At 73.2% G+C, this 109,194-nt stretch carries 109 protein-coding genes and 4 pseudogenes (1 of these 113 cut by a window edge); 58 read left to right on the top strand and 55 right to left on the bottom strand.

All coding sequences use genetic code 11. From position 1 onward, the window contains the following. The 3 genes from ACZ5CW_RS09400 to ccrA all read left to right on the top strand — a co-directional run. Positions 1-2,113, top strand: a 2,113-nt coding sequence (locus tag ACZ5CW_RS09400; protein WP_468599693.1) for an SDR family NAD(P)-dependent oxidoreductase, incomplete at its 5' end; no start/stop codon positions are given. Then, complete coding sequence (locus ACZ5CW_RS09405; RefSeq protein ID WP_468599694.1) at positions 2,106-5,978, top strand: type I polyketide synthase; 3,873 nt, start codon at positions 2,106-2,108, stop codon at positions 5,976-5,978. The genes ACZ5CW_RS09400 and ACZ5CW_RS09405, both read left to right, overlap by 8 nt. A gap of 2 nt (positions 5,979-5,980) precedes the next feature. Continuing rightward, on the top strand, positions 5,981-7,210 hold the full coding sequence (ccrA, locus tag ACZ5CW_RS09410; protein WP_468599845.1) for a crotonyl-CoA carboxylase/reductase: 1,230 nt from the start codon (positions 5,981-5,983) through the stop codon (positions 7,208-7,210). Positions 7,211-7,269: 59 nt separating this feature from the next. On the opposite strand, the gene ACZ5CW_RS09415 is transcribed toward ccrA, so the two are convergent. The 3 genes from ACZ5CW_RS09415 to ACZ5CW_RS09425 are packed head-to-tail and all read right to left on the bottom strand — an operon-like array spanning position 7,270 to position 9,765. Next, complete coding sequence (locus ACZ5CW_RS09415; RefSeq protein WP_468599695.1) at positions 7,270-8,028, bottom strand: 4'-phosphopantetheinyl transferase superfamily protein; 759 nt, start codon at positions 8,026-8,028, stop codon at positions 7,270-7,272. Positions 8,029-8,032: 4 nt separating this feature from the next. Continuing rightward, positions 8,033-9,511, bottom strand: a complete 1,479-nt coding sequence (locus tag ACZ5CW_RS09420) for a class I adenylate-forming enzyme family protein (RefSeq protein WP_468599696.1) — start codon at positions 9,509-9,511, stop codon at positions 8,033-8,035. Then, positions 9,511-9,765 carry an acyl carrier protein gene (locus ACZ5CW_RS09425; RefSeq protein ID WP_468599697.1) on the bottom strand — a complete coding sequence of 85 codons (255 nt, stop codon included), beginning with the start codon at positions 9,763-9,765 and terminating at the stop codon, positions 9,511-9,513. The genes ACZ5CW_RS09420 and ACZ5CW_RS09425 overlap by 1 nt, the downstream gene beginning before the upstream one ends. A 327-nt stretch (positions 9,766-10,092) precedes the next feature. Here ACZ5CW_RS09425 and paaA point away from each other — a divergent pair, with 327 nt between their 5' ends. From paaA to ACZ5CW_RS09470, 9 genes are all read left to right on the top strand, one after another. Beyond that, the gene (gene paaA / locus ACZ5CW_RS09430; RefSeq protein ID WP_468599698.1) at positions 10,093-11,205 is read left to right on the top strand and encodes a 1,2-phenylacetyl-CoA epoxidase subunit PaaA; all 1,113 of its coding nucleotides are present in this window, start codon (positions 10,093-10,095) and stop codon (positions 11,203-11,205) included. Then, positions 11,202-11,513, top strand: coding sequence for a 1,2-phenylacetyl-CoA epoxidase subunit PaaB (paaB, locus tag ACZ5CW_RS09435; RefSeq protein WP_468599699.1), 312 nt, complete (start codon positions 11,202-11,204; stop codon positions 11,511-11,513). Before paaA ends, paaB begins: the two co-directional genes overlap by 4 nt. Further along, positions 11,497-12,297, top strand: coding sequence for a 1,2-phenylacetyl-CoA epoxidase subunit PaaC (gene paaC, locus ACZ5CW_RS09440; RefSeq protein ID WP_468599700.1), 801 nt, complete (start codon positions 11,497-11,499; stop codon positions 12,295-12,297). The genes paaB and paaC overlap by 17 nt, the downstream gene beginning before the upstream one ends. After that, the gene (gene paaD, locus ACZ5CW_RS09445; RefSeq protein ID WP_468599701.1) at positions 12,294-12,812 is read left to right on the top strand and encodes a 1,2-phenylacetyl-CoA epoxidase subunit PaaD; all 519 of its coding nucleotides are present in this window, start codon (positions 12,294-12,296) and stop codon (positions 12,810-12,812) included. The genes paaC and paaD overlap by 4 nt, the downstream gene beginning before the upstream one ends. An 8-nt stretch (positions 12,813-12,820) precedes the next feature. Continuing rightward, positions 12,821-13,957 (top strand): 2Fe-2S iron-sulfur cluster-binding protein, encoded by a 1,137-nt coding sequence (locus ACZ5CW_RS09450; RefSeq protein WP_468599702.1) that lies wholly within the window; start codon positions 12,821-12,823, stop codon positions 13,955-13,957. 55 nt (positions 13,958-14,012) lie between these two features. Then, the gene (locus tag ACZ5CW_RS09455) at positions 14,013-14,789 is read left to right on the top strand and encodes an SDR family oxidoreductase (RefSeq protein WP_468599703.1); all 777 of its coding nucleotides are present in this window, start codon (positions 14,013-14,015) and stop codon (positions 14,787-14,789) included. Positions 14,790-14,864: 75 nt separating this feature from the next. Beyond that, entirely contained in the window at positions 14,865-15,716 is an 852-nt protein-coding gene (locus ACZ5CW_RS09460; protein ID WP_468599704.1) for a tryptophan 2,3-dioxygenase, read from the top strand. After that, positions 15,706-16,566, top strand: coding sequence for an alpha/beta hydrolase (locus tag ACZ5CW_RS09465; RefSeq protein WP_468599705.1), 861 nt, complete (start codon positions 15,706-15,708; stop codon positions 16,564-16,566). Before ACZ5CW_RS09460 ends, ACZ5CW_RS09465 begins: the two co-directional genes overlap by 11 nt. Next, the gene (locus ACZ5CW_RS09470; protein WP_468599706.1) at positions 16,563-17,816 is read left to right on the top strand and encodes a kynureninase; all 1,254 of its coding nucleotides are present in this window, start codon (positions 16,563-16,565) and stop codon (positions 17,814-17,816) included. Before ACZ5CW_RS09465 ends, ACZ5CW_RS09470 begins: the two co-directional genes overlap by 4 nt. A gap of 102 nt (positions 17,817-17,918) precedes the next feature. Here the strand turns inward: ACZ5CW_RS09470 and ACZ5CW_RS09475 are convergent, their stop codons facing one another. The 5 genes from ACZ5CW_RS09475 to ACZ5CW_RS09495 form a co-directional block, all read right to left on the bottom strand. Further along, positions 17,919-18,884 (bottom strand): pirin family protein, encoded by a 966-nt coding sequence (locus ACZ5CW_RS09475; RefSeq protein ID WP_468599707.1) that lies wholly within the window; start codon positions 18,882-18,884, stop codon positions 17,919-17,921. A gap of 88 nt (positions 18,885-18,972) precedes the next feature. Next, positions 18,973-19,317: a hypothetical protein gene (locus tag ACZ5CW_RS09480; protein WP_468599708.1), complete on the bottom strand. Its 345-nt coding sequence runs from the start codon at positions 19,315-19,317 to the stop codon at positions 18,973-18,975. Then, entirely contained in the window at positions 19,314-19,985 is a 672-nt protein-coding gene (locus tag ACZ5CW_RS09485) for an RNA polymerase sigma factor (protein WP_468599709.1), read from the bottom strand. Before ACZ5CW_RS09485 ends, ACZ5CW_RS09480 begins: the two co-directional genes overlap by 4 nt. Before the next feature lie 63 nt (positions 19,986-20,048). After that, complete coding sequence (locus ACZ5CW_RS09490; protein ID WP_468599710.1) at positions 20,049-20,564, bottom strand: hypothetical protein; 516 nt, start codon at positions 20,562-20,564, stop codon at positions 20,049-20,051. A 338-nt stretch (positions 20,565-20,902) separates the two neighbouring features. Next, positions 20,903-21,598: a type 1 glutamine amidotransferase domain-containing protein gene (locus ACZ5CW_RS09495; RefSeq protein WP_468599711.1), complete on the bottom strand. Its 696-nt coding sequence runs from the start codon at positions 21,596-21,598 to the stop codon at positions 20,903-20,905. A 101-nt stretch (positions 21,599-21,699) separates the two neighbouring features. Here ACZ5CW_RS09495 and ACZ5CW_RS09500 point away from each other — a divergent pair, with 101 nt between their 5' ends. Beyond that, positions 21,700-22,644, top strand: coding sequence for a LysR family transcriptional regulator (locus ACZ5CW_RS09500; RefSeq protein ID WP_468599712.1), 945 nt, complete (start codon positions 21,700-21,702; stop codon positions 22,642-22,644). A 21-nt stretch (positions 22,645-22,665) separates the two neighbouring features. Here ACZ5CW_RS09500 and ACZ5CW_RS09505 read toward each other — a convergent pair whose 3' ends face one another. Further along, positions 22,666-23,211 carry a GNAT family N-acetyltransferase gene (locus ACZ5CW_RS09505; RefSeq protein ID WP_468599713.1) on the bottom strand — a complete coding sequence of 182 codons (546 nt, stop codon included), beginning with the start codon at positions 23,209-23,211 and terminating at the stop codon, positions 22,666-22,668. Positions 23,212-23,213: 2 nt separating this feature from the next. Then, positions 23,214-23,813: an HD domain-containing protein gene (locus tag ACZ5CW_RS09510; RefSeq protein ID WP_468599714.1), complete on the bottom strand. Its 600-nt coding sequence runs from the start codon at positions 23,811-23,813 to the stop codon at positions 23,214-23,216. A 239-nt stretch (positions 23,814-24,052) separates the two neighbouring features. Here ACZ5CW_RS09510 and ACZ5CW_RS09515 point away from each other — a divergent pair, with 239 nt between their 5' ends. Beyond that, positions 24,053-24,409: a cupin domain-containing protein gene (locus ACZ5CW_RS09515; RefSeq protein WP_468599715.1), complete on the top strand. Its 357-nt coding sequence runs from the start codon at positions 24,053-24,055 to the stop codon at positions 24,407-24,409. 244 nt (positions 24,410-24,653) lie between these two features. Here the strand turns inward: ACZ5CW_RS09515 and ACZ5CW_RS09520 are convergent, their stop codons facing one another. The 6 genes from ACZ5CW_RS09520 to ACZ5CW_RS09545 form a co-directional block, all read right to left on the bottom strand. Further along, positions 24,654-25,469, bottom strand: coding sequence for a class I SAM-dependent methyltransferase (locus ACZ5CW_RS09520; protein ID WP_468599716.1), 816 nt, complete (start codon positions 25,467-25,469; stop codon positions 24,654-24,656). An 88-nt stretch (positions 25,470-25,557) separates the two neighbouring features. Continuing rightward, complete coding sequence (locus ACZ5CW_RS09525; protein ID WP_468599717.1) at positions 25,558-26,532, bottom strand: D-cysteine desulfhydrase family protein; 975 nt, start codon at positions 26,530-26,532, stop codon at positions 25,558-25,560. A 125-nt stretch (positions 26,533-26,657) separates the two neighbouring features. After that, complete coding sequence (locus ACZ5CW_RS09530) at positions 26,658-27,491, bottom strand: class II glutamine amidotransferase (RefSeq protein ID WP_468599718.1); 834 nt, start codon at positions 27,489-27,491, stop codon at positions 26,658-26,660. 89 nt (positions 27,492-27,580) lie between these two features. Continuing rightward, the gene (locus ACZ5CW_RS09535) at positions 27,581-27,937 is read right to left on the bottom strand and encodes a carboxymuconolactone decarboxylase family protein (protein ID WP_468599719.1); all 357 of its coding nucleotides are present in this window, start codon (positions 27,935-27,937) and stop codon (positions 27,581-27,583) included. A gap of 234 nt (positions 27,938-28,171) precedes the next feature. Beyond that, a complete protein-coding gene (locus ACZ5CW_RS09540; RefSeq protein WP_468599720.1) occupies positions 28,172-29,527 on the bottom strand; it encodes a VWA domain-containing protein in 1,356 nt (451 codons plus the stop codon). Next, positions 29,524-30,381 carry an AAA family ATPase gene (locus tag ACZ5CW_RS09545; RefSeq protein ID WP_468599721.1) on the bottom strand — a complete coding sequence of 286 codons (858 nt, stop codon included), beginning with the start codon at positions 30,379-30,381 and terminating at the stop codon, positions 29,524-29,526. The genes ACZ5CW_RS09540 and ACZ5CW_RS09545 overlap by 4 nt, the downstream gene beginning before the upstream one ends. 160 nt (positions 30,382-30,541) lie before the next feature. Between ACZ5CW_RS09545 and ACZ5CW_RS09550 the strand changes: the two genes are divergently transcribed. The 4 genes from ACZ5CW_RS09550 (at position 30,542) to ACZ5CW_RS09565 (ending at position 33,480) form a co-directional block, all read left to right on the top strand. Beyond that, positions 30,542-31,114, top strand: coding sequence for a TetR/AcrR family transcriptional regulator (locus ACZ5CW_RS09550; protein ID WP_468599722.1), 573 nt, complete (start codon positions 30,542-30,544; stop codon positions 31,112-31,114). Positions 31,115-31,193: 79 nt separating this feature from the next. Continuing rightward, positions 31,194-31,874 carry an ABC transporter permease gene (locus ACZ5CW_RS09555; RefSeq protein WP_468599723.1) on the top strand — a complete coding sequence of 227 codons (681 nt, stop codon included), beginning with the start codon at positions 31,194-31,196 and terminating at the stop codon, positions 31,872-31,874. Further along, positions 31,871-32,542 (top strand): ABC transporter permease, encoded by a 672-nt coding sequence (locus ACZ5CW_RS09560; protein ID WP_468599724.1) that lies wholly within the window; start codon positions 31,871-31,873, stop codon positions 32,540-32,542. The genes ACZ5CW_RS09555 and ACZ5CW_RS09560 overlap by 4 nt, the downstream gene beginning before the upstream one ends. After that, complete coding sequence (locus tag ACZ5CW_RS09565) at positions 32,539-33,480, top strand: ABC transporter substrate-binding protein (protein WP_468599725.1); 942 nt, start codon at positions 32,539-32,541, stop codon at positions 33,478-33,480. Before ACZ5CW_RS09560 ends, ACZ5CW_RS09565 begins: the two co-directional genes overlap by 4 nt. A 6-nt stretch (positions 33,481-33,486) precedes the next feature. On the opposite strand, the gene ACZ5CW_RS09570 is transcribed toward ACZ5CW_RS09565, so the two are convergent. Further along, positions 33,487-34,641 carry an ABC transporter ATP-binding protein gene (locus ACZ5CW_RS09570; protein WP_468599726.1) on the bottom strand — a complete coding sequence of 385 codons (1,155 nt, stop codon included), beginning with the start codon at positions 34,639-34,641 and terminating at the stop codon, positions 33,487-33,489. A gap of 80 nt (positions 34,642-34,721) precedes the next feature. After that, on the bottom strand, positions 34,722-35,723 hold the full coding sequence (locus ACZ5CW_RS09575) for a zinc-dependent alcohol dehydrogenase family protein (protein ID WP_468599727.1): 1,002 nt from the start codon (positions 35,721-35,723) through the stop codon (positions 34,722-34,724). A 92-nt stretch (positions 35,724-35,815) separates the two neighbouring features. On the opposite strand from ACZ5CW_RS09575, the gene ACZ5CW_RS09580 reads away from it, so the two are divergent. After that, positions 35,816-36,139 (top strand): ArsR/SmtB family transcription factor, encoded by a 324-nt coding sequence (locus ACZ5CW_RS09580; protein WP_468599728.1) that lies wholly within the window; start codon positions 35,816-35,818, stop codon positions 36,137-36,139. On the opposite strand, the gene ACZ5CW_RS09585 is transcribed toward ACZ5CW_RS09580, so the two are convergent. The 6 genes from ACZ5CW_RS09585 to rhaI all read right to left on the bottom strand — a co-directional run bounded on the left by ACZ5CW_RS09585 (position 36,132) and on the right by rhaI (position 43,829). After that, entirely contained in the window at positions 36,132-36,773 is a 642-nt protein-coding gene (locus tag ACZ5CW_RS09585) for a LutC/YkgG family protein (protein ID WP_468599729.1), read from the bottom strand. The two genes, ACZ5CW_RS09580 and ACZ5CW_RS09585, sit on opposite strands and share 8 nt — an antisense overlap. After that, the gene (locus tag ACZ5CW_RS09590) at positions 36,770-38,248 is read right to left on the bottom strand and encodes a LutB/LldF family L-lactate oxidation iron-sulfur protein (RefSeq protein WP_468599730.1); all 1,479 of its coding nucleotides are present in this window, start codon (positions 38,246-38,248) and stop codon (positions 36,770-36,772) included. The genes ACZ5CW_RS09585 and ACZ5CW_RS09590 overlap by 4 nt, the downstream gene beginning before the upstream one ends. Continuing rightward, a complete protein-coding gene (locus ACZ5CW_RS09595) occupies positions 38,245-39,000 on the bottom strand; it encodes a (Fe-S)-binding protein (protein WP_468599731.1) in 756 nt (251 codons plus the stop codon). Before ACZ5CW_RS09595 ends, ACZ5CW_RS09590 begins: the two co-directional genes overlap by 4 nt. A 72-nt stretch (positions 39,001-39,072) precedes the next feature. Next, positions 39,073-40,536 (bottom strand): rhamnulokinase, encoded by a 1,464-nt coding sequence (locus ACZ5CW_RS09600; RefSeq protein ID WP_468599732.1) that lies wholly within the window; start codon positions 40,534-40,536, stop codon positions 39,073-39,075. Continuing rightward, the gene (locus ACZ5CW_RS09605) at positions 40,533-42,572 is read right to left on the bottom strand and encodes a bifunctional aldolase/short-chain dehydrogenase (protein WP_468599733.1); all 2,040 of its coding nucleotides are present in this window, start codon (positions 42,570-42,572) and stop codon (positions 40,533-40,535) included. The genes ACZ5CW_RS09600 and ACZ5CW_RS09605 overlap by 4 nt, the downstream gene beginning before the upstream one ends. A 96-nt stretch (positions 42,573-42,668) precedes the next feature. Next, complete coding sequence (rhaI, locus tag ACZ5CW_RS09610) at positions 42,669-43,829, bottom strand: L-rhamnose isomerase (protein ID WP_468599734.1); 1,161 nt, start codon at positions 43,827-43,829, stop codon at positions 42,669-42,671. Between the two features lie 271 nt (positions 43,830-44,100). On the opposite strand from rhaI, the gene ACZ5CW_RS09615 reads away from it, so the two are divergent. From ACZ5CW_RS09615 to ACZ5CW_RS09655, 9 genes and pseudogenes are all read left to right on the top strand, one after another. After that, positions 44,101-45,618 (top strand): sugar ABC transporter ATP-binding protein, encoded by a 1,518-nt coding sequence (locus ACZ5CW_RS09615; RefSeq protein WP_468599735.1) that lies wholly within the window; start codon positions 44,101-44,103, stop codon positions 45,616-45,618. A 136-nt stretch (positions 45,619-45,754) separates the two neighbouring features. Next, on the top strand, positions 45,755-46,825 hold the full coding sequence (locus tag ACZ5CW_RS09620) for an ABC transporter permease (protein WP_468599736.1): 1,071 nt from the start codon (positions 45,755-45,757) through the stop codon (positions 46,823-46,825). Beyond that, positions 46,818-47,792: an ABC transporter permease gene (locus ACZ5CW_RS09625; RefSeq protein ID WP_468599737.1), complete on the top strand. Its 975-nt coding sequence runs from the start codon at positions 46,818-46,820 to the stop codon at positions 47,790-47,792. Before ACZ5CW_RS09620 ends, ACZ5CW_RS09625 begins: the two co-directional genes overlap by 8 nt. 125 nt (positions 47,793-47,917) lie before the next feature. Further along, positions 47,918-48,997, top strand: a complete 1,080-nt coding sequence (gene rhaS, locus ACZ5CW_RS09630; protein ID WP_468599738.1) for a rhamnose ABC transporter substrate-binding protein — start codon at positions 47,918-47,920, stop codon at positions 48,995-48,997. 16 nt (positions 48,998-49,013) lie between these two features. After that, positions 49,014-49,334: an L-rhamnose mutarotase gene (locus tag ACZ5CW_RS09635; RefSeq protein WP_468599846.1), complete on the top strand. Its 321-nt coding sequence runs from the start codon at positions 49,014-49,016 to the stop codon at positions 49,332-49,334. Between the two features lie 86 nt (positions 49,335-49,420). Continuing rightward, a pseudogene (locus ACZ5CW_RS09640) lies at positions 49,421-49,834 on the top strand (Tat pathway signal sequence domain protein); the annotation flags it as partial. 79 nt (positions 49,835-49,913) lie between these two features. Beyond that, a complete protein-coding gene (locus ACZ5CW_RS09645) occupies positions 49,914-50,939 on the top strand; it encodes a LacI family DNA-binding transcriptional regulator (RefSeq protein ID WP_468599739.1) in 1,026 nt (341 codons plus the stop codon). Between the two features lie 110 nt (positions 50,940-51,049). After that, a complete protein-coding gene (locus ACZ5CW_RS09650; RefSeq protein ID WP_468599740.1) occupies positions 51,050-52,351 on the top strand; it encodes an alpha/beta fold hydrolase in 1,302 nt (433 codons plus the stop codon). Between the two features lie 101 nt (positions 52,352-52,452). Continuing rightward, positions 52,453-53,196, top strand: a complete 744-nt coding sequence (locus ACZ5CW_RS09655; RefSeq protein WP_468599741.1) for a PIG-L deacetylase family protein — start codon at positions 52,453-52,455, stop codon at positions 53,194-53,196. Between the two features lie 253 nt (positions 53,197-53,449). On the opposite strand, the gene ACZ5CW_RS09660 is transcribed toward ACZ5CW_RS09655, so the two are convergent. Then, positions 53,450-53,917 (bottom strand): hypothetical protein, encoded by a 468-nt coding sequence (locus ACZ5CW_RS09660; RefSeq protein ID WP_468599742.1) that lies wholly within the window; start codon positions 53,915-53,917, stop codon positions 53,450-53,452. A 284-nt stretch (positions 53,918-54,201) separates the two neighbouring features. On the opposite strand from ACZ5CW_RS09660, the pseudogene ACZ5CW_RS09665 reads away from it, so the two are divergent. Continuing rightward, positions 54,202-54,285: pseudogene (locus ACZ5CW_RS09665) on the top strand (IS5/IS1182 family transposase); the annotation flags it as partial. 98 nt (positions 54,286-54,383) lie between these two features. Here the strand turns inward: ACZ5CW_RS09665 and ACZ5CW_RS09670 are convergent. Continuing rightward, positions 54,384-57,407 carry an NACHT domain-containing protein gene (locus tag ACZ5CW_RS09670; protein WP_468599743.1) on the bottom strand — a complete coding sequence of 1,008 codons (3,024 nt, stop codon included), beginning with the start codon at positions 57,405-57,407 and terminating at the stop codon, positions 54,384-54,386. A 664-nt stretch (positions 57,408-58,071) separates the two neighbouring features. On the opposite strand from ACZ5CW_RS09670, the gene ACZ5CW_RS09675 reads away from it, so the two are divergent. Genes ACZ5CW_RS09675 through ACZ5CW_RS09685 form a run of 3 tightly spaced genes read left to right on the top strand, consistent with a single transcriptional unit; the run spans position 58,072 to position 60,978 of the window. Beyond that, positions 58,072-58,872 carry a MerR family transcriptional regulator gene (locus tag ACZ5CW_RS09675; RefSeq protein WP_468599847.1) on the top strand — a complete coding sequence of 267 codons (801 nt, stop codon included), beginning with the start codon at positions 58,072-58,074 and terminating at the stop codon, positions 58,870-58,872. Beyond that, positions 58,869-60,113 (top strand): glycosyltransferase, encoded by a 1,245-nt coding sequence (locus ACZ5CW_RS09680; RefSeq protein ID WP_468599744.1) that lies wholly within the window; start codon positions 58,869-58,871, stop codon positions 60,111-60,113. Before ACZ5CW_RS09675 ends, ACZ5CW_RS09680 begins: the two co-directional genes overlap by 4 nt. A 10-nt stretch (positions 60,114-60,123) precedes the next feature. Next, entirely contained in the window at positions 60,124-60,978 is an 855-nt protein-coding gene (locus ACZ5CW_RS09685) for a pentapeptide repeat-containing protein (protein ID WP_468599745.1), read from the top strand. Here ACZ5CW_RS09685 and ACZ5CW_RS09690 read toward each other — a convergent pair. Further along, the gene (locus ACZ5CW_RS09690) at positions 60,940-62,610 is read right to left on the bottom strand and encodes a cytochrome P450 (RefSeq protein WP_468599746.1); all 1,671 of its coding nucleotides are present in this window, start codon (positions 62,608-62,610) and stop codon (positions 60,940-60,942) included. The two genes, ACZ5CW_RS09685 and ACZ5CW_RS09690, sit on opposite strands and share 39 nt — an antisense overlap. A 121-nt stretch (positions 62,611-62,731) precedes the next feature. On the opposite strand from ACZ5CW_RS09690, the gene ACZ5CW_RS09695 reads away from it, so the two are divergent. Both ACZ5CW_RS09695 and ACZ5CW_RS09700 read left to right on the top strand, forming a co-directional pair. Next, positions 62,732-63,337, top strand: coding sequence for a TetR/AcrR family transcriptional regulator (locus tag ACZ5CW_RS09695; protein WP_468599747.1), 606 nt, complete (start codon positions 62,732-62,734; stop codon positions 63,335-63,337). Between the two features lie 101 nt (positions 63,338-63,438). Continuing rightward, positions 63,439-64,164, top strand: a complete 726-nt coding sequence (locus ACZ5CW_RS09700) for a DUF2470 domain-containing protein (protein ID WP_468599748.1) — start codon at positions 63,439-63,441, stop codon at positions 64,162-64,164. On the opposite strand, the gene ACZ5CW_RS09705 is transcribed toward ACZ5CW_RS09700, so the two are convergent. The 4 genes from ACZ5CW_RS09705 to ACZ5CW_RS09720 all read right to left on the bottom strand — a co-directional run bounded on the left by ACZ5CW_RS09705 (position 64,132) and on the right by ACZ5CW_RS09720 (position 68,511). After that, positions 64,132-65,370 (bottom strand): lactonase family protein, encoded by a 1,239-nt coding sequence (locus ACZ5CW_RS09705; protein ID WP_468599749.1) that lies wholly within the window; start codon positions 65,368-65,370, stop codon positions 64,132-64,134. The genes ACZ5CW_RS09700 and ACZ5CW_RS09705 overlap by 33 nt on opposite strands. A 123-nt stretch (positions 65,371-65,493) precedes the next feature. Further along, entirely contained in the window at positions 65,494-66,621 is a 1,128-nt protein-coding gene (locus ACZ5CW_RS09710) for a hypothetical protein (protein WP_468599750.1), read from the bottom strand. A 46-nt stretch (positions 66,622-66,667) separates the two neighbouring features. Continuing rightward, positions 66,668-67,921 (bottom strand): FUSC family protein, encoded by a 1,254-nt coding sequence (locus ACZ5CW_RS09715; RefSeq protein ID WP_468599751.1) that lies wholly within the window; start codon positions 67,919-67,921, stop codon positions 66,668-66,670. A gap of 95 nt (positions 67,922-68,016) precedes the next feature. Beyond that, on the bottom strand, positions 68,017-68,511 hold the full coding sequence (locus ACZ5CW_RS09720; protein WP_468599752.1) for an FBP domain-containing protein: 495 nt from the start codon (positions 68,509-68,511) through the stop codon (positions 68,017-68,019). A 291-nt stretch (positions 68,512-68,802) separates the two neighbouring features. On the opposite strand from ACZ5CW_RS09720, the gene ACZ5CW_RS09725 reads away from it, so the two are divergent. Both ACZ5CW_RS09725 and ACZ5CW_RS09730 read left to right on the top strand, forming a co-directional pair. Further along, entirely contained in the window at positions 68,803-69,780 is a 978-nt protein-coding gene (locus tag ACZ5CW_RS09725; protein ID WP_468599753.1) for a phosphotransferase family protein, read from the top strand. Positions 69,781-69,866: 86 nt separating this feature from the next. Next, positions 69,867-71,156 carry an ROK family protein gene (locus ACZ5CW_RS09730; RefSeq protein ID WP_468599754.1) on the top strand — a complete coding sequence of 430 codons (1,290 nt, stop codon included), beginning with the start codon at positions 69,867-69,869 and terminating at the stop codon, positions 71,154-71,156. A gap of 60 nt (positions 71,157-71,216) precedes the next feature. On the opposite strand, the gene ACZ5CW_RS09735 is transcribed toward ACZ5CW_RS09730, so the two are convergent. Continuing rightward, complete coding sequence (locus ACZ5CW_RS09735; RefSeq protein ID WP_468599755.1) at positions 71,217-71,471, bottom strand: hypothetical protein; 255 nt, start codon at positions 71,469-71,471, stop codon at positions 71,217-71,219. 37 nt (positions 71,472-71,508) lie between these two features. Next, positions 71,509-72,540 carry an SDR family oxidoreductase gene (locus tag ACZ5CW_RS09740; protein WP_468599756.1) on the bottom strand — a complete coding sequence of 344 codons (1,032 nt, stop codon included), beginning with the start codon at positions 72,538-72,540 and terminating at the stop codon, positions 71,509-71,511. A 192-nt stretch (positions 72,541-72,732) separates the two neighbouring features. Between ACZ5CW_RS09740 and ACZ5CW_RS09745 the strand changes: the two genes are divergently transcribed. After that, positions 72,733-73,617 carry an alpha/beta fold hydrolase gene (locus ACZ5CW_RS09745; protein WP_468599757.1) on the top strand — a complete coding sequence of 295 codons (885 nt, stop codon included), beginning with the start codon at positions 72,733-72,735 and terminating at the stop codon, positions 73,615-73,617. Positions 73,618-73,868: 251 nt separating this feature from the next. On the opposite strand, the gene ACZ5CW_RS09750 is transcribed toward ACZ5CW_RS09745, so the two are convergent. Together ACZ5CW_RS09750 and ACZ5CW_RS09755 are read right to left on the bottom strand one after the other, a co-directional pair. After that, the gene (locus tag ACZ5CW_RS09750) at positions 73,869-74,525 is read right to left on the bottom strand and encodes an HAD family hydrolase (protein WP_468599758.1); all 657 of its coding nucleotides are present in this window, start codon (positions 74,523-74,525) and stop codon (positions 73,869-73,871) included. Positions 74,526-74,541: 16 nt separating this feature from the next. Then, positions 74,542-75,606 carry a PHP domain-containing protein gene (locus ACZ5CW_RS09755; RefSeq protein WP_468599759.1) on the bottom strand — a complete coding sequence of 355 codons (1,065 nt, stop codon included), beginning with the start codon at positions 75,604-75,606 and terminating at the stop codon, positions 74,542-74,544. 225 nt (positions 75,607-75,831) lie between these two features. Here ACZ5CW_RS09755 and ACZ5CW_RS09760 point away from each other — a divergent pair, with 225 nt between their 5' ends. The 3 genes from ACZ5CW_RS09760 (at position 75,832) to ACZ5CW_RS09770 (ending at position 77,140) form a co-directional block, all read left to right on the top strand. Continuing rightward, complete coding sequence (locus ACZ5CW_RS09760) at positions 75,832-76,635, top strand: SDR family oxidoreductase (RefSeq protein ID WP_468599760.1); 804 nt, start codon at positions 75,832-75,834, stop codon at positions 76,633-76,635. Positions 76,636-76,727: 92 nt separating this feature from the next. Next, on the top strand, positions 76,728-76,859 hold the full coding sequence (locus ACZ5CW_RS09765; RefSeq protein WP_468599761.1) for a hypothetical protein: 132 nt from the start codon (positions 76,728-76,730) through the stop codon (positions 76,857-76,859). A 35-nt stretch (positions 76,860-76,894) separates the two neighbouring features. Beyond that, entirely contained in the window at positions 76,895-77,140 is a 246-nt protein-coding gene (locus ACZ5CW_RS09770) for a hypothetical protein (RefSeq protein WP_468599762.1), read from the top strand. A gap of 9 nt (positions 77,141-77,149) precedes the next feature. On the opposite strand, the gene ACZ5CW_RS09775 is transcribed toward ACZ5CW_RS09770, so the two are convergent. Further along, the gene (locus ACZ5CW_RS09775; RefSeq protein WP_468599763.1) at positions 77,150-78,382 is read right to left on the bottom strand and encodes an RICIN domain-containing protein; all 1,233 of its coding nucleotides are present in this window, start codon (positions 78,380-78,382) and stop codon (positions 77,150-77,152) included. A gap of 94 nt (positions 78,383-78,476) precedes the next feature. Then, positions 78,477-79,049: a VanZ family protein gene (locus tag ACZ5CW_RS09780; protein ID WP_468599764.1), complete on the bottom strand. Its 573-nt coding sequence runs from the start codon at positions 79,047-79,049 to the stop codon at positions 78,477-78,479. A 242-nt stretch (positions 79,050-79,291) separates the two neighbouring features. On the opposite strand from ACZ5CW_RS09780, the gene ACZ5CW_RS09785 reads away from it, so the two are divergent. The 6 genes from ACZ5CW_RS09785 (at position 79,292) to ACZ5CW_RS09810 (ending at position 83,101) form a co-directional block, all read left to right on the top strand. Beyond that, positions 79,292-79,486 (top strand): hypothetical protein, encoded by a 195-nt coding sequence (locus ACZ5CW_RS09785; RefSeq protein WP_468599765.1) that lies wholly within the window; start codon positions 79,292-79,294, stop codon positions 79,484-79,486. Continuing rightward, positions 79,483-79,935, top strand: coding sequence for an MrpF/PhaF family protein (locus ACZ5CW_RS09790; protein WP_468599766.1), 453 nt, complete (start codon positions 79,483-79,485; stop codon positions 79,933-79,935). Before ACZ5CW_RS09785 ends, ACZ5CW_RS09790 begins: the two co-directional genes overlap by 4 nt. A gap of 33 nt (positions 79,936-79,968) precedes the next feature. After that, the gene (locus tag ACZ5CW_RS09795) at positions 79,969-80,229 is read left to right on the top strand and encodes a Na(+)/H(+) antiporter subunit B (protein ID WP_468599767.1); all 261 of its coding nucleotides are present in this window, start codon (positions 79,969-79,971) and stop codon (positions 80,227-80,229) included. A gap of 64 nt (positions 80,230-80,293) precedes the next feature. Further along, on the top strand, positions 80,294-80,986 hold the full coding sequence (locus tag ACZ5CW_RS09800) for an MnhB domain-containing protein (protein WP_468599848.1): 693 nt from the start codon (positions 80,294-80,296) through the stop codon (positions 80,984-80,986). 10 nt (positions 80,987-80,996) lie between these two features. After that, positions 80,997-81,344, top strand: a complete 348-nt coding sequence (locus ACZ5CW_RS09805; protein WP_468599849.1) for a sodium:proton antiporter — start codon at positions 80,997-80,999, stop codon at positions 81,342-81,344. Then, complete coding sequence (locus ACZ5CW_RS09810) at positions 81,344-83,101, top strand: complex I subunit 5 family protein (protein WP_468599768.1); 1,758 nt, start codon at positions 81,344-81,346, stop codon at positions 83,099-83,101. The genes ACZ5CW_RS09805 and ACZ5CW_RS09810 overlap by 1 nt, the downstream gene beginning before the upstream one ends. A 15-nt stretch (positions 83,102-83,116) precedes the next feature. On the opposite strand, the gene ACZ5CW_RS09815 is transcribed toward ACZ5CW_RS09810, so the two are convergent. From ACZ5CW_RS09815 to ACZ5CW_RS09825, 3 genes are all read right to left on the bottom strand, one after another. Continuing rightward, the gene (locus ACZ5CW_RS09815; RefSeq protein ID WP_468599769.1) at positions 83,117-83,767 is read right to left on the bottom strand and encodes a DUF4230 domain-containing protein; all 651 of its coding nucleotides are present in this window, start codon (positions 83,765-83,767) and stop codon (positions 83,117-83,119) included. Positions 83,768-83,896: 129 nt separating this feature from the next. Beyond that, positions 83,897-84,277 (bottom strand): anti-sigma factor antagonist, encoded by a 381-nt coding sequence (locus ACZ5CW_RS09820; protein ID WP_468599770.1) that lies wholly within the window; start codon positions 84,275-84,277, stop codon positions 83,897-83,899. A 175-nt stretch (positions 84,278-84,452) separates the two neighbouring features. After that, the gene (locus tag ACZ5CW_RS09825; protein ID WP_468599771.1) at positions 84,453-85,403 is read right to left on the bottom strand and encodes an NADP-dependent oxidoreductase; all 951 of its coding nucleotides are present in this window, start codon (positions 85,401-85,403) and stop codon (positions 84,453-84,455) included. A 71-nt stretch (positions 85,404-85,474) separates the two neighbouring features. Between ACZ5CW_RS09825 and ACZ5CW_RS09830 the strand changes: the two genes are divergently transcribed. Both ACZ5CW_RS09830 and ACZ5CW_RS09835 read left to right on the top strand, forming a co-directional pair. Further along, a complete protein-coding gene (locus ACZ5CW_RS09830; RefSeq protein ID WP_468599772.1) occupies positions 85,475-86,443 on the top strand; it encodes a GlxA family transcriptional regulator in 969 nt (322 codons plus the stop codon). Between the two features lie 61 nt (positions 86,444-86,504). Next, a complete protein-coding gene (locus ACZ5CW_RS09835; RefSeq protein ID WP_468599773.1) occupies positions 86,505-87,350 on the top strand; it encodes a hypothetical protein in 846 nt (281 codons plus the stop codon). 4 nt (positions 87,351-87,354) lie between these two features. Here ACZ5CW_RS09835 and ACZ5CW_RS09840 read toward each other — a convergent pair whose 3' ends face one another. The 4 genes from ACZ5CW_RS09840 to ACZ5CW_RS09855 all read right to left on the bottom strand — a co-directional run bounded on the left by ACZ5CW_RS09840 (position 87,355) and on the right by ACZ5CW_RS09855 (position 91,502). After that, positions 87,355-87,918 carry a TetR/AcrR family transcriptional regulator gene (locus ACZ5CW_RS09840; RefSeq protein ID WP_468599774.1) on the bottom strand — a complete coding sequence of 188 codons (564 nt, stop codon included), beginning with the start codon at positions 87,916-87,918 and terminating at the stop codon, positions 87,355-87,357. Next, entirely contained in the window at positions 87,915-88,277 is a 363-nt protein-coding gene (locus ACZ5CW_RS09845) for a DUF1304 domain-containing protein (RefSeq protein ID WP_468599775.1), read from the bottom strand. The genes ACZ5CW_RS09840 and ACZ5CW_RS09845 overlap by 4 nt, the downstream gene beginning before the upstream one ends. 78 nt (positions 88,278-88,355) lie before the next feature. Next, entirely contained in the window at positions 88,356-89,981 is a 1,626-nt protein-coding gene (locus tag ACZ5CW_RS09850; RefSeq protein WP_468599776.1) for an amidohydrolase, read from the bottom strand. Between the two features lie 18 nt (positions 89,982-89,999). Next, positions 90,000-91,502 carry an APC family permease gene (locus tag ACZ5CW_RS09855; RefSeq protein ID WP_468599777.1) on the bottom strand — a complete coding sequence of 501 codons (1,503 nt, stop codon included), beginning with the start codon at positions 91,500-91,502 and terminating at the stop codon, positions 90,000-90,002. A gap of 146 nt (positions 91,503-91,648) precedes the next feature. Between ACZ5CW_RS09855 and ACZ5CW_RS09860 the strand changes: the two genes are divergently transcribed. Genes ACZ5CW_RS09860 through ACZ5CW_RS09870 form a run of 3 tightly spaced genes read left to right on the top strand, consistent with a single transcriptional unit; the run spans position 91,649 to position 93,321 of the window. After that, positions 91,649-92,368, top strand: a complete 720-nt coding sequence (locus ACZ5CW_RS09860; protein ID WP_468599778.1) for a TetR/AcrR family transcriptional regulator — start codon at positions 91,649-91,651, stop codon at positions 92,366-92,368. 43 nt (positions 92,369-92,411) lie between these two features. Continuing rightward, positions 92,412-92,876, top strand: a complete 465-nt coding sequence (locus ACZ5CW_RS09865) for a pyridoxamine 5'-phosphate oxidase family protein (RefSeq protein WP_468599779.1) — start codon at positions 92,412-92,414, stop codon at positions 92,874-92,876. A 52-nt stretch (positions 92,877-92,928) separates the two neighbouring features. After that, positions 92,929-93,321, top strand: coding sequence for a VOC family protein (locus ACZ5CW_RS09870; protein WP_468599780.1), 393 nt, complete (start codon positions 92,929-92,931; stop codon positions 93,319-93,321). An 83-nt stretch (positions 93,322-93,404) separates the two neighbouring features. Here ACZ5CW_RS09870 and ACZ5CW_RS09875 read toward each other — a convergent pair whose 3' ends face one another. Together ACZ5CW_RS09875 and ACZ5CW_RS09880 are read right to left on the bottom strand one after the other, a co-directional pair. Beyond that, positions 93,405-93,707, bottom strand: a complete 303-nt coding sequence (locus ACZ5CW_RS09875; protein ID WP_468599781.1) for a DUF4235 domain-containing protein — start codon at positions 93,705-93,707, stop codon at positions 93,405-93,407. A gap of 28 nt (positions 93,708-93,735) precedes the next feature. Next, on the bottom strand, positions 93,736-94,752 hold the full coding sequence (locus tag ACZ5CW_RS09880) for a glutathione S-transferase family protein (protein ID WP_468599782.1): 1,017 nt from the start codon (positions 94,750-94,752) through the stop codon (positions 93,736-93,738). A gap of 177 nt (positions 94,753-94,929) precedes the next feature. On the opposite strand from ACZ5CW_RS09880, the gene ACZ5CW_RS09885 reads away from it, so the two are divergent. Further along, complete coding sequence (locus tag ACZ5CW_RS09885) at positions 94,930-95,961, top strand: cation diffusion facilitator family transporter (RefSeq protein WP_468599850.1); 1,032 nt, start codon at positions 94,930-94,932, stop codon at positions 95,959-95,961. Between the two features lie 80 nt (positions 95,962-96,041). On the opposite strand, the gene ACZ5CW_RS09890 is transcribed toward ACZ5CW_RS09885, so the two are convergent. Then, positions 96,042-96,491 carry a nitroreductase family deazaflavin-dependent oxidoreductase gene (locus ACZ5CW_RS09890; RefSeq protein WP_468599783.1) on the bottom strand — a complete coding sequence of 150 codons (450 nt, stop codon included), beginning with the start codon at positions 96,489-96,491 and terminating at the stop codon, positions 96,042-96,044. 309 nt (positions 96,492-96,800) lie between these two features. Between ACZ5CW_RS09890 and ACZ5CW_RS09895 the strand changes: the two genes are divergently transcribed. Genes ACZ5CW_RS09895 through ACZ5CW_RS09905 form a run of 3 tightly spaced genes read left to right on the top strand, consistent with a single transcriptional unit; the run spans position 96,801 to position 98,827 of the window. Continuing rightward, positions 96,801-98,030 carry a cytochrome P450 gene (locus ACZ5CW_RS09895; RefSeq protein ID WP_468599784.1) on the top strand — a complete coding sequence of 410 codons (1,230 nt, stop codon included), beginning with the start codon at positions 96,801-96,803 and terminating at the stop codon, positions 98,028-98,030. A gap of 12 nt (positions 98,031-98,042) precedes the next feature. Further along, positions 98,043-98,243, top strand: a complete 201-nt coding sequence (locus tag ACZ5CW_RS09900) for a ferredoxin (protein WP_468599785.1) — start codon at positions 98,043-98,045, stop codon at positions 98,241-98,243. 50 nt (positions 98,244-98,293) lie between these two features. Continuing rightward, entirely contained in the window at positions 98,294-98,827 is a 534-nt protein-coding gene (locus tag ACZ5CW_RS09905) for a flavoprotein (protein ID WP_468599786.1), read from the top strand. Between the two features lie 88 nt (positions 98,828-98,915). Here the strand turns inward: ACZ5CW_RS09905 and ACZ5CW_RS09910 are convergent, their stop codons facing one another. Both ACZ5CW_RS09910 and ACZ5CW_RS09915 read right to left on the bottom strand, forming a co-directional pair. Continuing rightward, the gene (locus ACZ5CW_RS09910; protein ID WP_468599787.1) at positions 98,916-99,761 is read right to left on the bottom strand and encodes a hypothetical protein; all 846 of its coding nucleotides are present in this window, start codon (positions 99,759-99,761) and stop codon (positions 98,916-98,918) included. A 98-nt stretch (positions 99,762-99,859) separates the two neighbouring features. Beyond that, the gene (locus ACZ5CW_RS09915) at positions 99,860-100,729 is read right to left on the bottom strand and encodes an endo alpha-1,4 polygalactosaminidase (protein ID WP_468599788.1); all 870 of its coding nucleotides are present in this window, start codon (positions 100,727-100,729) and stop codon (positions 99,860-99,862) included. 148 nt (positions 100,730-100,877) lie between these two features. Between ACZ5CW_RS09915 and ACZ5CW_RS09920 the strand changes: the two genes are divergently transcribed. Beyond that, positions 100,878-101,846 (top strand): aldo/keto reductase, encoded by a 969-nt coding sequence (locus ACZ5CW_RS09920; protein WP_468599789.1) that lies wholly within the window; start codon positions 100,878-100,880, stop codon positions 101,844-101,846. Here the strand turns inward: ACZ5CW_RS09920 and ACZ5CW_RS09925 are convergent. Continuing rightward, positions 101,833-102,493 (bottom strand): annotated as a pseudogene (locus tag ACZ5CW_RS09925) (phytanoyl-CoA dioxygenase family protein); the annotation flags it as partial. The gene ACZ5CW_RS09920 and the pseudogene ACZ5CW_RS09925 sit on opposite strands and share 14 nt — an antisense overlap. 2 nt (positions 102,494-102,495) lie before the next feature. On the opposite strand from ACZ5CW_RS09925, the pseudogene ACZ5CW_RS09930 reads away from it, so the two are divergent. Further along, positions 102,496-102,826, top strand: a pseudogene (locus ACZ5CW_RS09930) (helix-turn-helix domain-containing protein); the annotation flags it as partial. Between the two features lie 282 nt (positions 102,827-103,108). Continuing rightward, positions 103,109-105,010 (top strand): RICIN domain-containing protein, encoded by a 1,902-nt coding sequence (locus ACZ5CW_RS09935; RefSeq protein WP_468599790.1) that lies wholly within the window; start codon positions 103,109-103,111, stop codon positions 105,008-105,010. A gap of 1 nt (position 105,011) precedes the next feature. On the opposite strand, the gene ACZ5CW_RS09940 is transcribed toward ACZ5CW_RS09935, so the two are convergent. From ACZ5CW_RS09940 to ACZ5CW_RS09960, 5 genes are all read right to left on the bottom strand, one after another. Beyond that, a complete protein-coding gene (locus ACZ5CW_RS09940) occupies positions 105,012-105,530 on the bottom strand; it encodes a universal stress protein (RefSeq protein WP_468599791.1) in 519 nt (172 codons plus the stop codon). A gap of 46 nt (positions 105,531-105,576) precedes the next feature. Next, positions 105,577-106,869, bottom strand: a complete 1,293-nt coding sequence (locus ACZ5CW_RS09945; protein WP_468599792.1) for an arsenic transporter — start codon at positions 106,867-106,869, stop codon at positions 105,577-105,579. Between the two features lie 23 nt (positions 106,870-106,892). Beyond that, positions 106,893-108,134: a polysaccharide deacetylase family protein gene (locus tag ACZ5CW_RS09950; RefSeq protein ID WP_468599793.1), complete on the bottom strand. Its 1,242-nt coding sequence runs from the start codon at positions 108,132-108,134 to the stop codon at positions 106,893-106,895. Between the two features lie 200 nt (positions 108,135-108,334). After that, on the bottom strand, positions 108,335-109,033 hold the full coding sequence (locus ACZ5CW_RS09955; RefSeq protein ID WP_468599794.1) for a DUF4232 domain-containing protein: 699 nt from the start codon (positions 109,031-109,033) through the stop codon (positions 108,335-108,337). A gap of 152 nt (positions 109,034-109,185) precedes the next feature. Continuing rightward, positions 109,186-109,194: the 3' portion of a serine/threonine-protein kinase gene (locus tag ACZ5CW_RS09960; protein WP_468599795.1), read on the bottom strand. It continues 1,386 nt past the right edge of the window; the window shows 9 of its 1,395 coding nt (coding positions 1,387-1,395); its start codon lies off the right edge, out of view; its stop codon occupies positions 109,186-109,188.

Genomic DNA, 109,194 nt, shown 5'->3' on the forward strand with positions numbered 1-109,194 from the left:
GCTCGACGTCAAGGACGCCGCCCGCGAGACACGCCTACTCCTAGCCACCGCCGCCACACTCCCCTACCTGTCCCTCCGGCCCGGGCGGCAACCGACCGACCCCCCCCCCCCCCCCCCCCCCCCCCCCGGCCGGCACACCCTCGTCCTGGCCGGCGCCGACCCGCGTACCCACGCCCTCGCCGAGCGCCTGGCCCGTTCCCTGCGCACCGACGGCGGACTGTGCACGGTGGTGACGGACGGGGCGTCGTACGAACGGCTGGACGCCGCCCGCTACCGGATCCGGCCCGCCGAGGACGCCGACCACACCGCGCTGCTGCGCGCCCTGGACGCCGACCAGCGGCCCGTCGACGCCCTGCTGCTCCTCGCCGCCCTGCACACCGACCCGGCCGGCGAGACGGCACCCGGACCGGCGAGCACCGCCTGCCTGCCGGCGCTCGCCCGGGCGCTGGCCACCCGGCCCGGCGCACCCCGCCCGATCGATCTGCTGTACGTGACGGCGGGCGCCCAGGCGGTCACCGGCGCCGACCGGCCCGCCCCGGCCCAGGCCGTCGCCGGCGCGATCCTGAAGTCGCTGCAGGAGGAGTCGGGCGGGCTGCGCTGCGTCCACCTGGACCTGGAACGGCACGCCGGCGGCGACGTCGTACCCCACGCCGACGACGACCTCGTACGCCTGCTGAAGGCCGAAGCGGCACACACCCCCGTCGACACGGAGGTCGCCCACCGCGGCGGACACCGCCATGTCCGCCGGCTGGCCCCGCTGCCCGAACCGGCGGCCCGCACGGAACCGCCCGCCACCGAGGGCTACCACCTGATCAGCGGGGGACTGGGCGGCGTCGGCACCGCACTCGCCGCGCACCTGCTGCAGACGCCCGGCACCCGGGTGCTGCTCCTCGGCCGCACCCCGCTGCCCGCCGAGGACACCTGGGAGCGCCACCTCGCCGACGCCGGCTCCGAGGCCCCCCGCATCGAGGCGTACCGGCGGCTGCGCGACCTCGGCGACGTACGGTACGCCTGCGCCGACGTCACCGACGAGGACCAGGTGAGGGCGGCGGTCGACGCCGCCGGCACGGCATGGGGCGTCCCGCTGGTGTCGGTGCTGCACCTGGCCGGGGCCCTGGTCGAGCGGCCCGTCGGCGAACTGGACGCCACCGCCTGGCGTACGGCCCTGGACGCCAAGGCCCGCGGCGCCTGGACCCTGCACCGCGTCACCGAGGACCACCCGGTCGCCTCCTTCGTCCTGTTCTCCTCGGTCAACGGCTACTTCGGCGGCGCCATGAACACGGCCTACGCCGCGGCCAACGCCTACCTCGACGCGCTCGCCCTGCACCGCCGCGCCCTCGGCCTGCCCGCGCAGAGCCTGGCCTGGAGCATGTGGCACGAGCGCGGCATGAGCAGCGGCTACCGGCTCGCCGCGCTCACCGAGGCCCGTGGCTACCGGGTGCTGGACACCGCCGCGGCGCTGCGTTCCTTCGACCTCGCCCGCACCCTGGACGAACCCCATCTGCTCATCGGCGCCGACCGCACCGCTGCCTGGGTCCGCAGCCACGTCAGCGAACCCGTCCGGCAGGTACGGCAGTTGGCCGGACGCGTCACGCTGGAGGAGGGCGCCGATCTCGGCGCCCTGTACCGGGCGGCGACCGACGCCGCCGGGAGCGCCCCCTGGGTGCTGCGCGCGGCCGGCAGCGCCGCACAGCCGGCGGCCGCCCCCGATGCCGAGGAGCGGCTCGCCGATCTGGAGAACCGGCTCGCCGGACTGTGGCGCGACGTCCTGGGCCGCGACCGGGTGGGCCGGGACGAGAACTTCTTCGACCTGGGCGGCAACTCCCTGCTCCTGGTCACCGCGCAGAGCGCCGTCAACCGGGCCTTCGACTGCGAACTGTCGGTGGTGGACCTGTTCGCGCACCCCACCGTGCGCGACCTCGCCCGCCACCTCGCGGCCCGGACCGGCCCGGGTACGTCACCGGCCCCGCGCACGGCGGATCCGGAGACGGCGACCGACCGTGCCGGAACACCCCTGAGCGGACTGGACCGCGCCAAGGAACAGGCACAGCGACAGCGAGCGGCCCGCGCGCGCCGCTCCGCACGGCACGGAAAGGGCCGAGGCGATGCGTGAGACCACCGGACCACAGGACGCCCCCGAGGAAGAGATCCCCGCCGTCGCCGTGATCGGCATGGCGGGCCGGTTCCCGGGCGCCGACGACCTGGACGCGTTCTGGGACAACCTGACCGCCGGACGTGAGTCGGTACGGCCCGTCACCGACGAGGAGTTCCTGGCCGCCGGCGGTGACCCGCGCGACCTGGACGACCCCTCTCTGATCCGCATGGCCTCGGTCATCGAGGGCATCGACCGCTTCGACTCCGGCTTCTTCGGCTACAACCCCGCCGAGGCGGCCGTGGTCGACCCGCAGCAACGGCTGCTGCTCGAGACGGCCTACCACGCTCTGGAGGACGCCGGCTGCCTCGGCCCCGACCGCGACGACGGCACCTTCGGCGTGTACGCGGGCAGCGGCGACAGCCGCTACTACCCCGCCCATGTGCATCCGCGCTACGCCGGACAGCCCGGGTCGGTGGAGCTGGTGCACGCGGCCACCGCCAACTCCCTCGGCACCCTCGCCACCCGCGTCTCCTACGAACTGGGACTCACCGGCCCGAGCGTGTCGCTGCAGACCGCCTGCTCCACCGCCCTCGTCGCGGTGCACACCGCCTGCCAGGACCTCCTCGACCACCGCTGCGACACCGCGCTCGCCGCCGCCGTCTCCGTCAACCCCTCCGCGCTCCTCGGCTATCGCCACGTACCCGACGGGCCGTTCTCACCCGACGGGCACTGCCGCGCCTTCGCCGCCGACGCCGCGGGCACCTCCTCGGGCGACGGCGTCGGTGCCGTCGTCCTCAAACGACTCGAGGACGCCCTGGCCGACGGCGACCGCGTCCGGGCCGTCGTCCGGGGCAGCGCGGTGAACAACGACGGCCGCCGCAAGGTCGGTTTCAGCGCGCCCAGCGCCGCCGGCCAGACCGAGGTGATCCTCGCCGCCCAGGCCCAGGCCATGGTCGACGCGGGCACCATCGGCCTGGTCGAGGCGCACGGCACCGCCACCCGGCTGGGCGACCCCATCGAAGTGGCCGCGCTCACCGAGGCGTTCAGGCAATCCACGCAGCGACGCGGCTACTGCGCCCTGGGCTCGGTGAAGACCAACATCGGCCACCTGGGGGCCGCCGCCGGGATGGCCGGGCTCATCAAGGCCGTCCTCGCCCTGGAACACCGGCAGATCCCGCCCAGCCTCCACTTCGAGCAGCCCAACCCGCTGATCGACTTCGCCGGCGGCCCCTTCCGGGTGCCCACCGCCCTGGAGGACTGGCCCGCCGGCGACCACCCGAGGCGCGCCGCGATCAGCGCCTTCGGCATCGGCGGCACCAACGCCCACCTCGTCCTGGAGGAGGCACCGGCCCAGGCCCCCGCGCGGCGCGCACCCGGGGACGGCAGCCGCCTGGTGCTGCCGCTGTCCGCCCGCTCCACCGGCGCCCTGCGCGGCCAGGCCGAGGCGCTCGCCCGGCACATCGAGCGCCGCCCCGAGCTGCGCCTGGACGACGTCGCGCACTCCCTGCGCACCGCCCGGCCCGCGCTGCGCCACCGCCTGACGGTGACCGCCGCCTCCCGCGACGAGGCCCTGGCCTCGCTGCGCGCCGCCGCACCCGCCACCCCGCCCCTGGCGGACGAGCCCACCCAGGTGGCCTTCCTGCTGCCGGGCGGCGGCACCCAGTACGCGGGCATGGGCGCGGAGCTGTACCGCGAGCACGACGTGTACCGCGACACGGTGGACGAGTGCGCGCGCATCCTGCGCCCGGTACTCGACGCCGACCTGCGCACCACCCTGTACGAGCAGGGGCAGTCCGACAGCACCAGCGCCTTCCTCGGCCTGGTGGTCACCGAGTACGCCCTCGCCCGCACCCTCATGGCGTCCGGCGTGCGCCCGGACGCGCTGATCGGCCATTCGCTCGGCGAGTACACGGCGGCCTGCCTGGCCGGGGTCATCGACCTCGAGGACATGCTGCCGCTGGTCACCGAACGCATCCGGCTGATCAGCTCCGCGGGCGGCGCGACCGTCGGAGTGGCGGCGCCCGCCGAGGACGTACTGCCGCTCCTGGACGACGAGTTGTCGCTGGCCGCGGTGAACGGGCCCGCCGCCTGCACCGTCGCCGGCCACGACGAGGCCGTCACCCGACTCGAGGCCGAACTGGCCCGCCGGGACATGCCGTTCCGCCGACTGCGCATACCCGCCGCCGCCCACTCCCATGTGCTGGACCCGGTGCTGGAGACCTACGCGAAACACCTGCACGGCGTCACCCTGCGCCCGCCCCGGATCCCGTTCGTCACCAACGTCACCGGCACCTGGATCACCGACGCCCAGGCGACCTCGGTCCAGCACTGGATCGACCACACCCGGGACACCGTGCGGTTCGCCGCCGGCATCACGGCGCTGTGGCAGCGGGGACGCCCGGTCCTGGTGGAGATCGGCCCCGCGGACACCCTGACCAAACTCGCGGTGGCCCAGCTGGCGCCCGAGACGCCGGTGGCGGTGACCACCATGCGGCACGCCAAGGCCGACGCCGCCGACGGCTTCGTCCTCGCCGAGGCCCTGGGCCGGCTGTGGAGCGCCGGGGTGGACGGCGCGCTCCCGCCGGTCCCGGGCACGCCCCGGCCGGTGCCGCTGCCCCCGTACGCCTTCGAACGGCACCGCCACTGGATCGACGCCCCGGGTGCCCGCACCGACCCCGGGACGCCGGACGCCGAGGAAGCGGCGGACACCGGGCCGGCCCTCGGCCCGCGGCCTCGCCTCACGACCGAGCACGTGCCCCCGCGCACCGAGCGCGAACAGGCGGTCACCCGGCTGTGGGAGGAGACCCTCGGCATCGGCGGCATCGGCGTGCACGACAACTTCTTCGACCTGGGCGGCGACTCCATGCGCGCCGTCCTGCTGGCCGGCCGGCTCCGCCAGTCCGGCGTGCTCGACGTGCCCGCCGCGACACTGATCGCCGCGCCCACCGTCGCGGGCGTCCTCGCGGCCGGCGACGGCAGCGGCGACCGGTCGGCGAGCGGCGGCACGAGCGCGCTCGAACCGCTGCTGCCGCTGCGCCCCCAGGGCGGTGCCGCGCCCCTGTTCTGCATCCACCCCGGGGCCGGCGTCTCCTGGCGCTACACCGGGCTGCTGCCCCACCTCGGCGGCGACCAGCCGGTCTACGGCATCCAGGCCGCCGGGCTGGACGGCACCCGCCCGCCCGCCCCGGACGCCGCCGCCATGGTCGCCGGCTACCTCGAGCTGGTCCGCGAGGTGCAGCCGCACGGTCCCTACCGGCTCCTGGGCTGGTCGTACGGCGGTTTCGTGGCCCACGCGATGGCCTGCGCCCTCCAGGAGGCGGGTGAGCGGGTCGAACTCCTCGCGATGCTCGACGCCCCGCAGCCGCACGGCACGGGCTACGACGACGTTGCCGCCGAGCGACAGGTGGCGGCCCTGCTGATGCGGGTCGCGGGGCTGCCCGTCGAGCCGGGCGCCGAACCGCCGGACGTGGCCGCCGTCCTGGACCGCATCGACGCCGCCCTGGCCACCGACGCGACGAGTTCACCGGTCACCCTCGCCGAGGCGGCGGCCATCGCCGAGGTCATGCGCAACAACCTGCGCCTCGCACCGCAGTTCGAGCCCGGCACCTTCCACGGCGACGTGCTGTTCTTCAGCGCCGCCCAGGAGCAGGCCACGGACTTCCCCGGTGACCTCGCCGTCCTGCCCGGCAAGGCGGACACCTGGCGGCCGCACGTCGACGGGACCCTGCGCGACCACCACGTTCCGTGCGGGCACTACGAGATGACCGAACCCGAGCCCCTCGCGCTGATCGGTGCCGCCGTCGCCGGGGCGCTGCGCCGGGCAGCCGAAACCGTACCCGTCCCGCCCCCAGGGGGCCCCGACCGTGCAGGAGACCCCGTATGACCGTGACCGCGCCCCAGGACCTCTACGAACTCGGTGACGCACCCGAACTCGGCACCGTGCCGCAGAAGATGTACGCCTCGCTGATCCGCCAGGAACGCTACGGGCAGCCCGTGGACGCCTTCCGCACCGAGGTCGTCGACGTGCCCCCGGTCCGGCGCGGTCAGGTGCTGGTCAAGGTGATGGCGGCCGGTGTCAACTACAACAACGTCTGGGCGGCCCTGGGGCAGCCGCTCGACGTGATCGCCGCCCGGCAGAAGGCCGGCGCCGTGGAGGACTTCCACATCGGCGGCTCCGACCTGTCGGGCGTCGTGTGGGCCGTCGGCGAGGACGTGCGCGGCGTGCGGCTCGGCGACGAGGTCGTGGTGCTCGCCAGTCGCTGGGACGAGTCGGCCGAGGACATCCGCCTCGGCGGCGACCCCGCCGCCTCCAGCACCCAGCGCGTGTGGGGGTACGAGGAGAACTACGGCTCCTTCGCCCAGTTCGCGGTCGTGGACGACTACATGTGCCACCCCAAGCCCGCCCGGCTGTCCTGGGCGGCGGCGGCCTGCTACATGGCGACGGCGGCCACCGCCTACCGCCAGCTGTTCGGCTGGGAGCCGCACACGGTGCGGCCCGGAGATCCCGTACTGGTCTGGGGCGGCGCCGGCGGGCTCGGCAGCATCGCCATCCAGCTCGTCCGGCACGTCGGCGGTGTCCCGGTCGCGGTCGTCTCCAGTGAGGAGCGCGGCGAGTTCTGCATGCGGCTCGGCGCCCAGGGCTGGATCGACCGGCGCGAGTTCGACCACTGGGGCCGGATGCCGGACACCGCGGACGAGGCGGCGATGGGCCGCTGGCTGGCCGGAGCCCGCGCCTTCGGGCGGCGCTTCTGGGAGGTGCTCGGCGAGCGCCGCAGCCCGCGGATCGTGCTGGAGCACTCGGGAGCGGACACCATTCCCACGTCCATGTACCTGTGCGACAACGCGGGCATGGTCGTCATCTGCGGCGGCACCACCGGCTACAACGGCGACGTGGACCTGCGCTTCCTGTGGATGCGGCAGAAGCGGCTGCAGGGCTCGCACGTGGCCAGCGCCCGGGAGGCCCGTGAGGTGACCCGGCTGATCGACCAGGGCGTGATCGACCCCTGTCTGTCCCGCACCTTCGGTTTCGAGGAGATCGGCCTGGCGCACCAGCTCATCCATGACAACCGCCATCCGGCGGGAAACATGGCCGTACTCGTCAACGCTGCGGAGTAGGACGGTGATCGAGGGGCCGACGGCTCGTGCCGCCGGCCCCTCTGCGCTCCCCGGGTGGCTCAGTGGGCGTCCCGGCCGAGGACGGCACTGAAGACCCCCGGCCCCGCCTCGATCACGCGGACACGCACCGGGAGGGCCGCCTCCGCCCGCGGCTCGACCCGCAACGCCCCGTCCGCGTACGCCGATGCCCGCAGGTCACGCAGGCTCCTCAACTCGGCCGCAACCAGGGGATGTTCGCTGTGCAGGGCCTTCCACGCGGCCTCTTTCGCGGAGAACAGCGCCGTCACCGTCCACGGCGTCGCCTCCGGCCCGGCGGTGCGCAGCAGTTCCTCCTCGTCCTCGCGCAGCACCAGACGGGCCGCGGCGGCGGGGAGCGGGCGCAGTTCCAGATCGCAGCCGAGCGGGGCGTCCCGGCCCGGCGCACGGGCCACGGCGACCGCTACGCCCGCGCTGTGCGAGATCGACGCGGCCCGCCCGGGCGGGAACAGCGGCATCCGGCCCGCCCGCGGTATCTCCCCGCAGTCGAGCCCGACCGCCCGCAGCGCCCGGCGGGCGGCGAGGCGTCCGGCCAGGAACTCCGCGCGGCGGTACGACGGCATCGCCGCGATCGCGGCCGCCTCGCCCGGCCCGGCGGGCGCGAGGCACGGTGCGGTGCCGACGGCGACCGCCACACCCAGCCCGGCGGTCGTCAACTCGTCCGCCAGCAGCCGGAGTCGGGCCGAGACCAGCCGGCCGAGCCCGGCCGCCGCAGGAAAGCGGTGGCCGGGCCGACCGGTGGCGGTGGTGGTCGTATAGGCCGTCGCCGGCGGCACGGGCATGCTCTCAGGCCCGCAGCAGCTTCTTGATGATCTTCCCGGCGGGGTTGCGGGGCACCTGCTCGATGAACTCGACCTTCCGCGGGCGCTTGTACGGCGCGAGCAACTGCGCCACATGCCCCAGCAGTTCCGTCGCCTCGGTGTCCGGCTCGGCCACGACGTACGCCAGCGGCACCTCGCCGTAGTCCTCGTCGGGCATGCCGACGACCGCGGAGTCCCGCACCGCCGGATGGGACATCAGGGCCCGCTCGATCTCCGAGGGGTAGACGTTCTGCCCGGCCCGGATGATGACGTCCTTGGTGCGGTCCACGAGGTGGATGTGCCCCGCCTCGTCGACGAAGCCCAGGTCCCCGGTTCTGATCCACCCGTCGAGATCGATCTCACGGGTGGACTCGGGGTCGTTCCAGTAGCCCTGCATGACGCCCGGCCCGCGGACGACGATCTCACCGATCTCCCCGCGCGGCACCTCCGCACCCGCCGAGCCGACCGCACGGGCGGACATGCCCGGTACGACCCGGCCGCAGGGGATGCGCGCGGTGACGTCCCCGGGGGCCGGGTGCTCGTCGGGGCCGAGGGTGACGAAGGGCCCGCCGACCTCGGTCATGCCGTAGACCTGCCGGAAGCCGCAGCCGAGCCGCCGTACGGCCTCGGCGTACACGTCGAGCGGCATGGGGGCGGCGCCGTAGAGGATCTCCCGGAGCGTGGACAGGTCGGCCCGGTCCGCGCCCTTGGCCTGCAGCATGAAGCGCAGCATCTGCGGGACCATCCACATGTGCGTCGCGCGGTACCGCTCCGCCGAGGCCAGCGCCCGCTGCGGGGTGAAGCCCGGCATGAGCACGATGGTGGCGCCCGCGGCCATGTAGGTGAGCGAGACCACCATGCTGCCGTGGTACAGCGGACAGCAGTTGACCATGACGATGCCGTCGGTGGGCCGGGCCAGCACCAGCCAGCCCAGCGCGATGGCGCGGAACGAGGCGCTGTCGACCGTGACACCCTTCGCCTGCCCGGTGGTCGCCGAGGTGTGCAGGACGGCGACCGGATCGGTGTCGGCCACCGCGGGCAGCGCCGACTCGGGAGCCACGGTCCCCAGCGCCGCGAACGCCGGCTTGTCCAGCGCCATCCTGATCCGCACCGACGCCGGCAGCTCGGGATGCCGGTCCAGCAGCTCCGACTCGCCGAACACGGCCACCGCGCCCACGCGTTCGATGATGCCCGCGACCTCCGGCACGGTCAGGCTGTGGTTCAGCGGGACGAACAGCGCGCCCAGCCGGGCGAGCGCGAAGTACGTCTCCAGGACCTCGATGCGGTCCTTGGAGAGCACGGCGACCCGGTCACCGCGCTCGATGCCCAGCTCGGCCAGGCCACGGGCCAGTTGGAGCGTGCGGTCGTCGAACTCCGACCAGGTGACCGCGCGCTGCTCGTCGACCAGTGCCGTCCGCTCCGGATAGCACTGGCGGTTGCGTTCCAGCAGCTGGGTCAGCCACATCACGCACCGCCGCCCGCACCGGCCACGGACCGCTCCGCCACGAACCGCTCGTAGTCGGCGATCGAGTGCAGCTCCTCCATGTCCTCCGCGGTGATCTCCACACCGGTCCGCTGCTCGACCAGCAGGACGAGACGCACCAGGTCCCCGGAGTCGATGCCGCTCGCGGCGAGGTCGACGTCGTCACCGACCCGCTCGCCGTCGGCGAACTCCTGCGTGCCGGTGAGCTCGACCAGCAACTCCCTGATGGTGCTCATGGATTCCCCTTTCACCGCGGCACGCCGGCCGCCGGGCGAGTCGCGTCTGTCGCCTGTCACCCGAACAAGAGGCCCGTGCACCCCCCCGGAATCCCCGCCGCCCCGCGTGACGTTTGTCACCCGGCCATCGAGCCGCCTCGGGGGATAGCGGGCCCGCCGCACGGCCTCTTTCCGAGACGGAGGCTGCGCCCGACCCCGCCGCGCGACGGGCGCGTGAACACCCGAGGAGTGCCGAAGGAGTGACGTGATGCCAGTGCCCAGGCGAGGGATTCCGGTCGGGGCCGGGTGCGCCCCGGTCACGGCGGAGACCGGCCGGGGAGGCGGAGCATGAGCGCACAGCCGGCCGGGACCGCTGCTCCCGGTCCCGCCACCACCCCTGCGGCCGAGACAGCCGGCCCCGCTCCCGCCGAGACCGCCGGCCCGCACGCACACGAGCCGGCGCAGGAGCATCTCGAGCGGTTCGAGGCGCTCCTCGCCGCCGGGGAGGCGATCGAACCGCGGGACTGGATGCCCGACGGCTATCGCCGGATGATGATCCGGCAGATCGCCCAGCACGCGCACTCCGAGATCATCGGGATGCAGCCGGAGGGCGCCTGGCTCACCCGGGCGCCGTCCCTGCACCGCAAGTCGGTGCTCATCGCCAAGGTCCAGGACGAGGCCGGACACGGGCTGTACCTCTACTCGGCGGCGGAGACCCTCGGCGTGGACCGCGCCGAGCTGTTCGACGCCCTGCACCAGGGGCAGCAACGTGCCTCGGCCACCTTCAACCACCCGGCGCTGACCTGGGCGGACACCGGCACCATCGCCTGGCTGACGGACGGCGCGGCCGTGATCAACCAGGCCCCGTTGTGCCGCACGTCGTACGGGCCCTACGCGCGGGCGATGCGCCGGGTCTGCCAGGAGGAGGCCTTCCATGTCCGGCAGGGCTACGACCTGATGCGGGCCCTGTGCGAAGGGACCCCGGAGCAGAGGGCGATGGCCCAGGACGCGGTCGACCGCTGGTGGCTGCCGGCCGTCGCGCTGATGTTCGGGCCGCCCGACACCGAGGCGGGCGGCGCCGACGCCCGGACCGCGGCGCTCGGCGCGTCGGTCTCCCGGCGCGCCATGGCCTGGGGCATCAAGCGCCACACCAACGACGAACTGCGCCAGCGCTTCGTCGACACCTGCGTACCGCAGGCCGAACGCCTCGGCCTGACCCTGCCGGACCCGGCGATCCGGTGGAACGAGGAGCGCGGCCACTACGACTTCACGCCGATCGGCTGGGACGTCTACCGGGAGGCGCTCGGCGACGACACCCACTGGGCCAGGCAGCGCATCGCACACCGGCGGGCGGCGCACGAGGACGGCGCATGGGTGCGGGAGGCCTCCGCCGCGTACGCGGCGCGCATGGAGGTCGGCGACCTCCCCGACGAGCGCCCCCGGACGGAGGAGCACGCATGAACCAGCAGCGTGAGGGCGCCCCCGCGTCCTGGGAGGTCTTCCTGCGGCCCCGCCGCGGCCTCGCCCACCAGCACGTGGGTTCGGTGCGCGCCGGTGACGCGGACACGGCCCTGCTCAGAGCGCGCGACCTGTACACGCGCCGGGGCGACCCGCTGTCGCTGTGGGTGGTGCGCTCCGACGCCGTGCACACCGCCTCCCCGGACGAGCGCGACCCGTACTTCGCCAACGCCCGGCACAAGCCCTACCGGTACCCGCAGCAGTTCGCGCCGCTGACCGAGAAAGGCCCCGACGGTGACCACGACGACTGACCCGGCCACCCGCACCGCGGCGGACGTCCGGGGCGACGCCCGCCTCGCCGTCCACCTGCTGCGCCTCGGCGACGACGCCCTCGTCCTCGGACAGCGGCTGTGCCAGTGGATCACGCGGGCACCCACCGTCGAGGAGGACCTGGCGCTGTCCAACATCGCCCTCGACCTCATCGGCCAGGCCCGCGCACTGCTCACCCTGAGCGGACGCACCGACGGCACGGACCGCGGCGAGGACGACCTCGCCTTCGCCCGGTCCGACCGCGAGTTCACCAACGCGCTGCTGACGGAACTGCCGAACGGGGACTTCGCGGCCACCGTCGCCCGGCAGCTCGCCTACACCCACTACGCCGTCCTGTACTACGAGGCGCTGGGCGGCTGCGCGGACCCGGAACTGGCCGCGTTCGGGCAGCGGGCCGCCAAGGAGGTCGCCTTCCACCGGCTGCACGCCGACACCTGGACCGAACGCCTCGGCCTCGGCACCCCGGAGAGCGCCCGCCGTATGCAGCAGGGCCTGGACCGGGTGTGGCCCTACACGGCGGAGCTGTTCGACGAGGACGAGGTGGTGCGGCAGCTCGTCGCGGCCGGCACGGTACCCTCACCGGCCCCGCTGCGCCCCCTCTGGGAGCAGCGCACCGCCGAGGTCGTCGGCCGCGCCGGACTCACCGTGCCCGCCCCGCGCTGGCAGGCCCGGGGCGGACGCGCGGGTCTGCACACCGAGGAGTTCGCCTCCCTGGTCGCCGAACTGCAGTCGGTGCACCGGCAGTTCCCGGGGGGCACCTGGTGACCCGCCCCACGGACCCGGCGACGCGCACCGTGCGGACGGCACGGCAGATCCGCGAGCTGGTGGAGGCCCTGCCGGACCCCGAGCTGCCGGTGATCGGCCTCGGCGACCTCGGTGTCGTCGGCTCGGTCGCCCCGGGCGCCGACGGCGTACTCGAAGTCCAGATCACCCCGACGTACCTCGGCTGCCCGGCCCTGCCCGCCATCGTGGCCGCGATCGAGGAGGTGCTCGCGGCCGGCGGCCATCCAAAGGGGCGGGTACGGCAGGTGCTCGCACCGGCGTGGACGACGGACCGCATCACACCGGCCGGCCGGGCCAAGCTCGCCGCCCACGGCATCGCCCCGCCCCTGCCGGCACAGCCGGACGGCCCGGTCCTCGTCCGGCTCACCGGGGTGCCCTGCCCGCACTGCGGTTCCCGGGCCACCCGGCCGCACAGCGCGTTCGGGCCCTCCCGCTGCCAGTCGATGCTGCGCTGCACGGCCTGCCAGGAGCTGTTCCCCCACCTGACCGCACTATGAGGCCCCTCGTGACCGCCACACCCACGCCCACCGGCAACGCGTCCGCGTCCGCCGAGCGGCCCGCCGCCCGCCGACGCACCGCGCGACACCGGCTCACGGTCGCCGACGTGCGGCACCTGACCGAGGACGCCGTCGCCGTCACCCTGGACGTGCCCGACGCCCTGCGCGACACCTTCGCGCACCGGCCCGGCGAGCACGTCGTCGTCCGGCATCACCGCGCCGGCGCCGAACTGCGCCGCACCTACTCGGTGTGCCCACCGCCGGACGATCCGGGCGCACTGCGGCTGGTGATCAAGCGGGGCGCCCCGGACGGCTTCGGCGCCCACGCCGTCACCGCACTCGCCCCCGGCGACGCCCTCGAACTCTCCCCGCCCACGGGCCCGTTCGCCCTCCCGAAGTGCCCAGGGGCCCATCACGTCCTGATCGCGGGCGGCTCCGGCATCACCCCGCTCGCCACCATGGCCGTGACCGCGCTGCGCGAGGACTCGGAGTGCCGTGTCTCCCTGGTGCACTCCGTGCCCACCGCCGCCCACGCCCTCCTCGCCGACGAACTGGCCCTGGTGAAGGACTGGTTCGTCGACCGGTTCACCGTCCTGTACGTCCTCACCCGAGAGGATCAGGGCAACGGCCTGCTGCACGGCCGGATCGACGCCGCGAACCTGCCCCGGCTGCTCGCCGCGCTCCATGCCGAGCCCGGCCCCGGCACCACGTTCGCGCTGTGCGGTCCGGGCGGCCTCGTCGCCACCGTCCGACAGGCACTCACGGACCGCCGAACCGACCCGGCCCTCGTCCGGTCGGAGCTGTTCACATCCGCCGACACCCCGCAGCCCGTGTCACCACCCCCGGGCCCGGCCGCGCCCCCGCACGGCATCCGCGTCACCGCCCTGTACGACGGCCGCCGCCGCGTCGTCACCACCAGGCCGCACGACCCCGCGCTCCTCGACACCCTGCTGCGCGACCATCCCGACGTCCCCTACGCGTGCCGCGAGGGCATCTGCGGCAGCTGCCGGGCCAAGGTCCTGACCGGACAGGTCACCACCGGACCCCAGCACGCCCTCGACGCCGCGGACCTGGCCGCCGGCTACACGCTCACCTGCCGGGCCCGGCCGCTCAGCCCCGAGGTCACCCTCGACTTCGACGCATGAGGCAGCACACACCGCCCGGCCCCGGCCCCACCACCCCCAGCCGAAGGAGAAGACGATGACCACCCCCCAGCGGCACGAGGGCAGGACCGCCCTGGTCACCGGAGGCAGCCGCGGCATCGGCCGCGCCGTCAGCCGGCGGCTGGCCCGCGAGGGCGCCCTGGTGGCCGTCCACTACGGGCACGACCGGTCCGCGGCCGAGCGCACCGTCAAGGAGATCGAGACGGACGGCGGACGCGCCTTCCCCGTCCACGCCGAACTCGGCGTACCCGGAGACGCCGACGCCCTGTGGGCGGACTTCGACCGGGCCCTGGCCGACCAGGACGCCGAACCCGGCCTGGACATCCTCGTCAACAACGCCGGCATCACCGTCCCGCGTCACATCGCCGACGTGACCGAGGCCGACTACGACCGGGCCTTCGCCGTCAACACCAAGGCGCCCTTCTTCATCGTCCAACGCGGCCTGGACCGGCTGCGCGACGGCGGCCGGATCGTCAACATCTCCTCGGTCGCCACCCGCGTCGCCTTCCCGCCGATCATCGCCTACACCATGACCAAGGCCGCCCTGGACTACCTCACCCTGGCCCTCGCCCAGGAACTGGGCCCCCGCGGCATCACCGTCAACAGCGTCGCCCCCGGCTACACCGAGACCGAGATCAACCCCACGCTCAGCATCCCGGAGGTCCGCCAGAGGTACGAGCACGCTTCCGTGTTCGGCCGGCTCGGCGCCCCCGCCGACATCGCCGACGTCGTGTCCTTCGTGGCGAGCGACGACGCCCGCTGGGTGACCGGCCAGTGGCTCGACGCCTCCGGCGGCGTCCACCTCGGCGTGTGAGTCCCGAGCCTCTTCACGCCGCGCCGCCCGCCGACCGGCCGCCCCGGACGACGGCAGCACTAGGAGACACACACCATGAATGACAGCACGTCCGCCCTCGCCCGGCAGGGCGCGGGCGACGACGCCCTGACCCAGCCCTTCGCGGGCGCCAGCCCCTACGACGCCTATGTGCGCGCGTCCGTCCTCAACACCCTGCAGCACCCCCTCACCGAGGCCCCCGACGAGATGGGGTTCGTCGTCACCACACAGGTGATGGAGCTGTGGTTCACCCTCGTCGTCCATGAGTGGCGCACGGCCGGTACGGCCTTCGCCAAGGACGACCTCGACGCCGCCATGGACGCCCTGGTGCGCAGCCGGCGCGCCCTGACCGCCCTCAACGCGACCTGGGCTCCGCTCGCCGCCCTGACGCCCGCTCAGTTCAACGGGTTCCGGGCCGCGTTCGGCAAGGCGTCCGGTTTCCAGTCCGCGATGTACCGGCACCTGGAGTTCCTCCTCGGCGACAAGTCCGAGTCGATGCTGCGCATGCACCGGGGGGATCCCGCCGTGCACGAGGCACTCAGCGAGACGTACCGGGAACCCTCCCTCTACGAAGGGGTGCTGGGCTACCTGCACCGGCAGGGCCTGCCGGTCCCCGAGCACGTCCGGGAACGGGACGTGACCGCCCCCTACACCTCGGATCCCGGCGTGGTCGAGGTCTGGCGGCGGATCTACTCCGGCCCGCAGCACCACCCGCACCTCGCCCTCGGTGAACTGCTCACCGACATCGCCGAGATCGTCCAGCGCTGGCGCTTCGACCACGTGATGGTCGTACGCCGCGCCATGGGCGCCAAGTCCGGCAGCGCCGGCTCGACGGGACTCGCCTGGCTCGAACAGCGTGCGGTCCGCCCGGTCTTCCCCGAGCTGTGGGAGGTGCGCGGTGACGTCTAGGGTCATCTCCGCCTTCGCGGCCGAGGAGGAGAAGCGGGTCCTGAGCCTGAAACCGGTGCTCGCCCCCGTGCACGGCCGCTACGGCGACCACCCCCACCAGGTCTACGACGCCTGGCCCGCCGAGGACCCCGGCGCGCCGCTGGTGATCCTTTTGCACGGCGGCTACTGGCGCTACGACCGCATGCATCTGACCCCTTTCGCGGCCTACCTCTCCCAGCAGGGCCTCGACGTGCTGCTGCCCGGCTTCCGCCGGTCCGGCGGCGCCGGCGGCTACCCGGAGACCTTCGACGACGTCGCCCGGATCGTGGACACCCTGCCCGAGGGCCGACCGTACGTCCTGGCGGGCCACTGTTCCGGCGGCCACCTGGCCCTGTGGTGCGCGGCCCGTGGCCTGCTGCCCGCAGACTCCCGCTGGCACACCGGCGTCCTGCCGGCCGGCGTGCTCGCCCTCGCGCCGATCACGGACCTCACCGCCACCCGCCGCGACGACCTCAGCAACGGCGCCGCTCTGCAACTCCTGGGAGGCGAGGACGAGTTCGAAGCACGGCTGCCCTCGGTCGACCCCCTCACCCTGCTGCGCGACGCACGCAGCACCGGTGTGCCGACGGTACTGCTGCACGGCGCCGTGGACGAGGAGGTCCCGCTCACCCAGTTCGCCGACTACGCAGCCGTACACGACGACCTGAAGACCGTCGTCCTGCCCGGAACGGGCCACTACACGCTCATCGAGCCGGGCGCACCCGGCGCCCGCGCGGTCGCGGACACCCTGTGGGAGATGTCCGCCGCCTTCGGCGCCCGACGGCCCGACACCGACATCGACGCCGACACCGGGAAGGCTGCCCAGCAGTGACGACGGTCCTCACCGCACTCGACGCACAGGCCGCCCGAGCCGACGCGGACGACGTCCTGGCCCCGCTCGCCGGGCGGTTCCTGCTCCCGGACGGAGTCGTCTACCTCGACGGCAACTCCCTCGGCCCGCTGCCCGCCGCCGTGCCCGCGGCCCTGACCGACGTCGTGACCCGTCAGTGGGGCACCGACCTGATCGGTTCCTGGAACGACAACGGCTGGTGGGAGGCGCCGTTGCGGATCGGCGACACCATCGGCCGCCTCATCGGCGCCGCGCCGGGCCAGACCGTCGCGGGGGACTCCACCAGCGTCCAGTTGTTCACCGCTCTGACGGCGGCCACCGCACGGCGCCCCGACCGTCCGCTGCTGGTCACGGACCCCGGCCACTTTCCCACCGACCGCTACCTGGCGGAGGCGGTCGCCCGCGGCAGGGACCGGCTGGAAGTGCGCCCGATCCCCCCGGCGGACCTGGACGCCTTCCTCGCCGCGGAAGGCCACCGGGTCGCGGCGGTCAGCTACTCACCGGTCGACTTCCGCACCGGGGAGCTGTACGACATGGCCGCACTGACCGAGGCCACGCACCGCGCCGGCGCGCTCGCGGTGTGGGACCTGTGCCACGCCGCCGGCGCCATGCCGCTGCACCTCGACGCCATCGGGGTGGACCTCGCCGTCGGCTGCGGCTACAAGTTCCTCAACGGCGGCCCGGGCGCGCCCGCCTACCTCTACGTCGCCCACCGCCACCACGCCACCCTCGAGACCCCCCTGAGCGGCTGGAACGGACACGCGGACCCCTTCGGCATGGACCGGGACTACACCCCCGCGCCAGGCATCGCCCGCGCCCGCATCGGCACCCCGCCCATCCTCTCCCTGCTCGCCCTGGAGGCGGCACTCACCGCCTACGAGGACGTCGACCTGGCCCAGGTCCGCGCCAAGAGCCTGTCCCTGACCGGCTTCTTCCTCCACTGCGCCACCGAACTGCTCACCCCCCTCGGCGTCGAACCCGTCACGCCCGCCGACCCCACCCGCCGGGGCAGCCACGTCGCCCTCCGGCACCCCCACGCCCAGGGCCTGACCCGCGCGCTGGCGGACCGGGGCGTGATCATCGACATGCGCGCCCCGGACCTCCTCCGCTTCGGCGTGAACGCCCTCTACACCACCCACCGCCAACTCCTCGCCGCCACACACCACTTGCGGGACATCCTGCGAGAGGCGGCCTACGACACCACACCGCCCCGCACCGGCCCGGTCACCTGATCGACCAAGCCGGTGCACCGCCGCGGGAGGGCAGCGAGCGAACCGGGCGGGGCGCGTTCCGCCCCGCCCGGCCACCTACGCGCCGGACTGGAAAACCCCGGCTCAGCGCACTCGACCTCGTGCCTTCAGTGGCACCGACGGCAGCTCTGGCGCAGGCAGAGGATCCCCGTCGTACCCCTTCACAACACCGAATCTCGACCCACTCGTCCAATCCTCACGAGCCTGGACGATCTCTTCCTGCGAACGCCCGACGAAGTTCCACCACATGATCAGCTCTTCGGCGAACGGCTCGCCGCCCAGCAGTATCATCCCGGCGTCGGACTCGGCGCGCAGCGGCAGTTCGGTCCGCCCGCAGCCGAGGTAGAGCATCGAACCGGGCAGCACCGGCACCCCGTCCACGTGCACCTCGCCGGACATCGCCAGCACGCCGTACTCGAAGTCGGGTTCGAGGGGCAGGCGGACGTCGGTGCCCCCGGCGAGCGCGAGATCGGCGCCGACGATCGGGGTGTACGCCGTACCGGGGGAGCGGGAGCCGTCCAGATCGCCGAGGATCACCGTGGCGGTCAGGCCGGGCGCGGTGACGGTGGGCAGCTCCGGGTGGTACTCGAACTTCGGCTCCGTGTGCCGGTGTTCGTCCGGCAGCGCCACCCACAGCTGGGCACCGTGCAGGAGACGGGCGTGCGCCCGCGGGCTCTCCTCGGAGTGGCTGATCGCGCGCCCCGACGTCATCAGGCCCAGCTGCCGGGGCCGGATCGTCTGCAGGCTGCCCGTCGAGTCCCGGTGCAGCACCTCGCCCTCGTGCAGCCAGCTGACCGTCTGCAGCCCGATGTGCGGATGCGGCGGGACCTGCATCCCGGGCTCGTCGGCGATGTCGTCCGGGCCGTAGTGGTCGACGAAGGCCCACGCGCCGATCATGCGGCGGCCGAGGTTCGGCAGCAGCCGGCGCACCTCGGTCGACTCGCCCAGCTTGACGTGACGGGGACTCAGCAGCTCGCGGACGGGTTCGGCGACGACGAATCCGCGGCCGCCGCAGACGCTGGGCACGGGCGCGCGGTCAAGGTTGCTCATACCGCCCAACCTAGCGGTGCGAGGGGCGGCACGTGAGCGAGAAAACCAGGACATTTCCTTCGGTAAGTCAATCAATTGACTCATGCGCTCATGGTTGCTCCGCGCTCGGGGACGGCTCGGACGTGGACGGCGTGGGCGGGCTCGGCACCGGGGACGGCGTGCCGACGGCCGGGCGGGACGGGCGGGCCGGTTCGGTCGGGCGGTCCGTCTGTCCGCCGCGCGCGGTGAAGAACACCAGCGCCGCCACGGCGGCCAGGGCCAGCACGCCGACCAGTGCGCGGCGCAGCGGCACCCGGCGGGGCCGTACCGCCTCGGCCGGCGGGCGCAGGGGGCGCAGATCGGCCGGGCCGACGGCGTGCGCCCGCGCGGCCAGGGCGGCCCGCAGCCGCTCCTCGACCGGGGCCGCTGCGGCCCCGGTGCCGGTCTCGTTCATCGCAGCCCCTCCAGACGTCGGCCGAGCGCGTCCAGGGCCCGGCTGGCCGTGGACTTGACGGCGCCCCGCGACAGGCCGAGCGTCGCCGCGATCTCGGCCTCGGTCAGATGCGACCAGTAACGCAGCACCAGCACCTCCCGCTGGCGCCGGGTCAGCGTGCGCAGTGCCGCCAGTACCTCCCGGTGGTCCTCGTGCAGCAACACCTCCTCCTCCGGGGCCGGTGCGTGCCCCTCGGGTGCGGGAGTGTGCGCCCGTACGGTCCTGCGCCGGCGCAGCACCGAGCGGGCCGCGTTCACCACACTGGTCCGCAGGTACGCCTCCGGGTCGTCCAGGGCGCCCAGCCGGTGCCCGTGCCGACGGAACAGCGCGGTGAACGCGTCCTGCACGACGTCCTCGGCCGTCGGCAGGTCGTCCACCAGCAGCACCGCCAGGCGCACCAGGGGGAGCCGGCGGTGGTGGTACAACTCCTCGATGCCCGGCGGTTGTTCGTGCTCGGCGAGGGGGCGCGTGCCGGTACGGAACGCACCGCCCGGCGCCGCCGGCGGTGTCGTGCCCGTACCCGTGCGGGCGAGGACGCGGGCCCGCAGTGCCCGCGTGAACCGACGCCAGGGTACGAGGCGTTGCGGGGCCCAGGGCAGGGCCGTCGCCGGTGGTGTGGCTGTCGTCATGGGTCTCCCGGAGCCGGGAGCGGGGGAGCCGCCGCGCGACGGCTCCCCCGCACCGGCCGTACCTCAGTACTGCTGCGGAACCGGCGTCGGCGTGGCGTGGCCGTGATGCGGGGCGGGCGCAGGGCGGGTCACCGCCGGCACGGGGGCCGGGTGCCCGGGCGCCGGGGCGGCGGTGGACGGTACGGGTACGGGGCGCGGAGTGGCCGGTACCGGACTGGGAGTGCTCGTCGCGGGCGCCGGCGCCGGGGTCCCGGTGCGGACGGGTGACGGGACCGGGGAGGGCGTGGCCGTCCGGACGGGCGACGGGACGGGGGACGGGGTCGCGTGGCCGTCCGCGGGGGCGGGGGACGGCGTCGCCTCATCGTCGGCCGGGACAGGGGCCGGCGTCGGCTGGTCGTCCGCCGGGACCGGGCTCGGGGCGGCGGTGGTGCCGGAGTGGCCGGGGGAGTGGCTGCCGCTCTGGGCCGCCTGGGCGGTCATGGTGCCGGCGACGGCCAGCGCCGCGCCTGCTGCGGAGACCCCCAGGACGGCACGCAGCCTGCGGGTGCGGCTCGGGCGGGGGACACGGTGTGCGGACATGGGTTCCTTCGGTCGTTCGGGGTCGGGCATCTGGTCGAAGTGGAGGCCTCCACCCCGACAGACGTCCGACCCCGGCCGAGGTTGCAGCCGACGGCCGAGGAATTTCCCGCACCCTCCGCGACCGCCGCAGGGGCGGGGCCGGCGGTGGCAGCGCGCGTTCCGCCCGCACGCCCGGCCGACCCGGCGGAGCGACTCACGCTGCCGCAGCCAGGCCGGCAGTGCCCGCCTGTCGGTCACATCCGCCTGCTGGCCGAACCGGCGCCGGCGGCTTCAGAGGCGGGTCCTGGGGCGGGCCGGTCGGGTTCGCCGTCAGGGGTGGGGCGCTGCCGGCGTGGGAATCAGCCCAGCCGCTTCAGCAGTTCCTCGGCGACCGGGGCCGAGGAGGCCGGGTTCTGGCCGGTGATGACGTTGCGGTCGACCACCACGTGCGGCGCCCACGGCTCGGCCGCGTGGACGGCCACGCCCGCCTCGGTCAGCCGGTCCTGCAGCAGCCACTTGGCCCGGTCGGCCAGGCCGCCCTGGATCTCCTCCTCGTTGGTGAAGGCCGCCGCCCGGTAGCCGGCGAAGGCGTTGGAGCCGTCGGCCCGGACAGCGGCGAGCAGGGCGGCCGGCCCGTGGCAGACCACGGCCAGCGGCTTGCCCGAGTCGAGGGCCGTCACCAGCAGCCGGCCGGACTCGGTGTCCACGGCCAGGTCCTCCATGGGGCCGTGGCCGCCGGGGTAGAACACGGCGGCGAAGTCGTCGAGGTCCACCTCCGCCAGCTTCACCGGCGCCCGCAGTTCGGTCATCTCCTCGAGCGCACCCGCGATCTCGTCGGCCTTCTCCTGGCCGCCGTTGACCTCGGCGGCCAGACTCGCCCGGTCGACCGGCGGCACCACACCGCCCGGCGTGGCCACGACGACCTCGTGACCGGCGGCCTTGAGGGCGCGGTAGGGGACCACGGCCTCCTCGGCCCAGAAGCCGGTGGGGTGCAAGGTGCCGTCGGCGAGCGTCCACTGGTCGGCGCCGGTCATCACGAACAGGATCTTCGACATGAGGTTCTCTTTCCCGGAAACATGTGTCTGCGAGAAAGAACGTAGGCGAAGCGACCCATAGGCATCCAATGAAGCATCGAATGGCTGACATTGGTTCCCCTATGGGTCCTGGGGAATATCCGCCGGTGATACTCGGACGCGTGGACACCGCTTCCCTCGACCTCAACCTGCTGCGTACCTTCCTCGCGGTGTACCGCTCCGGCTCCTTCACCGGTGCCGCCCGCCTGCTGGGCCTGTCCCAGCCGACGGTGACGACGCAGATGCGCGCGCTGGAGCGGCAGACCGGCCGGGAGCTGTTCGAACGGCTGCCGCGCGGCGTCGCGCCGACCCCGGTGGCCGACGAACTCGCCGCCCGGATCGCCGCGCCCCTGGACGAACTGGCCCTCGTCGCCGGACCCACGCCACCGGCCGGCGCCCGCGCCGAGCCCGTCCATCTGGCCGGCCCGGCGGAACTGCTGTGCACCACCGTCCTGCCGGCCCTCGCCCCGCTGGTCGCCGAGGGCGTACGGCTGCGTGTGTCGACGGGACTGACCGATCCGCTGCTGGAGGAGCTGCGTGCGGGCCGGCACGATCTGGTGATCGCCACCCTCCGCCCCCGGGGCCGCGCGCTGCACGCCGTTCCGCTCACGGACGAGGAGTTCGTCCTGGTCGCCGCGCCGGTCTGGGCCGAGCGGCTGGGAGACCGGCCGGCCGCCGAGGGACCTGCGGCCCTGCACGGCGTCCCGCTGATCACCTACGCCGAGGATCTGCCGATCGCCCGCCGCTACTGGCGCCACGTCTTCGGCCGGCGTCTGTCCCGCACGGCCGCCATGACCGTGCCGGACCTGCGCGGAGTGCTCGCTGCCGTCGCCGCGGGCGCCGGTTTCAGCGTGCTGCCCCGCTATCTGTGCCAGGACCTGCTGGCGTCCGGCGCGCTGGTGGCGCTGCTGGAGCCGGAGGACCCGCCGATCAACACCGGCTTCCTCGTCCAGCGCCCCGGCGCCTTCGACAACCCGGACGTGGCCCGGGTCCGCGCGCTCCTGCTCCGGTCGGCCCGCACCTGGTAGCCGACCTGGCGCCGCCGCCGCTCAGCCCGTCCACTCCGGTGCCAGTACCGACCAGATCTCCTCGTCGTGCCGTTCGCCCCGGTACAGGTAACTCTCGCGCAGGACGGCCTCTTTGCGCATGCCGAGCCGTCGGGCGACGGCGATGCTGGGCGCGTTGCCCACCGACACCCACCACTCCACGCGGTGGATGCCCCGCTCCCGGATCGCCCAGTCGATCAGCACCCGCGCGGCGCGGGTCACCAGGCCCCGGCCCACCGCGGCCGGCTCCAGCCAGCAGCCTGCCTCCGCAGTGCCCTGCACCGGGTCGAACCGGCGCAGGATGACCGCCCCGACCAGCGTGCCGTCGAGCCGGATCGCCCGGATGAGGCCCGCGTCGGCCGCCTCCTTGTCGGCGTACGCCCGCAGGAACGCCCGGGCCGCCGCCGCGTCCGTGACCACGTCCGGCAGCCCGTTGAACCGCCCGATGAACTCCCGCCCGCGGTCCACGTGGGCGAGGAACTCCTCGGCCTGCCAGGGCTGGAGGGGACACAGCTCGGCGCCGTCGTCACCGAGGGAGGTCGCGTACATGGTCACCTTCGGGTCAGGGGATGGGACATCTGGTACGCCAGCCTACGGTCGGCGCCTTCCCCGATGGCCGTGAGGACCTCGTCCAGCTCCATGAACCACTCCCACGCCGGCCGCCCGTCGGCACCGGCCAGCCGGGCCACCACCAGGTCCTCCAGCTCCGGGACCCGCTTGTTCTTCCAGACCTTGTCGGCGAGGCTCACCAGCAGGTCCTCCACACCGGTCCCGGGGGCCGTCCAGGACGCGTGGCCGCCGGCGAACCGGGCGAGGTCGGCGCTCACCCCGCACGCCAGCAGCAACTCCCGGCCCGCCGCCTCGTGCCGGGCACCGGGACCGGACAGCTCGGCCGGGTGCACGGTCTTGCCGATGTCGTGCGTGGCGGCACCGAACAGCACCGCCTCCGCGTCGAACCCCAGGTCCGGACAGTGCCGGCGCACCCACTCCACGAGCTGCGCCGCGACCTCGTGCACCGCCCTGAGATGGGCCACCAGCCGTGGCGGGGCCCCGACTTGCTCCAGCAGCAGGGCGGCCCGCGGGGGCAGGGGCCGTAGCGGCGGATCGCCGGTGTCTCCCGCCGCGATCGACGCCGTGTCGGTGGTTGTCACCGTGTCAGGGTAGGCGCGGACCCGCGGAACGTTCAGGGGTTCCGCAGGCCCGACCGGCCTGCCGGTAGGGGCCGGTGGCCCTGACATCGTTGTCCCGACGGTCCGAATGGCGACCCCGGGGCGCGGGAACCACGATGGAGGCGTGGGGTACGGCCGCCGCGGCGCCGGTGCCGTCGGAGGCCCCGGCGGTGGAGGCCGGCCCCCGGCCGCGGTCAGCGGCTGGAAGGGAGGACACCGTCATGCTGGAAGTGAAGACGGTCGACAAGCCGGACGAACGGCGCGACTTCCCCCGCGGCCACCTCGAGGCTCTCCACCTGACCGGGCTCGACTTCGCGGTGGGTACCTTCGAACCGGGCTGGCGTTGGTCGGAGTCCGTGGCCCCGATCGCGGGCACCGAGAGCTGCATGGTGCACCACAACGGATATGTGATGCAGGGACGGATGCATCTACGGATGGACGACGGCGGGGAGGGCGAGGTCGGCCCCGGCGACGTCTTCGTGTGCCCGCCCGGCCACGATGCCTGGGTGGTCGGCGACGAGCAGGTCGTGGTCTTCGACTTCGCCGGCACCATGGCGAAGGAGTACGCGAAGGGTTAGCCGCCGAGCGGCGGACCGGACCGTCCGCGTCGCAGAGCCGGGCCGCACGGTGTGCGGCCCGGCGGCGTGGGGCGGGACGGCTCCGTGGGCGGCTCGGTGGCTCCCGTGCACTCGGCGGCGCAGGAGCGGAGCGGGTGTGGACTCAGCGGCGTAGAGCGGGTGTCGAGTCAGCGGCACGGGGCCCGTGAGGAGCCGGCGGCACGGGGGTGCGTGCGGAGCCGGCGGCTCGGTGGCGCATGGGGAGTCACCGGCGCGGAGAGAGTGGGCGGTGTCCGCGGACGGCCCAGGCGCGGGCCGTGAGGGTGATGCCGCCGTCCGGGGCGACGGGGAGGCTCGCGGCGAGAGCGTCCCGGAGCCGGGCGCGGGCGGCCGGCGCGAGCGCGGCGGCATAGCCGGGCGCCGGCCCCTGACCGGCCAGGAACGGCTCCCACAGGTCGGCGAACGAGGCGAAGGCGGTGGGCACTTCCAGGGCGGTCGTCGCCACGTCGGTGAGCCCCGCGCCGGCCCACACACCGCGCAGCGCCTCCGGATGGCACAGGGCGAACCGCCGCCCCTCGTCCCGGGCGGCCGAGGCCGGGTCGAGGGCGGTCGCCGCGTCCCAGAACCGTCGCAGGAACTGCATTCCCTCCGCGTAATCCCATACGTATGCGGCGACCAGGCCGCCCGGGCGGACGGCGCGGGCCATGCCCGCCACCGCGGCGACGGGCTCCGGGAGGAAGTTCAGGACCAGCCCGGCGACCGCCGCGTCGTAGGCGGCGTCCCGCACCGGCAGGGCCGTCGCGTCGGCCACCGCGAACCACGCCGTGCCCGCCGGCACCGAGGCACGGGCCGCCGCCACGTACGAGGGTGACCGGTCGACACCGAGCAGCAGGCCGGGGCCGCACCGCGTGGCCAGCTCCGCCGACAGCGCACCGGTCCCGCACCCCACGTCCAGCCAGCGCAGCCCGCGGCCGGTGCCCAGCCAGGGCACGAACCGCTCGGCCACCAGCCGGCTCCAGCGGCCCATGTACCGCTCGTAGGCGGCGCCCGCCGTCCAGTGGTCGTACCGGTGTCGCTCCATTCCTGAACGATGCACACGGCTCCTCTCCGCGCGCCACAACGGCGCGACGCCGGCGGCCGGCGTGCCGCGGCCGGGTGTGCGGGCCCCGTCAGAACGGGAAGGCCGTCGCCCCCTCCTCCGCGAACGCGACGGTGTCCGCGTGGCCGAACAGGCCGGGCAGGCCGCCGGTGTGCACGAAGACGGTCTTCTCGCCCGGCCGGACGGCACCGTCGTGGACGGCGGCGCGGAGCCCGGCCAGGGCCCGGCCCGTGTAGACCGGGTCGAGGACCAGGCCCTCGGTGCGGGCGGCGAGCCGGAGGGCTTCGCGCACCGGGCCGGTCAGCGCCGCGTACCCGTCGCCCACCTGGTCCCGGCGCACCCGCAGTCCCTCCGCCGTGACCTCCGCCTCCGTGAGCGGCGCCGCGAACTCCGCCACCGCCGCGACCGGGTCGGCCAGCGCGCCCACGTCGACGCCGAGGACCGCCCCGGCGCCCAGGGCCGCGACCAGCCCGGCCATCGTGCCGCCCGAGCCGAGCGCGACCACCGCCGTCCGCAGGTCCGGCACCTGCTCGCGCAGCTCCTCGCCGCAGCGCACATAGCCCCGGGCGCCCAGGGCGCTGGAACCGCCGAACGGGATCAGCGCGGGACGCGCACCGCCCGCCCGCAGCCCGGCGCACACCTCGGCCGCCGCCGCGTCCAGCCCCGCCCGGTCCACCTCGCCCGCCCAGGCGAGCCTGGCCCCGAGCAGTCCGTCCAGGGCGAGGTTCCCGGACCGCGAGACGCCCGGCGAGCCGCGCAGCACGAGGACGACGTCCACTCCGAGACGGGCGCCGGCGGCGGCGGTCAGCCGGGCGTGGTTGCTCTGCGGGGCGCCGGTCGTCACGAGTGTGTCCGCGCCCTCGGCGAGGGCCGCGCCCGCCGTCCACTCCAGCTTGCGGATCTTGTTCCCGCCGCCGCCCAGCCCGGTCAGGTCGTCCCGCTTGATCCACAGGTCCTGCGGTCCGAGGCCGAGGGCGGCGGCGAGCCGGGGCGCGGGTTCGACGGGAGTGGGGAAGGTGCCGAGTTGCACGGGCGGGTGACTCATGGGGTACGTCCTCGTCAGCGGGCGGTCGGGCGACCAGTCGACCACGGCGGGCGGAACCGCGTCACACCCGCGTCGGCGTCACATCCGTGTCGGCCGCGCGACCGCCGCTTCGCGAGGGGAGGACGTCATACCTCCACCGGCCGGAACTCGCGCAGACGATCGTCGCCGGCCCGGATGACGCCGTAACTGTTCTCCGGAACCTCGTTCCAGGCGCCGGGCAGGTCCCCGAGGGGTTCCGACACGACCAGGCGGGTCTCGTCACTGACGTCCCGCAGGAACCCGACGTCGGGGTGGAGCGCGCGCAGAGCGCTCACCCTGGTGCTGTAGTACAGCGATCGCGGCGTGTCCCGGCTGGCGTACCGGAACGCCCACAGTGCCTCGCCGTCGGCCACCGCGATCGTCATCTGGAGGGGTCCGGGCGAGCCGTGCTCACGCCCGACGCGCTCGACCAGGCCCGTCATACGGGCGACGGCGCCGGGAGGATCGTCGTCGAGGCCGAAGGTGAGGGCCAGATAGAACATCAGCTCCGAATCCGTGGATCCCTCGATCGACAGGAAGAGGGCCGGGTCGACGGCGAGGACGAGATCGCGGCGGAGTTCGTGGAACCGGTCGATCGAGCCGTTGTGCATCCACATCCAGCGGTCGTGGCGGAAGGGATGACAGTTCGTCTGCTGCACGGCCGTCCCGGTGGAGGCACGGACGTGGGCGAAGAACAGCGACGAGCGGACGTGACCGGCGATCTCCCGCAGGTTGCGGTTGCTCCAGGCCGGTCCGATGTCGTGGAACACGGCCGGTGTCGGGACGTGCTCCTCGTACCAGCCGATGCCGAAGCCGTCCCCGTTGGTCGTCTCCACGCCCATGCGCGCGTGCAGGCTCTGGTCGATCAGCGAGTGTCGCGGCCGGTACAGGACCTCCTCGAGCACGATGGAGGTCCCTGAGTAGGCGAGCCATCTGCACATGGTTCACGCACCTGTTCGGGATTGCCCGCGAGGGGGCGGCCCCCCTTCCACGTCCGCCCCCTCGGAGCCGGCTCGGCCCGTCTGTCGGCTCAGGCTCCCTCCCGGCCCCGGGACCCCGCCTCCGCCATGGCCTCCGCCTCCGTCTCGGCCAGGGCGATCGCCACGCCGAAGGCCTGGGCGATGTGACCGGCGGCCGACATCACGCGGGCCGTGCCGACGACGGGGGCGATCGCGACGAGGACGTCCTGCAACTGCTCCACCGTCAGTTCGGCCTTGATCGCGGGGGTGACGTGGGCGAGATAGGAGATCGCCGGTGCGTCCATGGCCACGAGGGCGGCGATGCGGGTGAGGATGAGCGTGTGCTCGTCCATGCCGCATCGGTCGATCGAGTCCATGGTCATGGCGGCGAGCGTGTCGAGAACGGGAGCGTCGGATGTGGTGGCCATGTCCGGACCGCCTTCCGGTGTGTGCCTGCTGCTGTGCGCTCACCGTAGGACGCCGGCGGGTGTGATGTGCTCACCCGCCGGGGGTGAGGCGGGCCGGCACCCGGCCCGGCGAAGACGGCGTCACCCGGGGACGACGCCCGGCGGCCGTGGCCCACCGGGTTCACCCGACCCACTGGCTCACCCGGCCCACGACCGGTGACCTCACCTGCGGCGGGTGAGAACCGGGAGCCGGAATCACTGGTACGGCAGGAGCCGCTCGGCCAGCGCGCTGAGCTGCCGGGCCGTGCGGCACTCGTGCATCTCGACCAGCTCGGCGTAGGCGGGCGCGGCCGAGTCGCCGGTGCCCCACCGGTCGCGCGACTCGGGGTTCAGCCAGTACACGCGGCGGGCCCGGCGGGCGACGTCCCGTACGGCGGGCAGGTTGGGGTCGCTCATGTTCGTCCGGGCGTCCCCGAGGACGAACACCGTCGTGCGCGGCCCGACCGCCTCGCCGTACCGCTCGGCGAACTCGCCCAGCGCCACGCCGTAGTCGCTGCTGCCGTGCCAGCCGGTGAGCGCGGCTTCGGCGCGGATGCGGGCGCCGAGCCCGTCGGGGTCGGCGCGGCCGTGGCCGAGCAGACCGGTCACCTCGTCGAGCCGGTTGACGAAGGCGAACACACGGACCTTGCTGAACTGGTCGTGCAGGGCCTGCACCAGCAGCATCGTGAAGTCGGAGAAGCCGGACACCGAGCCGGACACATCGCACAGCAGCACCAGTTCGGGGCGGACCGGGCGGCGCCGGCGCAGCACCGGCCGCATCGGCACGCCGCCCGTGGACAGCGAGGAGCGCAGGGTGCGGCGCAGGTCGATCGTGCCGCGCGCGGCTCGCCGGCGCCGCGCGGCGAGCCGGGTGGCCAGCTTGCGGGCGAGCGGCTGGACCGCCCTGCGCAGCTCGGCCAGCTGGTCGCGGTGGGCGAACAGGAAGTCCACCCGGTCGGCGGTCGGCCGGACGCCGCGCCGCGCGATCTCGTCCCGGCCCCGCCGCTCGGCGACCCGGCGCCGTGCCTCGGCCCCGACCATCCGCCGGAACTCCTCGATCCGGTGGCGGATCTCGTCGTCCAGCAACCGGTCCGCGAACCCCGCGCCGCTCCCGTTCCGGCCCCGGACGTCGGCCCGTACGCGGGCCAGCAGGGTCTGCGGGCGCAGCCGATCGAGCGTCTGGTACGCCGACCAGCCGTCCGACTCCGGCGAACTCCCGTACCCGCCCAGGCCGTCGACCGCCTCCGCCGCCAGCCGGGCCATCAGCGCCCGGTCGTCGGCGGCCAGCGCCTCGGCGAGCCGGTCGCGCAGGGTCTCGCGGTCCGCGGGGTCGCCGTCCGGGCCGCCGACCCCGCGCGGGAAGTACAGGTCGAAGAGCGGGTCGAACACGGTCCGGCCGGCCGGGCCGTGCAGCAGGGTCGCGGCCAGGCCCTCGCGCAGCAGGTCCCGGTCCGCGAGCCCCAGCGCCTCCACCGCGCGCGCCGCGTCGACGGTCTCCCCGGTGCCGATCCGTACCCCGTGGGTGCGCAGCGCCCCTACGAGGCCGGTGATCCGCTCGGCGACATCGGTCACAGCGCGTCCAGGTCGAGCTTCGCGGCCGCCTTCGCGATGTCGTCCTGATGCTTGAGGATCACCCCGAGACTGTCCCGTACGACCGTCTCGTCCAGGGTGTCGGCGCCCAGGGCCAGCAGGGTGCGCGCCCAGTCGACGGTCTCGGCGACGGACGGCGCCTTGCGCAGGTCCATCGCGCGCAGCGCCCCGACCACCCGGACCACCGACGCGGTCAGCGCCTCGCCGAGGCCCGGCACCTGCAGCCGTACGATCCGCCGCTCCAGTTCCTCCTCCGGGAAACCGATGTGCAGGAACAGGCAGCGGCGGCGCAGCGCCTCGGACAGTTCCCGGCCGGCGTTGGAGGTGAGGACGACGAACGGACGGCGGGTCGCGGTGACCGTGCCCAGCTCCGGGACCGTGATCTGGAAGTCGCTGAGCACCTCCAGCAGCAGCCCCTCCATCTCGACGTCGGCCTTGTCGGTCTCGTCGATCAGCAGGACCGTCGGTTCGTCCCCGCGGATGGCGGTGAGCAGCGGGCGGGGGAGGAGGAACTCCTCGCTGAAGATGTCGGTGCGGGTCTCGTCCCAGCTCTCGTCGCGGCCCGCGCTGATCCGCAGCAGCTGCTTGGCGTGGTTCCACTCGTACAGCGCCCGGGACTCGTCCACGCCCTCGTAGCACTGGAGCCGGACCAGCCGGGCCCCGGCGACCTGGGCGACCGCCTTGGCCAGCTCGGTCTTGCCGACCCCGGCGGGGCCCTCCACCAGCAGCGGCTTGCCCAGCCGGGCGGCGAGGAAGACGGTCGTGGCGACGGCGGGCGAGGCGAGATAGCCGGTCTCGGCGAGGCGGGCGGAGACGTCGTCGACGGACGTGAACAACGGGGCCTCCGGCGGGGTCGGGGAGCGGGTCCATGCTGCCACCGACTATCTAAGCGCTTGTTCAGCGCCGCTGTCACGTGGATTCGGTGGAGGCGGCGCGGGCGCCGAGGGATATACACCGATCGGTTTCCTTTCGTCCGTGGCGCGGTAACCTCGCCCCATGGCCTCCACAGACAAGGCGTCCCCGCGCGACCGGCTGCTCGACGCCGCGGCCCGGCTCTCCTACCGCGACGGCGTGTCCATCGGCGTCGAGGCGCTGTGCCGGGAGGCGGGTGTCTCCAAGCGGTCGATGTACCAGCTCTTCGACAGCAAGGACGAGATGCTGGCCGCGAGCCTGCAGCGGCGGATCCCGGGGTACCAGGCCCGGTTCACCCACCCCGACCGGGAGGCCGCGACCCCCCGCGAGCGCATCCTGTACGTCTTCGAACAGCTGGAGAAGGGCTCCGCGGACCCCGGCTACCACGGCTGCCCCTATCTGGCGGTGCTGGTCGAGCTGAAGGACCCCGGGCACCCGGCGAGCGCGGTCGCCCGCGGCGTCAAGGACGACCTGACGAAGTCCTTCCGGGCGGAGGCGGAGCGGGGCGGCGCCCGGGACCCCGAGCTGCTCGCCCGCCAGCTCGTACTCGTCTTCGACGGCGCCAGCGCCCGCGCCGGCGCCGCGGTGGAGCGCCTGGACGACGGGCTCGCCACGGCGACCGTGACCGCCCTGCTGGACGCGGCCGGGGTGAAGTGACACCCCCCGGATCCGCACCGACCCCCGTACGGGTCACCACAACGCGCCGACCGGCTCGCCCGCCCGGTGCAATGGAGCCGTGACCGCGCCCCCGGACGACTGCCTCGCGCGCAACGAGTGGATCTGCGGCGCCTATCTGAGCACCCGCCGCCAGATCCTGCTCGACTCGGTCCTCCAGCACCTCCAGCTGACCTCGCTGTCGGTCCTCATCGGCCTGGTCGTCGCCGTTCCGCTCGCGGTGCTCGCCCGGCGCCGGGGCTGGGCGGCCGGCCCGGTCCTCGCCGTCACGACGATCCTCTACACCGTCCCGTCCCTCGCGATGTTCTCCCTGCTCCTGCCCCTCTACGGCCTCTCGGCCGGCCTCGTCGTCGCCGGTCTCGTGCTGTACTCGCTGACCCTGCTCGTCCGGAACATCCTCGCGGGCCTGCGTGCCGTCCCGGAGGAGACCCGGCAGGCCGCACGCGGCCTCGGCTACGGCCCCGTCCGCCTCCTGCTCGCCGTCGAACTGCCCCTCGCCCTGCCCGCCGCGATGGCCGGACTGCGCATCGCGACCGTCTCGGCCGTATCCCTCGTCACGGTCGGCGCGATCGTCGGCTTCGGCGGCCTCGGGAACCTCATCTACGCGGGCATGAACACCTACTTCAAGGCCCAGGTGCTCACCGCGTCCGTGCTGTGCGTGCTGATCGCCGTCGCCGCCGACCTGCTCCTGCTGGGCCTGCAGTGGCTGATCACGCCGTGGGCGAGGGCGACCCGCGCATGAGCACCCTCACCGCGACCTGGGACTGGCTCACCGACCCCGCGCACTGGTCCGGCGAGGACGGCGTGCGGCACCGGCTGCTCCAGCACCTGGTGCTCACCGTCGTCTGTCTGCTCATCAGCTGCCTGATCGCCCTGCCCGTCGCCCTGGTCCTCGGCCATCTCGGCAAGGGCGGCGCGCTCGCCGTCAACATCTCCAACGTCGGCCGGGCCGTCCCCACCTTCGCCGTCCTGGTCCTGCTGCTCCTGACCCCGGTCGGCAGGTGGGGAGAGGGGCCCACGGTGGTCGCCCTGGTGCTGTTCGCCGTACCACCGCTGCTCACCAACGCCTACGTCGGCATGCGCGAGGTCGACCGGAGCGTCGTCCAGGCGGCACGGGGCATGGGGATGACCGGCCGGCAGATGCTGTTCCGCGTGGAACTGCCCCTCGCGTTCCCCATGGTCATGAACGGAGTGAGGATCGCCGCCGTCCAGCTCGTCGCGACCGCCACCATCGCCGCGCTCGCGGGCGGCGGCGGCCTCGGCCGGATCATCACGGCCGGCTTCAACCTCGCCAGCACACCCCAGGTGGTCGCCGGGGCGCTGCTCGTCGCGGTGCTCGCACTCCTCGTCGAGGGCGCCTTCGAGATCGCCGAACGGCTGGCACCGGTGTGGGCCAGGGGCGGCCGGTGAACGGCCGCACCGTCCCGGCGGCCGCCCTGCTGCTCACCGTCACCGCCTGCTCCACCGGCCCCTCCCTCGAGAACCGCGGCCAGGTCACCGCACCGCCCGGCGACAGCCGCCACCTGACCATCGGCTCGGCGGGCTTCACCGAGAGCGATCTGCTCGCCCAGATGTACGCCCAGCTCCTCGACCGGGCCGGCTACCGGACCTCGCTGCTCACGGTCGCCAACCGGGAGCTGTACGAACCGGCCCTGGAATCCGGTCAGATCGACGTCGTGCCCGAGTACGCGGCCACCTTCGCCGACTGGCTGAACGCCAAGACCCACGGAGCCGACGCGCCCCCGGTCGGCTCGCCCGACCTCGACGCCACGATGAAGGCCCTGCGGGCTCTCGCCACGCCCCGCGGCCTCACCGTCCTCCCGCCCGGCCGGGCGGTCGACCAGAACGCCTTCGCGGTGAGCGCGGCCTATGCCCGCCGGCACCATCTCAAGACCCTCAGCGACCTCGGCGCCGCCAGACTGCCGGTACGGCTCGCGGCGGGCGACGAGTGCGTGCAACGGCCGTACTGCGCACCGGGGCTGAAGAAGGTGTACGGCATCGACGTCACCGGGGTCGATCCCAAGGGCGTCGGCACCACGCAGGCCAAGCGGGCCGTGCAGGACGGCCGGGACCAGATGGTGCTGACCACCACCACGGACGCCACGCTCGGCGAGTTCGGCCTGGTCCTGCTCGCCGACGACAAGCATCTGCAGAACGCCGACTACGTCGTCCCGGTCGTCAACCGCTCCCGTGCGGGCAGCACCGGCGTGGGGAAGGCGCTGGGCAAGCTCAACACCGTCCTCACGACGAGGGATCTGGCGGAGATGAACCAGCAGGTCGACAGCTGGCGCCGGCTGCCCGCCGACGTGGCGCGCGCCTACCTGCGGCGCGAGGGCCTGCTGGGGTGAGCCGCGTCAGGCGTCCGCCACCGAGTCGAACGGCACCTGCCCCCGGGCCACACCCCGCGCGTCCGCGTCCACCGAGCGGCGCAGCGCCTCGTGCAGCTTCGCCGGGGTCAGAACGCCGAGGAAACGCGCTCCGTCCAGCACCGCGACCCACCCGGCGTCGTACTGGAGCATCACCCCGAAGGCCTGCTTCAGCGGCGCGCCCACCGGAACCCAGGCGGTCATCGGGTGGGCGAGGTCCCCGACCGTGCCGCCCGGTGCCAGCTCGTCGATGCCGGCCCAGCCGTGCAGGTCGCCGTGCGCGTCGAGGACGACCGCCCACCGGGCGCCCTCGGCCCGCAGGCGCTCCCGCGCCCGGGCGGCGGGCTCGTCCGGACGGGCCACCGGCGGCTGCTCCAGGTCGTCCGGCTCGATCGCGGTGACCGACAGCCGCTTCAGCCCCCGGTCGGCGCCCACGAACCCGGCGACGTACGAGGTCGCCGGCGCCCCGAGCACCGCACCGGGCGTGTCGAACTGCTCGATGCGGCCCTGCCCGTAGACGGCGATGCGGTCGCCGAGCCGGACGGCCTCCTCGATGTCGTGCGTGACCAGCAGTACCGTCTTGTGCACGGCGTCCTGCATCCGCAGGAACTCGTCCTGCAACTGCTCGCGCACCACCGGGTCGACCGCCCCGAACGGCTCGTCCATGAGCAGCACCGGCGGATCCGCCGCGAGCGCCCGCGCGACCCCGACCCGCTGCCGCTGCCCGCCGGACAACTGCTCGGGATAGCGCCGCCCGTACGTCTTCGGGTCCAGGCCCACCAGATCGAGCAGCTCGGCCGCGCGGGCCCGCGCCTTCGCCCGCTTCCAGCCGAGCAGCGCGGGCACGGTGGCGGTGTTGTCCAGGACGGTGCGGTGCGGGAAGAGGCCGACCTGCTGGATGACGTAGCCGATGCGGCGGCGCAGCCGCACCGGGTCGACGGCCGCGATGTCCTCGCCGCCGACGAGGATCCGGCCGGAGGTCGGCTCGATCAGCCGGTTCACCATCATCATGGTCGTCGTCTTGCCGCAGCCGGAGGGCCCCACGAGCGTGACGAGTTCACCCTCGGACACCTCGAAGGACAGGTCGTCCACGGCCGTCGTACCGTCCGGATACCGCTTGGTGACCTGCTCGAACCGGATCATTCCCTCACGCTACGGCCGGCCGGCCGGGCCGTCATCCGGCCGTGGACCGACCGGCGGACTCCGTCGGGCGGCCCTGCCGGTCACCGCTCCACCGTCAGCACGATCTTGCCGTACTGCCCGCCCGCCTCCATGTACCGGTGGGCTTCCACGACCTCCTCCAGCGGGAAGAGACGGTCGACCACCGGCCGCAGGGCGCCGGTGCGCAGGCCCGTCTCGACGAAGGCGACGGCGCGCCGCATCCGCTCGGGGATCGCGATCACCTCGCGGGTCACCGTGTACGTGCGCATGTTCAGCGCGGGCATGCCCAGTTCGAACCCCGGGAACGGGGTGACCTGCCCGCTCTGCGCCCCCCACAGCAGCAGCGTCCCGTCGGCGGCCACGGCCCGGGCCAGATCCAGCACACCCGGTCCGGCGACGGCGTCGAGGACGAGCGGGGCTCCCCGGCCGCCGGTCAGCTCCAGCACCCGCCCGGCCACGTCCTCCTCGTCCGAGACGATCACCTCGGCGGCGCCGTCGTCCAGCAGCCGCTGCCGCTTGGCCCGGGTCCGGGTGACGGCGAGGGGCGTGGCTCCGAGCCGGTTCGCCGTCCGGATCGCGGCCAGACCGAGGCTGCTGGAGGCGGCGTTCACCACGACCACATCGCCGGCCCGGACCCCGCAGACCTCCACCAGCGCGCCGTAGGCCGTCAGACAGGGCATCCACACCGACGCACCGCTGACCGCGTCCACCTCGGGCGAGCGGGGCAGGAGCGCGGAGGAGGGGACGAGGGCGCGCTCGGCGTACACGCCGTAGTCGTTGTGCGAGAAGCCCGGGACGACGCTGACCGGCTGCCCGGGCTCCACCTCGATCACCCCGGGGCCGACCGCCTCGACCACGCCAGCGGCCTCGTTGCCGAGCCGGGCCGGGAACCGCTCGACCGGTTCGATGTACCGGCCGCTGCGGAACAGCGCCTCGGCCCGGTTGACCCCGATCGCCTCGATCCGCAGCAGCACCTCACCCGGTCCCGGTTCGCCCGGCTCCACCTCCTCCAGCCGCAGCACCTCGGGGCCGCCGATCTCGTGGAACCGCACCGTCTTCGCCATGTCAACTCCCCCTCGAACACCGGTGATCGCGCACCACTGTGCGACAGAGTTCGATGGCTGTCAAACTTTGATGGCCGTCGTACCATGGGGGCATGGAACGCACCCCGCCGCACCCGGACGTCTCGGAATTCGACCTCCAGCAGATCCTGGAGGCCCTCGTCGACCCCGTGCGCCGGAGCATCGTCGGTCAGCTGGACACGAGCGCCGAGGACATCGCCTGCGGCGGATTCGACATGGCGGTCAGCAAGTCGACGGCCACGCACCACTTCAAGGTGCTGCGCGAGGCCGGCCTCATCCGGCAGTACTACGTCGGCACCTCGCGGATGAACGCCCTGCGCCGCGCCGAGATGGACCAGGCCTTCCCCGGCCTGCTCGACGCGGTGACACAGCGGCGTACGGCCTCTTCCGTCAGCTGAGCAGGATCACTTCCAGCGTCCGCGGCCCGTGCACGCCCTCCACCCGGTCCAGCTCGATGTCACTGGTGGCCGACGGGCCGGAGACCCATGTCAACGGCCGGACGGGGTCGAGGCGCTGGAGGGCCTGCGGAACGGAGGAGACGACCTGGTCCGGGACCCGGACGACACAGATGTGGTGATCAGGGACGAGGCTGATCCGGCGACGGCCCTGGTCGGGGCCGCCGTCCAGCACGATCGTGCCGGTCTCCGCGACCGCGACCGCGCAGCCCGTGACCACGCTGTCCACCCGGTCCAGCTCGTGCGCGGTGCTCTCGGCCCGGTCGGCGACCAGGGTGAGGTCCGCCTCGGCGAGCCAGCCCGCCTCCAGCCCCGGCGGCACCAGTACCGAGCCCGCGTCGCGATCGGCCAGCAACCGGCCGATCAAGGACGGGAGTTCCGCCTGGACGCAGCGGTGCACGATCGCCCGGTAGTCCGCCAGGTTCTCCGCCAGCAACTCCACCGTCCGCCCGGTCGTCCGCTCCCCGTGCTCCCGCAGGTACTCCCGGGGCACCGCTTCCTCGTACGGCCTGTCGTCCGGCGTCACGTCGGCGAGCGCCCGCCGGACCCGGCCCAGAACGCGTTCCCTGCCACTCATTCGGCGCTCTCCTTCCCCCCGCGCGTGCGCTGCCACCAGTCCCGGAACGGTTCGGCCGGTACGGCCGGCAGGTCCCGGGTGCCGCTCCACGCCCTGCCCGGTCCCGGCAGCGTACGGGGGTGCAGCCGGCGGGTACGGGAGGCGAACCGCTGCCCGGCGCGCAGGACGCCGGGGTGGGCGAAGGCCCAGCGGGCGGCCCGCATCGCCGCCCGCTCGGCCGCATGCCCCTTGGCGGGCTTGAGGACGACCCGGTTGCCCTGCCGGACCGCCGGTCCGCCCGCCACGACCCGCTCCCGCAGGTGCACCAGCACCTCGGGGATGTCGATGGCGACGGGACACACCTCGTAGCAGGCCCCGCACAGGGACGAGGCATAGGGCAGGGAGGCGTCGATCTCACTGCCCGTACCGCGGAGCTGGGGACTGAGGATGGCGCCGATCGGGCCGGGATAGACCGAGCCGTAGGCGTGCCCGCCCGCCCGCTCGTAGACGGGGCAGACGTTCAGGCAGGCCGAGCAGCGGATGCAGCGCAGGGCCTGGCGGCCGACCTGGTCGGCGAGGGCGTCGGTGCGGCCGTTGTCGAGCAGCACGAGGTGGAAGACGCGCGGCCCGTCCTCGTCCGTGGTGCCGGTCCACATGCTCGTGTACGGGTTCATGCGCTCGGCGGTGGAGGAGCGGGGCAGGGTCTGGAGAAAGACCTCCAGGTCCCGCCAGGTCGGCACCACCTTCTCGATGCCGACGACCGAGATCAGCGTCTCCGGCAGGGTCAGGCACATCCGGCCGTTTCCCTCGGACTCCACGACGACCAGGGTGCCGGTCTCGGCGACCATGAAATTCGCCCCGGAGACGCCGACCTTCGCCCGCAGGAACTTCTCCCGCAGGTGCAGCCGCGCGGCCTCGGCGAGTTCGGCGGGCGAATCGGTCAGGCCCTCCGGCGCGGGACGGCCCCACTCGCCCATCTCGCTCGCGAAGATGTCCCGGATCTCACCCCGGTTGCGGTGGATCGCCGGGACGAGGATGTGCGAGGGGCGGTCCTTGCCCAACTGGACGATCAGCTCGGCGAGATCGGTCTCGTAGGCACGGACGCCCCCGGCCTCGAGGGCCTCGTTGAGGCCGATCTCCTGCGTGGCCATCGACTTGACCTTGACGACCTCCGACTCGCCGGTCTCCTCGACCAGCCGCGCCACGATCCGGTTGGCCTCCTCCGCGTCGGCGGCCCAGTGGACCGTACCGCCCGCCGCGGTGACCGACTCCTCCAATCGCACGAGGTACCGGTCGAGATGGCGCAGCGTGTGGTCCTTGATCCGCCGGCCCGCCTCCCGCAGTTCCGCCCAGTCGGACAACTCGGCCACCGCCTTGGCCCGTTTGGCGCGGATGGTGTGCGTGGCGTGCCGCAGGTTCCCGCGCAGGGTGGGATTGCGCACGGCGTCGTGCGCGGCCACCGGGAAGGCCGGCATGCCGACGAACGTTCCGCTCATACCGCCGGTTCCTCCTCCGTGCTCGCCAGGATCTCCGCGATGTGGACGGGCCGCATCCGCGTCCGCAGCCGGCTCATCGTGCCACCGATGTGCATCAGACAGGAGTTGTCGGCCGCGCACAGCACCTCCGCGCCCGTCGACTCGGCATTGCGTACCTTGTCCGCGCCCATCGCCGCCGACACCTCGGCGTTCTTCAGCGCGAACGTGCCGCCGAACCCGCAGCACTCCTCGGCTCCCGGCAGCTCGACCAGCTCCAGCCCCTCGACGGCTTCCAGCAGCCGCCGGGGCCGGTCACCGAGCCCGAGGCCGCGCAGGCCGTGGCAGGTGGGGTGGTAGGTGACCGTGTGCGGGTAGTACGCGCCCACGTCCGTCACCCCCAGCACGTCCACCAGGAACTCCGTCAGCTCGTACGTCTTGGGCACCACCGGCGCGAGGGCGGCGGCGAGCGAGTCCCCGCGGCCCTCGGCGCGCGCCCGCTCGCCCATCCGCGGATACAGCTCCCGCACCATCGCCCCGCACGACCCGGACGGTGTCACGATCGCCTCGTACTCGCCGAAGACATCGGAGAAGTGCCGGGCCAGGGGCTCCGCCTCATGCCGGTAGCCGGTGTTGTAGTGCGCCTGCCCGCAGCACGTCTGCCCTGACGGGAAGTCGACCTCGACGCCCAGTCCGGTCAGCAGTTTCACCACGGCGCGACCGGTGTCCGGATAGAGCGTGTCGTTGACACAGGTCAGGAACAAGGCGACACGCATCGCGGCTCCTCGAGGTCGGTCATCGGACGAGTGCAGGGTAGTGGGCGGGTACCGCCGAGGGGAGAGCGCGGCTCACCGGACGGCGAGCCGCGCCTCGGCCTCCCGCCAGCGGGCGGCGTCACCGCGCGGCGCGTACCGGGTCAGCGGCTGGGTACGGGTGAGCAGCCGGCGCATCGCCGCGAGGTCGCCGACCAGGCCGTGCGCGCGGGCCTGGACGAGGACGTTGCCCAGCGCGGCCGCCTCCGTCGCCCCCGCCACCACCGGCAGCCCGCAGGCGTCGGCCGTCAGCTGGCAGAGCAGCGCGTTGCGGGTGCCCCCGCCCACGATGTACACCACGTCCACCGGATGGCCGGCCAGCCGCTGCGCGTCCTGGACGGCCCGCCGGTGCGCGAGCGCCAGCGAGTCGAGGATGCACCGGGTGACCTCGGCCCGGCTCGCCGGCACCGGCTGCCCCGAGACCCGGCACGCCTGCGCGATCCGCTCCGGCATCCGGCCCGGCGCCAGGAACGCCTCGTCCCCGGCGTCCACCACCGAGCGCAGCGCCGGCACCGTGGCGGCTTCGCGCAGCAGCAGCCCCAGATCAGGCTCCCCCCAGGCCCGTACACACTCCTGGAGCAGCCACAGGCCCATGATGTTGCGCAGATAGCGGACGGTGCCGTCGAGCCCCAGCTCGTTGGTGAAGTTCGCGGCCCGGCTCTCCTCGGTCAGCACCGGCGCGGTCAGCTCCAGCCCCGCCAGCGACCAGGTGCCGGTGCAGATGTAGGCGAAGCGCTCACCGGCCGCCGGGACGGCGGCCACCGCCGAGGCGGTGTCGTGCGAGCCGACGGCCGTCACCGGCACGGGACCGGTCAGGCCCGTCTCCTCCAGCACCGCCTCGCGCAGCGCCCCCGCCGGATCACCCGGCAGCCGCAGCGGCGCGAACAGGCCGAGGTCGATGCCCAGCCGCTCGGCGACCTCGTACGACCAGGACCGCGACCGGGGGTCGATCAGCTGGGTGGTGGAGGCATTGGTCAGCTCGGTGCCCTGCTCACCGGTCAGCCAGTACGTCAGCAGGTCCGGGATGAGCAACAGCCGTGCGGCGTGGCCGAACCGGGCCGTCGAGCGGGCGGCCGCGAGCTGGTAGAGGGTGTTGAACGGGGCGTACTGCAATCCGGTGGCCGCGTACAGCTCCGCGGCCGGCACGGTCGCCCACACCTTCTCGGCGACGCCCTCGGTGCGGGCGTCGCGGTAGTGCACCGGGTTGCCGAGCAGGGCGCCGTCGGCGTCGAGCAGACCGTGGTCGACGGCCCAGCCGTCGATGCCGACGGAGTCGAGCCGGCCACCGCAGCGGGCACCCGCCGCCCGCAACCCGTCCAGCACACCGCCGTAGAGGCCGAGGATGTCCCAGCGCAGTCCCTCCGGGACACGCACCGGCCGGTTCGGGAACCGGTGCGCCTCGGCCAGCTCCAGCGAGTCCGGACCGACCCGGCCGACCATCACCCGGCCGCTGGACGCCCCCAGGTCGACCGCGGCGTACGACTTCACGCCCGCGCTCATCGCAGGAAAGCGGCCGCCACACCCGCGTCGACCGGGACGTGCAGCCCGGTGGTGTGGGTGAGATCCCCGCCCGTGAGCGCGAACACCGCGTTCGCCACGTGCTCCGGCAGCACCTCCCGCTTCAGGATCGTCCGCTGCGCGTAGAACTCGCCCAGCTTCTCCTCCGGCACCCCGTACACGGCGGCCCGCTGCGCACCCCAGCCGCCCGCGAAGATCCCGGATCCCCGGACCACACCGTCCGGGTTGACACCGTTGACCCGGATGCCGTGCTCACCCAGCTCGGCGGCCAGCAGCCGTACCTGATGGGCCTGGTCGGCCTTGGTGGCGGAGTAGGCGATGTTGTTCGGCCCGGCGAAGACGGCGTTCTTGGAGGCGATGTAGACGATGTCGCCGCCCAGCCCCTGCGGGATCATCACCCGCGCCGCCTCCCGGGACACCAGGAACGACCCGCGGGCCATGATGTCGTGCTGGAGGTCCCAGTCCTCGGCGGTGGTCTCCAGCAGTGGCCTGGAGACGGAGATGCCGGCGTTGTTCACGACCAGATCCACCCCGCCGAAGGCCAGCACCGCCGCCCGGAACGCCTCGGCGATCCGCTCCTCGGACGTGACGTCCACGGTGACGGCGACGGCCCGGTCCGGACCGCCCAGCTCCGCCGCCACGGCGGCGGCGTTCTCGCCGTCGAGATCGGCGACGACGACACACGCTCCCTCGGCGACGAGCCGGTGCGCGATGGCCCTGCCGATGCCGCTGCCGGCCCCGGTCACGAGCGCGACGCGTGTGGCCAGCGGCTTGGGCGCGGGCATCCGGCGGAGCTTGGCCTCCTCCAGCGCCCAGTACTCGATGCGGAACTTCTCCGCCTCCTCGATCGGCGCGTACGCCGAGACCGCCTCGGCGCCGCGCATCACATTGACGGCGTTGACATAGAACTCGCCGGCCACCCGGGCGGTCTGCTTGTCCTTGCCGAAGGAGAACATGCCCACGCCGGGGATGAGCACGATGGCCGGGTCGGCGCCGCGCATGGCGGGGGAGTCGGGCAGGGCGTGCCGCCGGTAGTAGGCGGCGTACTCCTCGCGGTAGGCGCCGTGCAGCTCCCGCAGCCGCGCGACGGCGTCCTCCACGGGCGCGGTCGCGGGCAGATCCAGCACGAGCGGACGCACCTTGGTCCGCAGGAAGTGGTCGGGGCAGGACGTGCCGAGCGCGGCGAGCCGGGGGTGCTCGGCGCGGGCCAGGAAGTCGAGGACGACACCGGAGTCGTCGAAGTGCCCGACCTGCGCCCTGTCCCGCGAGGCGAGCGCGCGCACGTGCGGGGCCAGGGCCGCGGCCCGCTGCCTCCGCTCGGCCTCGGGGAGGGCCTCGTACCCCTCGACGACGGGACCGAACGGCTCGGCCTTCCCCTTCTCGGCCAGGAAGGCCTCGGCGGTGCGGATGATGTGCAGCGAGTTGCGCTCGCACTCCTCGGAGGTGTCGCCCCAGGCGGTGATGCCGTGCCCGCCGAGGACGCAGCCGACGGCCCGCGGGTTGGCCTTCTTGACGGCGGCGATGTCCAGCCCCAGCTGGAAGCCCGGCCGCCGCCAGGGCACCCACACCACACGGTCCCCGAAGCACTCGGCGGTCAGCTTCTCCCCGTCGGCGGCGCAGGCGAGCGCGATACCCGAGTCGGGATGGAGGTGATCCACGTGCGGGGCGTCCACCAGCCCGTGCATCGCGGTGTCGATGGAGGGGGCGGCCCCGCCCCTGCCGTGCAGGCAGTAGTCGAACGCGGCGACCATCTCGTCCTCGCGCTCCACACCGGGGTAGACCTCCGCCAGGGCCCGCAGCCGGTCCAGCCGCAGCACCGCCAGCCCGGCCTCGCTCAGCGTGCCGAGATCACCTCCGGACCCCTTGACCCACATCAGCTCCACCTCCCCACCGGTGACGGGATCGGTGTCCACGCCCTTGGCGGACGCGTTCCCGCCCGCGTAGTTGGTGTTGCGGGGGTCGGCGCCGAGCCGATGGGAGCGGGCGATCAGAGCGGCGGCTTCGGGACGGGTGGACATGGGGATTCCTCGGCTTCTCGGGAGACGTGGGATTCGACGGGGGCGCGGGGAACTGCGCGACCGGCAGCCCGCGACGGAACAGAACGAGGTGGACGCTCACGCGCCCCAGCCGGCCTGCTGCCCCCCGACCCGCTCGGCGACCACCTTCTCGGCCCACCCCGACCGCCGGTACGCGGCGAGGGGATCGGGATCCAGCCCCGTCTCCTCCCGCACCTCACGAAGCAACGGCCGCACATCCGTGTTGTACGCGTCCATCAGCACGGCGTTGGCTTCCAGCACCTCTCCGGACGCCTGTGCGGCGGCCAACGCCTCCCGGTCGACCAGCAGCGCCTTCGCCGTGGCCTCCTGCACGTTCATCACCGAGCGGATGATCGCCGGAATCTTGGCCTCGATGTTGTGGCACTGGTCGAGCATGAACGCGACGTCGGACGTGAACCCGCCACCGCGTACGACCTCGTACATGATCCGGAACAGCTGGAAGGGGTCGGCGGCCCCCACCATGAGGTCGTCGTCGGCGTAGAACCGCGAGTTGAAGTCGAACCCCCCGAGCTTCCCCTCCCGCAGCAGCGTCGCCACGATGAACTCGATGTTGGTGCCCGGCGCATGGTGCCCCGTGTCGACCACGACCTGCGCCTGCGGCCCCAGCTTCAGGCAGTGCGCGTACGCGGTACCCCAGTCGGGCACGTCCGTCGTGTAGAAGGCCGGCTCGAAGAACTTGTACTCCAGCAGCATCCGCTGCCCGTCCCCGAGCCGTGCGTACACCTCGGCCAACCCCTCCGCCAGCCGGTCCTGCCGTGCCCGTACGTCATCCTGCCCGGGATAGTTCGTGCCGTCCGCGAACCACAGTTTCAGATCGGCGGAGCCCGTCGCGTCCATGATGTCCACGCACTCCAGCAGATGATCGAGCGCCTTGCGCCGGACCGCCGCCTCCGGGTGACAGATGCTGCCGAGCTTGTAGGCGTCGTCCTGGAAGGTGTTGGAGTTGACGGCGCCCAGCTTCAGCCCGTGCTCCTCGGCGTACCCGGCCAGCGCCGCGTAGTCCTCGACCCTGTCCCAGGGGATGTGCAGAGCGACGGTGGGGGCGACGCCCGTGAACTCGTGCACCTTGGCCGCGTCCTGCAGTTTCTCCCACGGGGAGCGCGGCACACCGGCCTGGGCGAACACCTTGAAACGGGTCCCCGAGTTCCCGTACGCCCACGACGGCGTCTCGACGGCCTGGGTCTTGAGCGCGGCCTTCACCGCGGCGAGGTCGGTCACTTCAGGGCTCCTGGGATGTCGGTCGCAACGACTGAGCGTGTGAAACGATTCAGAACGGCAAGCTAGGGGCCGCCCCGAGGGGTGTCAAGCGCTCCTGCCGACTCCGTTCTCCGTGACCCCGCTGTGACCTTCGACTATCGAAACTTTTTCGATACGGACCCATTGACGTGACATGGCGGTGATGCCTACGGTCCCGGCAATCCACTTGAAACCTTTCACGACGCCGTGGAGGCCCTCGGGCCGTTCCGCCGGTGTCGTCGAGGAGCCTGACATGACCCACCCGCCTGACACGGGACCGGTCCCGGTGCTGGCGCTCGCGGGCGTCTCCAAGTCCTTCGGTGCGGTACGCGCCCTCAGGGACGTCTCCCTGGAGCTGCTGCCCGGCGAGGTGCACGCCCTCGCCGGTGAGAACGGCGCGGGCAAGTCGACGCTGATCAAAACCCTCGCGGGGGTGCACCGGCCGGATGCCGGCGAGGTGCTGCTCGACGGGGAGCCGGTCGTCTTCCACGGCCCCGGCGACGCCCGTGACGCCGGAATCGCCGTGATCTACCAGGAGCCCACGCTCTTCCCGGACCTGTCGATCGCCGAGAACATCTTCATGGGCCGCCGGCCCAGACGGGCCCTCGGCCGGATCGACCACAAGGCCACCCGCGCGGCCACGGCCGCCCTGATGGCACGCCTCGGCGTCGATCTCGACCCCGACCGGCCCGCCCGCGGACTGTCCATCGCCGACCAGCAGATCGTCGAGATCGCCAAGGCGCTCTCCTTCGACGCCCGGGTGCTCGTCATGGACGAGCCGACCGCGGCTCTGACCGGCAGCGAGGTCGCCCGGCTCTTCGGGGTCGTCGGGACCCTGCGCGAGCAGGGCGCCGCCGTGCTGTTCATCTCGCACCGGCTGGAGGAGATCTTCCAGATCTGCCAGAAGGTCACCACGCTGCGGGACGGCGCCCGGATCGGCAGTGAACCCGTGTCCGGCATGACCGAGGACGACCTGGTGCGCCGGATGGTCGGCCGCGACCTGGACGAGCTGTACCCCAAACAGCAGGTACAGGCGGGCGAAGTAGCACTCACCGTACGGCGGTTGACCCGGGAGGGCGTCTTCACGGACGTGTCCTTCGAGGTGCGGCGCGGTGAGATCGTCGGTCTCGCGGGGCTGGTCGGCGCCGGCCGGACCGAGGTGGCCCGGGCCGTGTTCGGCGTGGACCGCTGGGACGCGGGCGAGGTCGAGGTCGACGGACGCCGGCTCGCCAACGGGGCGCCGTCCACCGCGATGGCCGCCGGACTGGCCCTCGTGCCCGAGGACCGGCGGGCTCAGGGCCTGGTGATGAACATGTCCATCGAGCGGAACATCGGCCTGACCGGGCTGCGTACGACCGTCCGGGCCGGGCTGATGGACCCCGGCGCCGAACGCCGCCGCTCCCTGGACTGGGCGGTGAAGCTCCAGGTGAAGTACGCCCGGATCGCCGACGCCGTCGCCACGCTGTCCGGTGGCAACCAGCAGAAGGTCGTGCTCGCCAAGTGGCTGGCCACCGGCCCGAAGGTGCTGATCGTGGACGAGCCGACACGCGGGATCGACGTCGGCACCAAGGCCGAGGTGCACCGGCTGCTGTCCCAGCTCGCCGCGGACGGTGTGGCGGTCCTGATGATCTCCTCCGACCTGCCCGAGATCCTCGGTATGGCCGACCGCGTACTCGTCATGCACGAGGGCCGGATCACCGCCGAGATCCCGCGCTCCGACGCCACCGAGGAGACCGTGATGGCCGCGGCCACCGGGAGGACCGCCGCATGACCGCCGCAGCGAGGGCTGCCCGCATGAGCGCCGCGGCGAAGGCCGCCCGTGGGTCGGCCGCCCGGGGGCCTGCCCGTATGACAGCCGTCGAGAGGGCTGCCCGTATGACCCCGACCGTCACCCGGAGGGCCGCCGCATGACGGTGACCACGCCGAACGAGACTCCCGTCGCCGAGGCACCCGGGTCCGGCGGCACCCGGCTCGTGGACCGTGTCCTCAAGATGCGGGAACTCGCCATCCTGGCCGTCTTCCTGGTGATGATCGCCGTCACCCAGGCGGGCAACAGCGAGTTCCTGACCGAGCAGGGCATCAAGGACCTGCTGCTCAACGCCACGATCCTGGTGCTGGTCGCCACCGGCCAGTCCCTGGTGGTGATCACGAGGAACGTCGACCTGTCGGTCGGCTCCACACTCGGCATCAGCGCCTTCGCCGCCGGGACCTGGCTGCACGGCGGCGGCGACACGGTCGTCGCGATCCTCCTCGCCGTCCTGCTGGGCATCGGCTGCGGCCTGCTCAACGGTCTGCTGGTCAGTCTCGGCCAGGTACCCGCGCTGGTCGTCACGCTCGGCACCCTCTACATCATCCGGGGCGTCGACTCCGTCTGGGTCGGCTCGCGGCAGATCACGGCGGCCGATCTCCCGGGCGGCTTCGTCGACTTCGGCTCCGGCGGGCTCGCCGCGATCCCCTGGCTCGCCCTGATCGCCCTCGCCGTGCTGGTCGCCACCGCGTACTACCTCAAGCACTACAGCGGCGGACGCGAGCTGTACGCCCTCGGCTCCAACCCCGAGGCGGCACGGCTCGCCGGCATCCCGGTCCGCAAGCGGATCCTGGCCGCCTACACCGTCTGCGGCGCCCTCGCCGGACTCGCCGGCGCGCTGTACCTGGCCCGGTTCGGCAACGTCGACTCCGGCACCGGCAACGGTTACGAACTCACCGTCGTCAGCGCGGTCGTGGTCGGCGGCATCGCCTTCACCGGCGGCTCCGGCAGCGTCTACGGCGCCGCCCTGGGCGCCCTGCTGCTGACCTCCGTCAACAGCGTGCTGCCCGCGCTCGGCGTCAGCTCCGTATGGGTGCTCGCCATCAACGGTGTCCTGCTGCTGCTCGCCATCGCCGTCGACCGGATCGTCGCGCTGCGGGTGGCCGCGGCCCTGAAGAAGAAGTCGGCCCCAAGGAGGACCGCCATGGCGAAGGAGAAGGCCGGTGCCTGAGTCGCTCACCCGCGCGATCCGCTGGGACACCGTCGTCGGCGCGGTCCTGATCGTCCTGCTGCTGCTGTCGTTCGGCTTCGTGGACGGCTTCGGCAACGCCCTCAACCTGTCGTTCCTCCTCGGCAACACGCTTCCCATCGCGCTGATCGCCCTGCCGATGACCCTGCTGGTCGTCTCCGGCGAGATCGACCTGTCGGTCGCCTCCACGGCCGGGCTGTCCGGCGCGGTGATGGGCAAGCTGTGGAACGAGGGCATGGCCATCGAGACGATCATCCCGCTGTGCCTGCTGCTGGGCGTCGTCTGCGGGCTGGTCAACGGGCTCCTGGTCACCCGGCTCGGGCTGCCGTCCCTCGCCGTCACGATCGGCACCCTCGCCGCCTACCGGGGCATCGCGCAGATCGTGCTCGGGTCGGACGCGGTGACCGATTTCCCCGGTCGGTACCTGGACTTCGCGGCCGGCCGCCTCGGCGACTCCTTCCTGCCGCAGGCCTTCCCGCCCTTCCTGGTCCTGCTCGTCGTCGCCGTGGTCGTCCTGCACGCGACCCCGTTCGGGCGGTCGCTGTTCGCGATCGGCGCGAGCGAGGAGGCGGCGCGGTTCGCCGGGCTCCGGGTGAAGCGGACCAAGCTGGTCCTCTTCGTCGCCACCGGGTTCATGGCGGCGCTCACCGGCGTGTTCTGGGCCCTGCACTACGCCAGCGCCCGGTACGACAACGCCACCGGCCTCGAACTCTCGGTCGTCGCCGCCGTGCTGCTGGGCGGGATCGACTTCGACGGGGGCAAGGGAACGCTGGGCGGCGCGATCGCCGGTGTGTTCCTGCTCGGCGCCCTGCAGAACGTGATGAGTCTGCTCGACGTCTCCGCGCAGTCGCAGATCGTCGTCACCGGTGTGCTGCTCGTCGTGTCCGTGCTCGGGCCGCGGGTCGCGCGCCAGGTCTCCGTGGCGAGGGCGCGCGGCGCGGCCGGTTAGGCCGCTCGTCTCGCTGCGGACCCGTCGTGGCCGGTCGCGCCCCCGCGGCAGAGCCGCATGTTCCACACACTCCCGCGCCCCTGACCGGGCGCCTCACACCCACCTCGTCACAAGGGGACCCAACGATGCTCACGTCATCCCTCCACCGCACCTGTGCCGCCCTCGCCGCCGGCACCTCCCTGGCCCTCGCCCTCACCGCCTGCGGCGGCACCACCAAGAACGACGTCAAGGACGACAGCGGGCCGGCCGCCTCCGCCGGCAAGGCGGACCCGAACGCCGCCACCAAGAAGGGGCTGACCGTCGGCTTCCTGCCCAAGCAGGTCAACAACCCCTACTTCACCAGCGCCGACAAGGGCGGCGAGAAGGCGCTCGCCGAACTCGGCTCGAAGTACAAGGAGGCGGGCCCGTCCAGCGCCACCGACACCTCCGGCCAGGTGAGCTACGTCAACACGCTCACCCAGCAGCAGGTGGACGCCATCGCCGTCTCCGCGCAGGACCCGGGCGCCCTGTGCACCGCGCTGAAGCAGGCCATGACCAACGGCATCAAGGTCGTCACCTACGACTCCGACACCGACCCCGGCTGCCGCAACGCCTTCGTCTCGCAGGCCGGCGCCGAGGACCTGGGCCGCACCGAGGTGCAGCTGCTCGCCGAACAGATCGGCTACAAGGGCGAGATCGCCGTCCTGTCGGCCGCCCAGACCGCGACCAACCAGAACACCTGGATCGGCTACATGAAGGAGGAGCTGAAGGACCCCAAGTACAAGGACGTCAAGCTCGTCAAGATCGCCTACGGCAACGACGACGCCCAGCAGTCCTTCCAGCAGACCCAGGGCCTGCTCCAGGAGCACCCGAACCTGAAGGGGATCATCTCCCCGACCACCGTCGGCATCAAGGCGGCCGCCCAGTACCTGTCGGGCTCGAAGTACAAGGGCAAGGTCAAGCTGACCGGGCTCGGCACCCCGAACGACATGCGCAAGTACATCAAGAACGGCACCGTGGACGCCTTCGAGCTGTGGGACCCGGCGAAGCTCGGCGACCTGGCCGCCCGGACCGCCGTCGCCCTGTCCTCCGGTCAGATCACCGGCAAGGAGGGGGAGACCTTCAAGGCCGGCGGGACGACGTACACCATCGGCAAGGACGGTGTGATCAGCCTGGGCAAGCCGACCGTGTTCGACGCCCAGAACATCGACCGGTTCGACTTCTGAGGAGGGCTCGGCCGTGATGCAGCGTGTGTGCTTCCTGCTGAAGGTCAGGGCGGACCGCCTCGACGAGTACCGCGAGCGGCATGCCGCCGTCTGGCCGGAGATGCTCGACGCCCTGAAGGCGACCGGCTGGCACAACTACTCACTCTTCCTGCGCGCGGACGGACTGCTCGTCGGCTATCTGGAGACCGAGGACTTCGCCGCCGCCCAGTCCGCGATGGAGGCCACCGACGTCAACGCCCGGTGGCAGGCGGAGATGGCGCCGTTCTTCGAGTCGCTGGACGGCGCCCGGCCCGACGAGGCCATGAAACCGCTCACCGAAGTGTTCCACCTCGCCTGACCACCCCGGAGCGATCATGAGACGACGCACCGTGCCGGCCGGCCCCCCGGCCGCCACCGTCACGGCCGCCGGTACCGCGCGGGCGTGCCGTCATCAGCCATGTGCCGGGCCGCTTCGGCCGGTGCACGACGGACTACGTCGGCGACCGCACGGCGCACGGCCGCGCCTTCCACCTCCGCAAGAACGCCTCGGGCGGCTGGCAGAAGACGCAGATCCCCGTCCCGCTGAACTCCGGCCAGCGCACCAAGCTGGTCCTGGACCGGTACGACAACGCCTACGCGGTGTTCCCCCACGGCAGGATCGCCGGCGCCTCGAAGTCCTCCGGGTACACGGACTGGGCGCTGCTGTACGACGGCGGCGGCCGGAACGCGTTCGGAGAGGTCGTGATCGACGAGACGCGGGTCGCCGCGGACAACGTGCTGTCGTTCATGTACCAGGAGAGGTCGAGCGGCACGACCCCCTCGGCGCTGCACGTCGCGGACTTCGCACTGCCCGCCTGACCGGTCTGTTCCGGGCGGCGGTGCCGGTAATGTGAAGGCCCGCCCGCCGTCCCTCGTCCCCCTGGAGGTCTGAAGCCCGATGGCCCAGTCGGTGGGTATCAAGGACGTCGCCCGCGCCGCCGGAGTGTCGGTGGGCACGGTGTCCAACGTCATCAACCGCCCGGACACCGTCGCGAGCGAGACCCGCGCGCGGGTGCTGTCCGCGATCGACCGGCTCGGCTACGTCCGCAGCGAGTCCGCACGTCAGCTGCGCGCCGGCCGCAGCCGGATCATGGGCCTGCTCGTCCTGGACATGGGCAACCCGTTCTTCGTGGACGTGGCGCGCGGCGCCGAGCGGGCGGCCCGCGACGCGGGGCTCGGCGTCATGGTCTGCAACAGCGCGCAGAACGCGGCCGAGGAGGCCGAGTACCTGTCCCTCTTCGCCGAGCAGCGGGTGCGGGGTGTGCTGCTCACCCCGGCCGACGCCACCGGCCACAACATCGAGACCTTCCGCCGCCACGGTATCCCGTTCGTGCTGGTCGACCGGGTCGCCGAGGGCGCCAGCGAGTGCTCCGTGTCCGTGGACGACGTGGCGGGCGGCGCCCTCGCGGTCCGTCATCTGGTGGACGCCGGGCACCGCTCCCTGGCCTACGTCAGCGGGCCGCCCGGACTCAACCAGGTCCGCGACCGCCGTACCGGCGCGCTGAACGCCCTCGCCGAGGCCGGGCTCCGCCCCGACACGCTGCGCGAGCTGCCCACCGAGCGCCTCGACGTGGCCGCGGGCCGGGACGCGGGCGCCCGGCTGCTCGGCCTCGCCGACCGCCCCACCGCCGTGTTCTGCGCCAACGACCTGCTCGCCCTCGGCGTCCTGCAGGCCATGTACGCGGCCGGCGTCACCGTCCCGGACGACCTCGCGATCGTCGGCTACGACGACATCGAGTTCGCCGCCGCGGCCGCCGTTCCGCTCACCTCCGTGCGGCAGCCCGCGGTCACCATGGGCGCCCTCGCCGCCGAACTGCTGCTGGAGGAGACCGAGCAGGACGACGGCGGGCGGCCGCACGAGCACCGCCGGGTGGTGCTCCAGCCGGAGCTGGTGGTGCGCCGCTCCAGCCTCGCCTCCCGCTGAGCCGTGTGCTGACCCGAAGTTCAGTGACAATCCATGATCCCGGGGGTCGGCCCGTGCACGGACATGTGCTGAACTGGGACGCGTCCATCCCATCCGTCCCGGGAGCCCCGTTGAGTCTCAGCTACCGCCAGCCCGGCGTCGTCCTGACCGACCGCCGCTTCACCGTGCCCCTCGACCACGCCGACCCGGGCGGCGAGACCATCGAGCTGTACGCCCGCGAGGCGGTCGCGAGCGACAAGGCCGGGCAGGACCTGCCCTGGCTGTTGTACCTGCAGGGCGGACCCGGCTTCGGGGCGAATCGTTTCGTCGGACGTCAGGCCTGGCTCGACCGGGCCCTGAAGGACTACCGCGTACTGCTGCTCGACCAGCGCGGCACCGGCAGCTCCACGCCTGCCACCCGGCAGACGCTCCCGCTGCGCGGCGGCCCCGCCGAGCAGGCCGACCACCTCACCCGCTTCCGCGCCGACTCCATCGTCCGCGACTGCGAGACCATCCGTCCCGAGGTCACCGGCGGCGCCCCCTGGACCGTGCTCGGCCAGAGCTTCGGCGGCTTCTGCACGGTGTCCTACCTCTCGTTCGCCCCCGAGGGCCTGGACACCGCCGTGATCACCGGCGGGCTGCCCTCCCTGCACGCCCACGCCGACGACGTCTACCGCGCCGCCTACCCGCGCGTCGAACGCAAGGTCACCGCGCACTACGCCCGCTATCCTCAGGACGTCGAGCGGGCCCGCCGGATCGCCGACCACCTCCTCACCCACGACGTGGTCCTGCCGAACGGCTACCGCCTCACGGTCGAGGCCTTCCAGTCCCTGGGCCTGATGCTCGGCACGAGCGACGGCAGCCACCGCCTGCACCACCTCCTGGAGGACGCCTTCGTACGCACTCCCGGCGGCCTCGACCTCTCCGACGCCTTCCAGGAACAGGCCCAGGCCCTGCTGTCGTACGCCGGCCACCCCCTCTACGCGCTCGTCCACGAGGCGATCTACGGGCAGGACGCCCGGCCCACCGCCTGGGCCGCCGAGCGCGTCCGCGCCGAGTTCCCGCAGTTCGACGCGGCGAAGGCGCTCGCGGGCGACGCCCCGGTCCTGTTCACCGGCGAGACCGTCCACCCCTGGATGTTCGACACCGACCCGGCCCTGCGCCCGCTGCGCGAGACGGCCGAGCTGCTCGCCGCCCGCAGCGACTGGAGCCCGCTGTACGACCCCGCGCGTCTCGCCGCCAACGAGGTGCCGGTCGCCGCGGCCGTCTACCACGACGACATGTACGTCGACACCGCCCACTCCGTGGAGACCGCCCGCGCGATCCGGGGGCTGCGCACCTGGGTCACCGACGAGTTCGAGCACGACGGTCTGCGGGCCGGCGCACCCCGGGTACTGGACCGGCTGCTGGCGCTGACCCGCGACGAGGCCTGACCACCGGCACGGGCCGCGCGCCGCGGTGGCCGGCACGGACCGGGCACGGGCGCACCGTAAAAGGGGTTGCGGACGGGGCCAGGCGGCCTAGTGTGCCGCCCATGACCGAGGCGAAGATCACCGAACTGCAGCCCCTGCCCGACGACTGGCAGCGCGCCCTGGCCGTGGTGGCCCACCCCGACGACCTGGAGTACGGCTGCTCGGCGGCCGTCGCCGCCTGGACCGATGCCGGCCGCGAGGTCGCCTATGTGCTGGCCACCCGCGGCGAGGCGGGCATCGACACCCTCGACCCCGCCACCTGCGGCCCGCTGCGCGAGCGCGAGCAGCGGGCCAGTGCGGCCGTCGTCGGCGTCGGCACGGTGGAGTTCCTGGACCACCACGACGGCGTGATCGAGTACGGCCCCGCGCTGCGCCGCGACATCGCCGCCGCGATCCGCCGCCACCGGCCCGAACTCGTCATCACCCTCAACCACCGCGACACCTGGGGCGGGGTCGCCTGGAACACCCCCGACCACGTCGCCGTCGGCCGCGCCACCCTGGACGCCGCCGCGGACGCCGGCAACCGCTGGATCTTCCCGGAACTCACCGAGCAGGGCCTCCAGCCCTGGAACGGCGTGCGCTGGGTGGCCGTGGCCGGCTCCGCGCAGCCCACGCACGCCGTCGACGCCACACCCGGCCTGGAGCGGGCGGTGTGCTCGCTGCTCGAACACCGCACGTACATCGAGGCGTTGACCGACGAGGACCCGGAGGCGTACGTCCGTGACTTCCTGACCACGCAGACCACCGCCGCCGGCAAGCGTTTCGGCGGCCGCCCGGCGGTGTCCTTCGAACTCTTCGGCCGCTAGGCGGCTTCGTCTGGATCAGACGGCCGTTGGTCCGGGTGTGCCGTTGACAGATGCGCAGTGGGCGCGGATCGAGCCGACACTCCCGGACCGGGCGCCGAGGCGGGGTGGAGAAGCGGCGGAAGGGCCGCGAGTGCGCCTCCATCGGCTGTTGCTGCCGTAGGAGCCGGCCCGTTCAGCGGTGTGCTTCGGGTGATCGGCCGGCAGGGCCGGCTTTGACCCACATGTACTGGGTGGTGCCGCTGTCCGTGACGGCTCAGCGGGACCGATGGCCGAGAAGTTCGATCAGCCCTACCGGCAGAAACGCGGGCCGGTGGGCTTGGCCCACTTGGTACGGCACGAAGCCCAGCGAAGAGGCCACCATGACCTCTTCGGCCGTCTCCGCCTGATAGACGACTCGGCAGCGGCCCACGTCGGCCTTCGCGCGCTGCCAGAGGACCGGAGCCGGCTTACGCTCGGCCTCGGTGCGCGGAGTGAGGATTCGGTCTTCGAAATCCTCCCAGGCGAAGGGACTCGGACCCCGCCACGTCGCGTCGACTTCCTCCTTCAACTTGGCGGCACGCTCGGCGTCGGTCGTGCCCCAGGAGGGCGGAACATTGGTGATCAGGCCGACTTTGACGTGACGTTCACGCAGGGCACGCAGATATGAGGCCGCGCCACGCTGATAGTCGGTGCTGCCGTCGTCGGCGGTGTGCACGAGGGTCTCGCCCAGGTCGAAGTACACGACGGGACAAGCGCGTTCGCTGCTCCCGCGTGCAGCGATGACCGTTCCCGTGTCTCCTCTCCCGGCCTCGAGGGCAGCCCCGCTCGACGTGGCGCACAGTACGGTCGACACCACGACTGCGCCCAGCACGAGGCTCGCACGGCCCAAGCTCTTGAAGACAGACCTGTCCATGGGGTCGTCGCCCTTTCTTGCCGGGGACATACACGATATCCGGCCGGTGGGGGCCCATGACGTCACCGGCGACGACGTTGTCGTGGATCTCGACGTGATCACCGTCGAAACCGGTGTGGGCCAAGCTCCATCGCCTGGTACTCGACGAACTGGGTGGTCAGGGCGAGTTGGACTGGTCGCGGTGCGCGATCGGCTCCACCTGACGTAACGAAGCACTACCGGGTTCGGAGTTTCCGCATCGCGCACTGAGCGCCCGCCCGGCATCCTCACCCCTCCGCTTCGGCTCGTACGCCGTTCAGTCCCGAATACACGCGATGAGCAGGATCTGATTCTGTGGTCGCTGCCCCGGAAGAGTGCGCCCTTGGGCGAGCAGGCTTTGCCATGCCAGGTGCAGAAGATCCGCCTGATCTGCATGGTGACCTGTCGTGCGCAGAGCGGAAACAGCAGCGAGGAGAGAGACACGGGCACAGGCCAATGCCTCGTCGTCACAAGGTGTCCTCCGTTCGCGCATGCTCGAAAGCAGGCTGAGCGCTAGTTCTGTGACTTTCTTCGCCGCGAAGCCCAGTCCCTCTGATGTGGTTTGCGATGCACTCAGATGGGTGTGCACATGCTGCACGGCCTTGATCGGATCCGCAGGGGGCTTCTCCGCGCCGGACGGATACTCGGCAGCCGTAGCCCCGACGTGGTCGTCCAGGCTGACCAGGACAGGTACCTCTGCCGGCAAATCCTCCGGCACCCATGCAGCCAGGAGTGTGCTGTGAGCGGCGAACACGGTACTCAGGCGCTCCGAGTAGGGATTGGTCTCCGAACCGATCCGGACAGCCAGATCCATGTCCACGTCGAGATTCGAGGAGAGCGCGCTTGCAAGCGTGGGGGCGACTCCGACGCTCACCCCCAGGTTGCGAACCAAAGCGGTAGCTCGAGCGATGGCGCGGGCGAGATCCAGATCGAGGCCGCGGACGAAGTCAGGTTCCAGATCCACGGCTCGGGTCCGGGCTCGAGCGAAGAGGCCGTCGATGTCTCGCCCTGGATCGAGAGTACAAAGAAGATCTCCAGCTCGGCCGAGGCCGCCGGCGCCGCGGCGTGTGCGGGCAAGGGCCCGCCCCAGGACGGCAGCGCGATCAGAGCCGAGATCACTGGTGAGGGCCAGTGCCCGGTCCCGGGTGACGGCCAGGACGTCGTCGAGGACTGCACGTGATGGATCGGGCAGCGCTGCGAGCACGCGGAGGCGCAACCGTGTGCGCGTATCGGCGAAAAGAGCGGCGATGCTGGAGGCGTCGTACAGAGGACCCCACCGGTCGTCGTCCTGAATCTCGGAACGGTGTCGTGCGGTGGTGGCCAGAGTGGCGGCCCAGCTGCACAGCCGCGAGCGCTCCTGGCTCGAGGCCAGCAGTATCTTCAAGTAGGGCGAAGTCTCCCAGAAATCCATGACGGCCCTGGCACGAAACCATTCCGGCGACGAGGCATAGGGCCAGGAGGCGCCGGGAGGAAGGTGCAAGACAGGGGTGCCGTCGTCGTGCGCCCAAAGGGTGTGGCGAGTCAGATCGACGACCATTGCGGCGGTGGAATCACGGAGCTCTTCGGTCGTCGGTAACCGGTAGGCGAAGTTCCCGGTGATGTGGTTGAGCCATGTGATGAAGCGGTGCGCGTCCGCGGCCTGCATGCCGGTTGCGGCGGCGGCGCTTCTGGCCCCGGCAGCGGGTGAGCCGGAGACGCCGAAGTGGTGGCGGCCTTCCGCTTGTTCATCAACGACGAACAAATCGTACAGGGACTGCGGGACCGGACGTGCGCACAGTGCAGTGGCGTCATTGAGCTCAATGGTCTCGCGGAGGATGCGTGAGGCGTGCACGCCGGTGAGCAGCCGTCGAAGGCCGGGCTCCGCGGCCTGTGCGGCGTCCGTGGCCAGGTTCTCCAGACGGTCCCGGACTCCGGGGTCGAGGGTTCTGGCCTGTTCAGCGCAGTCAAAGGCCAGGGCAAGGGCGGATACGGTGCCGGACTCCAGGCAGGAGGCGACTACGGCGGTGGCGTCATTGCTGGCAGCCCACAAAAGAGTGGCCTCACGCCACCAGGGGTCCTCGATGTTTCCGATCAGCACGCTGATATCGGCGCGTGCTGTGCCGAGTTGAGCAGCCGCGAGATACTCCTGCAAGGTCAGGTGCGCGAAGCCGTAGACGCCCTGCTCGCGTTCGACCAAGAGGCCGCTCTTGCACGCCTCGACGAGGAAGGTCTCCGGGGAGACACTGCCGGGTACCTGCCGCAACGGGCGACGGATCGCTCGCATCGCCTCGCGCGCCGGCCAGTCTCGGACCCTTGCTTTCATCATGTGCAGGGCCAGGTGCTGGGCGACGTGTTGTTTGTGCGGCCCGCTCAGACCAGTGGCATCGTGGAGGCCGCGAGCCTCGGAGCGGCGATGCAGTAATACATCGCACATCTCCGCGTACAGTTCCGCGCGGCTTCCCGGCAGCTGTCCGCGGTAGCGGTGCACGTTCGCCGTCATCGTGAGGAGGAGTGGATTGGCTGCCAGGTCGTAGAGCGCCGGCCGCTCTCTGAGTCGAGTAAGCAGGCCATCAGCGTTCCGGTCGGCCACTGCCTGCACGTCGCGACCGGAGACACCGCGCGCCCGGCTCTCGGTCGCGTACGACCACTGGCGCAAGAACCGCTCGATCTGCTCAGCGGTGAAGCGCCGCACTTGAAGTACCTCGGCTCCGGGCAGCGGATTCGACTCGTACCCGTGCGGGCGGGAAGTCACCACGAACGTGTTGTGCGGATGGCGTTGGGACTGCCGGACCACCCAGGCCACAACCCGGCCTCGCTCTGCCGGGTCGCCCACCTCATCCAGCCCGTCCAGCAGTACCAGGCACCTCCCACTGTCGAGCCTGCGCTCCAGCCAGCGTGCCGACACCTTCCCCTCCAGCCAGCCGGCGGAGACCGCGACTTCAGCGAGCACCTGCGTTTCGTCCTCCAGCAACTGCGGTGCGTGGTCGCGCAAGTACAGAAGCACGGGAAGACGGCGTCGTCGCGGCCGCCAGCGGCGCTCGCAGAGCGCGAGAGCCGTGTTACGGGCCAGTGTGGTCTTGCCAGATCCCGGTCCGCCGACCACTGCCAGTACTCGAGTGACGCCTTGCCGTTCGACCTCACGCAACACCGATCCAAGGCTCCGGCGCCGGCCTACCTCGAGCACCGGTTCCTCGGACACCGAGCCCAGATAGGGTTCTCGAGCGGCGACGTGCAAGGGCTGCGGCACCAGGCTGACGTCTACGTACACCTGCCGCATCTGCAAGACGAACTCGCTCTGCGTGGCCACCCCCACGGTCTCCATGTCGCGGACGCTGGCCCGAAGCTGTCGCAGGTACACCCGCCTGCCGCCGCAATCTCTCTGTGTCGATGCATCCGGGAGGCCAGGCGCAGCGGACCACACCTCCGTGTACAGGAGCACTAGGACAGCCACGGCCAGAGAGGCGTACAGCCAAGTCCAACTGAATCGTCCATCAGAAAGGATCTGGTTGACAGCTACTCCGGCTGTCACTGTCAGTCCCGCGCCGCCAAGGACCCGCAGCATGCCCCGCACACCCACGGCTCATCCCCCCGCCCGTTCGTGCCCGTACGGTCCCACGTACCCACTCAGCGCACTCAGCGCGTAGCACCAGCCAAGTGCATCCGGGCCCCTGGTCGCAGCGTGATCCCGAGATCGGGGCCCCGCCGCCGGAAATCGTGATCCGTCGTGTGCACGCACGGGGTCCGGTCAGCTCACCCAGCAGATCAGCCTGGACACCGCCCGCGAGTCGCGCCTCGTTGCGGAGCAGGCCATGGACCGCATGCGCGAGGAGTTCGGCCACACCTCCATCGGCCCGGCCGCCGTCATGCGGCTCGCCGCTCACCACGCACGCGGCATTCCACCGGCAGCCGAAAGCCGGGGGACTGCCGTGAGTTGACCCTCCCCTTACGTCAGGCTCGAGGCTGTGACCGGACGAAAGGGCAGGCACATGGGCTACTCGGTGGGGCAGGTGGCCGCGTTCGCGGGGGTGACCGTGCGGACGCTGCACCACTACGACAAGGCGGGGCTGCTCTCGCCCACCGAGCGCAGCCGCGCCGGCTACCGCCTGTACAGCGACGCCGACCTGGCCCGGCTGCAGCAGATCCTCTTCTACCGCGAACTGGACTTCCCGCTCGACGAGATCGCCGTCATCCTGCGGGACCCGGGGGCCGACGCCCTGCACCATCTCCGCGACCGGCAGCGGCGGTTGCGCGAGGAGATCGCCCGGCTCGAACGGCTGGCGGGGGTGGCCGAGCGGGCCATCGAGGTGCAGCGGACCGGCGTCGCGCTCACACCCGAGGAACGCTTCGAGGTGTTCGGCGAGATCTCCTTCGACCTCAGCTACGCCACCGAGGCCCAGCTGAAGTGGCAGGACTCGGCCGTGTACCGCGAGGCGATGGCACGGGCCGGGGCCCACACCAAGGAGGACTGGCGGCAGCTGATGACCGAGGCCGCCGCCTGGCGGGCCGAGCTGCTCGCGGCCTTCGACGCGGACGAGCCCGCCGACGGCGGGCGGGCCATGGACCTCGCCGAGGAGCACCGCCGCCACCTCACCCGCTGGTTCACCCCCTGCCCGCCGGACACGCACCGGCGCATCGCGGACGACCTCGCCGCCGACCCCCGTGCCTTCGCCCTCCTCGTCCCGCCGTCACAGCAACGTCCCGGCCTCGCCGACTGGGTGAGCAAGGCCCTCCACGCCAACGCCTCCCGCCGCGACGGCTCCCGCACCGAGCCCGAGGAGCACCCATGAGAATCCTGATCGCCACGGCCGGATCGCGCGGCGACGTCGCGCCCTACACCGGCCTGGGCGCCGAACTGGCCCGCGCCGGGCACGAGGTCACGCTGGCCACCACCGACGCCTTCGCCTCCCTCGCCCACGGCGCCGGGCTGGACTTCCGGCGGCTGCCCGCCGACCCGCGCGCCCACGGCACGCCCGGTGGCCGGCGGGAACTGATGCGCACGGCCGCCGCGTTCGTCACGGAACTCGGCCGGGGGTTCGCCGACGCGGTCTTCGACGGCACGGACCTGCTCCTGCTGTCCGCCACGACGGCCCCGCTCGGCTGGCATCTCGCCGAGGCCACCGGTGTGCCGAGTCTCGGCGTCTACCTCCAGCCGACCGCACCGACGGGTGACTTCCCGCCCGTGGTCGCGGGCACCCGTTCGCTGGGCCGCGCCGGCAACCGGGCGGCCGGCCGTCTCGCCCTGCGCATCGCCGACCGCGTCTTCGGGCAGGCGGTCGCCGAGCTGCGCCGTCACCTCGGGCTGCCGCCGCTCACCGCCGCCGCGATGCGCCGGCGCCGCGAGCAGGAGTCCTGGCCCGTGCTGCACGGCTTCAGCACGGCTCTGGTGCCACGCCCCGCCGACTGGCGGCCCGGTCTGGAGGTCGCCGGACCCCTCTGGCCGCATGTCGGCACCGGCGAGCGGCTGCCCGCCGCCCTGGAGGACTTCCTGCGGGCGGGGCCCCGGCCCGTCCTCGTCGGCTTCGGGAGCATGGCGGCCGGAGCGGGCGAGCGGCTGAGCGGGATCGCCGTTCAGGCGCTGCGGCGCGCCGGGCTGCGCGGCATCCTGCAGTCGGGAGCCGCCGGTCTGGCCGCCGACGGGGACGACATGCTCACCATCGGCGAGGTGCCGCACGCCCTGCTCCTGCCGCGGCTGGCCGCGGTCGTCCATCACGCCGGCGCGGGCACCACCGCGGCCGCGCTGCGCGCGGGAGTGCCCGCCGTCGCGGTGCCGGTCGCCGCGGACCAGCCGTTCTGGGCCGCCCGGCTGGCCGCGCTCGGAGCCGCTCCCGACCCGATCCCGCCGCGCGCCCTCACGGCCGAACGGCTCGCCGCCGCACTCGATCTCGTGACGCGGCGGCAGGCGTACGCCCGGGCCGCCGCGCGAGTGGGCCGGCACATGGGCGGCGAGGACGGCGCGAGCCTCGTGCTCAAGGAGGTCGAACGGGTGGCCCGGGCCGGCGGCGAACCGGGCGGCTTCGCAGGTCAGTAGGCTGGACCCCATGCCGGACCAGATAGCTGACCCCTCCGATCTGCGCGGCGACTGCGCGAAGTGCTTCGGGCTGTGCTGCGTCGCCCTGCCCTTCGCCCGCTCCGCCGACTTCGCGCTGAACAAGCCCGCGGGCAAGCCGTGCCCGAACCTCCAGGGCGACCACCGCTGCGGCATCCACGCCGACCTGCGCGAGAAGGGCTTCACCGGCTGCACGGTCTACGACTGCTTCGGCGCCGGCCAGAAGGTCTCGCAGGTCGTCTTCGACGGGCAGGACTGGCGTGCGGGCACGAAGGAGCACGCGCGGCGGATGTTCGACGTGTTCCCGGTCGTACGGCAGCTGCACGAGCTGCTGTGGTACCTGACCGAGGCGCTCGGTCTGCCCGCTGCCCAGCCCCTCCACGCCGACCTGCGACAGGCGCTGGAGCGGACCGACCGGCTCACCCGGCAGACCCCCGAGGAGCTGGCCGTGCTGGATGTGGCCGCGCACCGGCAGGAGGTCAACGTGCTCCTGCTGCGCACCAGCGAGCTGGCCCGGGCCGGCGCAGGCGCGAAGGGTGGGAAGGGCGGGAAGCGCGGCGGCAAGGACCGCCGGGGCGCGGACCTCATCGGGGCCCGCCTCAAGGGCGCCGACCTGCGCGGGGCGAGCCTGCGCGGGGCCTACCTCATCGCCGCCGACCTCACCGGTGCCGACCTGCGCGGCGCGGACCTGATCGGCGCCGATCTGCGGGACGCCGACCTGACCGACGCGGACCTCACCGGTGCCTTCTTCCTCACCCAGCCGCAGCTCGACGCGGCCCGGGGCAGTGCCGGCACCAGGCTGCCGGAGTCAGTCACCCGCCCGGCGCACTGGACAGCGGGCCGCTGACCCGGAGGCGTCGTCCGGGACCGTGACCGGTACGGTGCCTGCCCGTGCGGGGCGCGGACCGGCGGCCCCCGCTGCCTCGTCCGGCAGGCCGCCGGGCGTCTCGTGCGCCGGGCAGCGGCCGGACGGCTCCGCGACCGCCTCCACCGCGGCTCCGGGCGCCGGCTCCACCGGCACCGGCCCGGTGGCCGGTGCCGGCCGCCGTTCCAGCCGCATGCGCAGGTCCTCGGGCATCAGCGTCAGCCGCTCGGTGACGGTGAGCCGGTAGGCGGGGTCGGTCCGCAGCTCGTAGCGGCGCAGCAGCAGGCCGAGGACCAGGGTCGCCTCGTGCAGCGCGAACTGGCGGCCGATACAGGCCCGCGCCCCGGTGCCGAACGGCTTGAAGGTGTGCGGCGGCCGGGCCCGTACGGCCTTGGCGTCGAACCGGTCCGGGTCGAACCGCTCGGCGTCCTCGCCCCACACCGCCGGGTCGCGGTGCAGCATCGGCGTCAGCACCAGCGCCCACGCGCCCCGGCGCATCGGATGGTCTCCGGCGAGCACCGTGTCGTGCCGGGCCTCCCGGGCGAAGGCCGGCGCGGTCGGCCACAGCCGCAGCGACTCGTCGAGCACCCGGCGCAGGTAGCGCAGCTTGGCGATCTGCTCGTAGCCGGGCCGCGGGGTGTCGGCCCAGACCCGGTCCACCTCGGCGCGGGCCCGGGCGGCGATCTCCGGGTGCCGGGCGAGGTAGTAGAGGGCGAAGGAGAGCGCGCCCGAGGTGGTCTCGTGGCCCGCCACGAGGAACGTGATCACCTGCTTGCGGACGTTCTCCGCGGTCAGCTTCTCGCCGGTCTCCGGGTGGGCCGTTTCCAGCATGCGGTCCAGCAGGTCGCCGCCGCCCCCGCCGCCGAGGCGGCGCCGGGCCGCGACCAGGTCGTCGACGGTGCGGTCGAGAAGCGCCATGTCGGCCGCGTTGCGCCGGGCCGCGGCCCGCAGCAGCAGCGGCGCCAGCGGCCCGGGCACGCTGTTCAGCCGCTGTGCGTAGGTGAGCGTGCCGACCATCGCCGTGACGAAGGGGTGCGGCCGGTCCCGCTCGAAGGAACCGAAGTCGTGCCCGAAGCCGGTCCGTGCGATCGTCTCCAGGGTCAGCTTGGTCATGTCCCCGGGTACGTCCACCGCGCGGCCGGCCGCCGCCTCGCGGTCCCAGTGGTCGGTCAGCCGGTCGGCGGCCGCCAGCATCATCCCGTGGTAGCCCTCCATCGCCTCCCGGCTGAACCCGGGCGCCAGCACGTCGTGCGCCAGCTGCCAGTTCGGCTCGTGGTTGTAGGCGGTGAACAGGCCGTCCCCGGCGACCGGCCGCAGATTGGCGACCCCGAGCCCCACGTGCTTGGCGAACCGGGACTCGTCCGCGAGGTCGGCGACGAGCGGCGCTCCCCACACGAACACGAACTCCTTGCCGAAGGCCCGTCGCCGGTAGATCGGGCCCAGCTCACGTGCGAAGCGCATGGAGTCCTGCAGCGGCCGGTGCCGGTCGGCGCCGAGCACGTCGCCGAGCAGCGGCAGCCGGCGCGGCGGATGAGGGATGCGGTGCAGCTCGGGCCAGCCCTGCTCGGCACTGCGGAAACCCTTCGGCAGTCCGGTCTCCGTCGTCTCCGCCATGACGCGATCTCCCTTGATCCAGCGGACCGTTGAACCTGTGGCGCGCGCGTGTTATACGTGAGTTCAATAACGGGTTCCAGTGTGGTCCGCTTGTTGAACCGGCGTCAAGTAAGGTGACGCCATGCCCGCGAACCAGGGGGAGCGCGCCCGGCGCAGACTCAGCACCGAGGAGCGTCGTGCGCAGCTGCTGTCGGTCGGCGCGAAGCTGTTCTCGGAGAGCCCCTACGACGACGTGTGGATCGAGCAGGTCGCCGAGATCGCCGGGGTCTCCCGCGGGCTGCTGTACCACTACTTCCCGACCAAGCGGGACTTCTTCGCCGCGGTCGTGGAGCGCGAGAGCGAGCGGATGCTGCGCATGACCGCGGCCGTGCCCGGAGTGCCGGTCCGCGAGCAGCTCACCGCCGGCCTCGAGACCTACCTCGGCTACGTGGAGGCCCACGCCAACGGCTTCCGGGCCTTCCACCGGGCCGACGCGGCCGGCGACCAGGTCGTACGCCGCGTCTACCAGCGGGCGCTGGCCGCCCAGGAGCGGCAGATCCTGGCCGCGCTCGCGGCCGACCCCGAGTTCGGGCCCGCCTTGGCGAACGCCCCCCAGGTGCGCCTGGCCGTGCGCGGCTGGCTCGCCTTCATCACGGCCGTGTGCCTGGAGTGGCTGCGCGGGGGCGAGTTGACCCGTGAGCAGGTGCGAGACCTGTGCGCCCGTGCGCTGCTGGGTGTCATCGCCTGAGTCTCGGCTCCCCGAAAAGCTCCGTTCGTGCGGCGGGGCCTGGTTGGCGTGCGCACCGTTCTCCGATAGGTTAGGCAAGGCTTACCTAAGGAGGTCTCGGGATGGGTGACACGCAGGACTGGACGGCCGCACCCGGCGCGGCGGAACGGGCGCGGTCGGTGCTGGCCGCCGCGTGGTCGTGCGCGGTGACCGCGGACGGCGTACGCGAGGAGTACGTCGGCGCGCACACCGTCACCGACGACGGCGAGGTGCGGCTGACGGTGCCCGACGACAGCGCCCTGCTCACGGCGGCCATCTGCGCGCCACGCCAAGAGCCCTCGGCCGCGCTGGAGTTCGCCGACGTGGCCCCCGTCCCGGTGCGGGGCCGCATCCGCGCCCGGCTGTATCTCGCCGGATGGTTCGCCCCGACCGACGGCTCGCTGCTGTTCCGGCCCACCCGTGTCGTGCTGCGGGAGTCCTCCGGGGCCGTGGTCGTCGACCTGGGCGAGTTCGCCGCGGCCCGGCCGGACCCCCTCGGCGACGCCGAGTCCCGGCTGCTCACCCACCTCGCCGACGCCCACCCCGACGCCGTCGAGCGGCTCACCCGCCTGGTGCGGCCCGAGAGCCTGCACGCCGCGACCCGGGTGGCCCCCCTCGCCGTCGACCGGCACGGACTGACCCTGCGCATCGAGCGCACCCGAGCCCACGGCGACGTACGGCTGCCCTTCCACGCGCCCGCCGACGACGTCGCCCAGCTCACCGAGCGCATGCACGCCCTGCTGGCGCAGGCCGGTGCCGCCGCCTGCCCCCGCGCGCTACAGAGGCAGCGCGCAGACGGCGACGGGTGAGGCGAACGGCTCGCCGGCCGAGCGGAGTACGCCGCTGTCCGTGTCGACGTGGAGGACGCTGACCGTCCCGGAGCGCTGGTTCGCCGCGAACAGCAGCCGGCCGTCGGGCGAGAACGCGATCTGCCGGGGGAAGTCCCCGCCCACCGGGACCGTCCCGAGCAGCCGCAGCCGGGCCCCGCCGCCCTCGACCGCGTACCGCGCCAGGCTGTTGTGACCCCGGTTGGCCAGGAAGGCGTACGCGCCGTTCGCCGTCACCAGGATCTGCGCCGGATAGTTGCCGCCGCCGCCCGAACCCGTCGGCTGCGGCTCCCCGATCGTCAGGCGGCCGCTCTTCGGGTCGTAGGCGCAGACCGCGACCGTGTCGTCCCCCTCGTTGGCCAGATAGGCGTACCGGCCGCCGGGGTGGAAGGTCAGATGGCGGGGCCCGGCGCCGGGCCGGGTGTGCGCCTGCGCCACCTCCGTGAGCGTGCCCGCGGCCTCGTCGAGGCGGTAGGTGTAGACGGTGTCGGTGCCGAGGTCGACGGCGAGGACGTGACCGCCGTCCGGGCTGGTGAGGAACTGGTGGGCGTGCGGGCCCTGCTGCCCCGGACCCGGTGCCGGGGAGGAGTGCCGGACCAGATCCGCGCGCTCGCCCAGGGCGCCCGAGGCGTAGATCGGGTGCACGCAGACCGTGCCCGATCCGTAGTCGGCGCTGAGCAGCCAGCGCCCGGAGGGATGCACCGACAGATGGCAGGGACCCGCGCCGCCCGTGCTCCGGGTGCCGAGGACCCGCCGGTCCGCGAGGCGCACGGCCGTCACGCCGCCGTCCTGCCGCTCGTCCACCGCGTACAGCGTCCGGCCGTCCGGGTGCACGGCGAGGTACGACGGGTCCGGGACCCCGGTGAGCGTGCCTGATCCGGTGATCCGGCCCGTCACCGGGTCGTACGCGGCCAGGCCGATGCCGGTGCCGCCGCCGTCGACGGAGGTGTAGGTGCCCACGTACAGCGGGCGGGGCCCGGACGGTTTCCGCGGCGGCGCGGCGGTCTTCGGCGCGCTGTGCGCGGTGGGCGTGTCGGCCGGCGGGGCCGCCGGGGACGGCACCACCACGACGGCCGCCGTGCCCGCCAGGGCTCCGGCGAACCGGCGCCTGGTCCAGTCCCGCCGGCCGTCCCGGCCCCGCTCGAACCGGGGCGACCCCCGGCGCGCCGTCCTGGCCTCCGTGTCCATGCCCACCTCAGGTCGTCGGTCGCCCCTGTCGTGACAGCCACCTTGACCTGTACCCACTGTCAGGGGCAAGCCCGGCAACGGTCGTTGCGCAGGGTGCAACGGTGGGTCGCGGCCGGAACGGGCCTACCAGTCTCCGTCCTCGACCGGCTTGCCCGGCGCGTCCTTCAGCGGGCTCACCTGGCCGGCGGACGGCGCCTGCCACGGGTCCAGGTCGTCCCCGAGCCAGTCGCCGACCGGCTCGACCGCCCGCAGGGTGTCGGTGGGGGCGAGGTCCTCGGCGTCCGCGTCGTAGTAGTCGTACCAGGGCAGTCCCGCCTGCGTGTAGGCCGCCCGGTCCACCGGTGACGGCGGGGGCGCCTCGCCGGTGATGCGGCGCCACTCCGGGGGCGTGACCAGGTGGACGAACACCCGCCCGGCGGGCTCCCGGGACCAGTCCCTGAGCGGCCGGTCGTCCCGGTAGACCTCCTGTCGCATGGAGCCGCCGACGCCCAGGCCCATGGCCGCGGCGCGTCGCCGGGGCGCGCCGCCCGGCGCCTGCGGCACCGCGCCGGGGGCCGGGGGCGGGGGCAGGGCCGAGCCGGGAGCGGCGGCCGCCGGCGGCATCGCCGCGCCCGGGGCGGCCATCATCTGCGGGGCCGCGCCGTACCCGCCGGCCGCCCGGGCCCGCGCGTTCCGCTCCCGCTCCAGCCGCTCCCGCTCCAGCCGCTCCCGCTCCTGGCGCCGCCACTCGGCCAGCACGTCCTCCCGGAGCGGGAACGACTGCAGCTGGACGCCGCCCCACACCTCCTCGCCGGTTACCTGGCCCTCCACGGTGGCGCCCAGCCCGAGCGGCACCGCGACGAACTGGCGGACCGTGCCCCTGCCGGAGTTGATGCCGTCCAGCCAGGGCTGGCGGGGCAGCACCACATAGTTCTGCGGCCGCCGGGAGAGCCGGTCGCTCCACGGCTTGCCGGACACCGCGCACACCTTGCCCACCCCGACCTGGAGCGCGGCCGGCTCCGTCGTACCGGTGAAACTCAGCCACATCGCCTCGCGGAGATAGACCGGCAGCATCACGCCACCGCGCGCCCGCCACTCCTCGGGGACCGTGTCCGCGTGGTCGGCGACCCGCCGGACCGGGAACTCGCCCAGTCCCGGCGGCAGCGGATGCGTGCCCGTCTCGGGCAGCCGCAGCGTGCGGATGAACCGCACCGCCACCCCGCCCGGCAGCCGCAGGGTGTTCCCGTCGATCCGTACCGCCGCGCCGGTCATCCGACCGCCCCCTCACGTCCCGTGCCGACCCGTTCCGGCACTTCCCTCACGGAGAACGCTCGCCGAAGCCCGTACGGTTCCGCCACAGCTCCTCCTGGACGCCGAGGCGCTCGCGCAGCCGGGACATCCGCGGCAGCTTCGCCCGGTGCTCCCGGGAGACCCGGTCCAGCTCCTCCAGCAGGCGGCGGGTGCGGTGCTCGGTGTTCAGCTCGTCGATGATCCGGTTCGCCTCGGTCAGCACCGCGCCCATCAGCTGCCAGTTCTCCCAGTCCTGACGGACCTCTTCCTGGAGCAGCTCGGCCAGCCGGTCCCGGGTGCCGGCCGCCGTGTGCAGCTCGGCCGTGAGCCGGGCCTCGGCCGACTCGGCGTTCTCGCTCAGATGGGTGGTCACGAGGACGGCGAAGCTGACCACCGCGTCGGCGATCTCCGACAGCAGCTGCTCCACGGTCGCGCCGACCCGTGGCGGGAACAGCTCCTCGGAGCCGCGGGCCTTCGCCAGGTCCGTGAACGAGCGGGCCAGCACCCGCAGGACCACCGTGCAGATCTCCAGGGTGTCCAGTCCGGTGCGCAGCACCACCCGGTGCAGCAGGCCCTCCTTCACCCGCGGATTGAGCCGCAGGCTGTCCTCGGCCTGCCGCAGCGCCGCGTCCACCCGGACGATGTCATGGTCCAGCCGGCGTGCCTCGTGCAGCCGCTCGGCCGCCTGCTGCCAGGGGGTCCGGCCCGCGGCCTCCTCGCCCATCCGGAGCATCAACTGCCGTACCCGGCGTGCCAGGTCCTCGATCGACCGGCCCGCCTCGTCCACCCACACCGGTGGCGGGAGCAGCAGGTTGCAGGCCGTCCCGACGACCGCGCCGATCAGCGTCTCCACGATCCGTGCCCAGGCGGTGAACCCGACGGTGGTCACGCCGAGCACCAGCATGGCGCTGATCGCCACCTCGGCCACGTACTCGTCGACCCGCACCAGGTGCCCCACGGCGAGCGCGGCCACGATGAGCAGCGCCAGGCTCCACCAGGTCAGCCCCACCAGCACGCTGAAGGCGATGGCGACCAGCACGCCGGCCACCACCGAGTTCACCCGGCGGATGCCGTTGGTGAGCGTGGCGTAGAAGGTCACCTGGACGACCAGCAGAGCGGTCAGGGGCGCGGTCAGGGGGGCCGGTTCCGGGCTGAGGCGCAGGGCGATGACGTAGGCGACCGTCGCCGCCGCGGCCGACCGCAGCGTCTGGACGACCACCGGCTCCCGGTGTCGCTCCACCAGGCGCTTCAGTCCCGAGGTCCACTTCCGTACGTCGTGCATCCCTTGGCCTGTTCCCGCTCCTGGGGTGCATCGAACGTGGCCGATCGAGGACTGTTTCTGTCCGCGAAGTCGTGCCGGCCGTCGCCGGGTGTGGCTCAGTCGTACAGCTTGTCGATGAACGCGGACAGGTTGCCCGTCGTCCGGGCGACCTGCTCCTGCAGGGTCAGGCTCTCCTCGAACCGCGCGCCGGACTCCGGCACCTTCCGGCCCCGGACGTACAGCGAACACGCCAGGTCGGTGCACATGTACAGACCGACCGAGTTGCCCTCGCGGCCCGCCGCCCCCGTCTTGCGCGCGGTCATCAGCGAGACCCCGCCGCCCGGATGCGTGGTCAGGCACAGCGAGCACATGCTGCGGTGCAGAAAACTTCGCTGGGAGGCCGGGAAGCGCAGGGTGACGCCGACGAGCCCGCCGCCCCGCTCGGTGACCAGATAGCTGCGGTCGGGCGCGCCGGGGTCTCGCCAGCCCAGGAAGTCGAGATCGTCCCACGGGCGTTCACCGAGGTCGCGCGGGACCGCCAGCCGCTTGGCCTCCCCTTTCGAGCAGTTGACGAAGGAATTGCGGATGTCCTGCTCGGTGAGCGCTCTCATGACGGGGAGTCCTTACGGATGCGACGGGCGTGAACCTAGAGGCCCTAGGTTCCTGGCTAGCGTAGGTAGTCAACGGGGGAGTGGTCCAACGGATTTGGCCCGGCCGCTTCCGCGGCGACGGGCGCCCGCACGGCACCGGGAGTCCGCGCGGTGTTCCGTACCCTGTACCGGAAACGTACCCCCGGCACCGACGAGGCGGCGGCCCAGCGGTGGCTCGACGGACCGGTGGCGGACGGGCGTTACGTCGAGGACGTGTGCGCGGCCGGCTGAGCCGCGGGGGAGGGGGGCACGGTGGGGGACTCGGAGGAGCGGGCCCGGCGGGTCCTGGCCGAGGCGGGCATGCCGCCCGCCCGGCTGGCCACGGTGCGCCCCCTCGGCGGCGGCACCTACAACAGCGTCGAGGAACTGCGGCTCACCGACGGCGGCCGCTATGTGCTGAAGACCGCGCCGACCGGACCGGGCCTGCGCTACGAGTCCCGGCTGCTGCGCTGCGAGGAGGAGTTCTGCCGCGCCGCCGCCGAGGCCCGTGTCCCGGTGCCCCGCACGGTGTACACGGACGCCGGCCCGGCGGTGCGGCACACGCTGCAGACCCTCTGCCCGGGAACGCCCTGGGACGACTCCCTGACCCGGGCGGAACAGGCTGCCCTGCGCCGCGAGCTGGGCGCGCAGGTGGCCCGGCTGCACCGGCTCGCCGGACCCGGCTTCGGCTACCCGTCGGGTGCGCTCGGACCGCTCGCCCCCAGCTGGCGTACGGCGTTCACCGCGATGACCGACGCGGTCCTGGCCGACGCCCGCGACTACGCCGCCGAGCTGCCGCACCCCGTCGACGAGGTGGCCCGTACGCTCCGGTCGGGATACGGGGCGCTGGACGAGGTCACCGTCCCGCGCCCGGTCCACTTCGACCTGTGGCGGGGCAACATCCTCGTCGACCGCACCCCCGCCGGGCCCCGCATCGGGGGCCTGATCGACGGCGAGCGCATGTTCTGGGGCGACCCGATCGCCGACTTCGCCTCTCTCGCCCTGCTGGACGACATCGAGAAGGACCGGGACTTCCTCGCCGGCTACCGGGACGGTGGGGGCCGGGTCGCCTTCGGCCGTACGCAGCGCGTCCGGCTTGCCCTGTACCGCGCCTATCTGTACCTGATCATGCTGGTCGAGACGGTCCCGCGGCAGGTCGGGGCGCGTCAGGCCCGCCGGGTCCAGGAGGCGGTCGCGCCGGAACTCGTCGCCGCGCTGGACGAAATCACCCGCCTCCCGCTTAGCTCATAACATGAACTAAGGGTTGGGAGAATGTCGCGCCCCGGCTGCCCGAAGGGGTATGTTGCAGGTCGGGCACGGTTCGTGAAGGGAGCCACATGGCGGCGCGCAACGGGCGCACGGTACGCGACCTGAGACGGGGCAACCGCACGGCGGTGCTGCAGCGGCTGTACTTCGACGGCCCGCTCAGCCGTTTCGAGCTGGGCCCGGCGACCGGACTCAGCTCCGGCTCGGTCAGCAACGTCGTCGCGGACCTGGTCGCCGACGGCCTGGTCGAGGAGGCCGGCAGCGTCGATTCCGACGGCGGCCGGCCGCGCACCCTGCTGCGCGTCGCCCCGCACAGCGGTCAGATGATCGGCGTCGACGTCGGCGAGACCCGGGTCCGGGTGGAGCTGTTCGACCTGGCCCTCACCGAACTCGCCCGCACCGAACGCCCGTTGACCCCGCAGGGCTACGACGTGGACGTCATCGCCGGTCACATCCGCGACGGCATCGCCGAGGTGCTCGGAGCCGAACAGGCCGTGCCCGAGCGGCTGCTCGGCGTCGGCGTCGGCGTTCCCGGCATCGTCGAGCACACCCCTGACCGGGGTGCCGTCGTGCACGGGCAGACCATCGGCTGGAACGCCGTACCGCTGGAGCGGCTGCTCCGCTCGACCTCCCAGCTCCCCGAGGAGGTGCCGTACTTCATCGACAACGGCGCCAAGACGCTGGGGCAGGCGGAGATGTGGTTCGGCGCGGGACGCGGCGCCCGCAACGCCGTCGTCGTGCTCTTCGGCTCCGGTGTCGGCGCCTGCCTCGTCACCCCCGAGGTGGAGCACGGGCGAGCCGTCGAGTGGGGCCATCTGACGGTCCGGGTCCGCGGACGCCGCTGCCGCTGCGGGGCGCCCGGCTGCCTGGAGGCCTACGCGGGCGCCGAGTCACTGCTCGCCCGCTGGCGCGAGGAGGGCGGACGCCCGCCCGAGGGCACCGACGAGGAGACCGCGCTCACCGCGATGCTCGCCGCCGCCTACCCGCCCGAGGGCGCCGCGGCCGACCCGGTCGCGCTGGGCGTCCTGGAGGAGACCGCCGAGTATCTGGGCGCCGGCCTGTCCGACCTGATCAATCTTTTCCAGCCCGAGCGGATCCTCATCGGCGGCTGGGCCGGACTCCAGCTCGGCACCCGCTTCCTGCCCGCCGTACGCAGGCACGCGACGACGTACGCCCTGCGCCACCCGGCCGACAAGGTCGCCATCGAACTGGGCAGGCTCGGCCCCGACGCCGTCACCGTCGGCGCCGCGATCCTGCCGCTGGCCGACTTCTTCGCCAGCGGCGGCCGGCGCCCCGAGCCGGTCGGCGAGGACCGCCTGCCGGCCTGGCGGGCCGCCCTCGAGGAACGCAGCCCACGCTGACCGCCCGCCGGACACGCGTCCGGCGGGCGCCCGCGGTGCCGAAGCTCTCCCGGTGCCGCCTCAGGCCGTGGGCTCCTGCGGTGTCGGATGCTCCGGGTGCACCGTGCCGGAACGGGGCGCGCCCCGGGGGCCGCTGCCCGCCTCGTCGGTGTCCGGCGCCGTGCCCTCGTCCGGTTCGTCGTCCAGGGGATGCCCGGGCACGACGTCCCACGGGTCGTCCTCGGGCCCGGCCTGCTGGTCGGGCAGATCCCTCGGCACCGGCCGCTCGTCCGCACCGGAATTCTGCTCCGGCTCCCGCTCCCGCTCTACGGCCATGGCGTTCTCCTCGCCTCCTCGGTTCCCGGTGTGTCGCTCAGCCGACCTTGCGCCCCCGCATCGGCTCGGTCTCCGTCCCGCCGCCCCTCTGCAGGCCGTCCAGGAACTCCCGCAGTACTTCGGTCGCCGTCCGCTTCGGCTGCCATCCCAGTTCCGCGTGTGCCCGCGCGCAGTCCATCAGAGGCAGCCGCAGCACCGCGTCGAACAGGTGCGGCGAGGCCGGGAGCAGATGCAGGCCCCAGGCGGCGGCGATCGCGGACCGGGCCGCCACGCGCGGCAGCCGCACCGGGCGGGTGCCGAGCAGTCCGGCGAGCACACCGGCGTCGAGCGGCGGATCGGCGGCCAGGTTGTAGGCGCCCCGGGCGGTGTCCGTGTGCAGCGCGAGCCGGTAGGCCTCGGCGGCGTCGTCGGTGTGCAGCGCCTGCACCCGCAGACCCGGGACGTCCGGCAGGAACGGCAGCAGCTCGGGGCGGACCAGCGGTCCGGGCAGGAAGCGCCCGCCGAAGATCCGCCGCTGCTCGCTCGCCGACTCCCACTTGAACAGGAAGGCCGGGCGCATCCGCACCACCCGCACCTCGGGATGATCGCGCTCGAACACGTCCAGCGTGCGCTCCAGGTAGGCCTTCTCCCGGCAGTACGCGGCGTCCGGCCAGCCGTGCGTCGGCCAGGACTCGTCCACCGCCTCCTCCTTCGGTCCCGGCGAGTAGGCGCCCACGGAGGAGGCGTGCACCAGGACCGGCACCCGGGCCGCGGCGACCGCCTCGAACACCCGGATCCCGCCGAGCACGTTGGTGCGCCAGGTGGTGGCCGGATCGTGGGTCGGCTGGAAGGCCCAGGCCAGATGGATCACGGCGTCGGCGCCCTCGAACCGCTCCGCGAGGTTCGCCCGGTCCGCGGCCAGGTCGACCGCCGACCACTCGGTCTTCGGCGGAGACCACTCGGGCGTCCGCCGGGCCAGCCCCCGTACCGACTTGATCCGGGGGTCCTCGGAGAGCAGGCGCACCACGCTCGTCCCGACATTGCCGGTGGCGCCGGTCACGACCACTCTGCTGCCCGCTGAGCTGCTCACCTTCGGCTCCTTCCGTCCTCGCGGCGCCGGCTTGCGACGACCGGCCGGGTACCCGGGGGCCGCCCCCGCACACGCGGCATGACGCCAGGGGTAATCGACCGCGCCGGCCGGTGCACGGAAACATCGAGGGCGTCGAACACGGCGGACAGCCCGTCCCGCCCGACCCGAGCCGGACCCACCGAGGAGGCCCCCATGCCGTACTTCGAGAGCCCCGTCGACGGCACCCGCCTGTACTACGCCGACCACGGCCCCGCCACCGGGCCGGTCGCCGTCTTCGTGGCCAGCGCCTACCTCGGCCACGAGATGTGGGAGTACCAGACCCTGCCCCTGGCGGAGGCCGGCTACCGCTGCGTCGCCCTGGACCGGCGGGGCCACGGACGCTCCGACGACCCTTGGTCCGGCTACGACCTCGACACCCTCGCCGACGACGTCCAGGGCCTGCTCGACCACCTCGACCTGCGTGAGGTGACCCTCGTCGGGCACTCCGTCGGCACCGCCGAGGTGATCCGCTGCCTCACCCGGCACGGCGGCGCACGCGTCGACCGCGTCGCCCTCGTCGCCGCCGTCAGCCCCGGTCTCGTCCGCTCCCCGGACATCCCCGACGGCGTGGACCCGGCGCTCGTCCGTGCCGACGAGGAACTCTTCCGGCGCGACCGCGCCGCCTGGTTCACCGCCTTCGCGGACGACTTCTTCGCCGTCCGGCAGCCCGGCAACGACGTCTCCCCGGCCTATGTCCGCTACCTGATCGACCGCTGCCTGGTCGCCACGCCCCGCGGCGCGACCGGCATCCGGGCCGTCGTCGCGACCCTGGACCTCGTCGCGGAGCTGCCGGCGCTGGACCTCCCGGTGCTCGTCGTGCACGGCACCCACGACACCTCCGCGCCCCTGGCCCTCACCGGGCAGCGGCTGGCACGGCTCGTGCCGGACGGCACCCTGAAGGCGTACGAGAACGGCGGCCACGGCCTGTTCGCCACGCATGCGGAGCTGCTCACGGCGGACCTGCGGGAATTCCTCGACTCCGGACGGACGCCGAGCACGACGCCGGCCGCGGGCGCCGTGAGCCGGCAGGGCCGGTGAGCGGCGGCCGGGTCCATGAGGAGAGCCCCGGCCGTGACGGGGGAATCACGACCGGGGCGGCCAAGTGGTGGGCACGGACGGCGGTCGCCTCTCGGCGAAAGGCTCCACAGGGCTTCAGCCGAACGATCGTCCCTGTGGGCGGATGGTGAGGCCCGGGGACACTGTCCCATCCGCACCCACGGTTTGTTCAACGGGCAACCACCCTGTGGTGTTCCGCGCACCTCCGTGACCTGCGTCACCCTGGGTGAGGCTCAGCCCAGTGGGCTCCCGTCGAGCCGGGCGAACAGATCGGCGGGGTCGGCGTACACCGCCTCCGCCCCGGCCTCCTCCAGGTCGGCGCGGGGGATCCCGCCGCACAGCAGCCCCACGCAGCGCACCCCGGCCTTGCTGCCGGCCTGCATGTCCCACACGGTGTCCCCGACGAACACCGCTCGCGACGCCGGGACCCCGGCCAGCTCCAGCGCGTGCTCCACCGGCTCCGGTGCGGGCTTGCCCTCCTCGACGTCGTCGGCGCTCGCCGTGTCCGCGATGGCGTCGTCGGCGTCGATCGCGCGGCGCAGCGCGCCCAGCTCGGCACCGCTCGCCGACGTGGCGAGGACGACCGTCCAGCCGTCCCGGTGCAGCCGCCGCAGCAGTTCCCCGGCCCGCGGCAGGGCCGGGAGGCGGTCGAAGTACTGACCGTAGAGGGCCTTGTGCGCCGCGCTCAGTCCGGCGTCCCCGTCCTTGTCCCGGTCGTCGCCGAGCAGATGCGCGACGAGGTCGTCGGAGCCCAGGCCCACGGCCCGGTGCACGGCGTGCATGGGGATCTCGTGGCCCGCCTGCCGGAAGGCCTCCCACCAGGTCACGACATGCAGGTGATTGGTGTCGACGAGGGTTCCGTCGACGTCGAAGACGGCGGCACGGTCCATCAGGGATCCCTTTCTCTCACTCGCGGGACCGGGTACCACGCCCGGCACCCGCCACGCGTGCCGGCGTCCGGCCCTCGCGCGTCCACGCGAGCAGCTCGTCCGCGGACCACGTCGTCACCACCCGCTCGGCCGGCACCCCGCACTCCTGCGCGCGGGCGCAGCCGAGGATCTGCCAGTCCAGCTGGCCGGGCGCGTGCGCGTCGGTGTCGATCGAGAACAGCACCCCCGCGTCCACGGCCTCGCGGAGCAGCCGGCGGGGCGGGTCCAGCCGTTCCGGCCGGCTGTTGATCTCCACGGCCGTCCCGGACTCGGCGCACGCGGCGAACACCTCGTCCGCGTCGAACTCCGACTCCGGCCGCCCGCGGCCGGTCACCAGGCGGCCGGTGCAGTGCCCGAGGACGTCGGCATGCGGATCGCGGACCGCGGCCACCATCCGGCGGGTCATGGACCTGGCGTCCATCCGCAGCTTGGAGTGCACGGACACCACGACCACGTCCAGGCGCTCCAGCAGCTCCGGCTCCTGGTCCAGCGAACCGTCCTCGAGGATGTCGCACTCGATGCCGGTCAGCAGCCGGAAGGGGGCCCACCGCCTGTTCAGCTCCGCCACCACCGCCAGCTGCTCGCGCAACCGCTCCGGCGACAGACCACGGGCCACGGTCAGCCGCGGGGAGTGGTCGGTGAGGACGGTCCACTCATGGCCGAGGTCGGCCGCGGTCCGCCCCATCTCCTCGATCGGGCTGCCCCCGTCGGACCAGTCCGAGTGGGTGTGGCAGTCCCCGCGGATCAGCGCCCGCAGCCCCGCGCCGGCGGCCGAGGGGTCCGGCGTACCGGCCTCCTCCTCCAGCTTGCGCAGGTAACCCGGCACCTCACCGGCCAGTGCCTCTCGCGCCACCTGCGCGGTCTTGGGCCCGACGCCCTTCAGGGTCTCCAGGGTCCCCGCTGCCGCGCGCTCGGCCACCTCGGCCGCGGGCAGCTCGGCCAGCACCCGGGAAGCGGTGCGAAAGGCCCGTACCCGATAGGTGGGCGCCAGCGCCCGCTCCAGCAGAAAGGCGATCCGGTCGAGGGCGGCGACGGGCTCCATGCGTACACCTCCGGCTCGGGATTCCAGGGTTGCCCAGGCGGACCCGGTCCGCACGGCACTCGGTGCGGCCGGCGCGCCCCGCAGGGGGGCGGGGAACCGCGCGGCCGGCCACGGAGCACCCGCGGCCGGCGACGGCCGGTGACCGCGACGGTTCCATCCCGTTTGTCCCCCTCGCCCCCGGGTACTGCGAAGGCTCGTCCACGTGACCGTGCAAGGAGGTTCGCCATGTCCGCTCCGGCCGCCCAGCGAACGGCGTTGATCACGGGCGCCGACTCCGGCATAGGCCGCGCCACCGCCGTACGTCTGGCCGAGGCGGGCCTGGACATCGGCATCACCTGGCACACCGACGACAAGGGCGCCGAGGAGACCGCGCGGGAGGTCCGCGACCGGGGCCGCCGCGCCGCCGTCACCCGGCTGGACCTCAACCGGCTGCCCGAGGCGGCCGACGCCGTGGACGAGCTGTGCGACGAGCTGGGCCGCATCGACGTGCTGGTGAACAACGCCGGTACGGGCACCATGACCCCCTACCTCGACCTGAGCCTGGCGGACGTGCGCCGGGTCCTGGACGTCGACCTCGTCGGCCCGTTCCTGCTCGGGCAGCGGGCCGCGCGGCGCATGATCCGGCAGGGCGACGGCGGCCGGATCGTCAACGTCACCTCCGTGCACGAGCACCAGCCCCGGGTCGGCGCGGCCCCGTACTGCGCGGCCAAGGGCGGTCTCGGGCTGCTCACCCAGGTGATGGCCCTGGAGCTGTCCGAGTACGGCATCACCGTGAACGCCGTCGCGCCGGGCGAGATCGCCACGCCGATGACCGGCCAGGAGGACACCGACGTGCACACCGAGTCCCGCCCCGGCGTCCCGCTCGGACGGCCCGGCGACGCCCGCGAGGTGGCCGCCGTGATCGCCTTCCTGGCGAGCCCGGACGCCTCCTACGTCACCGGTGCCTCCTGGAGCGTCGACGGCGGCATGCTCCGCATGGGCCCGCAGGCCGGCTCCCACCTGACCAGCGACGACTGGCGCCGGCCGTGAGCCCATGAGGCTGCGCACCAGCTCCCGCGACCTGTCTCGGCCACACCCCGGCGGTGTGCCGGGCGTCGTACATCGGTCCCACGGTCTTCGAGATGTTCGAACGGGACGTGACGATCGCCCCCGTGCTCACCCGGCCGGGCGAACACGGGGACTTCGGGCGCCCGGCCACGCAGGGAGCGGTCGAGGCCGCGGTCCTCGATCTCCTGAACGGCTCCCGCGGATGACCCGTCCGCCCGCGCCGCGTTCTACGCTGAATTGCATGACCGAACAAGCAGCCCCCTACATCTCCCATCCGCGCATCCTGGTGCTCGGTGTGTGCCCGGGCAGGCACGGTGAGCCGCCCTTCAGGATCATGGAGATCGACGGTCAGGTGGTCGGCGAGGCCAGGACCGTCACGGACGTGCTGGAGACGGCCGCCTCCTACGGCATTCCCATCCATGACCTGGACGACCCGGACGTGGTCCGCTTCGTGGGCGGCGACAAGTACACCTGGACGCTGCGCTGAACCGACGGCTCAGCCGACCGTCCACTTCTGGTTGGCGCCGCCCGTGCAGGTCCAGATCTGCAGCCGCGTCCCGTTGGCCGAGTTGTTCCCGGTGACATCGAGGCACTTGTTCGCCTGCGGGTTGACGATGTCGTGCGCCCCGGTGACGGTCCACTTCTGGTTGGGGCCGCCGGTGCAGTCCCACAGCTGGACGGTCGAGCCGTCCGCCGTGCCGTTGCCCGTGACGTCCAGGCACTTGCCGAGCGCCCGCAGCGTGCCGTCCGAGCCCACCGTCCACGCCTGCGCGGCGGAGCCGTTGCAGTCGTAGAGCTGGACCGGGGTGCCGTTGGCCGGGTTCGCGGCGGCCACGTCCACGCACTTGCCCGCGAGGCCCCGGACCGGGACCCCGGCCGCACTGCCGCTCGTCGTCACCGACACCGAGTCGACCACCAACTGCTGCGGGAACTGCGTGGAGCTGTTCGGGTCGCCGGGCCAGTAGCCGCCGACCGCGAGGTTCAGGATGAGGAAGAACGGCTTGTTGAACACCCAGGTCTTCCCGACCAGGTCGGCGGGCGTGCGCCGCTGGTAGACGTTCCCGTCCACCGACCAGGTGATCGAGTCGGGCGCCCAGTCGACGGCGAAGGTGTGGAAGGCGTCGGCGAAGGCCTGCCCGTTCGGCAGGGTGTAGCCGGCGCCTATGCCGCCGGAACCGGAGTATCCGGGGCCGTGGATGGTGCCGTGCACGGTGGAGGGTTCGAAACCGACGTTCTCCATGATGTCGATCTCGCCCGAGTCCGGCCAGTTGACCGGCGTGCCGAGCATCCAGAACGCCGGCCACATGCCCTGCCCGCGCGGGATCTTCATCCGCGCCTCGACATGGCCGTACTGGGCGTTGAACTTCCCGGCGGTGTTCAGCCGGGCCGAGGTGTACTGGCAGCTGCCGTACCAGCACTGGTAGCCCGCGGGGTTCTCCTTCCGGGCGGTGATGACCAGGTGGCCCTGGCCGTCCAGGGCCGCGTTCTTCGTGCCCGAGGTGTAGTACTGCCGCTCGTGGTTGTTGACGTTGTCACCCGTCTCCAGCGTCCACTTCGAGCCGTCGACCGCGGAGCCCGCGGGCCCGTCGAAGCTGTCGGAGAAGGTGGCTGCGGCGGCCGCCGCCGGGGCGTCGGTCCGGGCCTGCGCCGGGCCGACGGCGGCGGAGCCGACCAGCGCGGCGGAGAGGACGGCGAGGAGACATCTGCGGAGCAGGCGTGGGGAGACCATGGCTCTCCGTTCGGCGTGGGGGGCGAGATTCCTCTTGATTTAAGGAGTGAGATAAGAGGGCGTCAATACTCTGGTACGGACCTGTTGCTGACGGTCAATCAGCCGACGTCTCACCGGCCGACGGCCGCCGCACCCGCCGGTGGACCCCGCGCCCGAGCCGCCGCCCCAGGAGCAGCCAACCCACCAGCGCTCCCACGGTGTTGAGGATGACGTCGTCGATGTCGAAGGCGCGCCCGGTCACCAGCGCACCCTGCGCCAGCTCCACCATCAGCATCACGAGCGCCGTCAGCGCCAGCACCCGGAGCATCCCCCGGGCGCGCGGTGCGAGGACCGGTACCAGCACCCCGAACGGCACGCCGAGGAGCACGTTCCCGCCGACCTGCTTGACCGTGTCCCGGAACTGCCCGTGCTCCAGATAGGCCCGCAACGAGTGGCCCGGGCGCAGATTGCTGTGCGTCAGCGGCACCGAGGCCGGCGACGGCTGCAGGGTGAGCCGGGCCAGGACGACGGCGAACGCGACCATGAACGCGAACGCGACCAGCATCGCCAGCAGCCGGACGGGCAGCGGGAGCACGTGCCGCGTGGCCGGCGGGCGGTCTCGCTCGGCCCGCTCCCGCTTCCGGGGGGCACGCAAGACGGCGGGCAGGCGCGGGGCGGTACGGGCCATCCGGTCCTCCAGTCCTCAACTTCCCTGCTTCGTAGGCCGGTTACCCGGCATACGCCGCGGGATGCCGCCCTCCCGAGGGCGCCGGGAGCACGCCGCCGGTTTCCGTTCACGCTCCCGGGGCACTCCGGATGCGGACCAGCGTGCCGCCGCCCCGCCGCGGGCCCGGCGGTGCTTGGATGCACCGAGCGGAGCGACGGAGGAAGCGCCGCACATGTGTGCGGAGCGGACCGAGGAGGTGGCGGATGACCCGGCGTACGGCCCCGCGCACGGTCCTCCTCGCCGCCGGTGAACTCCTCGCCTGGTGGGCGGCGCTCGCGCTGCTGTGGCTGGTGCTCGTCACGACGGTGGACACCCTGGAGCGGATCGTGGGCGCGAGCTGTGCCGCCGTGGGCGCCGTCCTGGCCCGGGCCGGCCGGCGGGCGGTGACCTGGCGGTGAACGGCTGGATCCTGGCCGCGACCGTCGCCCTGGGCGGGGGAGGGGCGGCCGCCCTGTGGGGTGTGACCACCGGCCCCACCGCCCGCCGGGTGATCGCCCAGAACCTGACCACCTCGGCCCTGTGCCCGGCCCTGCTGCTCCTCTCCCAGGGCTACGGCCGTCCGTCCTACGTCGACCTCGCCCTGCTGCTCGCCCTGCTCGGCCCGGTCGGCACGCTGGTCTTCGCCCGGCTCCTGTCCGACGAGCCGGAGCGCGAACGGCCGGGCTCCTGGGGACTGACCTGGACCGCCGCCGGACTGGGCGCGGCCGTCGTGGTCGCGCTGTGCGTGGCCACGGGGCCGGGCCGGGCGATGGTGAAACTGCTGGTGATCGGCGCCCTGTTGATCGGCGGCAACGTGATCGCCTCACGGGCGCTGTCGGGCGGCTTCCGGGGGGTGCGCGGTGGCTGACCCGGTGCCGGGTGGTCGCGGGGGAGGTGCGGCATGGCCGACGCCGTGATCGTCGTCGCCCTGCTGCTGGTGGCCGCCTCCGCCACCGCCGCCGTGGCCCAGCGCGACCCCGCCCGCCAGGCGCTCGTGCTGTCCGTGCTGGGGATCGTCCTGGCCGTGCTGTTCACCGTGCTCCAGGCCCCGGACGTGGGCCTGTCGCAGCTGGCCGTCGGCTCGGCGCTGACCCCGCTGCTGATCATGCTCTCGGTCCGCAAGATCAGACGGCGCGGCCGGGCGAAGGACGGCGCCGAGTGAGGACGAAGGAGGGTGCGAGGTGAACCGGCTGCGGCTGTGGCTGCTGGCCGTCGGCGGCGGGGGCATGGCCGCCCTGCTCGTCGCCGCCTGCCTCGACCTGCCGGACTTCGGCGGCAGGCGGCACCCGTACGGCGAACGGGCCGTCCACGCCTCCCTCGACCGGCACACCGCCAACACCATCGCCTCCGTCAACTTCGACCAGCGGGCCTACGACACCCTCGGCGAGATGAGCATCCTGTTCGCCGCCGTCCTCGGCTGCGTGGTGCTGCTGCGCCAGGCCCGCGACGAGCACCGCGCCCCGCCCGAACCCGCCGAGGTGGCCCGGCCGGTGCGCCGCTACGCCCTGATCGCGCTGCCCGTCGCCCTGGTCACCGGCCTCTATGTGATCGCCCACGGCCAGCTCAGCCCGGGCGGCGGTTTCCAGGGCGGGGTCGTCGCCGCGACCGCCCTGCACCTGCTCTACCTCGGCGCCGACTACCGGGCGCTGGAACGGGTCCGCCCGCTCGCCGTCTACGAGACCTCCGACGCCGTCGCCGTCTGCGCCTACCTCGTGCTGGGCCTCGCCGGAGTCCTCGCCGGCACCGCGTTCCTGGCCAACACGCTGCTGCCGTACGGCACCTTCAACACGCTGTCCTCCGGCGGCACCGTCCCCCTGCTGAACGCGGCCATCGGCATGGAGGTGGCGAGCGCGGCCGTCGTCCTGCTCGCCCATTTCCTGGACCAGGCCGTCGAGATCGAGGAGGAGCACGGCAGGTGAGAACACCGTGATGCACACCCTTCCCTACCTGATCGCCGCCTACGTCTTCCTGACGGGTTGCTACGGGCTCGCCACCAGCCGCAACCTCGTCCACGCCGTCGGCTGCCTCGCGGTCTGCCAGTCCGCCACCTACGTCCTGCTGCTGGCGGTCGGCTACCGCGACGGCGCGACCGCGCCCGTCTTCTCCGACCTGGAGCCCGGCTCCCGGCCGGTGGTCGACCCCGTGGTGCAGGCCCTCACCCTCACCGACATCGTCGTCGGCGCCACCGTCACCGCGCTGCTGCTCGCCCTGGTCCTGCAGATCGCCAAACGGCACGGCACGGTCGACCCCGACGAACTGCGGGAGCTGCGCGGCTGATGCACCATCTGCTCCCGCTGCTCGTCGCGTTCCCGCTGTTCGGGGCCGCCCTGCTGGTGGTCACCGGACGCCATCTGCCGCGGGTCGCCGTCGAGATCACCGGCTTCGTGGTCTCCGGCGGTACGGCCGCCCTCGCGCTGATGCTGCTGCTGAACTCCTCACCGCCGATGGTCGAGTGGGTCGGCGGCTGGCTGCCCGTCGACGGAGAGAGCGTCGGCATCGTCGTGGTCGGCGACGGCCCCGCGCTCGGCATGGCCGCGCTGGCCTCGCTGCTGACGCTCGCCGCCCTCGCCTACTCCTGGCGCTACTTCGATGCGCCCCCGCACGGCCGCACCGGCGCGTTCACCGCGCTGATGCTGGTCTTCCAGGGCGCCATGTGCGGATTCGCCCTCGCGGGCGACCTGTTCAACGCGTTCGTGTTCTTCGAGCTGATGAGCGTGGTGGCCTACGCCCTGACCGGCTACCGCATCGACGAGGCCAAGGCCGTCCAGGGCGCCCTGACCTTCGGCGTCGTCAACTCCCTCGGCGCGTACGCCATGCTGCTGGGCATCGGCCTGCTGTACGCCCGCACCGGCGAGCTGTCCATGTCGAAGATCGGGCGCGGCCTCGACGCGCACGGCGGGCCGGACGCCCTCGTCCTCGCCTCCTTCGTGCTGGTCCTGACCGGACTGCTGGTGAAGGCGGCCGCCGTGCCCTTCCACTTCTGGCTGCCGGACGCGCACGCCGTCGCCCCCACCCCGGTCTGCATGCTGCTCTCCGGGGTGATGGTCGAACTCGGTGCCTACGGTGTCTGGCGGGTGTACGGCACCGTTTTCGCCGGGCCGGGCGGCATCCCCGCCGCCGACCTGACCCGGGCCCTGGTGACCCTAGGCACGCTCACCGCCGCCATCGGCGCCGTCATGTGCTGGTACCAGCGGCACATCAAACGGCTGCTCGCCTACTCCACCGTCGCCCACACCGGCCTGTTCCTCATCGGCCTCGGCGTCCTCACCCCCGAGGGCGACGACGGGGTCGCCCTTTACCTCCTCGGGCACGCCGGGGTGAAGGCGGCGCTGTTCGCCTGCACGGGCGTCCTGCTCGACCGGTACGGCAGCGTCGACGAGCACGCGCTGCACGGCCGCGCCCGCTCGCTGCACGCCACCGGGGTGATGTTCGCCGTCGGCGCCCTCGGCCTCGCGGGCCTGCCGCCGTTCGGTACCGCACTCGGCAAGTCGGTCACCGAGGAGGCGGTCGGCGGCCCGCTCACCGTGGTGTACGTGGCCGCCTCCGCGATCACCGCGGGCGCCGTCCTGCGGGTCACCGCCCGCGTGTTCCTCGGGCTCGGCCCGCGCCCGCGGGACGCCGAGTACGAGACCAGCGGATCCGACGAGAAGCCCGAGACCGGCAGCCTGCTGCGCCGGATCCCGGACACCATGACGACGGTGCCCGCGGTGCTGCTGGCCGGCGCCTTCGCCGTCGGTGTGGCGCCCGGCTTCGGCGACCTGGTGGCCCGCTCCGTCAACGAGGCCGGCTCGGGCGGCGCCCACGCCTCCGCGCACTGGACGGCGCACGGCGCCCTGCTGGGAGTGGCCTCCACCGCGCTGGCCGCGGCCCTCGCCGGCCTCGCCGTGACCCGCCCGCGCTGGGTGGCCGCCCCCGACTGGGCCGCGCCCCTGCGCCACCTGCAGTCCGGCCACGTCGGCGACTACGTGGCCTGGCTGCTGGCCGGCGCCACGGTGCTGGGGGCACTGGTGCTGCCGGGGGTGCTCGGCGGCTGACGGCCCCCGGCCCGCTCAGGAGCCGTAGTCGACGTGCACCTCCTTGAAGCCGAGCGAGCGCAGCAGGCCCTGCAGCATGCCGGTGGTGTTGGTCTCGGCGCGGGCGGTGAGCCCGCTGTCGCGGGCCGCGTCGCCGATGTGCCGCACGGCGACCCTCTGCACGGCCTGCTCGCTGTTGGGGTTGTCCGAGAACAGGTCGCCGAGCCGGTCCAGCAGCCCGCGCTGCTTGGAGACGGCGTAGGAGTGGTCGGGGTCGAGGGCGGGTCTGCCGAGCCGCGCGTGCGGCAGCCGGAGCGTGGCGGACGTACGGTCGCCGTCGACCCGCACGTCCCGCTCGCCGACCCGGCCCAGGTCGACATAGGCGTCCACGGTGCCCGCGCCGACGTACAGGGTGCGGGTGCCGCGGATGGCGTCGGGCAGGAACTTCGCGTCCTTGTCCAGGTCCACGACGACCTGGAAGTTGCCCGAGGCCGCGTTGTAACGGCTCATGTCCTGGAGGGACTTCAGGAGTGCGGGACCGGAACGGTCGTGCGTCTCGGTGCCGAACAGGTCCTTGATGCCCGGCAGCACGGCCAGCCGGATTCCGGCGAACAGCACGGCGAGCACCAGGACGAGCGCGGCGAGGGCCTTGGCCCAGCCGGGCAGGCGTCTGTCGGAAGTCGTCATCGCGGCGGTCCTCCTTCCTGCTGTCCGGATGCCCGCCGACCGCCGTCACAGACCGCCGAGCCGGCCGAATGGCACCCATGACGTAGGCGCAGGGTCCGTCCCGGTGCCCGGCTTCCACCTGGCCGGTGTTCACAGCGAGCCGGACGCGGCCTCGGTCTCGGCCAGGGCCGCGTCCGGCGTCGGATGCGGCGGCAGCAGCCGGGCCAGGCCGGTCACCCGGAAGACGCGCAGGGTCAGCGGGTGGGTGCACACCAGGTGCAGCCGCCCGCCGCGCTCCAGGACCCGGGCGCGGGCCCGGTAGAGCAGCCGCAGCCCCGAGCAGTCGAAGAACTCCACCGGCCGCAGATCGATCACGACCCGGGCGCCGGTGCGCTGGGTGACGCGGTCCACCAGGGGACCCAGTTCCGCCGCCGCGGCGATGTCGATCTCGCCGCGGAACTCCAGCACCGTGTAGCCGCGGTGCTCGTGCACCCGCAGATGCCGGGTGCGCGGTGCGGGCTCGTCTCGCACGACGGCATCACCTCCCACCCGCGCCCGGACATCGGTTCCCCGATCGTCAAGTTACCCTCGATGGAAGGAATTTGAGCATGTTCGATTGACATATGTCTTCGAGTTTGTGGCGTCTTATGGCGCGGGCCGGGTGACCCGGCCCGCGCGCACCGGCCGGTTCCGGGCCCGGAACCGGTCAGTCGACCAGCAGCACCAGCTTCCCCGTCGTGCGCCCGGTGTCGCCCAGCTCGTGCGCCTTCGCCGCGTCGGCCAGCGGGAACGTCCCGGCGATCGTCGCCTTCAGCTTCCCCGACTCCGCCAGCTCGGCGACCGCCCGCATCCCGGCGCGGTCGGCGTCGACCAGCATGCGCACCGCCCGGACGCCGAGCCGCTCGGCCTCCGCGTAGAACTCGTCGGAGCCCATCGGGAGGATCGACACCACGACACCGCCCGGCCGCAGCACCCGCAGCGACTGCACGGACGTCTCCCCGCCGAGCGTGTCCAGGACGACGTCCACGTCCCGCACCGCCTCCGTCACGTCGGTGGAGTGGTAGTCGACGGGCTCGTCCACGCCGATCTCCCGCAGGAAGTCGTGCTTGCCCGCGCTCGCCGTGCCGATCACGTACGCGCCGCGCGCCTTGGCGATCTGCACGGCCACGTGTCCGACCCCGCCGGCCGCCGCGTGGATCAGCACCCGCTGCCCCGGCCGCACGTCCGCGTGCTCGGTCAGCGCCTGCCAGGCGGTCAGGGACACCAGCGGCAGCGCGCCCGCCTGGGTGTGGTCGAGCGACGCCGGCTTGTGCGTCAGGGCGCGGACCGGGGCGATCACGTACTCGGCGTGCGAGCCGTGGCCGTAGGGGTAGGGCAGCATGCCGAAGACCTGGTCCCCGGGCCGGAAGGCGGCCACGCCGATCCCGGTCTCGGCGACCTCGCCCGAGACGTCCCAGCCGAGGACGAACGGGGGCCGGCCCAGGAACCCGCCGGTGGCGCGGTGCTTCCAGTCGGTCGGGTTCACCCCGGCGGCCCGCACCCGCACCAGCACCTGGTTCGGGCCCGGCTTCGGCCGTTCCACCTGTACTTCCTTCAGGACCTCGGGACCGCCGAGGACGTCCTGGCCGATGGCTCGCATCGTGTTCACATCGCTCATGGTCACCCAGCCTGCCGGGATTCGCACGCTCGGTAAATGGCATGATTGCCAAGCTCCGATAGAATCCTGCCATGCCTGATCTGCAGCTGCGCGCCCGGCGCCCGGAACGGGTGGTCGTCCTCGCCCTCGACGGCGTCTACCCCTTCGAACTGGGCATCCCCAGCCGCATCTTCGGCGCGGCCGACGGCCACTACGAGGTGCTGACCTGCTCCGTCGACGGACGGCCGGTGCGCACCGACGCCGACTTCACCGTCGGTGTCGCACACGGCCCCGAGATCCTTCAGGACGCCGACACGGTCGTCGTCGCCGCCATGGCGACCGGCTACATCCCCACCGAGCTGCCGGACGACGTCGCCGCGGCGCTGGCCCGCATCCGCCCGGACGCCCGGATCGTCTCCATCTGCACGGCGGCCTTCGTCCTGGCCGCGGCCGGCCTGCTGGACGGCCGCCGGGCGACCACGCACTGGCAGGTCGCCGCCGCGTTCCGCCGCCGCTTCCCGCGGGTCGACCTCGACCCGGACGTCCTCTTCGTCGACGACGGCCGCATCCTCACCTCGGCCGGCGCCGCCTCCGGTGTCGACGTCTGCCTGCACATCGTGCGCACCGACCACGGCAGCGAGCTGGCCAACGCCGTCGCCCGCCGCTGTGTCGTCCCCCCGTTCCGGGACGGCGGCCAGGCCCAGTACATCGAGCAGCCGGTCCCCGTCAGCGGCGCCGCGAGCACGGCGGACACCCGAGTCTGGGCACTGGAGCGGCTGGACGAGCCGCTCACCCTGGCCGATCTCGCCGGACACGCCCGGATGAGCCTGCGCACCTTCGCCCGCCGCTTCAACGACGAGGTCGGACTCAGCCCCGGCCGCTGGCTGATCCAGCAGCGGGTGGCCCGCGCCCGGCACCTGCTCGAGTCCAGCGACCTGTCCGTGGACCGGATCGCCGGAGAGGTCGGCTTCGCCACCGGCGCCTCGCTGCGCCAGCACCTGCACGCGGCGATCGGCGTCTCCCCGCAGGCGTACCGCAGGACGTTCCAGCGGGCCCGCTGAACGTTCCGGCCCGACCCGGCGTCGAAGGACCGCACACAGCACCGGGGAACAGGGGCGGGACATGCGTGGAGGACTCGTGGCAGCGGCGGTACTGACGGCTGTGACGGTGGTGGGGTGCGACGACGGCTCCCGGCCGGACCTGGTGCTGAAGGGGACCCCGCCGGCGACCCCGTACAGCGGCCCGCTCCACCTCCCCACCAAGGACGTCGACGGCAGCGGCCCCCGGGCGCTGCGCCTGGCCTCCGGGGCCGCCGGCCGGGCGCTGGAGTGCGACGGTGAGATCTTCGAGGGTGCCGGACCCGACGGGTGGAGCGCGTCCGACGGCGGGGACACGCCGGAGGAGGGGCTCGCCTTCTACTTCGACATGGTCCAGCCCGAGGAACCCGACCACGGCTACCGGGTGGAGCGCGAGGAGGCGGACCGGGTGCTGTACTCCTTCGACGTCGGCGGCCGTACCAAGGTGGCCGTCGTGGTGGCCAAGGACCAGAAGAACCGGCCCGGCTGGGGCCCCGAGACGAGCGCCTCCTGCGACCCCGCCGAACTCCCCGCGAGCTTCACGGACGGCAAGGGCTGGGAGATCTGGACGGACCGGGCGGGCAGGAGGGTCCCCGTGAGCAGGCTCAGCAGCTCGCCGGGAGCGGAGCACTGCGGCTGGGAGTCCACCTCGTTCCTCTCCCTGGACGACCGCACGTACGTCCGCGACCCCGAGGGCGTGCTCGCCGGCGAGGGACTGCTCCGGGGGCCGTACCGCACGAAGATCCGCATGCCCGCCGACGCCCACGACACCGGGTACCACCACCGCGGCCGGCGGCTGTGGCTGACGGACGACAAGGCGACCGCCTACGTCCGCACGGCCGACGGTGTGGAGGCCTGGCCGTTGCTCAAGAAGGACGTCGGCTGCCGCTGACCGGTCACCGGCTGCGGTGCAGGGCGGCCAGCAACTGCCAGACCTGGTCGGCGACTTCGTCCGGCGAGGCGTCCAGCAGTCCGTGCAGCCAGTCCGCGAGGACCCCCGCGAAGGTCGCGGCCACGGCCGAGGCGACCAGCGGGGCGTCCGCCGCGCCCACCAGTTCACGCTCGGCCAGGCTGCGGGCCCGCAGGTCCCGGTGCAGCACCCTGCCGAGCGGCCCGCCGCCGCCCGGGGACAGCAGGGCACGGTACAGGCCCGCGTGCGGGGCGAGACCGGCGAAGAACTCCCTGAGGGCGGGCGGGGCGTTGAGCGGATCGGGCCGGCCCCGCCAGGCGTGCAGCGCGTCCACCGCCTGCCGTACGACGTCCGCGCACGCGTCGACCGCGAGCGCCTCCAGGCCGTCGTAGTGGACGTAGAAGGTGGCCCGGCCGACACCGGCCCGGCGCACCAGCGCGGCCACGCCCACCTGCTCCAGCGGGCGTTCGGCGCACTCCGTGAACAGTGCCTCCCGCAGCCGCGCCCGGGTGCGTGCGGCCCGCGGGTCCTCGGGCGGGGTCCGGGTCATCGCGCGACCAGCACCGCGGCCAGGGCCAGCGCGCCCGGCAGGGCCTGGGCGAACAGGATGCGGCGGTTGGCCGTGACCGCCCCGAACACTCCCGCCACCACCACGCACGACAGGAAGAACACGCGTACCGGGAACCCGGTCGGGTCGCCCGCGACCAGCCCCCAGACCAGGCCGGCCGCGAGAAACCCGTTGTAGAGCCCCTGGTTGGCGGCCAGCGGAGCCGTCGCCCGGGCCAGCTCCGGAGGGAACCCATGGAGCGAGCGCCCCGGCTTCTTCTGCCACAGGAACATCTCCAGCACCAGGATGTACGCATGCAGGGCGGCCACCAGGCCGACCAGGACGTTCGCGACGATCTCCATGACCGGCGGACCTCACCTTCTTGGACAGGTGTCCAGCATAACCAGACATCTGTCCAAGAGGTCACTCGGCGGCGTAAGTCACTCGGCGACGTACACCCGCTCGCCCCCGACATAGGTGAGCGCGACGGTCGCCCCCGCGATCTCCTCCGGCGGCCCGGCGAACGGGTCGCGGTCCAGCACCACCAGGTCGGCCAGCGCACCGACGGCCACCCGGCCGCCGTCGTCGAGACGGTTCACGTACGCCGACCCGGCCGTGTACGCCTCCAGCGCCTGCGTGAGCGTGAGCCGCTCGTCGGGCAGGAACACCGGCCTGCCGCCCCCCGGTTCGGTCCGGTTGACCGCGACGTGGATGCCCTGCAGCGGATCGGGGCTGCTCACCGGCCAGTCGCTGCCCGCCGCGAGCCGCGCCCCGGAGCGCAGCAGCGCCCCGAACGGGTACTGCTGGGCGGCCCGTTCGGGCCCGAGGAACGGAATGGTCAGCTCGTCCATCTGCGGTTCGTGCGCGGCCCACAGCGGCTGGATGTTCGCGGTGGCGCCGAGCCGGGCGAACCGGGGCACGTCGTCCGGGTGCACGACCTGCAGGTGCGCGAGGTGCGGCCGGGTGTCGCTCGGCCCGTTGGCCGCGCGGGCCGCCTCGATCGCGTCCAGCGCGTCCCGTACGGCCCGGTCGCCCAGGGCGTGGAAGTGGCACTGGAAGCCGCTCGCGTCCAGCTCGGTGACGTACCTCGGCAGGTGTGCCGGATCGATGAAGCTCTTGCCGCGGTTGGCCGTGGCGCAGCCGCACCGGTCGAGATAGGGGTCGAGCAGCGCGGCCGTGTGGTTCTCGGCGACGCCGTCCAGCATGAGCTTCACGGCGCCCGCCCGGAACCGGCCGTGGCTGAACGCCGCCCGCTTCTCCACGAGTTCGGGGATCTGTTCCGCCCCGCGCTCCCGGTCCCACCACAGGGCACCCACCACCCGGGCGGTGAGCGAGCCGTCCTGGGCGGCGGTGAGATACGCCTGCGCCGGATCGTCCATGCCGAGGAAGTCCCCGACCAGGGCGTCCTGCCAGGCCGTGATACCGAGCGCGTGCAGATGCCGCTGGGCGTGCAGCAGCGCGGCCAGCCGGTCGGCCGCCGTGGCGGGCGGGGTCAGCCGGCCGACCAGCTGCATCGCGCCCTCCTGCAGGGTGCCGGCGGGCGCGCCGGAGGCGTCCCGCTCGATCCGCCCGTCGGCGGGGTCGGGGGTGTCCCGGTCGATGCCGGCCAGTTCCAGGGCCCGGCTGTTGACCCAGGCGCCGTGGTGGTCCCGGTTCGGCAGGTACACCGGCCGGTCCGGCACCACCGCGTCCAGCAGTTCCCTCGTCGGGGTACCGCCCGCGAACGCCTCCATCGACCAGCCGCCGCCGACGATCCACTCCCGCTCGGGGTGGGCGTCGGCGTACGCGCGTACGGCGGCGACGGTCTCCTCGGCCGACGTCGTGCCGGTCAGATCGCATTGGGACAGTTCCAGTCCGGCCGGCACCGGATGGACGTGCGCGTCCTGGAACCCCGGCAGCAGCAGCCGTCCGGCGAGGTCGACCACCTGCGTGCGGGGCCCGGCGAGTTCGCGCACCTCGGCGTGGCCGACGGCCGTGATCCGGTCGCCGGTGACGGCCACGGCGGTAGCGGTCCGGCCTTCGGGGGTGAGGACGGGGCCGCCGGTGAAGAGAAGATCAGCGTGCATGGTGCCTTTCCTTGCGGGTCAGTCGGAGACGGTCAGCAGCCGCGGGGAGTCCGCGTCGGTGCCCTGGCCGGTGCGGAAGTACGGTGACCTGCGCACCCACTTCGCCCAGGCGGCCACCACGAACCCGGACGCGATCATCACCAGCGGCATGAGCAGCAGGAACCAGCCGTTGTCCGCGCTCACCTCGAAGTGGTCGGCGGAGCGGGCGAAGGACCAGCCGAGGTAGCCGCCGAGCCCGAGCAGGGCGAGGGCGCTCAGCGCGGGCAGCACCACCGCCCGCACGCCCTGCCGCCAGTCCTGGCGCAGCAGCGAGCGGAAGCGGACGGCGGCCGCGAGCGCGGTGAGCGCGTACGACAGCGAGACGACGATGCCCACGGCGTTCACCGTCGCCATGATCATGTCGGCGAGGCGCGGGATCACCAGCGCGCCCGCCGCCACCGCCGTGGCCAGCGCCCCGATCAGCAGCGTCCCGGCCGCCGGCGTCCCGTACCGGGAACTGATCCTGGACCACACCGGCCCGAGCGTACGGTCCCGGCTCATGGCGAACATCCCCCGCGCCGTCGGGATGACCCCGGCCTGCAGCGAGGCCACCGCCGAGAACATCAGCGCCACCAGGGGCAGCACGGCCAGCGGCTGGGCGGCCAGCCGGTCGCCGAAGTACGCCAGTCCCTGCGCCCCGTGCCCGGCCAGCTCGTCCTCGGACAGAACCCTTTGGAAGGCGACCGAGCCGAGCAGGAACAGTCCCAGCATCGTCCCGAGGGTGATCAGCCCGGCCCGGGAGGCGTCCCGCGGGTCGCGGACCTCCTCGCTGACGCTGAACGCGGCCTCGAAACCCCAGTAGCAGAACACCGACAGCAGCAGACCCTGTGCCAGCGCGGTCGCCGAGGGGATCGCGAACGGGTCGAACCAGGAGAGCCGGAAGGGATGCGGGCCGGTGACGATGCCGTATCCGCAGAAACCCAGCAGGACCACGTACTCGAAGACCAGCAGCCAGGTCTGCAGCCGGGCCGCGGTCCGCACGCCGGTCACCGCCGTGAGCGTGACCGCGACCAGGACGAGGACGCCCACCGCCGTGGTCTGCGCGGTCGAGCCCGCGTCGAGGGTGAGCGAACCGATCCGGTGCAGACCCGCCCGGCCCGCCAGTTGCAGGATCGCCGAGCCGGTGACCGCCGTGGTGTAGGCGAGAAAGGCGAGGCTCGCCACGAAGTTCACCCAGCCCACCATGAAACCGAGCCAGGGACTGAGCGAACGGCCCACCCAGACATAGCCGTTGCCCGCGTTCGGCTCCACCCGGTTGAGCCGGGAGCAGGCCCCCGCGATGCCGAGGACCGGCAGGAACGCGAGCAGCATGATGGCCGGCAGATGCAGTCCGACCACCCCCGCCGTCACGCCGAGGCCGATGCCGATGCTGGTCGTCGCGGCCGTGCTGGAGGCGGCCACGGCCACGCCGTCCAGCACGCCCAGGGACTTGCGCAGCTCGGGCCGCGCGGGGGGATCCACACCGAAGGGGTTGTCGCTCATGGCCGGCTCTCCGCTCGCACCGGGGGGCCTGGTCGGCCCCGGTGACCGCAGATGAAACCGCCCGCCCGCTTCACAGGTCAACGGTGTTGTCATAAGGTCGGGCGGCCGGGCAGACCGTCGGCCCGTCCAGGACAGGGAGGCCCACCATGAGTGACCGCGTTGTCCCGGCCGCCGCCCGCCGGCGCCGCCGCCCCACCAAGCAGGGTGTCGTCCTGTCCGAGGAACTGATCGTCGGGACCGCCCTCCGGCTCATCGAGGAGCACGGCGCCGACGCCCTCTCCGTGCGCCGCCTCGGCCGGGCCCTCGGCGCGGACCCCAGTTCCCTGTACCGGTACTTCCGGCACACCGACGACCTGATGCTGGCCATCGCCGACGAGCTGATCGGGCGTACCGTGCGGACCTGGCGGCCCAGCGGCGACTGGGCGGCCGACCTGCGCGACATAGGGCTGCGCATGCACGCCGGCGCCCTCGCCCACCCCCGGGCCGCCGTGCTCAGCGCCCACCGCGTCACCGGCCGCACGCACGAGATCCAGGCCGTGGAGAACATCCTCGGCGTGCTGCGCCGGGCCGGGTTCCCGGACCGGGAAGCGGTGCGGATCTACCACGCGTTCGTGGACCAGGCCCTCGCCTTCGGTGCCCTGGACTCCGCGGGCACCTCCCTGCCCCGGGCCGCCCGCGAGGCCGAGACGGAGGTGTGGCGCACGACGTACGGCCGGCTCCCCGCCGACACCCACCCGCACATCGCGGCCGCCGCCCACCACCTCGTCGCCAGCATGCGCGGCAGCTCCTACCCGGCCGCTCTGGACCTGCTCCTCGACGCCGCCCGGACACGCCTTGAGCACATCCGTGCGGGAACCGGGGAGTGACGGCCACACTGGATGTCATCCGCACCCGAGGAGGCCTACGTTCATGACCCCACCGCCGGCCCGCACCGCCGAACAGCGCAAGAAGGACACCCTCCACCGGCTGGAGCACGACGTCGACCTCTGGGTGGCCACGGCCGGACCCGACGGCGGCGCTCCGTACCTCGTACCGCTGTCCTTCGTGTGGGACGGCTCCACCCTCCTGATCGCCACCCCCGCCGAGAGCCCCACCGGCCGCAACCTCGTGGCCACCGGCATCGCCCGCCTCGGCATCGGCCCCACCCGGGACGTCGTCCTCGTCGAGGGCACCGTCCGGGCGGTGCCCCCCGAGGACCTGCCCGAGGAGGACGCCGAGGTGTTCGCCGGTAAGACCGGCTTCGACCCGCGCCGACTCGCCACCCGCTACCTGTACTTCAGCATCACTCCGCGGCGCGTCCAGGCCTGGCGCGAGGCGAACGAGCTGCAGGGCCGGGAGTTGATGCGCGACGGGGAGTGGCTGCTCACCGACTGAAACCGGTGGCCGGGGATATCCGCAGGGGAGAGGCGAACCCCCGGGAGGAAGCATGGCACTGGTCAAGGCGGGCGTCGTGGTGCTGGACTGCGCCGAGCCCGAGAAACTCGCCGAGTTCTACAAGGAGTTGCTGGAGGGAGAGCGGACGGAGGAGTCCGCGAACCTCGTGGAGATCCGGGGCGCCGACGGCGTCCGGCTGGCCTTCCGCCGGGACGTCAACGCCACCCCGCCCAGCTGGCCGCGCCCGGAGAACTCCCTCCAGGTCCACCTCGACTTCCTGGTCGAGGACCTCGACGAGGCCGAGCGCCGGGTGGTGGGACTCGGCGGCCGGCCGATCGAGACGAGGGACGCGGCGGGGCCGTACGAGGAACGCGGCTACGCCGACCCCGCCGGGCACTCCTTCACCCTGCGCCTGAGCCCCATACGGGCCCCCAAACAGGGCTAGGGGGTTTCGTCTGGATCAGGACGATCAGGCCCTCGGGGGTGTCTTCCGGCCATCCGCGACGCCGGAAGAGACCCCCCGAGGACTCAGTCCCGGCCGCCCTTGTCGGTGGCCGGCCACACACCCGTCGACCGGGCGATGGCCTTGGCACCGGTGCGGTCCACGGCGCTGCGCACCACCGCGAAGATCGCGCCCTGGACCGCCGCGGCCAGCAGGATCTCGCCCCAGCCGCGGTCCGGGTCCAGGGCGTCCGGCGCGTCCTCCTCGTGCCGGATCGCCGTCCACGCCTTGCGGAAGGCCATACCGGCCAGTGCACCGCCCACCCAGCTGAGCACGAATCCGACCGGTTGGTAGACGAGGGGAAGCTTCTTCTTCTTGTTCTTGGCCATGTGTGACTCCTTCCTCGTCACGCGGACCTCATGCGGGTCGTCCCAGCGAGGCCACTCGCTCGCCGGAGGGCACCGGACCCGGCGGTGTACCGTCGCCGAAGGGGCGGCCGCCCCACTCCTCCCGGTGATGCGGACTCAGCCAGCCGGCGAGGTCCGGGCCGAGGGGCACGATGCCGGTGGGGTTGATGCCGGTGTGCACCTGGTAGTAGTGCCGCTTGATGTGGTCGAAGTCGACGGTGTCACCGAACCCGGGTGTCTGGAACAGGTCCCTGGCGTACGCCCACAGCACCGGGTTCTCGGCCAGCTTCCAGCGGTTGCACTTGAAGTGACCGTGGTAGACGGCGTCGAACCGGACCAGCGTGGTGAACAGCCGGATGTCCGCCTCGGTGAGGGTGTCGCCGACCAGATACCGCTGTCCGGACAGCCGCTCGGCGAGCAGTTCCAGCCGCCGGAACACCGCCCCGCACGCCTCCTCGTACTCCTTCTGCCCCGTGGCGAACCCGGCACGGTACACGCCGTTGTTCACGTCCCTGTAGACCTCGGCCATCACCTGGTCGATCTCCTCGCGCCGGCCGGCCGGATAGAGATCGGGCGCGCCGGCGCGGTGCAGGGCCGTCCACTCGGTGGCCAGGTCCAGGGTGAGCCGCTGATAGTCGTTGGTGACCAGCTGCCCGCTGGGGACGTCCACGAGCGCGGGTACGCTCACCCCGCCCGGATAGTCCGTCTCCCGGCGGTCGTAGGCCTCGCTCAGGAACCGGATGCCGAGCACCGGGTCGCGGCCGTCCGGGTCCAGGGTGAACCGCCAGCTGCGGTCGTCCTGGATCGGGTCGGCGACCGCCATCGACAGGGCGTCCTCCAGACCCAGCAGCCGGCGCGAGATCACCGCCCGGCTCGCCCACGGACAGGCACGGGAGACCACCAGCCGGTAACGGCCCGCCGCCACCGGCCAGCCGTCCCGGCCGTCGGCGGTGACGCGGTCCTGGAAGTGGCTCCGGGATCGGGTGAACGTCGTGTGGCCGTAAGCCCTGTTGCCGTCGCCGCTCATCTGTCCTCCTCGCCGGCCGGGTACTTCCGGTGCAACGCGTTCCCCTTTTTCCGCCACCCGCACGGTGTGATCCGCACGGCCGGGGGCAGTCGGCGATAGGTGAGCGGGACATCCTCGGAACGGGAGACGGCCGCACGGACGGCCGAGGACGGCGGCGCGGCACACACCCGCGCCACGGTGGCGGACGACGGGCCGCCGGACCGGGCGACGGCGCCGCCCCGCGGCCCGGGAGGCGCGGAGACGGGCCGGCCGGCCCGCTCGGCGGCCGACCGGCACACCCGGATCACCGTCCTCGTGGCGCTGGCCGCCAATCTGGTGATCGCCGTCGCCAAGGCCGTCGGCGGCGTCCTCGCGGGCTCGCCCGCGCTGCTGTCGGAGGCCGCGCACTCCGTCGCCGACAGCCTCAACGAGGTGTTCCTGCTGGCCGCACTGCGCCGCAGCCGCCGCCCCGCCGACGCACGGCACCCCTTCGGCTACGGCAAGGAGCGGTTCTTCTGGTCCCTCCTCGCCGCCGTCGGCATCTTCGTCATGGGCGGCTGCTTCTCCTTCTTCCAGGGCTTCGAGGCGCTGCGCTCGGGCGCCGAGGAGAAGTTCAGCGGCTATGTGGCCGGCCTGATCGTGCTCGGCGTGGCACTGCTCGCCGAGGGCGCCTCGCTGCTGCGGGCCCTGCACCAGGTGCGCCGACAGGGCGGCGGCCTCGGCGGGCTGCGCGACCCGGCGCTGCGGACCGTGGTCGCCGAGGACGGCACGGCGGTGCTGGGCGTGACCCTCGCCCTGGTCGGCATGGCCCTGCACATGGTCACCGGGCAGGTGGTGTGGGAGGCGTCCGCCTCGCTGGCGATCGGCGCGCTGCTGGTGTACGTCGCCTACCGGCTCGGCCGCGACGCCCGCGACCAGCTCATCGGCGAGGCCGCCGACCCGGAGCTGAGCGGCCGGATCCGGTCGCTGCTCGCGGCGCAGCCCGAGATCGACAGTGTGGAGGCACTGTTCACGATGAAGATGGGCCTCGACTCCACGCTGGTGGCCGCGCGCATCGACCTGATGCCGGGCCTGGACAGCGAGCGGGTCGAGGAGGTCGCCGTCCGCATCAAGCGCTCACTGGCCCGGACGTTCCCCGAATCGGACCAGATCTTCCTCGATGTGACCGACCGGCCGGCCGGCGAGGCACAAGAGAGCCCCGCCGCGACGGGGGAACGCGGCGGGGCCTGACGCACGAGTGCCCGCCCCGAGTCGGCCTCACACCTGCCCGGAACAGATTTTTCTAGAACGAACCGGTGCCGGGCCGGAAATCAGCTCTCCTCCAGGGGCTCCAGCACGAACACCGGGATCTCCCGCGAGGTCTTCTTCTGGTAGTCGGCGTACGGCGGATACGCGGCCACGGCCCGCTCCCACCACGCGGATTTCTCCGCGCCGGTCAGTTCACGGGCCCGCATGTCCCGCTTGACCGGGCCGTCCTGCAGCTCGACATGCGGGTCGCCCTTGACGTTGAAGTACCAGACCGGATGCTTGGGCGCCCCGCCCTGCGAGGCGACCACCGCGTACGCCCCCTCGTGCTCCACCCGCATCAGCGGCGTCTTGCGGATCTTCCCGCTCCGCACGCCCCGCGTGGTCAGGACGATCACCGGCAGTCCGGTGTCGAGCAGCGTCGTTCCCTTCGTCCCGCCGGAACTCTCGTACAGCTCGACCTGCTCGCGCACCCACTGGGTCGGGCTCGGCTCGTACTCGCCCTCAAGAGGCATGGGATCCGTCTCCTTCGTCGGTCCAACGGTTGACCGCCACCGCGCTTCAACACCGGTGAGCGCATGAATCATCCGTACCGCGGACGGCTTCGCCCGACCGGGTGATCACCGCACCGCTCACCCCGCCCGCGGCCCGCCCGCATGGCCGCGTACCCCCCTGCCGAGCACGGCCTGGCCGGATTCCGGCCCCGCGACCCCCGCTCTTCGGCCACATCCAGCCGATCAACGAAGCGGCCGGGCACCGGGGCATCTAATGAAGATCGACATGAAGATCGGCTCGATGTACCTCTTCGTCTGCGAGGACTTCCCATGACGGAACTGACGGACACCTCCGGCCCGGTGAACCCGGCCGACGCCGTCGCCTTCCCCCAGGACCGCACCTGTCCCTACGATCCGCCCACCGGGTACGCCCCGGTGCGCGACGGACGAGCCCTGGCCCGCGTCACCCTGTACGACGGTCGACAGGCATGGCTGGTCACCGCGCACGCCACCGCCCGGACCCTGCTCGCCGACCCCCGCCTGTCCACGGACCGCGGCCGCCCGGGTTTCCCCGGCCTCACGCCCGCCTTCGAGGCCATGCGCCACCGCAAGGTGGCCCTGCTCGGGGTGGACGACCCCGAGCACCACCGGCAGCGGCGGATGATGGTCCCGTCGTTCACCCTCAAGCGCGCGGCCGGGATGCGGCCCCTGATCCAGCGCATCGTGGACGAGCGGCTGGACGCGATGATCGCGCAGGGTCCGCCCGCCGAGCTGGTCTCGGCCTTCGCGCTGCCCGTGCCGTCGATGGTGATCTGCGGTCTGCTCGGGGTGCCGTACGCCGACCACGAGTTCTTCGAGGAACAGTCCCGCAGGCTGCTGCGCGGCCCGACGGCCGCCGACAACCAGGACGCCCGCAACCAGCTGGCGCGGTACCTCGGCGAGCTGATCGACGAGAAGGCCAAGGCCCCCGAGCCGGGCGACGGCATCCTCGACGACCTCGTCCGCCACCAGTTCCGCGACGGCACGGTGGACCGCGAGGAACTCGTGGCGCTCGCCGTCATCCTGCTGGTCGCCGGCCACGAGACGACCGCCAACATGATCTCCCTCGGTACCTTCACGCTGCTGCGGCACCCCGACCGGCCGGCCGAGCTGCGCGCCGACCCGGCACTGCTGCCCGCCGCCGTCGAGGAACTGCTGCGGATGCTGTCCATCGCGGAGGGGCTGCAGCGGGTGGCGCTGGAGGACATCGAGATCGCCGGGGTCACGATCCGGGCCGGCGAGGGCGTGCTCTTCGCGACCTCCGTGATCAACCGCGACGCGTCCCTGTACGAGGAGCCCGACACCCTGGACTTCCACCGTCCCGCCCGCCACCACCTGGCGTTCGGCTTCGGCATCCACCAGTGCCTGGGCCAGAACCTGGCCCGCGCGGAGCTGGAGATCGCCCTCGGCAGCCTGCTGACGCGGCTCCCCGGGCTGCGGCTGGCCGCCCCGGCCGAGGAGATCCCCTTCAAACCCGGCGACACGGTCCAGGGGATGCTGGAACTCCCCGTGACCTGGTAAGAGGCTTCGCTCATGCACATCGACATCGACAAGGACGTCTGCATCGGCGCCGGCCAGTGCGCGCTGGCCGCGCCAGGTGTGTTCACCCAGGACGACGACGGCTACAGCACCCTGCTCCCGGGCCGTGAGGACGGCGCGGGCGACCCGATGGTCCGCGTGGCGGTCCAGGCCTGCCCGGTGAGCGCCATCAGCGTGACCGAGTCCGGCGGTTGACGGCCCGGCCGCCCCGGGGCCGGTCCGCAAGGCGTCGATAGGGTGCGCGGATGACCGAACACGCCGCGAAGCCCTTCCTGTACGTCGTCGTCTGCGCGGCCGGCATCGCCGCCGGTGTGTCCCGGCTGATCACCGCCGCGCGGGACCGGGGCTGGGAGGTGGGTGTCATCGCCACACCGGTCGCGATGGGCGGGTTCTTCGACGCCGAGGCCGTCGAGGCGCAGACGGGCCGCCCCGTACGGTCCGCGTGGCGCTCCCCGGCCGACCCCCGCCCGTTCCCGGCGCCGGACGCCGTCGTGGTGGCACCCGCCACCTTCAACACCCTCAACAAATGGGCGGCGGGCCTCGCCGACACCCTCGCCGTCGGCACCCTGTGCGAGGCCGCCGGGCTGGGCGTGCCGATCGCCGTCCTGCCTTGTGTGGCCGACGCGCTGGCCGCCCACCCCGCCTACCGGGACAGCCTGACGCGGCTGCGCGGGATGGGCGTCCGCTTCGGCGCCCCGTACACCGGCGAACCCCGCCCGGACGGACACCGGCCGGAGTTCGCCTGGGAGCGCGCGCTGGACCTGCTGGAGCGGCCCTAGCGGCCCTGGTGTCCTGGCGGCGGCCCTGCGTCCCGGCGCGGCCCCGGCGTTCTGGCGGCGGCCCTGGGGCCGTGGCGGTCCGTCGGTCCTAGCGGCAGGTCAGCGTCGGTCCCGCCACCATGTCGCCGGTGTACAGCTCCTGGCCCTCGGGCAGCCAGTAGCCCAGCTTGGAGACCACGGTGGAGCAGGTCGCGCCGACGGTGACACTGACCCTCACCTTCTCCGGGTGGCCGGGCTGCAGTGCGGTCAGCGCGCAGTTCAGGGAGTGCGGCAGGCGGGTCTTCGCCGGGTACCTGCCCACGAGCGGGTTGCCGCAGCGGGCGTCGGCGGTGGTGATCCGTACGCCGGTGCCCTCCTCGCCGACGAGCCCGAACCGCGCGTCGCCGTCGCCGTCGTCGCTGTCGCGGCGGATCGTGTAGGTCAGCGTGGTCGTGGCCCCCCGGCGCAGCGTCGTGCGGTCGACCGTGACGGCGTGCGTGGCCCTCGCCGCGGGCGCGGTCAGCGACAGTGTGGCCCGCACCGTGCCCGTCAGGTCGACCCCCGCGGGCATCGACCGTACGTGCACGGTGGCGGTGATGTCGTACGTCCCGGGGCCCGGGTACGCGCGCGAGCCGGGCAGCGTGCCGGTGGCCAGCGTCCGGCCGGCGCGGCGGGCCGTCCAGGTGCCCTCGGTGCGGCAGGTGTACCGGACCCGGGCGCCGGCCCGCCGGCAGGTCGCCGCGGCCGAGACGGCCAGTTGCGGGCTGCCGTCGCCCGCGCACAGGCTGACCGCGGCATGCTGGCCGTGGTCGCCGCGCAGCGTGCCGGCGACCGCGCACAGCGTCGCCGGGCCCTCGGGCTCCGCGGCGGACCGTCCCCAGGCCGGGGTGACGAGGGCCAGGGGCAGCAGCGTCGCCCCGGCCAGGGCTCTGAGAGTGGTGGGACGTGTCGGCACCGCGTTCCTCCCGGGTGGCCGAGACCGGTCGGGCGCCGGTCGTCTGCGCCGAGGATGAGCCGACCGCAGGAGCATCGGTCGGCTCCCACGCCGGACGGTCACCTGGGGGCAGCAACCCGTGCGTCCCCGCGCGCCTTGCGGACGTAGCCCGCGCTGCCCGGAGTGGAGACGTCCCGGTCGCGGCGGACGATGCTCAGCCGGTCGCCCCAGTGGGCGAGGGCCGAACGGAGCCCGCCGTCGGTGTACTCGATGTCCACGACCCGGTCGTCGAACGCCTTCGCGTACACCCCGCACTCGTCGTACTGCCCGCACTCCTCCGCCACCGCGAAGTCCAGCCCGGTCCGCTCCCGCCGCCCGGCGAGTTCGGCGGTGTTCTTCTGCCCGATGGCCAGGTGCCGGGCGTGCGCGTGCCGGGAGAGCAGGGTCATGAACGCGGTCGCGTCCTCGGCGGTGAGCAGCCGGCGGGAGCGGGTGTAGCTGTCGTAGTTGTCCGGTTCGACGGCGTCGAAGCCCTTCTTCGCACAGTCGTCGATCCACCGGTTCACGCGCCGCGCCACCCGCTCCCGTAGGGCCGGGGTGCGCAGGTCGAGCAGCGGCTCGTTCCAGTCCTCGTCGATGACGACCTCGCCTTGCGCGTCGCGCAGCAGCAGGTCGGGCGGCCAGGAGGAGCGCTCGGCGGGCTGGGCCTGGAAGGCGTTGACGTAGCAGATGTTGTAGAGGCCCGGGGCGGGGGAGTCGGACCGGTCGCGGCTGACGATCCGCACGCCCTTCGGCGGGGGATAGGCGCCGCCGATCTGGTAGTCGAACCCGGCGTTCCGAGGCGGCAGCCGCAGCGCCGCCGGCTGCGGCGAACCGTCCTCGCCCTCACCGCCGGAGCCGCAGCCGGCCAGCGCCGACACGGCGACGACCAGGGCCGCCGACAGGGCAGCGAGGGTGGTGCGGGAACCCGTGGCGCGGAAGACACCCATGGGGGGCAAGTCGGCTCCATCCTGCCCACGCCGGGCGGCGCGGCACGTGTCAGGATCAAATCGCCCGCATGCTCACACCGTCAAGTCGGCGCCGGACCAGGTCGTAGGCTCGGCGGTGACCATCCTCCCGAAGGCAGGAGCAGCAACGATGCAGTACGTGAAGCTCGGTTCGACGGGCCTGGACGTCTCGCGGATCTGTCTGGGCTGCATGACCTACGGGCTACCGGACCGCGGCACGCACGAATGGACCCTCGACGAGGACGCCTCCCGCCCGCTGATCCGGCAGGCGCTGGAGGCGGGCGTCAACTTCTTCGACACCGCCAACGTCTACTCCGACGGCACCAGCGAGGAGATCGTCGGCAAGGCACTGCGCGACTTCGCCGACCGCGACGAGATCGTCCTCGCCACCAAGGTGAACGGCCGGATGCGGCCGGGCCCCAACGGCGGCGGCCTGTCGCGGAAGGCCGTCATGAGCGAGATCGACCACAGCCTGCGCCGGCTCGGCACGGACTACGTCGACCTCTACCAGATCCACCGCTACGACCACGCGACTCCCGTCGAGGAGACGATGGAGGCGCTGCACGACCTGGTCAAGGCGGGCAAGGTCCGCTACATCGGGGCGAGTTCGATGTACGCGTGGGAGTTCTCCAAGGCGCAGTACACCGCCGAGCGGCACGGCTGGACGAAGTTCGTGTCCATGCAGAACCACTACAACCTGCTCTACCGCGAGGAGGAGCGGGAGATGCTGCCGCTCTGCGCGGACCAGGGTGTCGGCGTGCTGCCGTGGAGCCCGCTCGCCCGGGGCCGGCTGACCCGCGACTGGGGCACGGTCACCGAGCGCAGCTCCACCGACGACTTCGGCAGCCGCCTGTATCTGGAGAGCGACCGCGCGATCGTCGAGGCCGTCACCCGGATCGCGAACGACCGCGGTGTGCCCCGGGCCCAGGTGGCCCTCGCCTGGCTGCTGCACCAGGACACGGTGGCGGCACCCATCGTCGGTGCCGCCAGGCCGGGACACATCGAGGACGCGGTGGCCGCCGTCGAACTTCGCTTGAGCGACAAGGAGATCGAGGAGCTGGAGCGGCCCTACACCCCGCGCGCCGTCAGCGGCCACTGACCGGTCGGTGGGGTCCGTGCGGTGCGAACTCCGTGCCGCACGGACCGGCGCCCTCGCTCTCCGGCAGCGCCACCCGCTCACCCGACATCGTCAGGGTCCGGTAGTACGACCCGTTGCGTGTGGCCCAACGTCCCACATAGTGCCCGATGAACGAGCGCCGGAACCGGTCGGCGGTGCGGTTGGGTGCCGACCCGTGCACCAGACTGCCGTTGAAGAACAGCGCGTCGCCCGGCGCCAGATCCACGGGCACCGGGACGAGTCCGGGCGGCGGGGGCACGTACTCGCGGGCGAACGACAGCTCGGCGTCGGCCACCTCGGGTCGAGCCCGCCGTTGTCCCGGTCGATCGGCTCGCAGGCCACCCACGCGACCACACAGGTGCCCCGCTCCGCCCGCAGAGAGAAGCTGTCCTGGTGCAGTGCCTGCCCGCGCGCCCCCGGCGGCTTGAAGTAGAACATGCTCTGGGCGGCCAGCACCTCTCCCCGAACAGTGCCTCCAGCACGGTCCGCAGCCGGGCGTCCAGCAGGAACTCGCGTGGCACGGCACTGAATTCGTGCGGCTGCGTCACCCGCGGATACCGGCGCAGCGGATCGGGATCGGCCGGGTCGGGCGCGAAGTGTCCCGGCACGGGCCCCGCGGCGTGCAGCGCACCTGTACGCGGCTCCCGCTCTCCCCGGTGCCCTGTGCCACCGGATCGAGGCGGCGTTCGGCCGGATGCTCGCCGCCTCCGCCGTGCGGACGGCCCCCGTCGGACCGGGCGTCGACGCCCGGGTGCGCCGCGCCGAGGAGTTGATCGCCGCCGACCCCGGAGCCCCGCACACCGTCCGCTCGCTCGCCGCCCCGGCTGCTGGAGGCCTCCGATCTGACGGTGGAACGGGTGGCGGCGGCCTCCGGATTCCCGAGCCCATTCCACTTCAGCCGGGTCTTCCGGGCGCGCTACGGGGCGCCGCCCGGTGCCTACCGGGCGGGCGAACGGCCGTAATTGGAAGAAAGGGATTCCTTTGACTTCACGTCAATAGGGAAACCGCTTCTTCCCGCGTCGCCGATAATTGAGAGATCTCTTGTTACCGCGTGTTGGTCTGTGTAAAAGTGTGCGCTGTCGGCGCACGGTCGCAAAACAATTCCCGCGATACGCGCCAGGCTGCTCCCCGTACACCCCCCACGCTTCAAAAGAGCCGCCTCAGGTGGACGTTCGAGCTGCCCACGACCTCCCCCCACCCATTGGTATGGACTAATTCCGTATCGCATCTGGAGGAATGCAGCCGTGAATGAGGCAGGCCCGTCGGACGAGCAGCTGAGTGCCGAACTGAACAAGTGGACCGGTACGACGCCCGCGCTCCATCCCGTCGGTGAACTCCTCGACCGGCACTGGGAGGCGGCCTTCGCCTACGCCCGGCTGTGCACCGACGGACCGCGTGCCGCCGGCATGCTCACCACGGCCGCCTTCACCCGGCTCTTCGGCGAATCGCTCCGGCAACACGGCCCGGGCGCCGCCTGGCGCCCCCAGGTCCTCGTCACCGTCCGCCGGATCGCGGCCGAGTGGGACACCGACGGCCGCCACGAACTCCTCCACCCGGCGCTGCGGTCGGGCGGCGGCACCGGCGAGCGCGCCGCCGCCCGACTGCTGCCGCCTCCCGGCCGGCGGCTGCTGTCCCGCGCGTTCCAGCGGGTGCCCCAGACCTCCCGCGCGGTCCTGTGGCACACGGAGGTCGAGGCCGAACCCCCGACGGTGCCCGCCGCGCTCCTCGGCCTCGACGAGGAGGACGTGCGCGTCGAACTCCGCCGGGCCCGCGAACGGCTGCGCGAGGAATGCCTCCAGGCGCACCGCGAACTCGCCCCCGAGGCCGAGTGCCGCCGCTACCTGCGCATGCTCGACGTGACCTTCCGCCGCGGCGGCGTCGCCATCGACCCGGACCTGGACCAGCACCTGGCCCGCTGCACGCACTGCAGCCGGACCGCCGACCAACTCGCCCGGTTCAACACGGGCCTCGGGCTCGCGCTCGCCGAGGCGGTGCTCGGCTGGGGAGCCCGTGCCTACGCGGAGTCCCGGGCGAACCGCGCCGGGACGCCGGCCGAACCGCCCCCGGCCCCCGCCGCCTTCGCACCCCCGGCCGGCGAGCCCTTCGCACCCCTGGCCGGCGAGGCCTTCGCCCCCACGGTGGGCGAGCCCTTCACTCCCACGGCCGAGCCCTTCGCCCCCACCGGAGCGGGGCTCCCCGGCGGCTCCGCCGACCCCGCCGACCCGGCCCGCGCCCACCGGGCCGCCGTCCCCGACCGTTCCGCGGACCGCGCCGAGCCCGCCGTCTCCCGCCGTTCCGCGCAGCGCGCCGCCCGGCGCGCCCGGCGCCGCAATCTCGCGCTGGCCGTCGTCACCGTCAGCGGCCTGGTCGTGCTGCCCCTGGTGCTGTGGTCGGTGCTCGGCTCCGACGGGACCCCGGCCCCCGACCCTGGCGGCACCGCCTCCCGGGCACCGGGCAAGGACTCCGCCTCCCCGGGCGCGTCCTGGGCCGGTGCCGGCCAGGGCGCCCTGCACGGCCGGCTGCACAACCTCGCCTCCGGCCTGTGCGTCGGTCTCGTCGGCGAGAAGGCCGTCGCGGGCGCCGAGACCGAACTCACCGGATGCTCCACGACACCGAGCCAGCAGTGGACCTACGAGACCGACGGGCTCCTGCGCAACAACGCGTCCCCCGACCTGTGCCTGGACTCCCGCCTCGGCTACTCGGTGCGCCTCGCCCCCTGTGCGGCCACCGGCACGGCCGCCAGGAACATCCGCTACGACTTCACTCTCCAGGGTGCCCTCGTACCCCGATGGAACCAGGAGCTGGCCCTCACCCCGGCCGCCACCGACGGCTCCGGCGCGCTGGTCCTCAAGACCCGTGCCACCGGCGCCGCCCAGCGCTGGTCCGTCGACACCGCCAAACCCGACCTGGAGATGCAGAACGTCAACTGGGGCAGCGACAGCGCGCTTTCCCCGACGGCCCCCGCACCGTCCACGGCTCCCCGGACGACGTCCACGCCCAAGGCCTCCAGAACGACCCCCACGCCCACCCCCACGCCGACCGGGCCGAGCCCGGCACCCACACCGTCGCGCACGATCGACTTCTGCTCGGCGTACCCCTACTACTGCGGCGGGGGCTACGGAGGCGACGGGCGCCACCACCGCTGACTCAGGGACGGTGCGGCGGCGCGGGCGGGATCGTCCCCAGGCCCGGGGCCGGTTCCGGCCACACCAGCAGCACCGGGCAGGGCGCGTGGTCGACGGCGAACCGGACGGCCGGGCCGAGGCTGCGCGGCCCGAGCCGAGACCGGTCCCCGTCCCGGGCCAGCACCAGCAGATCGGCCCCCTCGGCGGCGGCCACCACCTCCCGCTCCACCCGGCCCGACCGCTCCTCGCGCGCACAGGGCCGGCCCAGCCGCTGCGCCGCCGCCTCGAGCAGTTCGGCCGCCGAACTCCCGCCGAACGCCTCCAGAAGGTCACCCGGGTCCCTCCCCCAGCCTTCGGCCGGGCGGTGCCCCGCCGGATGCCCGCGACCGAGCAGCCCGGCGAACGCGCCGTGCGCCACGCCCGGCACATCGGGCCCGCTCACATGCAGCAGCACCACCTCGGAGCCGTCCGGCGCATGCCTGCGCACGGCGTCCACGCACGCGGGCCAGGTGCCCTCGACGAGCCAGGCGATCACACGCATCCGGACGGCCTCCCTCGCGGTCGGTGCAAGGGCCCTCGCAGAGCCCTCAGAGAACCTGTAGCGACCCCCACAGTGCCACCACCGCGACCGCGAGGGAGGACGGCACGGCGACCAGACCCAGCCGGGTGAACTCCCGGAGATCCACCTCGTGCTCGTGCTGGTGCACGATCCGCCGCCACAGCAGTGTCGCCAGCGACCCGGCATAGGTCAGGTTCGGGCCGATGTTCACGCCGAGCAGCACCGCGAGGACCGCGCCCGGCCCGGCCGGCGCGGCCAGCGGCAGCAGCACCAGCACCGCGGGCAGGTTGTTGATGAGGTTCGCGAGGACGGCGGCCAGCGCGGCGGTCCCGAGCAGCGCGGGCAGCCCGGTCCCGCCCGGCAGGACGTCGGAGAGCACGTCGTCGAGCCCGTTGTCGACGACCGCCCGGACCACGATGCCGAGCGACAGTACGAACGCGAGAAAGGCCGGGGCCGCCGCCCGTACGACGGTCGGCAAGGTCGCCTTGCGCCGCAGCAGCGCCCGCCCGGCCAGCACCAGTGCGCCCGCCCCGGCCACCCAGGCGGGCTCCACGCCGAACGCCGACGCCACCACGAACCCGGCCAGCGTGCAGCCGACGGTCACCAGCGCGAACAGGGGCGGTCGCACAGTCTCGCCCGAGTAGCTGCCCGCCGGCGCCGCCGCCGCGAGGTCACGGGCGAAGAACCGCCGGAACACGACGTACTCGGCGCCGATCGCCACCAGCCACGGCAGCGCCATCAGCGCCGCGAACCGGGTGAAGCTCAGCCCGCTCGCCGCGAACGCGAGCAGGTTCGTCAGATTGGACACCGGCAGCAGCAGCGACGCCGTGTTGGACAGATGGGTGCACGCGTACACGTGCGGCTTGGGCCGTACGCCCGTCCGCGCGGCCGTGGCGAACACCACCGGGGTGAGCAGCACGACGGTGGCGTCCAGGCTGAGCACGGCGGTGATGGCCGACGCCAGCGCGAACACCGCCGTCAGCAACCGCACCGGCCGCCCCGCCGCCCAGCGGGCCATCCACGCCCCACAGGCCTGGAACAACCCCTCGACGTCACAGAAGTGGGCGATCACCAGCACGGCCGCCAGGAACCCGACGACCGGCCCGAGCCGTTCCGCCTCGGCGCGGGCGTGGTCGAGCGGGATCGCGCCGGACGCGATCGCGATCCCGGCGGCGGGGACGGCCATGACCGCCTCCGGCCACCCGAAGGGCCGTACGACGGCCCAGGCGAGCACGGCGACGAGCAGCACGGCGGACAGGGCCTCGGCGAGCGGGGTGTTCAGGGCGGGTCCCTCCGGGAGATCACGATGGTGCCCGCCCATGAAAACAGACGACGCCGAACCCGTTACGACGTCCGGGTCCCCGCCGCGCCCAGGAACTCGGCCCAGCCGCCCACCGGGGACTGTCCGGGCGTGAGCGTGCGCAGCTTGCGCAGCACCGCCGGGTCCTGCGCCTCCAGCCAGGCCACGAGCTGCTTGAAGGACACGAACCGCACGTCGTCGTACGCGGCCATCTTCCCGATCGCCTCCTCGACGGCGTCCATGTAGATGCCGCCGTTCCAGCGCTCGAAGTGGTTGCCGACGAAGAACGGGGCGCGGTTGCTCTCGTAGGCGCGCCGGAAGCCGGCCAGATAGGTGTCACGGGCCTGAGCGCGCCAGGTGTCGTACCGCGCACGGTCGCCGACCGGGTTCCCGCCCGACTGGTTGAACATCATGTTGTAGTCCATCGACAGCACTTGGAAGGAGTGGCCGGAGAACGGTATGGACTGCAGCGGGAAGTCCCAGATCCGGCCGCCCTGCACCTTGCCCGGCCAGATCTGCAGGCCGCCGGGGGAGCTGGCGTCGTACTTCCAGCCGAGCGCCGCGGCGGTGGGCAGCAGGTTCGCCTGGCCTTCCAGACAGGGGGTGCGGCCGCCGACCAGCTCCTTGCGGTAGTCGAAGGGCAGGGGTTCGAGGTCGGTGAAGCCGGTGTTGGTCTTCCACCGGGTGACGAAGCCGACCGCCTGCTCGATCTCGCTGCGCCACTCGGCCGGGGACCAGTTGCGCACACCGGTCGCGCCGCAGAAATGCCCGTTGAAGTGGGTGCCGATCTCATGGCCCTCCAGCCAGGCCGCGCGCACCTGCTGGAGCGTGGCGTGGATGTGCCGGTCGGCGAGGTAGCCGATCGCGGACGCGCCGACCGGGTGCTGCGGCGGGTGGTACAGGTGCTTCTTGGACTCGGGCAGCGTGTAGATGCCGCTGAGGAAGAAGGTCATGCCGGCGCCGTGGTCGGCGGCCACCTTGCGGAAGCGGGAGAAGAGCTTGTTGCTCACCTCGCCCGCGCCGTCCCACGAGAACACCACGAACTGCGGGGGCTTCTGCCCCGGCCGCAGCCTGGCCGGCTTCGGCTGGTGCGGCTGGGCGCCGGTGTCGGCGGTGGAGCCGTCGCCGATCGGCTTCACCGGCCGGGCCCGCGCGGTGCCCCGGCCGTCCGCCGGATCCGGTCCGTCGACCTTCAGGCCGGTGCCGGAGGAGCAGGCGGACAGCGCGCCCAGGGCGCCCGCCGCCGCGCCCGCCGTCAGCATCCGCCTGCGTGAGATCCCGCTCATCGTCTCCCCGATTTCCTCGTCACGGCCCCGGTGCGGGGCCTTTTCGCCGTGCGGTCGAGGGGTTCGATGACGGGGGTCGGTGGAAAGATCGCGGCCTGCGGCGCCTGTTGCCGTCCTGTGACAGTTGTGGCGCGGTCATGACGAACCCCGCTGCCCGGGCGAGGGGGGCAGCGGGGTTCGCGGGGGAGGTGCGGGGTGGGTCAGGGCCCGGTGCCGGGCCTGAGCACCGTCAGGAAGACGGACGAGGAGTTCCCGGACACCGGGACCGGTCCGCCCGACCAGACCACCTTGAGGTGGTCCCGCTCGTCCGGCGGGGTGACCAGCAGCGCGGCCGGTGTGGCCGTCCTGGCGCCGCTGATCTCCGGGTTGGAGAAGGTCAGCCCGGCCCAGGCGCTCTGTCCGGGCTTGAGGGTGACCGTCACCGGCGAGCCCGCCTCACGCCTGGGGTCGGGGCCCAGCTGGGTGCCGGAGCCGTTCACGAAGGCCGCGCCCGGATAGCCGCGCAGGGTGCAGGTCCGGGCGGAGCCGTTGGTGACGACGACGGGGAAGTTCTCCTGGCCGGCGCCCGGATCGTTGCGGCCCACGGAGGCGCGCAGCTCGGAGGTGTGGCACCGGGAACTCGCGGCGCGGGTCGCGGCGGAGGTCCTCCCGCCGTCCGAGGAAGCCGTCGTCCGCGGGGCGGCGGACGAAGCGGCTCCGGTGCCGGCGGAGGCCTCGGCGGACGTGGCGGACGCCGGGCTCTTCGAGGTGCCCGTCGCGGGCGCGGCGGTACCGGACGCCGTCATCGGCGGGCTGCTGTGGACGTCCTGGCCGTCGCCGCAGGCGGTCAGGAGGCCCAGCACGGCGACCGTGCCCACGAGCAGGGCTCCGTGGCGCGCGGACCGGGGGGTGTACACCATGTCGCTCAACACTCCTGGAATTCAGGGGCACGCGACGCACCGCGTGCCTACGGCGCCGGGTGCGCCGTCATGACACTCCGATGCGCCGAACGCCGGAAAAGTTCGGGACACTCAGGGTCTTTTTCCCCGCCTTGACCCGCGGTGCGCGCCGTTCAGGACAC

It is taken from the genome of Streptomyces sp. NPDC031379 (assembly GCF_055569615.1).

What these genes read in the sequence shown, in the direction of transcription:
- ACZ5CW_RS09695 (WP_468599747.1), top strand. Translation starts at nt 62,732, where the DNA reads ATGCCCGCGAACCAGGGGGAGCGCGCCCGGCGCAGACTCAGCACCGAG.
- ACZ5CW_RS09870 (WP_468599780.1), top strand. Translation starts at nt 92,929, where the DNA reads ATGGCACTGGTCAAGGCGGGCGTCGTGGTGCTGGACTGCGCCGAGCCC.
- ACZ5CW_RS09490 (WP_468599710.1), bottom strand. Translation starts at nt 20,564, where the DNA reads ATGTCCGCACACCGTGTCCCCCGCCCGAGCCGCACCCGCAGGCTGCGT.
- ACZ5CW_RS09595 (WP_468599731.1), bottom strand. Translation starts at nt 39,000, where the DNA reads ATGCGTGTCGCCTTGTTCCTGACCTGTGTCAACGACACGCTCTATCCG.
- ACZ5CW_RS09735 (WP_468599755.1), bottom strand. Translation starts at nt 71,471, where the DNA reads ATGGCCGTAGAGCGGGAGCGGGAGCCGGAGCAGAATTCCGGTGCGGAC.
- ACZ5CW_RS09895 (WP_468599784.1), top strand. Translation starts at nt 96,801, where the DNA reads ATGACGGAACTGACGGACACCTCCGGCCCGGTGAACCCGGCCGACGCC.
- ACZ5CW_RS09815 (WP_468599769.1), bottom strand. Translation starts at nt 83,767, where the DNA reads ATGACGACTTCCGACAGACGCCTGCCCGGCTGGGCCAAGGCCCTCGCC.
- ACZ5CW_RS09875 (WP_468599781.1), bottom strand. Translation starts at nt 93,707, where the DNA reads ATGGCCAAGAACAAGAAGAAGAAGCTTCCCCTCGTCTACCAACCGGTC.
- ACZ5CW_RS09525 (WP_468599717.1), bottom strand. Translation starts at nt 26,532, where the DNA reads ATGAGTCACCCGCCCGTGCAACTCGGCACCTTCCCCACTCCCGTCGAA.
- ACZ5CW_RS09755 (WP_468599759.1), bottom strand. Translation starts at nt 75,606, where the DNA reads ATGGAGCCCGTCGCCGCCCTCGACCGGATCGCCTTTCTGCTGGAGCGG.
- ACZ5CW_RS09775 (WP_468599763.1), bottom strand. Translation starts at nt 78,382, where the DNA reads ATGGTCTCCCCACGCCTGCTCCGCAGATGTCTCCTCGCCGTCCTCTCC.
- ACZ5CW_RS09920 (WP_468599789.1), top strand. Translation starts at nt 100,878, where the DNA reads ATGCAGTACGTGAAGCTCGGTTCGACGGGCCTGGACGTCTCGCGGATC.
- ACZ5CW_RS09570 (WP_468599726.1), bottom strand. Translation starts at nt 34,641, where the DNA reads ATGATCCGGTTCGAGCAGGTCACCAAGCGGTATCCGGACGGTACGACG.
- ACZ5CW_RS09605 (WP_468599733.1), bottom strand. Translation starts at nt 42,572, where the DNA reads ATGTCCACCCGTCCCGAAGCCGCCGCTCTGATCGCCCGCTCCCATCGG.
- ACZ5CW_RS09810 (WP_468599768.1), top strand. Translation starts at nt 81,344, where the DNA reads ATGCACCATCTGCTCCCGCTGCTCGTCGCGTTCCCGCTGTTCGGGGCC.
- ACZ5CW_RS09845 (WP_468599775.1), bottom strand. Translation starts at nt 88,277, where the DNA reads ATGGAGATCGTCGCGAACGTCCTGGTCGGCCTGGTGGCCGCCCTGCAT.
- ACZ5CW_RS09745 (WP_468599757.1), top strand. Translation starts at nt 72,733, where the DNA reads ATGCCGTACTTCGAGAGCCCCGTCGACGGCACCCGCCTGTACTACGCC.
- ACZ5CW_RS09670 (WP_468599743.1), bottom strand. Translation starts at nt 57,407, where the DNA reads ATGGAGACCGTGGGGGTGGCCACGCAGAGCGAGTTCGTCTTGCAGATG.
- ACZ5CW_RS09600 (WP_468599732.1), bottom strand. Translation starts at nt 40,536, where the DNA reads ATGAGCGCGGGCGTGAAGTCGTACGCCGCGGTCGACCTGGGGGCGTCC.
- ACZ5CW_RS09770 (WP_468599762.1), top strand. Translation starts at nt 76,895, where the DNA reads ATGACCGAACAAGCAGCCCCCTACATCTCCCATCCGCGCATCCTGGTG.
- ACZ5CW_RS09530 (WP_468599718.1), bottom strand. Translation starts at nt 27,491, where the DNA reads ATGTGCAGATGGCTCGCCTACTCAGGGACCTCCATCGTGCTCGAGGAG.
- ACZ5CW_RS09675 (WP_468599847.1), top strand. Translation starts at nt 58,072, where the DNA reads ATGGGCTACTCGGTGGGGCAGGTGGCCGCGTTCGCGGGGGTGACCGTG.
- ACZ5CW_RS09655 (WP_468599741.1), top strand. Translation starts at nt 52,453, where the DNA reads ATGACCGAGGCGAAGATCACCGAACTGCAGCCCCTGCCCGACGACTGG.
- ACZ5CW_RS09825 (WP_468599771.1), bottom strand. Translation starts at nt 85,403, where the DNA reads ATGAGCGATGTGAACACGATGCGAGCCATCGGCCAGGACGTCCTCGGC.
- ACZ5CW_RS09535 (WP_468599719.1), bottom strand. Translation starts at nt 27,937, where the DNA reads ATGGCCACCACATCCGACGCTCCCGTTCTCGACACGCTCGCCGCCATG.
- ACZ5CW_RS09855 (WP_468599777.1), bottom strand. Translation starts at nt 91,502, where the DNA reads ATGAGCGACAACCCCTTCGGTGTGGATCCCCCCGCGCGGCCCGAGCTG.
- ACZ5CW_RS09945 (WP_468599792.1), bottom strand. Translation starts at nt 106,869, where the DNA reads ATGGGCGGGCACCATCGTGATCTCCCGGAGGGACCCGCCCTGAACACC.
- ACZ5CW_RS09515 (WP_468599715.1), top strand. Translation starts at nt 24,053, where the DNA reads ATGCTGGAAGTGAAGACGGTCGACAAGCCGGACGAACGGCGCGACTTC.
- ACZ5CW_RS09915 (WP_468599788.1), bottom strand. Translation starts at nt 100,729, where the DNA reads ATGGGTGTCTTCCGCGCCACGGGTTCCCGCACCACCCTCGCTGCCCTG.
- ACZ5CW_RS09850 (WP_468599776.1), bottom strand. Translation starts at nt 89,981, where the DNA reads ATGCACGCTGATCTTCTCTTCACCGGCGGCCCCGTCCTCACCCCCGAA.
- ACZ5CW_RS09800 (WP_468599848.1), top strand. Translation starts at nt 80,294, where the DNA reads ATGGCCGCCCTGCTCGTCGCCGCCTGCCTCGACCTGCCGGACTTCGGC.
- ACZ5CW_RS09940 (WP_468599791.1), bottom strand. Translation starts at nt 105,530, where the DNA reads ATGCGTGTGATCGCCTGGCTCGTCGAGGGCACCTGGCCCGCGTGCGTG.
- rhaS (WP_468599738.1), top strand. Translation starts at nt 47,918, where the DNA reads ATGCTCACGTCATCCCTCCACCGCACCTGTGCCGCCCTCGCCGCCGGC.
- ACZ5CW_RS09495 (WP_468599711.1), bottom strand. Translation starts at nt 21,598, where the DNA reads ATGTCGAAGATCCTGTTCGTGATGACCGGCGCCGACCAGTGGACGCTC.
- ACZ5CW_RS09615 (WP_468599735.1), top strand. Translation starts at nt 44,101, where the DNA reads ATGACCCACCCGCCTGACACGGGACCGGTCCCGGTGCTGGCGCTCGCG.
- ACZ5CW_RS09585 (WP_468599729.1), bottom strand. Translation starts at nt 36,773, where the DNA reads ATGAGTGGCAGGGAACGCGTTCTGGGCCGGGTCCGGCGGGCGCTCGCC.
- ACZ5CW_RS09480 (WP_468599708.1), bottom strand. Translation starts at nt 19,317, where the DNA reads ATGAACGAGACCGGCACCGGGGCCGCAGCGGCCCCGGTCGAGGAGCGG.
- ACZ5CW_RS09905 (WP_468599786.1), top strand. Translation starts at nt 98,294, where the DNA reads ATGACCGAACACGCCGCGAAGCCCTTCCTGTACGTCGTCGTCTGCGCG.
- ACZ5CW_RS09865 (WP_468599779.1), top strand. Translation starts at nt 92,412, where the DNA reads ATGACCCCACCGCCGGCCCGCACCGCCGAACAGCGCAAGAAGGACACC.
- ACZ5CW_RS09405 (WP_468599694.1), top strand. Translation starts at nt 2,106, where the DNA reads ATGCGTGAGACCACCGGACCACAGGACGCCCCCGAGGAAGAGATCCCC.
- ACZ5CW_RS09840 (WP_468599774.1), bottom strand. Translation starts at nt 87,918, where the DNA reads ATGACCCGGACCCCGCCCGAGGACCCGCGGGCCGCACGCACCCGGGCG.
- ACZ5CW_RS09805 (WP_468599849.1), top strand. Translation starts at nt 80,997, where the DNA reads ATGCACACCCTTCCCTACCTGATCGCCGCCTACGTCTTCCTGACGGGT.
- ACZ5CW_RS09955 (WP_468599794.1), bottom strand. Translation starts at nt 109,033, where the DNA reads ATGGTGTACACCCCCCGGTCCGCGCGCCACGGAGCCCTGCTCGTGGGC.
- ACZ5CW_RS09830 (WP_468599772.1), top strand. Translation starts at nt 85,475, where the DNA reads ATGCCTGATCTGCAGCTGCGCGCCCGGCGCCCGGAACGGGTGGTCGTC.
- ACZ5CW_RS09415 (WP_468599695.1), bottom strand. Translation starts at nt 8,028, where the DNA reads ATGCCCGTGCCGCCGGCGACGGCCTATACGACCACCACCGCCACCGGT.
- ACZ5CW_RS09860 (WP_468599778.1), top strand. Translation starts at nt 91,649, where the DNA reads ATGAGTGACCGCGTTGTCCCGGCCGCCGCCCGCCGGCGCCGCCGCCCC.
- ACZ5CW_RS09475 (WP_468599707.1), bottom strand. Translation starts at nt 18,884, where the DNA reads ATGAGCAACCTTGACCGCGCGCCCGTGCCCAGCGTCTGCGGCGGCCGC.
- paaA (WP_468599698.1), top strand. Translation starts at nt 10,093, where the DNA reads ATGAGCGCACAGCCGGCCGGGACCGCTGCTCCCGGTCCCGCCACCACC.
- ACZ5CW_RS09550 (WP_468599722.1), top strand. Translation starts at nt 30,542, where the DNA reads ATGGCCTCCACAGACAAGGCGTCCCCGCGCGACCGGCTGCTCGACGCC.
- ACZ5CW_RS09765 (WP_468599761.1), top strand. Translation starts at nt 76,728, where the DNA reads ATGTTCGAACGGGACGTGACGATCGCCCCCGTGCTCACCCGGCCGGGC.
- ACZ5CW_RS09710 (WP_468599750.1), bottom strand. Translation starts at nt 66,621, where the DNA reads ATGACCGGCGCGGCGGTACGGATCGACGGGAACACCCTGCGGCTGCCG.
- ACZ5CW_RS09485 (WP_468599709.1), bottom strand. Translation starts at nt 19,985, where the DNA reads ATGACGACAGCCACACCACCGGCGACGGCCCTGCCCTGGGCCCCGCAA.
- ACZ5CW_RS09760 (WP_468599760.1), top strand. Translation starts at nt 75,832, where the DNA reads ATGTCCGCTCCGGCCGCCCAGCGAACGGCGTTGATCACGGGCGCCGAC.
- ACZ5CW_RS09730 (WP_468599754.1), top strand. Translation starts at nt 69,867, where the DNA reads ATGGCGGCGCGCAACGGGCGCACGGTACGCGACCTGAGACGGGGCAAC.
- paaB (WP_468599699.1), top strand. Translation starts at nt 11,202, where the DNA reads ATGAACCAGCAGCGTGAGGGCGCCCCCGCGTCCTGGGAGGTCTTCCTG.
- ACZ5CW_RS09715 (WP_468599751.1), bottom strand. Translation starts at nt 67,921, where the DNA reads ATGCACGACGTACGGAAGTGGACCTCGGGACTGAAGCGCCTGGTGGAG.
- ACZ5CW_RS09455 (WP_468599703.1), top strand. Translation starts at nt 14,013, where the DNA reads ATGACCACCCCCCAGCGGCACGAGGGCAGGACCGCCCTGGTCACCGGA.
- ACZ5CW_RS09785 (WP_468599765.1), top strand. Translation starts at nt 79,292, where the DNA reads ATGACCCGGCGTACGGCCCCGCGCACGGTCCTCCTCGCCGCCGGTGAA.
- ACZ5CW_RS09425 (WP_468599697.1), bottom strand. Translation starts at nt 9,765, where the DNA reads ATGAGCACCATCAGGGAGTTGCTGGTCGAGCTCACCGGCACGCAGGAG.
- ACZ5CW_RS09835 (WP_468599773.1), top strand. Translation starts at nt 86,505, where the DNA reads ATGCGTGGAGGACTCGTGGCAGCGGCGGTACTGACGGCTGTGACGGTG.
- ACZ5CW_RS09700 (WP_468599748.1), top strand. Translation starts at nt 63,439, where the DNA reads ATGGGTGACACGCAGGACTGGACGGCCGCACCCGGCGCGGCGGAACGG.
- ACZ5CW_RS09575 (WP_468599727.1), bottom strand. Translation starts at nt 35,723, where the DNA reads ATGGCGAAGACGGTGCGGTTCCACGAGATCGGCGGCCCCGAGGTGCTG.
- ACZ5CW_RS09505 (WP_468599713.1), bottom strand. Translation starts at nt 23,211, where the DNA reads ATGTACGCGACCTCCCTCGGTGACGACGGCGCCGAGCTGTGTCCCCTC.
- ACZ5CW_RS09520 (WP_468599716.1), bottom strand. Translation starts at nt 25,469, where the DNA reads ATGGAGCGACACCGGTACGACCACTGGACGGCGGGCGCCGCCTACGAG.
- ACZ5CW_RS09685 (WP_468599745.1), top strand. Translation starts at nt 60,124, where the DNA reads ATGCCGGACCAGATAGCTGACCCCTCCGATCTGCGCGGCGACTGCGCG.
- ACZ5CW_RS09560 (WP_468599724.1), top strand. Translation starts at nt 31,871, where the DNA reads ATGAGCACCCTCACCGCGACCTGGGACTGGCTCACCGACCCCGCGCAC.
- ACZ5CW_RS09460 (WP_468599704.1), top strand. Translation starts at nt 14,865, where the DNA reads ATGAATGACAGCACGTCCGCCCTCGCCCGGCAGGGCGCGGGCGACGAC.
- ACZ5CW_RS09420 (WP_468599696.1), bottom strand. Translation starts at nt 9,511, where the DNA reads ATGTGGCTGACCCAGCTGCTGGAACGCAACCGCCAGTGCTATCCGGAG.
- ACZ5CW_RS09750 (WP_468599758.1), bottom strand. Translation starts at nt 74,525, where the DNA reads ATGGACCGTGCCGCCGTCTTCGACGTCGACGGAACCCTCGTCGACACC.
- ACZ5CW_RS09795 (WP_468599767.1), top strand. Translation starts at nt 79,969, where the DNA reads ATGGCCGACGCCGTGATCGTCGTCGCCCTGCTGCTGGTGGCCGCCTCC.
- ACZ5CW_RS09620 (WP_468599736.1), top strand. Translation starts at nt 45,755, where the DNA reads ATGACGGTGACCACGCCGAACGAGACTCCCGTCGCCGAGGCACCCGGG.
- ACZ5CW_RS09690 (WP_468599746.1), bottom strand. Translation starts at nt 62,610, where the DNA reads ATGGCGGAGACGACGGAGACCGGACTGCCGAAGGGTTTCCGCAGTGCC.
- ACZ5CW_RS09890 (WP_468599783.1), bottom strand. Translation starts at nt 96,491, where the DNA reads ATGCCTCTTGAGGGCGAGTACGAGCCGAGCCCGACCCAGTGGGTGCGC.
- ACZ5CW_RS09680 (WP_468599744.1), top strand. Translation starts at nt 58,869, where the DNA reads ATGAGAATCCTGATCGCCACGGCCGGATCGCGCGGCGACGTCGCGCCC.
- ACZ5CW_RS09635 (WP_468599846.1), top strand. Translation starts at nt 49,014, where the DNA reads ATGCAGCGTGTGTGCTTCCTGCTGAAGGTCAGGGCGGACCGCCTCGAC.
- ACZ5CW_RS09580 (WP_468599728.1), top strand. Translation starts at nt 35,816, where the DNA reads ATGGAACGCACCCCGCCGCACCCGGACGTCTCGGAATTCGACCTCCAG.
- ACZ5CW_RS09645 (WP_468599739.1), top strand. Translation starts at nt 49,914, where the DNA reads ATGGCCCAGTCGGTGGGTATCAAGGACGTCGCCCGCGCCGCCGGAGTG.
- ACZ5CW_RS09705 (WP_468599749.1), bottom strand. Translation starts at nt 65,370, where the DNA reads ATGGACACGGAGGCCAGGACGGCGCGCCGGGGGTCGCCCCGGTTCGAG.
- ACZ5CW_RS09780 (WP_468599764.1), bottom strand. Translation starts at nt 79,049, where the DNA reads ATGGCCCGTACCGCCCCGCGCCTGCCCGCCGTCTTGCGTGCCCCCCGG.
- ACZ5CW_RS09720 (WP_468599752.1), bottom strand. Translation starts at nt 68,511, where the DNA reads ATGAGAGCGCTCACCGAGCAGGACATCCGCAATTCCTTCGTCAACTGC.
- ACZ5CW_RS09590 (WP_468599730.1), bottom strand. Translation starts at nt 38,248, where the DNA reads ATGAGCGGAACGTTCGTCGGCATGCCGGCCTTCCCGGTGGCCGCGCAC.
- ACZ5CW_RS09500 (WP_468599712.1), top strand. Translation starts at nt 21,700, where the DNA reads ATGGGTCCTGGGGAATATCCGCCGGTGATACTCGGACGCGTGGACACC.
- ACZ5CW_RS09880 (WP_468599782.1), bottom strand. Translation starts at nt 94,752, where the DNA reads ATGAGCGGCGACGGCAACAGGGCTTACGGCCACACGACGTTCACCCGA.
- ACZ5CW_RS09950 (WP_468599793.1), bottom strand. Translation starts at nt 108,134, where the DNA reads ATGAGCGGGATCTCACGCAGGCGGATGCTGACGGCGGGCGCGGCGGCG.
- ACZ5CW_RS09900 (WP_468599785.1), top strand. Translation starts at nt 98,043, where the DNA reads ATGCACATCGACATCGACAAGGACGTCTGCATCGGCGCCGGCCAGTGC.